This is a genomic window from Sinorhizobium sojae CCBAU 05684 (assembly GCF_002288525.1).
Lineage (GTDB): Bacteria > Pseudomonadota > Alphaproteobacteria > Rhizobiales > Rhizobiaceae > Sinorhizobium > Sinorhizobium sojae.
This window is the reverse complement of sequence record NZ_CP023067.1, coordinates 1,303,449-1,417,440: the sequence shown is the minus strand read 5'-3', so window position 1 is coordinate 1,417,440 and position 113,992 is coordinate 1,303,449. Positions and strand designations below refer to the sequence as shown.

The following is a 113,992-nucleotide window of genomic DNA, read 5'->3' as shown; positions in this document are numbered from 1 at the left end:
CAGGCAGTCCCAGCCCGGCAGCGTCAGGACGGGGATGTCGGGCGCCACGAAGCCGAGGACCTGCTCGAGATCGGCGATGCGCTGGCCGTCGGAAAGGAAATAGGCGACGGGCGTTCCGGCCCGCGCCAGGTCCGCAAGGATCAGCGCCTCGGCGCCGGAGGGCACCGGCCCGATCGTCACTTCCCGTGTTGCCGCCACAATCCTCTTCGCGTCGAGGCCAGGTATCATCGTAGTGTCATTCCGTTTCCTTACAGCGCCGCGCGTCTTTTCAGACGCGCAAAGGTCGCTGCAACTTTGAATCCGCGCATCGAGCTTTCCGAAAATCGGGTCCGACTTTCCGGGCCGATGCGCTAGCGAACGGGATCGAAATCCGGGCGATAGGCGGCGATGCGCGCGAATAGCGCCGTCGCATGGCGCTCGGGCAACGGCTTTTCTCCCGTAATCCAGCGCACGAGATCGTTGTCCTCCTCGCGCATGATCGCTTCGAGCTCGTCGAGCTCGGCATCGGTGAGGCTCGCAATCTCGGCTTCGGCGAATTGCCCGAGGATCAGATCCATCTCACGAATGCCGCGGTGCCAGGCGCGAAAGAGTATCCGGCGCCGACGCGGGTCGAGATCGGCGCTCGTGCGCGATATGCCGGTCATGAAACGTCCTTTTTGCCATCCGCCTTTCGCGGCGGATCCCATGAACAGGGCTCTATAAACGCTGGAAAGCAGGTTGTCAGCCTTGCCAAAGGCGGAATTATGATCCCATTTTCACTCCATGCGCCCTGCCCTGCTCGATCCGCTGTTTTCGCCTCTCGACACCCTGCCCGGCATCGGCCCGAAAACAGGCGAGCTTTACGCGCGGCTGCTCGGGCGCGAAACGATCGACGATTGCCGCGTGGTCGACCTCCTGTTTCACGCCCCGCACTCCCTGATCGACCGGCGCCGGCAACCGGGCATCGCCCATGCGCCGCAGGGCGCGATCGTCACCATCACCGGGCGCGTCGACCGGCACCAGCCATCGCCGCGCGGCCGGCCCAATGTGCCCTATCGCGTCTTCCTGCACGACGATACCGGCGAACTGGCGCTCACCTTCTTCCGCGTCAAGGGAAACTGGCTGGAGAAGGCGCTGCCGATCGACGAAAGCGTGACCGTCAGCGGCAAGGTGGACTGGTTCAACGGTCGCGCATCGATGGTCCATCCGGACCATATGGTCCGTGCGGCCGAAGCGGAGAGCCTGCCATTGGTCGAGCCCGTCTATGGACTCACGGCCGGTCTCGCCCCGAGGGCGCTCCGCAAGACCATCGAGGCGGCGGTGGCACGCGTCCCCGATTTACCCGAATGGCTCGACGACGCGCTCCTTGGCCAGCAGGGCTTCCGAAACGCCAAGGAGAGTTTTCATCGCCTGCACGAGCCGCGTGACGAAACCGATATCGACAACCAGGCGCCGGCGCGCCGGCGCCTCGCCTATGACGAGTTCCTGGCGGGGCAGCTTTCGCTCGCGCTGGTGCGCCAGCGGCTGCGCAAGGTCGCCGGCGCGCCGGTCCACGCGACGGGACACCTAAGCGGTCCGGTACTCGCCGCCCTGCCCTTCTCCCTGACGGCGAGCCAGTCGGCGGCCGTAAGGGACATCCTGGCCGACATGTCCGGAACAGACCGAATGCTGCGCCTGCTACAGGGCGACGTCGGTTCCGGCAAGACGGCGGTGGCACTGATGGCGATGCTCGCCGCCGTCGAATCCGGTGGTCAGGCGGTGCTGATGGCACCGACGGAGATCCTCGCCCGCCAACACCACGCCACGCTGTCCAGGATGGCAGCGCCGGCGGGCATCGCCATCGACGTCTTGACAGGCCGCACAAAGGGCAAGGAGCGCGACGCGATCCTCGAACGAATAATGAGCGGCGAGACGAAGATGGTCATCGGCACGCATGCGCTTTTCCAGGACGCCGTGACTTACCGTCAGCTCGCCCTCGCCGTCGTCGACGAGCAGCATCGCTTCGGCGTCCATCAAAGGCTGCGGCTAACCGCCAAGGGCGTCTCCCCGCACATGCTCGTGATGACCGCAACGCCGATCCCGCGCACGCTCGTGCTGGCGGCCTTCGGCGACATGGACGTCTCCAAGCTCACGGAGAAGCCTCAGGGCCGCAAACCGATCCAGACCGTGACCATTCCGGCAGAGCGCACCGACGAGATCATCGACAGGCTCGATTCCGCCCTTCGGCAAGGAAAGAAGGCCTATTGGATCTGCCCGCTCGTGGAGGAGTCGGAAGAGACGGACGTGATGTCCGCCGACGAACGCTATCAAACTCTCGTCAGCCGCTTCGGCAACGTAGTCGGACTGGTGCACGGCCGCATGACAGGGCCGGAGAAGGATGCCGTCATGCTCGCCTTCAAGAACGGCGATATCCGCGTGCTTGTGGCAACGACGGTAGTGGAAGTCGGCGTCGACGTCGCCGATGCGACGATCATGGTAATCGAGCATGCCGAGCGCTTCGGCCTGGCGCAATTGCACCAGCTGCGCGGCCGCGTCGGCCGGGGCGACGAGGCCTCCACCTGCATCCTGCTCTATAAAGGGCCGCTCAGCGTAGCGGGCCACGCGCGCCTTTCGATTCTGCGCGAAACGGAAGACGGCTTTATCATCGCCGAGGAGGACCTGAAGCTCCGCGGCGAAGGCGAGCTTCTCGGCACCCGTCAATCCGGCACTCCCGGCTTCCGCATCGCCAGCCTCGAGGCGCACGCCGACCTTCTGGAGATCGCGCGAAAGGACGCGACCTATGTCATCGAGCAGGACCCGGATCTGACGTCGGAGCGTGGAGAAGCGTTGAGGACGCTGCTCTATCTTTATCGGCGTGATGAGGCGATCCGGTTCTTGCGGGCGGGATAGCATACGGCCAAGCCAGCCGGGTAAACAGGCCGCCCGCTTCAGCCAACCCGAAGGGCCGGGCATCTTTCCGCCAGGATCAGGGGCGATCGCCTCTGCCCGACGAAAATCTGCTCCGGCAGAATGTTTCCATTTAACCACGAAAGGCTCTAAGTTCCCGCCTCACCGGGCTGATGGAGCGACACGCAATTGCGACCTGCCTGCTTGGCAAGATAAAGGGCCGCATCGGCTGCGTTCTGAAGCTGCTCCGGCGAAATGAATTCCTTGTCGGGCGGCTGGTTCGCAACTCCGATACTGAGGGTGACGTAAGGCCCAACGCGCGAGGCAGGGTTCGGAAGCGAGGCGGCTTCGACACTCTTCCGGATTCGTTCGGCCGTAGCGATGGCTTCTCGCTCGTCTGCACCCGGCAGCACCACAAGAAACTCCTCGCCGCCATAGCGGGCAACATGATCGCGCTCGCCGTTCACACTGCTCTGAATGATGCCGGCAACCTTCACCAGACAGCGATCGCCCTCAGCATGCCCCAGGTGATCGTTCAGCTTCTTGAACTCGTCGATGTCGCACATCAGCATGGCGCAGCCGCGGCAATTCAAGCCTCCGCTCCACAGACGATTGAGCGTTTCCATCATCCAGCGCCGATTGGCGATGCCGGTCAATGGATCGGTTCTCGCAAGGCGCTCGAGCCGGGCATTCGCGTCGGCAAGTTCCGCGACCCGGCTTCGGTCTCTGAGCTCGAGAAGGAAAGTCTTCTGGGCCAGAATCGTCATGGTGCGCCGCGCAACGACAGTGGCGACGATGCCGCTCGCAAAGAAAAGCGTCGCAGCCACGGCATTCCCCGGCTCCAAGTTTGGGTTCAGCAACTGGAAAGAGAGGTAGAGAGCAAGGGCAATGGCAGCGACTGTCATAGTCCAGGCCAGCGGAACGCCGAAGATGATGATGGCGGTAATCGCCACGAAGAGCATGATGTTCAAATGGCGTTCGTAGAACTCGCCCCCTGCACTCACCCCCACCAGAGCGACCGACAGGAGGATGAGGAGCATGCCAGCGATGATGGAGATCCTTTGGAGCCAATAGGCGCGCGGTTTTCGCCAGACAAAGGCGGTCGTCAGGGCCGCGGGTGGAAGAATGCAGGCTGGCGCGAGCATCGCCATCACGATCGGCTTCGGGAGCAGTATGGCGTTGAGGGCCAGGGTCAACACATCCAGCAACGCCACCCACGTCATCCAGGCACGGATGATCTTGGCCGTTCGGGGCCAGGACCGCTCTCGAAACAGGCGGCACAGGTTACCTTTGAGACGAATGTCACGCGTGCGGCCCGCGAGAAGGCGCGCGACTTCAGCCATGGTGGCCGTATCCTCCGTCCGAAGCTGAATCTGTGCGGACGGGCTTCCCCTACTCGTCGAAGCTGCGTTCTCCTCGATGTCCATGCTACTTTATGTAGCGGGGCGTCTGCTGCAGGCAAGCATTGGCGGCGGATCAGCGGAGGTGCGAAATGGCCGCCGGCTGTCGAGGTGGCAACCGGAACGCCCGAGAGATCTCGTTTGCAACTATCGGCACACCCGCGTGCCCTGTGATACGTGCCGCTGATTGGCGGCCTCTTAAGCGATGCGTGATATACTGCCGACTGGCATGGGGCACAACGGCCATGAAGGAGGAAGGCTATGTCAAAGACGCGCCTTGGATGTTTGATCGTGCTTGCAGCATGCTCCATTTCCATCGCCTCGACGCAGGTCCGGGCCGGTCCCCTTGAAGACGACGTCAAGGCCGCCTACTCAGCGTGGGACGCGGCATTTCAGAAGAAGGACGCCAAGGCGGTCGCCACCCTCTATGCTGAGGATGCACTACTTCTCCCTCCCAGTCATAATTTGATTGAAGGACCTGCTGGCGTTGAGAAGTTTTTCAGCGACCTGTTCGGCGCGGGCGCAACCGATCACACACTCGAAGTGATCAAGGTCGGTGGCGACGGAAAATTGGTCTACGGTGCCGCGAAATGGTCTGCCAAGGGCAAGGATGCTCAGGGCAAAGACCAACCGTGGGGAGGAATTGCCACACATGTCTTCGAGCGCCAAGCCGACGGCAGTTTGAAAATCAAGCTGCATACCTTCAATTGACGCCAGTTCTTCCGATGCGGACGCAGAGTTGGGAAGGAAAGGAGCTCGGTCGCCGCTTCCGATAGTGAAAACGCCGCCGATGTGCTTAACCTCTGAGCGGTGCAAAGGCGTTTCTGGCCACGGCGGCGATCCGGCCGCCGTTCCAGCACCCCGCGCCTTTTCAGAGGCGCAAAGGTCAGCGTAACTCTTTGAATGGTGGTTCAATCACCGGCTCCGCGGTCGAGAACGAGGAAACTTGGATTTCTGCGTGAAGGGCGTGCGGCCGATGATCGAAACCGTGACACTGTCACGAGCCCCGGAGGCTGTTTAAAAGATGAGATCCGGTGACGCGTTCCGGATCGTGCTCATGATGGGAGACCAGACCAATGCGCATCAACGACGACCTGACAAAACCGGTGATCGTCCATTCGGCCAGGCTCGACTGGGTTCCCAGTCCCTCTGCCGGTGTGGACCGCCGCATGCTCTATCGCGTCGGTGGCGAAGTGGCGCGCGCGACGTCGATCGTGCGCTACGCGCCGGGTAGTGCATTCCCCCGCCATGTCCATTCCGGAGGTGAGGAAATCCTCGTGCTCGAGGGCACGTTCCAGGACGAGCATGGCGACTATCCGGCCGGGTGCTATTTCCGCAACCCGCCCGGCACCTCGCATGTGCCGGCGTCGAAAGACGGCTGCACGATCTTTGTGCGTCTCTGGCAGTATCGCGAGGGCGACGACACGCAGGTCGTTCGCCAGCCTGGCGAGGGTGAGGCAGCACCATTGCGCGACGGGGCCGACGCCGCACGCGTGCTGTTCGACGACGGTCAGGAACGCGTCTCTATCGAGCACTGGCGTCCGGGTTCGAGGATAACGGTGGAAAATCGCCGCGGCCTCGAATTCCTCGTGCTGTCCGGCAGCCTTACGGTTCGCGGCGAGCAACTGGAGCCGCAAAGCTGGGGACGGCTTCCCGCAGGCCAGCCACTGCAGGCTGACATGGGCCCCGAGGGTGCGCAGGCATGGATCAAGGAGGCGCCGCTCGAGCACGCCGACGTTTTGCCGCTGCCGGAATAAGCGGGCCGACGACCTCACAACTCCGCCAGACCCTCAAGCAGGCTCCTGCACAACCGCCCGTGGCGGCGCATTCGCCAGCGGCTTGTAATCCGGCGCGACAAGGCCGCCGGAAATCAGTAGTTTGGCCGCGTCCTCCGCGCTCATCTGCAGCGGAACGATCTTTTCCCGCGGTACGAAAAGCAGGAAGCCGGCGGTCGGGAGTGGTGTCGGCGGCAGGAAAACGGCGACCATGTCGAGGCCGCGCTCGTCGAATTTGGCCGCGATCTCGCCCTTGGCGTCGGTGGCGATGAAGACCAGCGACCAGAGGCCGGGGCTCGGATACTCGATCAGCCCCGCCGTCTTGAAGGATGACGATTGGTCCTGCAGCACAGTCTGAAAAATTTGCTTCAAGGACTTATAGATCGTCCGCACGAGCGGCGTCCGGTTGAGCAGCGACTCGCCGAAATTGACGATCGTTCGCCCAACGAGATTGGCGGTCAGAAAGCCGACAAGCGTGATGACGACGATGGCCACCAGCAGGCCGAATCCCGGAATGGCCACCGGGAGATAATTGTCCGGATTGTAGAAGCTCGGCAGATAGGGCTTCACCCAGCTATCCGCCCATTCGATGAAGGACCGAACCAGCCACACGGTAATCGCCACGGGCGCGCAGATGATCAGCCCCGTGAGGAAATAGTTGCGCAGCCGGGACGCAATCATGCCGCCTTTGGAACCGTCCGTCATGCCTCTACCATCACCCCTCAGCCCGGCCCGAAGGCCGAATGGTAAACGACCGTGCCGGAAACCATTGCTCCCGACAGGCCCAGCGCCATGAAATATTGCGGCGCAACACCGGGAAAGACAAGAGCTGGCTCATCGCGGAATCCGAACCTGCCGTAGAATGCCGGTTCCCCAACCACGACGCAGCCGGCCGCGCCCATATTTTTCAGCCTTTCAACGCCTTGCCGGATGAGGTCACTGCCGACGCCACGGCCCTGCCTGTCCGGCCTCACGGAAACGGGACCGAGCCCGTACCAGCCGTCATCGGCGGGCGTGATCGTCACCGGCGAAAATGCGATGTGGCCGATCACCTCACCTGCTTCTTCCGCAACGAGGGAGACGCTCAGCGCGTTCTCGGCACGCAAGCGCTCGATGATCAGCGCTTCCGTCTGGTCGCTATGCGGGTGGCCGGCGAAGGCAGCGGCGGTGACGGCGCCGATCGCCACGACGTCCCCCTCCCTCTCCGGCCGGATGATCATTCGACGGTCACCGATTTTGCGAGGTTGCGTGGCTGGTCCACATCGGTGCCCATGTGGACTGCCGTGTGATAGGCGAGAAGCTGGACCGGCAGGGAGAAGATCATCGGCGCAACGATCTCGTCGACGCTCGGCAGCACCAGCGTGTGCATCGTATCGAGCGTCGAGGCGGCAGCGCCCTTCTCGTCGGTGATCAGGATGATCCTTCCGCCGCGGGCGGCCACCTCCTGCATGTTCGAGACCGTCTTATCGAAGAAGCGGTCATGCGGGGCGATGACGATGACCGGCATGTTCTCGTCGATGAGGGCGATCGGCCCGTGCTTCAATTCGCCGGCGGCATAGCCTTCGGCATGGATGTAGGAAATCTCCTTGAGCTTCAGCGCGCCTTCCATCGCGAGCGGGAAGCTCGTGCCGCGGCCGAGATAGAGGACATCGCGGCACTTGGAGAGTTCCCGCGACAGGAACTCGATCTTCGGCTGAATACTGTTCAGCACCTGGCCCATGAGGCGCGGCATTTCGGCGAGACTCCGGACCATCGCCTGCTCTTCCGCATCGCTGATCGTGCCGCGCGCCTTGCCGGCGGCGATGGCAAGGGCGGCAAGGACCGCGAGTTGGCAGGTGAAGGCCTTGGTCGAGGCGACGCCGATCTCGGGGCCTGCAAAGATCGGGAAGACGGCGTCCGACTCCCGCGCGATGGTGGATTCGCGCGTGTTGACGACGGCGCCGATCTTCAGGCCATGCTCCTTGCAATAGCGCAGCGACGCGAGCGTATCGGCGGTCTCGCCCGATTGCGAGATGAAGAGCGCCGCCGATTGCGGCGTGAGCGGAATCTCGCGGTAGCGGAATTCGGAAGCGACGTCGATTTCGACCGGCAGGCGCGCATAGCGCTCGAACCAGTATTTGCCGACCAGCCCGGCCAGATAGGCCGTGCCGCAGGCGGAGATCGCAAGGCTCGGCACCTCGGCGAAGTCGATCACCTCCGAGACCGGGAGCACGCGGTTGTCGATGAAATTGACGTAATGGCCGAGCGCATGGGAGATCACCTCCGGCTGCTCATAGATCTCCTTCTCCATGAAATGGCGGTGATTGCCCTTGTCGATCATGTAGGCGGCGGCCATCGAGACCTGCCGGGGGCGAGTGACCGGACTGCCGTCGATGTCGAAAATATGCACGCCGGTCCTGCCGATGACGGCCCAGTCGCCATCGATCAGATAGGTGATCTCATTGGTGAACGGTGCGAGCGCAATGGCATCCGAGCCGAGGAACATTTCACCCTCGCCATGGCCGATCGCCAGCGGCGGGCCGTTGCGGGCCGCCATGATGGTGGAGGGATCGTCCTCGAACAGGACGGCCAAGGCATAGGCACCGCTGACGCGCTTCAGCATCGCGTGCATCGCCTCGCGTCGTCCCATGCCCTCACGGCGGAAACTTGCCAGAAGTTGGGCGACGACTTCGGTGTCCGTTTCCGTCTGGAACTCGGCGCCTGCGGCAGTGAGTTCGCTCTTCAGCTCGGCAAAATTTTCGATGATGCCATTATGGACGACAGCAACGCCCTCGGTGAAATGCGGGTGGGCATTGCGTTCGGTCGGCGCGCCATGAGTGGCCCAGCGCGTGTGGGCAATGCCGATCGTACCGGCCAGCGGCTCCTCTTTCAGCCTTGTCTCGAGATTGACGAGCTTGCCTTCGGCGCGCCGGCGATGCAGCTCACCGCCATTGATCGTCGCCACACCCGCCGAATCGTAGCCCCGATATTCCAGGCGCTTCAATGCGTCGACAAGCCGCTCCGAAACCGGTTGATCCCCCACGATGCCCACAATCCCGCACATTTGAAACTCCGCATTCTTATTCACGCCGACGCGGCGCTACAGGTCACCCAGGCAAGACGAGAATACGCGCGGATCACCGCCCCTCGCCGCGCCAGTCCATTAAAGCGTCCTTTGTCCTTCAGGACGCACAAGGACGCTGCAAGTAATTGAATCTTCGCATCGTGCTTTCCAAAAGTCGGGTCCGATTTTCGGGCCGATGCACAAAGATCACGTCACAGAGATCGAGCCGCCCGCTGCACTCATGACAGTCAGGCACGCCGCCTCCTCGAAGCCTTCGTACTGAAATTATCGCGTGAGACAATCCGCTTCGATTTCACTTTCAGTTTCAACATTTAACGAGATTATTCGGCGGCCTTCGCCTTTTTTCTGGCTGCCTTTTCCGCCTCGTAGCGCTCGCGCAGTATCGGCGCCCGGCCGGGCTTCACCTCCTGACGCGCCCGACCGAACGCGACCGCGTCCGCCGGAACGTCCTCGGTTATCACGCTGCCGGAACCGACGAGCGCTCCGTCGCCGATCGTCACAGGCGCCACAAGCGCTGAATTCGAGCCGATGAAGGCATTCTCGCCGATGCGGGTCACATGCTTGTTCACGCCGTCATAATTGCAGGTGATCGTGCCGGCGCCGATATTCGACCCGGCACCGACAAAGGCGTCGCCGATATAGGTCAGATGGTTGACCTTCGCCCCGGGGCCAATCGCCGCCTTCTTGACCTCGCAGAAATTGCCGACCTTCGAATTCGGCCCGAGATCGGCGCCAGGCCTCAGACGGGCAAAGGGACCGACGGTCGCGCCGGCGCGAATATGCGCCCCTTCGACATGCGAGAAGGCGTGAATGACCGCACCGCTTTCGACGCGCACGCCCGGACCGAAGACGACGTTCGGCTCGACCAGCACATCCTGCGCAAGCTTCGTATCCCAGGCGAGGAAGACGGTTTCCGGCGCGATCATCGAGACGCCGGCCAGCATCAGTTCGTGCCGGCGACGCTGCTGCCAGAGCCTCTCGATATAGGCGAGTTCGGCCCGCGTGTTGCAGCCGGTCAGTTCTTCCTCCGGCGCTTTCACGGCAATCGCGCGGCCGCCGAGCGAGCGAACAATCTCGACGAGATCGGTAAGATAGTACTCGCCCTTGGCATTCCCGTTGCCGATCCGGGCGAGAAGGTCGAGTGCCTTGCGGCCGTGGATCGCCATCAGCCCGCCATTGCAGTAGGTGATACGTCGCTCCTCCTCCGAGGCGTCCTTGTGCTCCCGAATCGCCCGAAGTTCTCCATCCTCGACGATCAGGCGGCCGTAGGCCGTTGGATCCGCCGTCTCGAAACCGATGACGACGACGTCGTTGCCTTCGGCCAGGCGCTCACGCGCGGCCTTGAGCGGAGCGGCGGTGATCAGCGGCGTGTCGCCGAAGACCACGAGGACATCGTCATACCCCCTTTCGATCGCCTGCCGCGCGGCAAGCACCGCATGCGCCGTGCCGAGCCGTTCTTTCTGCAGGAACGAGGTGACGGTAACGGCACCACTCGCGGCCGCGGCTGTCACCGCCTCGGCGTCGCGCCCCACGACCAGGGCCACGTCGGAAATGGAAGCGCTTGCCAGCGCGTCGACGACATGCGCGATCATGGGCCGGCCCGCAACGGGGTGCAGCACCTTCGACATTGCCGATTTCATCCGAGTGCTTTCGCCAGCCGCCAGGATGATCGCCAGGCAAGTCCGTTCCATGCTCTTCTTCTCCTTGAGGTATTCTTCTACAGCGCCCCGTCAGCCCGATTCGACGTCTGCCGGCAAGATATTGCGGCAAGGCGCAGTCAGCCAATCACGTCGCATTAATCCGGTTAAAACGCAATGACGCGCGAGACGCACACCATGTCGCCTGCGGAGGCGTCAAGCCCGCGGCCGCAACCTGCTCTCCGTCAGAAGTCCGCTTTCCTCGACGATCGGATAGGCGACTGACGCGATATGGGCGTTGACGCGCTTCAGATCCCGAAGCATGTCGAGGTGCAGCGAACTCGTCTGTAGGCTTTCGGCGAGACCATCGCGCAGCCGTTCAAGGTGCCGCTCCGCGGACCGCTTCTCCATGTGCCGGACGTCGACCTTCACCTCGATCAAATGCCGCGCCAGATCGGCGTTTCGCGTCACGAAGATCGATTGGGCGATGCGAAGATTGTCGATCGTCAGCTCGAAGAGGCTCTTCAGTTCCTGATAGCCGTCTTCGGAGAATTTGAGGCCGTTGGTGATCTTCTTGCGGATCTGCTCGCAAAGACCTTTTTCAATGATATCGCCCATGTGTTCGAGGTTGATCGCATAGTCGATGATTACGATCGAGCGGCGGCCGTGCTCCTCGTCCGACTCGCCGCGCCCGAGCCGCGACAGGAAGATCTTCACTTCCTGCTGCAGGAGATCCACCTGCCTTTCCATCCGAGCCACGTCGTTGAGCTCGCTCAGGTCGTTGTTCTGGAATGCGGTCGAGGCACGCATGAGCATCGACTCGATCAGGTCTCCGACCCGCAGGACTTCTCGCGTCGCGCCGGAGAGCGCCATGGCCGGCGTGTCGAGCGATGCCTCGTCGAGGTAACGCGGTCCCAGTTCGCTTGCCTCCTCATCGGGAACGAAGTGGGCCATGGCGCGCGCGAGCATGCCCGCGAAGGGCCATGCGACGAGCGCCACGACCACATTGAAGGCCAGATGCACATCGACGGGCAGGTTCTCGGCCTGCAGAGGCAGCCGCTGCAGGAATTCCACGTTTATGCCGACGAGCGGAAGCGCGATCAAACAGCCAATGCTGCGCACCACGAGGTTCCCAAGCGTCACCCGTCGCGCGGCCGGCGCGGAGCCGAGCGTAGCGAGTACGGGGGGTATGGCACCACCGATATTCGCGCCAAGCACCAGGGCGACGGTCAGGCCTGCCGTAAGCACGCCGGCGGAGGATAGAGACAGCACCAGCATGACGACGGCGAGGCTTGAAGACGAGGCGAATGCGAGACCCGCCGAGATCAAGGTCGCGACGGGCCATGCGCCGTCGAGCAGACCAAGAAACGCCGCGAGAGCCTCCGATTCGCGCATCGGCTTCGTTGCCGCTCCCAGGAGGTCGAGGGACAAGAGCATCAAGCCTATGCCGACGAGGGCATAACCGCCGCCCTGGCGCGCGCTCGACCGGCTCATCCTGTGCGTGACGACCCCCGCAAGCACGAGCAGCGGCGATAGCCATCCTATCCCGAGCGCGACGATCCAGGCCGTCATGGCAGTGCCGATATTGGCGCCGAGCAGCACAATCTGCGCCATGCGCGAGCGCACCAGGCCCTTCTCCACGAAGGACGCGGTCATCAGGGCCGTGGCGGTCGAACTCTGAAGCGCAAGCGTCGCAACGAGGCCCGTAGCGAATGCCCGCAGGGGACCGCCGGTCCCTTGCGCGAGGCCGGTCCGCAACCGCGCTCCGAACGCGCGCGTCACCCCTTCCCTGACGAGCGAAAGGCCGAACAGCAGCAGCGCAACGGCGCCGAAGAGATTGACCATCACGATTGTGGATTGCATGGCATCAGTTCCGTAACGGCCACGAAGAACGGGATTGCTTGAGCCCTATCGAAGACACGATTCCCGACCAATTGCTATAAGGGAAAGTGGATAATTCTACAGATCGATTTCGGTTGCCGGCTAACGAATTCGACACTCTCTTTCCTGTTTGCGCCGGTTTCTCCGGCCGGTGCTTCGCAAGGCGCCGGCAGCCATAGGGCGACCGAATTCGCGTGACCGAGACGGTCGAGCGCTCAAGTCGGCCACGGATCATGCAATTTGCAGCACAGCGCCCTTCAATTCCCGTCCGGTTTGTTCTAAGGAACGAACTCATTCGGCTCTATGCCGCTGTACTGCAACGAGGTTTTCTGCCCCCATGCTCGACTCCCTGAGAAACGCCGCCCGGACGCGGGTCGTCAAAGGCTTCCTGGCCATTCTCATCCTCTCATTCATGGTTTGGGGTGGACAGACGATGATGGTGACGGGTGCGTCCGACGCTGTGGTTACAGTCGGCGATGTCAAGGTATCCGCCAGCGACTTCCGCCTTGCCTATGAGCGCCAGCGCAGCCTCCTGTCGCGGCAGCTCGGCATGCCGCTGACGCGGCAGCAGGCGCGCGCCTTCGGGGTCGAGGCGCAGGTCTATTCGCAGCTCGTTGCCGGCGCAGCTCTCGACCAACTCGCCGAGGACATGAATCTCGGCCTCTCCGAGGATCGGCTCGCAAGGCTCATCGGCGAAGACCCGGCCTTTCACAGCGCTAACGGCCAATTCGACCGACTGACATTTTCGAGTGTGCTGCGAAATGCTGGCCTCACCGAAAAGGACTACATCCGCAACCGCGCCCAGGTGGCGGTGCGCTCACAGGTCGTCGATGCGATCACAGACGGATACAAGGCTCCCGACGTGCTTGCCGAGGCGATCGGCAAATATCGCCACGAGACCCGCAGTATCGACTATCTGATGCTCTCGAACGCGAATATCGATGCAGTCAAGGCTCCGGGCGACGACGTGCTTGCGCCCTGGTTCGAAAGCCACAAGGCGAACTATCGCGCGCCGGAGTATCGCAAGTTCAGCTATATCAAGCTCGAGCCGGCAGATCTCGCCGCTCCCGAGACCATTTCCGAGGAGGAAGTGCGCGCCGACTACGAGCAGCGCAAGGAACGGTTCCGCACAGCGGGGACGAGAACCATCGAGCAGCTCTCCTTCCCCTCGCGCGAAGCGGCCGACGCCGCCGCGGCAAAGCTCGTCGCCGGCACCTCCTTCGACGATCTGATCAAGGCCGAAGGCAAGAGCACCGGCGACGTTCTTCTCGGCGATTTCACCAAGGAGAGCATGCCGGATCCCAAGGTTGCCGATGCCGCCTTCGCGGTCACCACCGATGGCGGCGTGACGCCGGTCGTCGAAGGCGCATTCGGCCCCGTCATCCTGCGCGTCACCAACATTCGTCCCGAAACCGTCCGCACCTACGACGAAGTGAAGGACGAGTTGCGCAAGGAGATCGCCCTTGACGCCGCGCGCGACCAGTTGATCGGTCTCCACGCCAAGATCGAGGACGAACGCGCCGCCGGCGTGCCCGTCAAGGAAGTGGCCGAACAGCTGAATTTGAAGCTCGTTACCGTCGATGCGATCGATGCCACCGGCAAGGACCAGAACGGCGACGACGTCACCGGATTGCCGGAGCAGCGCGAACTGCTCGAGGAGGTCTTCAAGGCCGAGGTCGGTCTCGATACGCTCGCGGTTCCCATCGGACGCGACGGATACCTCTGGTTCGACCTCGAAGAGGTGATCCCCGCCCGCGACCGGACACTCGACGAGGTGCGCGACGAAGTGGCCGCCGGCTGGACCGCGGAACAGCAGCGCTCGGCTCTGGCTGCCAAGGCGGCCGAACTCAAGGAGCGGATAAAGAAGGGTGAGACGCTTGCCGACATCGCAACCGAGCTCGGCCTGACAGTCGAAAGCAAGGCTGGACTGAAGCGCTCGACCCAGGATCCGGCGCTCAGCCAAGCGGCGATAATGGCAGCATTCGGCGGCCCGAACGGGCACGTCGCCAATGCACCGGGTACCGGCGGCGAAGGCCAGATCCTGCTTCAGGTGACGGCGGTAAACGAGAGTGCGCCGGCCAATGCCCTCGACGACGACAGCCGCCAGATCGAGGCGATCGCCCGCGCCAGCGGAGACGACATTCTCGACCAGATGGTGTTCACATTGCAGGCGGCCTACGGCGTATCGATCAACCAGACGCTGGCCGAGCAGGCATTGGCGCAGCAGTGAGGGGCGAGGACGACGCATGAGTGATTTGAAGCCGTTCGTTGCGAAGGTCGCGGCGCGTGAGTCCCTCAGCCGGGACGATGCGCGCGCCGCCTTCGAGATCATCATGTCCGGGGCAGCGACACCCTCGCAAATCGGCGGCTTCCTCATGGCGCTCCGGGTCCGCGGCGAAACCGTCGACGAGATTGTCGGCGCCGTCGGCGCCATGCGCGCGCGGATGCTGCCGGTCGAAGCGCCGGAAGACGCGATCGACATCGTCGGGACCGGCGGCGACGGCGCGGGCACCTACAATATTTCGACGCTGGCATCGCTCATCGTCGCCGGAGCCGGCGTGCCTGTCGCAAAGCACGGTAACCGGGCGCTGAGCTCGAAATCCGGCACGGCGGACGCGCTCTCCTGCCTCGGCGTCAAGCTCGACATCGGCCCCGAAGCGATTGCCCGCTGCGTCCGCGAGGCCAGCGTCGGCTTCATGTTTGCCCAGCAGCATCATTCGGCCATGCGCCATGTCGGCCCGACCCGCGTCGAACTCGGCACGAGGACGATCTTCAACCTGCTCGGTCCTCTCTCCAATCCGGCGGGCGTCAAACGGCAGCTCGTTGGCGTCTTTGCGCCGCAATGGGTCGATCCGATTGCGGAGGTCTTGCGCGATCTCGGCTCGGAAAGCGTCTGGGTCGTCCATGGCGAAGGCCTCGACGAGATCACCACGACAGGAGTGACCAAGGTCGCGGCGCTCGAGGACGGCAAGATCAGGAGCTTCGAACTGACACCCGCCGATTTCGGCCTCGCGACGGTCGGCCTCAGCGCATTGAAAGGCGGCGACGGAGCGCATAATGCGGCGGCCCTGCAGGCGGTGCTCGATGGCGAGGAAAACGCCTATCGGGACATTTCGCTTGCGAATGCCGCCGCTTCGTTGATGATAGCGGGACGCGCCAAGGATCTCGCGGAGGGCATGGCGATTGCACGTCAATCGCTTTCGAGCGGTAATGCCAAAACCGCCCTGCAGCGCCTGATCACCGTCTCCAATGCCGCTTGAGGAGAGGATATGACGGATATTCTGCGCAAGATCGAAGCCTACAAGCGCGAGGAGATCGCCGCCGCGAAATCACGCATTCCGCTCGAAGAATTGAAGGCGCGGATCGCCGACCAATCGGCTCCGCGCGGCTTTCACGCAGCCCTTGCTGCGCGACGCCAAAAGGGCGAATTCGGTCTCATCGCCGAGATCAAGAAGGCGAGCCCTTCGAAAGGGCTGATCCGTCCGGACTTCGACCCGCCGGCGCTCGCCAAAGCCTATGCTGCGGGTGGGGCGGCCTGCCTTTCGGTCCTTACCGATACGCCGAGCTTCCAGGGTGCGCCGGAATACCTGGCGGCGGCACGCGCTGCCTCGTCGCTTCCGGCGCTCCGCAAGGACTTCATGTTCGACAGCTATCAGGTCTTCGAAGCCCGTGCCTGGGGCGCTGACTGCATCCTCTTGATCATGGCGTCGCTCGGCGACGACGACGCGCGACGCCTAGAAGACGCCGCCTTCGGAATCGGCATGGACGTCCTCATCGAGGTGCATGACGAAGAAGAAATGGAAAGGGCGCTTCGGCTCTCCTCTCCGCTCGTCGGCATCAACAATCGCAATCTCAGGACCTTCGAGGTCGATATTGCCGTTTCCGAAGTCCTGTCGCCGATGGTTCCGGCCGATCGGCTGCTCGTCGGCGAAAGCGGCATCTTCACGCATGCGGACTGCCGGCGCCTGGAAGAGAGTGGAATCACCACCTTCCTCGTCGGCGAAAGCCTGATGCGAAAGCATGACGTGGAGGCGGCGACGCGCGCGCTGTTGACCGGCGCGGACAACGCTCTGGCAGCAGAATGAGCGAACCTCGCCTCAGCCATATCGACAGCACCGGCGAAGCCAATATGGTCGATGTCGGCGACAAGGCGGAAACCGTTCGCGTTGCCGTCGCCGCAGGCTTCGTTCGAATGCGGCCGGAAACGCTCGCCTTGATCCTCGAAGGCGATGCCAAGAAGGGCGACGTCATCGGCACCGCCCGGCTTGCCGGGATCATGGCGGCCAAGCAGACGGCGAACCTGATACCGCTCTGCCACCCGCTTATGCTCACCAAAGTGTCGGTGGACATCGTTCCGGACGCGGCACTGCCGGGCCTGCGGGTGGAGGCGATGGCGAAGCTCACGGGGCGCACGGGCGTCGAGATGGAAGCGCTGACTGCCGTCAGCGTCGCCTGTCTGACGGTCTACGACATGGCCAAGGCCGCGGATCGTGAGATGGAGATCGGCGGCATCCGCCTCGTCAGCAAGTCGGGCGGCCGCTCGGGCGACTACCGCCGCGACGGAGAAAACCGCTGATGTCGCTGCTTCCGGTCGACGAGGCCCAGGCAAGGGTCCTTGCGAAGGCCCGGCCGCGCGACGAAACGGAACGGCTTGCATTGCAAGACTGCCTCGGCCGCGTTCTTGCCGCGGACACCGCCGCACGCCTCACCCACCCCGCCTTCGACAATTCGGCCATGGACGGCTATGCGGTCCGTCACGAGGATATCGCCGACATCGGTGCCGAACTCACCGTTATCGGCCAGTCCGCCGCCGGACGCGGATTTCGCGGCACGGTAGGACGCGGCGAGGCCGTTCGTATCTTTACCGGTGCACCGCTTCCAGCGGGGGCGGATACCGTCGTCCTGCAGGAAGACACGCAGGCGGTGGAAGGCGAGCGCGTTCGCACGCTCTTTACGCCCGCGAAGGGGCGCCATATCCGCTTGCGCGGCCAGGATTTCAATGCCGGAGAAGTGGCACTTGCCGGCGGTAGCCTGCTGGACGCCGGACGGCTGACGCTTGCCGCCAGCATGAACCACGAAAGCCTGCCGGTGTTTGCGCGTCCGAAGATCGCCTTTCTCGCGACCGGCGACGAATTGCTGCCACCCGGCAGCACACCCGGGCCCGACCAGATCATCGCTTCGAACACATTCGGCGTTGCCGCGATCGCACGGGAAAACGGCGCGGAAATCCTGGATCTCGGCATCGTCCCCGACGACCGAACAGCTATCGCAGCGGCCGTCGCCGCGGCGCAGTCGGTTAAGGCGGATGTGCTGGTTACGCTGGGCGGCGCCTCCGTCGGCGATCATGATCTCGTCCAGTCAACGCTTCTTGGCTGCGGCATGACGCTGGACTTCTGGCGGATCGCCATGCGCCCCGGAAAGCCGCTGATGGTGGGGGAACTCGAAGGTATGATTGTGCTCGGCCTTCCCGGCAATCCGGTCTCGAGCCTTGTCTGCGCCCTGCTGTTCCTAGAGCCCTTGACCCGCAAGCTCGCGCATCTTCCTCCGCGCTCCCGCCTGGTCACTGCCCGCCTCGCCGTCCCTCTGCCCGCCAACGACCGCCGCCAGGACTACATTCGCGCGCGCCTCTCCGTCGAACCGGATGGCTCGTTCCTGGCGGAACCGTTCTCGCGCCAGGATTCCTCCATGACCAGGGTCTTTGCGCAATCGGATGGGTTGATCGTTCGTCCACCGCAATCGCCGGCAGCCGCGCCCGGAGAAATATGTCCGGTGCTGAAACTGCGGGAACCGGCCTGAGGGCGAGCGCGGCCCGTTCGCCCTTACCTGTTACCCGGTCACACCGGGCTCTCTCCCGTGCTGCGGCTGACAAGAATCTTGTCGATGCGCCGGCCGTCCATGTCGACGACCTCGAAGCGGTAGCCGTAGGCCTCAGCGCAATCGCCCTCTTCCGGGGTCTTGCGCAGTTCGTGGACGAGAAAGCCGGCAATGGTCTCGAAATCGGCGTCCGGATCGATGCCCTCGATACCGATTTGCAGATGAATTTCATCGATCGACGTCCGGCCATCGACAAGATAGCTGCCATCTTCGCGCGTCCGGATCTGCGCGTGCTCGGCATCGTCGTAGTTCGACGGCATCACGCCGACGATAGCCTCCAGTACGTCGGCTGTGGTGATGATCCCTTCCATGCTGCCATATTCGTCGACGATCATCGCCATATCGATGGGCGAAGTCTTGAACGCCTCGAGCGCCTTCAGACAGGAAATAGTCTCCGGAAGCGTCAGAATCTCGCGGATATAAGTGCGCAGGTTGAAGGGCGGTGCCAAAGGCGCATTCAATATCTCCTTGGCAAGGACCGCTCCGATCACTTCGCCGGACGGACCTTCGACCACGGGATAGCGCGAGTGGCCGAAGTCGCGGATCTTGCGGCCGATCGTCGCCGGATCGTCCTTGACATCGATAAAGCTCACCTCTGTCCGGTGGGTCATGATCGATTTGACGCTGCGATCACCGAGGCGGATGATGCGCCGCAGCATTTCATGCTCGCTCTTCTCGATTGCGCCGCTTTCCACGCCCTCCGCCATGATCGCCTGCACTTCCTCTTCCGTCACGCGATCAAGGTCGTTCGGCCGCATGCCCATCAGGCGGATCGCGAGAGCGGCCGTAGTCTCGAAAATATACACGACCGGCGCCGTGATTCGCGAAAGCCAGGTCATCGGTGTCGCGACGAACATCGCCAGCCCTTCGGGATTGCGAAGCGCGAGCTGCTTGGGAATGAGTTCACCGATGACGACCGACAGGAAAGTGATGAGCGTGACGACGAGTGCCACCGCGACCGTATTCCCATAGGGGTTGATCCAGGCCACCTGGTCGAGCGCCGGCGCAAACTTTGCGGCTATGGTCGCGCCGCCATAGGCACCTGCCAGAATGCCGACAAGCGTAATTCCGACCTGAACTGTGGACAGGAACTTTCCGGGATCTTCGGCAAGCTTCAGCGCGCTTTCCGCACGCCGGTTCCCCTGCTTCACCATCTGGCGCAGCAACGGTTTGCTTGCCGAAACGACTGCCAATTCCGAGAGGGCAAAGAAGGCGTTGATCAGGAGGAGCAGAAAGATCACGAAGAACTCGTACATGGCCCCGCTTTACCGTTGAGGAAAGCCAGCCCGATCCCGAGCGGCTACTCTCTCCAGATAGGCCGGGATGCGGGTAAGGGCAAGATCAATGATGATGGAGCCTCTCACGCTCCCTCGCCTGTTTCGGTCTGCAATGCCTGATGGATGCGATCGCGCCCGTATCGGATCACATATTCCATCGCCTGCCGCGCGCCGGCCTCGTCCCTCTTGCCGATCTCCTCGACGATACGGATGTGATTTTGGGCAACTTCGTCGATGCCGCCTACATCGTCCGTTGGCGAACTCAGCCGGAAAATACCGACGAGAGCGGCCTCGATCAGGCTGCCGACGGTCCTAAGAAACGGATTTCCGGATGCGTCGAGGACCGAAAGATGGAACCTGAGATCCGCCTCGGCGAGAGTCTCCGCAGTATGGTTCGCATGGCTCATCGCGACCGCGAGGCGCATCATCGTGGCGATTTCCGCATCGGATGCGTTTCGCGCCGCAAGTGCGGCGGCATGGGTCTCGAAGGCAAGGCGCACTTCGCTGAGATGCTGGAGAAACTCCTCGTCCACCCCGCAGGCAAAATGCCAAGTCAGGATCTCCGCGTCGAAGAGGTTCCATTCTTTCCGGGGCGTGACACGCGTACCAATTCGGGCACGCGGAACGATCATCCCCTTGGCGGCGAGAGTCTTCATCGCTTCCCTGAGGACCGTGCGCGACACTCGGAAGCGGGCCGCCAGTTCGGGGTCGCCGGGCAAGATGCTCCCGACCGGAAACTCCCCCGATACGATCGCCCTGCCAAGTTGATCCACCACCTGTGCATGGCTCGTCCGTTTCGGCGCCCTGGATAACACGGTCTCAAGCAAGCTCTTCACCCCCTCTCCTCCCGGTCAAGCGCGCAGTTCCCCACGTCCCATCAGAAAGATCGCATATAACTCTAGATCGAATATACGATTCCCGAAAGTCTCGCGAGCAGTAGCGGGGCTATTATTGCCGCCCGCCGCAGTCGCTTTAGCACTTCGACTCGCTGCATGTCTTTGTCCGAGGTCGATTTAAGGAGAGATGCAGTAGCAAACCCCGCGTTTGAAGCGCGGGGTCTGCAGGGCAATCACGGTTGGCGGGTGCGGCTTATTGCGGCAGCTTGTCGTCGACACCCTCGACATAGAAGTTCATGCCGAGAAGCGTCGCGTCGTCCGCCGTCTCGCCTTCCTTCAGCCAAGGCGTTCCATCCTGCTTGTCGAGTGGGCCGGTGAACGGCTTCAGTTCGCCGGACCGGATCTTGGCTTCGGTTTCCTCGGCCATCGCCTTCACGTCATCGGGCATGTTCGTGTAGGGCGCCATGGTCAGGATGCCGTCCTTGAGGCCATCCCAGCTCGAGGTCGATTCCCATTTGCCATCGAGGAAGTCCTGCGTGCGCTTCACGTAATAGGCGCCCCAGGTGTCGACGATCGCCGTCAGCTGCGTCTCGGGACCGGCGGCAATCATGTCGGACGCCTGGCCGAAGGCCTTGATGCCGCGTTCGGCGGCGACCTGCATCGGCGCGGTCGTGTCGGTGTGCTGCGTGAGGATATCGACGCCCTGGTCGATCAGCGCCTTGGCGGCGTCCGCCTCCTTGCCCGGATCGAACCAGGTGTTCGCCCAGATGACCTTGATCTTGAAGTCGGGATCGACCGAACGGGCGCCGATGACGAAGGCGTTGATGCCCATCACCACTTCCGGGATGGGGAAGGACGCGATGTAGCCCGCGACGCCCTTCTCCGACATCTTGGCTGCGATCTGGCCCTGGATGTAGCGGCCTTCATAGAAGCGGCTGTTATAGGTGGCGACGTTCGGTGCGGTCTTGTAGCCGGTCGCATGTTCGAACTTCACGTCCGGGAACTTCTGCGCGACGTTGATCGTCGCATCCATGAAGCCGAAGGACGTGGTGAAGATCAGGCCGCAGCCCGAGCGTGCCATGCGCTCGATGGCGCGCTCGGCATCAGGTCCTTCCGGCACGTTTTCCAGGAACTGCGTTTCGACCTTGTCGCCGAGCTCCTTTTCGACCTGCTGGCGGCCGATGTCATGCGCCTGGGTCCAGCCGCCGTCGGTCTTGGAGCCCACATAGACGAAGCAGATCTTGGCCTTTTCCTGTGCGCTCGCGGCCGCAGCAAAGCCGAGCACCGCTGTCGTGGTTGCAAGGGCGAGGAGTAGTTTTTTCATTTTTTGACCTCTGTGGTTCGAGAATAGCCGTCTGGTTCTTGTGGTTCACCGGTCCGGCACGAACGGCTTGCCGAGCGATGCCGGCGTATTGATCAAGGTCATCCGCCGGTTGTGCGATATCAGTATGAGTACGACAATTGTCGCCACATAGGGAAGCGAAGAAAGGAATTGCGAAGGGATGCCGATGCCGAAGGCTTGCGCGTGAAGCTGGCTGATCGAGACGGCCCCGAAGAGATAGCCTCCGGCGACCACGCGCCACGGTCTCCAGGACGAAAACACCACGAGCGCCAGCGCGATCCAGCCGCGGCCGGCCGACATGTTCTCCACCCACTGCGGCGTGTAGACCAGCGAGAGCTGTGCGCCCGCAAGGCCGGCGCAGGCGCCGCCGAACAGGACCGCCAGATAGCGGGTGCGAATGACGTCGACACCAAGCGCGTGCGCCGAGGCATGGCTGTCACCGACCGCCCGCAGCTTCAGCCCGGCGCGGCTCCTGAACAGGAACCAGTGGATGCCCGCGACGATCGCGATAGAGAGATAGAAGATCGCATCCTGTCGGAAGATGAGCGGCCCGACGAAGGGGATTTCCGACAGGAGCGGAAGAGCGATCGGCTGCAGCTTGGTTCCCTGCATGCCGAGGAAGCTCTCGCCGATCATGCCCGAGGCGCCGAGGCCGAGCAGCGTCAGCGCCAGCCCCGTTGCCACCTGGTTGGCAACGAGCGTCAGCGTGAGAACGCCGAAGAGGAGCGAAAACAAAGCACCCGCAGCAATGCCGGCGACAACCCCGAGATAGGGTGAGCCGGTGATCTGGGTGGCCGCGAAGGCGCAGACCGCCCCCATGATCATCATGCCTTCGACGCCGAGATTGAGCACGCCGGACCGCTCTGCGACGAGCTCGCCGGCAGCGGCAAGCACCAGCGGCGTTGCCGCGGTGATGACGCTCAAGAGGATTGCTTCGACGATACCCATCAGTGCGCCTCATCCGTCTTGATTGCCGGAAATCTCTCCCACACCAGCCGAATGCGATAATGGATGAGCGTATCGCAGGAGAGCACGAAGAACAGCAGCAGGCCCTGGAAGACGCGCGTCGCCTTGTCCGAAACGCCGATCGAAAGCTGTGCCGCCTCGCCGCCGAGATAGGTGAGCGCAAGCACGAGCCCGGCGGCGATGATGCCGAGCGGATTGAGGCGTCCTAGGAAAGCGACGATGATTGCCGTGAAACCGTAGCCGGGCGAGATCACCGGCCGCAGTTGCTGGATTGCGCCGCTCACTTCCGCAATGCCCGCAAGCCCGGCAAGGGCGCCGGAAAAAAGCATCGAAAACCAGATCATCCTGCGGGAGGAAAAGCCGGCGAAGCGCCCGGCCCGTTCGGACTGGCCAAGGACGGTAATCTCGAAGCCGCGCAGTGTGTAACGCATCATGAACCACACGAGCAGCGCCGCAATGATGGCGAAGGCGAAACCCCAATGGGCGCGCCCAGAGGCGAGCATTTCGGGCAGGATCGCCTCGGCGGCGAACCTGCGCGTTTCGGGAAAATTCATGCCCTCCGGATTGCGCCAGGGACCGCGCACCAGCCAGTCGAGAAAGAGCTGGGCGACATAGACCAGCATCAGGCTCGTCAGGATCTCGTTGGTGTTCATATGCGCCTTTAAGAAGGCGGGTATCGCAGCGAAGAGAGCGCCGCCGATGATGCCGAAGAGAAGCATCAACGGCAGCATCAGGGGCGAGTGCCACTCATGAAAGACGACCGGAAGGATCGAACCGGCGATCGCGCCCATGATGAACTGGCCTTCGGCGCCGATATTCCAGTTGTTGGACCGGAAGCAGACCGAGAGGCCGACGCCGATCAGCATCAGCGGCGCGGCCTTGATTGCCAGCTCATGCAGCGACCACACCTCGATCAAAGGCTCGACGAAATAACTGTAAAGCGCGGTCACCGGGTTTTTGCCGAGAAGCGCGAACATGATGCCGCCGAAGACGATCGTCAGCGCGAAAGCGATGAACGGCGACAGGATTGAATAGAGCGTCGAGACCTTGGCACGCTTTTCGAGTTCAATGCGCATGTGCCGCCCCCGCACCTTCCGTCTGGCCATGAATGCCGCCCATGAGAAGGCCGATCTTTTCGCGCGAAAGTTCGCGGGCCGGATAGGCGTCGGAAATGCGCCCCTCGCTGATCACCGCGATTTCCGTCGCCACCTCGAAAATCTCGTCGAGATCCTGGCTGATCACCAGCACTGCGGAGCCCGCCTTCGCGAGATCGACCAGCGCCTGCCGGATCCGGCTTGCGGCGCCCGCATCGACGCCCCAGGTGGGCTGGTTGACGACGAGCACGGCGGGCTGCCGGTCGAGCTCGCGCCCAACGATGAATTTTTGCAGATTGCCGCCCGAAAGGGAGCCGGCCGGCGGATCCTCGCCGCTCTTGCGAACGTCCATCGCCTCGGAAATCCGCTTGGTCGCCGCCTTGATGGCGTTCTGCCGGATGATCTTCAGGAAGCCGCCGCCGAGAAAAGCGCGCCGGTCGGACTGATTGCGGGCGAGAACGAGATTGTCGGAGAGCGCGAGCGCCGGGACCGCTGCATGCCCGTGTCGCTCCTCCGGCACGAAACCGGCGCCCATCAGGCGGCGCGCATTGATGTTCTTCGTTCCGACCGGCTTTTGCCGGATCTGGACGGCATTGTTATCAGCCACGGGGTATTCGCCCGAAAGCGCATCGAAAAGCTCGCTCTGGCCGTTGCCGGCGACCCCTGCGATCGCCAGGACTTCGCCCGCCCGCACCTTGAGGCAGAGATTCTTCAGCGAGACCGCGAAGGGCGTGCGCGCGGGGACCGAGAGGTCGCTCGCCTCCAGTAGTACGTCGCCCTTGGTGCTCGTTCCCTCCGGGCTGACCGTTGCGACGTCGCTGCCGACCATCATGCGGGCGAGCGAGGCCGGCGTCTCCGCACGCGGGTCGCAGGCGCCGGTTACCCTCCCGTGCCGCAAGACCGTGGCACGGTCGCAGAGGCGCTGCACCTCCTCCAGCCGGTGGCTGATATAAAGGACGGATCGACCTTCCGATTTCAGCTTGCGCAGCGTCTCGAACAGCCGATCGGCCTCCTGCGGCGTCAGGACCGAAGTCGGCTCGTCAAGGATGATCAGTTGCGGGTTCTGCAGAAGCGCCCGGACGATCTCGATGCGCTGCCTTTCGCCGACGGAAAGGTCGGCCACATGCGCCTTCGGGTCGAGCGGCAGGCCGTAGGCATGCGAAAGCCGCGAGGCTTCCTCGGCGACCCGAGCCAGCGAAACATTCCTGTCCATAGACAGTGCGATGTTCTCCGCGACCGTCAGCGCCTCGAAAAGGGAAAAGTGCTGGAACACCATGCCGATGCCGAGCTTGCGCGCGTCACCGGGGCTCGAAATGCGGACGGCCTCGCCCCTCCACCGGATCTCGCCCGCCGTCGGCGCCAACACGCCGAACAGCATCTTCACCAGGGTCGACTTCCCTGCCCCGTTCTCGCCGAGGAGGGCGTGAATTTCTCCGGGTTCTATCTGCAGATCGATCGCGCTGCAGGCGGCGAACGAGCCGAAGAATTTCGTCAGGTTGCGCACGGCCAGCAACGGGCCGCTCGCATTTGCTCCCTTTACAGGCACTCTGCCCTCTTTCCCCTCAACTCCCGGCCCGTTTTGGCAACGCTCAGGGAATCAGCAATGTCGTTCCACTCGTTCTTCTTGATTCGAGATCCGTATGCGCACGGCCAGCCTCGGCGAGCGGATAGGTCTGATTGATATTGATACGCACTTTGTTGCTTTGCACAACATCAAACAGGGAATTTGCACATGCCTCCAGCGCGGGCCTCGTCGCGATGTAGCCGAAGAGGGTCGGCCGGGTGGCAAAGAGCGATCCCTTCTGCGCCAGGATGCCGATATTGAACGCATCCACCGGCCCGGAGGAATTGCCGAAGCTGACCCACATGCCGCGCGGCTTGATACAGTCGAGCGAGGCCGGAAAGGTATCGCGGCCGACCGAGTCGTACACGACGTCGACGCCCCGGCCCCCCGTCAGCTCCCTCACGCGTTCGACGAAATTCTCGGTATTGTAGTTGATGACATGGTCGTAACCGTGGGCGAGCGCCAGCTCGATCTTCTCCTGCGATCCCGCCGTACCGATCACGATCGCACCGAGCGCTTTCGCCCATTGGCCGGCAATCAGGCCGACGCCGCCGGCGGCCGCGTGAAAGAGCAGTGCCGTCTCCGGACCGACCTGGAAGGTCTGGTTCAGGAGATATTGCGCGGTCATGCCCTTGAGCATCATCGCGGCGGCTGTCTCCAGGCTGATGCCGTCTGGAACCTTGACGAGTTGCGAAGCCTCGACGTTGCGTTCACTTGCATAGGCGCCATCCGCGGAGGCGTAGGCCACCCGGTCGCCGACCGCAAAGAGCCTGACGCCGTCGCCGACGGCCGTGATGATCCCGGCGCCCTCCTTGCCCGGAACAAAAGGCAGACCCGTGGCCGACTTGTAGAGCCCGGTGCGGAAATAGACATCGATGAAGTTCAGGCCGATCGCCACCTGGCGGATCTGCACCTCTCCCGGCCCGGGCGGCGCCAGCGTCACGCCTTCCATCTTCAGAACTTCCGGTCCGCCGAGCTCGCGGACTACGATCGCCTGTGCCATGACCAACTCCTAAACACGCCCAAGATTAGGGAACAGCTGCAGAATGAAACCGATGACGTAGAGATAGATGCCGGTCGCCACCACTCCGACGACCACCCAGGGCGGCGTTTCGAAATGCAGCAGCAGCGCATACATGCCGAGCACCGACCAGACGAGGAAGACGCCGAGATTGAGCGGCCTCAGCCTTTGCACCCGCACCGGATGCAGGAAATTGACCGGCAGGAAGGTCAGCACTACAGACAGGAAAACAACAATGGATGCAGTTATTTCGCTAGCCTGGATCACAAACAGGGTGAAGACGACCATGTTCCAGACGACGGGGAATCCGGAGAAGAAATATTCATCCGTCTTCATGCCCATGTCGGCGTAGTAGATGGCACTCGAAACCACGATGGCTCCGGCCGCGACAAAGGACCAGGGCTCGCCGATCATGCCGCTCTGGTAGAGCGCGAAGGCCGGCAGCAGGACGTAGGTCACGTAATCGATGACATTGTCGAGCGTGTCGCCCGACCAGTTCGGCAGGACTTCCTTGACCTGTACCTTGCGCGCAATGGGGCCATCGATGCCGTCGACGAGCAGGGCCAGGCCGAGCCACCAGAACATGTCGATAAAGCGATGCTCGGCCGCCGCCACGACGCCGAGAAAAGCCAGGAACGATCCGGACGCCGTCAGGATATGCACGGAGAAGGCCCGGATTTCGGCGTAGGGAACGCGTCTGTAGTTGAAGAATTTCATTTGTGAATGCCGCCCAGTCCCTCATTTCGACCCTTGCCGGAGCCGTCGCTGCCCGACAGGCGGTAATATGCACCCTTTGCGGGGCGCCGCCAGCAAAATTAAACGGAGTCAAGCCCGGGGAGGGAATTGTCCTGTGGACATGCGAGAAACCGGTCTGCGCCAATTGAGCCCATTTATTTCAATAGGCTAACGGAGTAGAACAAACCCGTTGTGGAGAATTGGGGCGGGCAACCGCTCGGACAAAGAGGTCTCGTCGGCCATGGATCACTACGACGTCGTCATCATCGGTGCCGGGCTTGCCGGGTCGCTCGCCGCGATCGCGCTTGCCCGCGAGGGCCACCGCGTCGCGCTGGTCGGTCCGCGACCGGCGATTGCGGACGGGCGCACGACGGCCCTGATGGACCAATCGATTGAATATCTGAAGCAGCTCGAACTCTGGAGCGAGGTCGCGCCGCTGACGGCACCGCTCGTCGCCATCCACATCATTGACGATACCAAGCGGCTGTTGCGCGCGCCGCCCGTCAACTTCCGCGCGGCCGAGGTCGGCCTCGAGGCGTTTGGCTACAATATCCCCAATGCGCCGTTCCTCGAGATCCTCGAAAGACACCAGGCTAATCTGCCGACGCTGGAGCGCATAGCCGTGGCGGCGGAGGTCTTCGATTTTGGCGATGTCCAAGTGCGCGTCGGCCTCGAGGACGGCCGCATGCTCACCGCCGATCTCATCGTCGGCGCCGATGGCCGGCGCTCGGCCGTCCGGGAAGCGGCGGATATCGACACGCTCACCTGGTCCTATCCACAGGCCGCCGTCGTCCTGAATTTCGGGCACGAACTGCCGCACCAGGAGGTCTCGACGGAACTCCATACGCCAAGCGGCCCATTCACGCAGGTGCCGCTTCCCGGCAACCGCTCGAGCCTGGTCTGGGTCCAGAAGCCGCGTGATGCGGAGGAAACGCTGAAATTGCCGACAGAGGTCCTGTCGCGCACCATCGAGGAGCGGCTGCACTCGATCCTCGGCAAGGTGACCGCCGAAGGCAAACCGCAGTCCTTCCCGCTCTCCGGCATGACCGCCCAGCGCTTCGGCAGGGGCCGCGTGATGCTCGTCGGCGAGGCTGCGCATGCCTTCCCGCCGATCGGAGCGCAAGGATTGAACCTTAGCCTTCGCGACGTCATGACGGTCGTCGAGCTCGTCGGACCGCCCACCGTCGGCCGCTTGCCGGCCGATGCCGGCGACCGTTTCGACCGCGAGCGCCGGATGGACATCCTCAGCCGGACGGCGAGCGTCGACCTGCTCAACCGGTCTCTGCTCTCGAGCTTCCTGCCCGTCCAGGCGATGCGCGCCGTCGGTCTGCAGCTTCTTTCCTCCGCCGGGCCGCTGCGGGGCCTCCTGATGCGCGAAGGCATCCATCCCGGGAGCGCGCTGCAATCGATCAGGGAGAGCCTGCGGGAGACATTCACCCGGAAGAGTGCCTGATCGGCCCGCTCAATTCGGCAGATCAGCCGATTTGCGAGAGCACCGGGAAGGTTTGCTGGAACCAGATCGCCACGGTACTGACAAAGCCGAAGAGGAAGGCGAGACCCGCCGCAACCAGCAGGACGCCCATCAGCTTCTCGACCAGGCCGAGATGGCGCCGAAAGCGCGAAAGGAAGCGCATGAACGCCCCCGAGAAGCCGGCAGCCACCCAGAAGGGAACCGCAAGACCGAGCGAATAGATCGCAAGCAGCAGGGCACCGTCGCCAACGGTGTCGCGCGCGGCGGCAACGCCGAGAATCGTGCCGAGCACCGGCCCAATGCAGGGCGTCCATCCGAAGGCGAAGGCCAGCCCCATTATATAGGCGCCCGACAGCGTCGCCGGCTTGCCCCCGCCGTGAAAGCGCGCCTCGCGGGCAAGCAGGCCGATGCGGAAGACGCCGAGAAAATGCAGCCCCATGACGATGATGATAATGCCGCCGACGCGAGACAGCACGTCCATATGTTGCCGCAGCAGCAGACCGATCGACGATGCCCCTGCCCCGAGCGCGACGAACACGGTCGCGAAGCCGAGCGTGAAGAGGAGCGCCGCCGGCATCACGGCCCTGCGCGGGTTGCCGACCGCCGCCGCGTCGCCGCCACGGAACTGATCGACGGAAACGCCCGCCATATAGCAGAGATAGGGGGGAACGAGCGGCAGGACGCAAGGCGAGAGAAAGGACAGAGCGCCCGCGAGGATCGCGGTCCAGATGGATATATCGGCAATCGACAAAGTTCAGATACTCCGGCACTCGGGCTCGCCGCCTTCTTACCCGCATATGTAATGCGAAACCAATCACCTTTTGGCGACCATATTGCCGCACGCGCCGGCCCCACCGGGCAAAATTACAGCCAATTGGCCCACTCGCGCCCGCCGGCGCAAATGGATTCACCAACGCCCATGTTGCCCGGAAACGCGTGCCTATATTCGTGCTTTCCTGTAATTTTTTGGGTTGACCGGCACGGGGGGCGCGTGCATATGTCCGCCCACTTCCGCCGAGCTTGAAGCTCGGGCGACGGGAGCGCGTAGCTCAGCCGGTAGAGCAACTGACTTTTAATCAGTAGGTCCAGGGTTCGAATCCCTGCGCGCTCACCAAAAGATTTCAAGCACTTAGCGAAGAATTTGGCGTTTTGCCGGAGCATCGAGTCGCCACGGGAACTTCGGTTAACTCAAGGCTGGTGGTTCGACCCCGAACTTTTCATCCAATCCTCGTGGTAGTTTCGGCGCGCTCTCTTCAGCCGGCCATTAGCATTATCTTGGAGTGTCATAGAGGCGGTGCCATGCAGTTCTGGCTGTATACGGAACCTGCGATTCCCGTCCGCGTTGTTCGTTAGTCAATGAAAGGAGGCCTTAGATGGCAGACGACAAAACGAAAACCGCAGCAGACCGCCGCCTCGTCTCAGGTACTCAGAAGTACGAGGTTGCCTATTTCGCAAAGAAGCACGGCATTACTGCTGCGGACGCACGCCGCATCATCAAGCAGCATGGCAACGACCGCGACGCTGCCGATAAAGCGGCCAGTCGTCTGAACGGTTAATGTAAGCGACTAGGTCGACCAATTGCGGACCTGACAGTTTGGCTGTGCCGCCTAGACAGGCATTTGCGAAAATGCTTTATTTTTAGGCACGTATAATATATACAAGAAACAGTCGATGCGATTTCCTCCCACGCATCGCAGGGTAACGCGTCCCCGATCTAGCCTGCCGTCCTCAGCGGCAGGCTTTTCTTCTCAGAGTCGAAACAAGAAGCGGCAGGGAGTAGCCGCTCGACCTGCCGATGATTGCCCGTCGCCAAGAGGAGGGTGGCGCCAGGCAATTGGAAAAAAGGCGATCGGTTATACTTTAGACCTTGCTTCATTAGACTTTGGTATAATAGTCTGACCGTCCACCTGCCTGGGAGGAGCAAGATGGAGCATGTCGAAGCCGAAAAGCTTTCGAAGCACACCGTTACCAAGGTTTGGAACGTCCGAGAATTTTGCCAACAACATCAATTGGGTGAACAAGAAGAGGTCCGACTTCGTCGGCTATTCGGCCGGTTCGCCACAGCTTCCGAGCTGCAGCATAATGCAAAACGGCCGCCCAGGTGGCGGTATTAGAGTTGGGCTGATAAGTGACCACCAAGGGTGCGCATCGTAGAGAGGCGTAGGTGGGTACGATAGGTGGGATGGCCGACCGCTGCAGACGGTACGCTGCCTATGTGGCAGGTGGCCAATCCCGGCGAAGATGCCCATGAGGAACCATGGATAACTCGCAGATAGTTTCGCCCGGCTCATCGCTGGCCGAGCGTCCGTCGCAACTAGTCTGTGCGCCCGGAAGGTGGTGGGGCGACAGCTATGCTGCCTGAAATGGCGTTGGCCGAATACGGCGTCGAACCGGAGAAGCGGGAAGTTTCTCGCAAGTCGTAACCCTATGAAGGTGAAGGGGTGCGGGTAATAACCTTATGGGAGTTACCGTCTTCATCGACGTGTGTGCCGTAGACGAAGTCACCCTCAACTGGAATAGCATGGATCTCCTTGCTCGCCCGCTGCGCCTCATGCCGACCACCGGCTGGCATCATCGGCTGCTGGCGATACCTCATGCTGAGTTCGGCTAACGAATTTTCTAGTTCTTGTTCGGATGGGATGATCTCCACGGCGCGCTCATTCCCAAAGCCGTCTTCCGGCAGCCTGTTGTCGTTCGCCGGCGTCAAGCGCCAGTTGCTTGATATCTGCGTATCCGGCTCTGCCGGCACACCTTCGGCGACACCGTTCGGCCGGCTCCGCATTGCAGGCAGCGCTGACAGTTCTGATAGGCCTCGGTGTCTGGGCTTCTCGGCCTTCAGCTTCCTGCCAAATATCTGATGGTCGTGCTTTGGTGCTGTGGCACGCCAGGCTTCTACAGCTGCGCGGTGTTCTGCGGTGGATCTGGTCAAGCAGCGTTCTCCTCTTTTTTCCCTGCGCGATTATCGTTCGCAGCGACGAGCGAGCCGGCATCCACGACCGTCGGCCGCATCGCTGCGAGTTCGTTCAGCTTCTCAAAACCGGCCCGCTGACCGCGAGGCAGATGGAAGTCGTGCTTCATCTCGGGTGCGGCTCCGCGGCCCGGGAATGGCCCGCCTTGGGTGCGATGCGATTTTCTAATCAAGTATTTTCTCCTTCAATTTCGAAGCATCCGGTGGATACCGAAATACTGCGAGGCCATACGTCTCACTGTGATTGCGTCTTTCGCCGTTATTCCGTCGGACCTAAGTCTGAATACTGGAACTGTTTCGGCACCCTATCGTTAACGGGCGACTTCAACGAAAGGATAGAACTATGAAGAAGCTTATGATTGTTACTGCAGCAGCCACGCTTGTGGCGGGAACTGCTTTCGCTCAGCAGAGCGATGGCAAAAACGCAACTACAGGCATGGTGGGTGGAGCAGCAACGGGCGCCATTCTCGGCGGCCCGATTGGCGCCGGCGTAGGCGCAGTGGTTGGCGCCACGCTCGGTGGAGCCCTTACCCCGCCTCCGCCAGAGGTAGTCACCCGGGTAGAACAAATGCCTGCGCCTTCGTCTGTTGTGGTTCAGGAACGGGTAGTGGTCGGAAAACCGATTCCGGAAACAGTCGTTCTGACGCCCATTCCCGAGGCGCCGGAATATTCATTTGCTGTCGTTAACGAGCAGCGGGTTATTGTGGAGCCGAAGTCGCGTACGGTTGTGCAGGTCATTAACTGACGGCGTCTGATCACGTTCTACTCCTTCTCTATCGGGGGATGGCGTTCCCAGACGCCTCCCCCTACGTAGTAGGGGCAATCGCTGTGAACGTGGGAATACCTTCATTTTCAATAACTTAGGCGGCTCCCAAAATTCTTGAGAACGCTGGGAATGGGAAAGTGAATCGCGCTCCCATTCCGCCCCGTTCGGCGGTTTGTCGACGAGCGTCGGCACGGGTCGACGGGCGGCGCTGGAATCGGGCGGTTCATCGGGCGGTTCATCGGGCGGTTTCTTCGATGAAGCGCGTGCCATGAGCATTAACGCTCAGGTCGGCAGAGCCTCAGCGATACGCGTTCCGCCATCCGGCTTCCCGCGCCACGTCCTCTGAGCAGAACCACAGCAATTGCCGCGGCAACGGCGACGCTGGGAATCGAACTCTATGCTTCCTGCGCAGCGGCAATCTCTGCGGCGCATGTGCAGGTCGACCACGGCGAGTAAAGGCTGACGCCGCAAAGTAGGCCGGCAATCCAACGACGATGCCAGCTAACAGACCGAGAACCGTCTCCTGATCGAATATCACCCACCTGCCCCTCCTCGGCTGGTCCCAGAATGGCGGAAAGACCAATGAAATCAAATACTCCGTTTGAGTGATACCCCTAATCCTTGACCGTGGCGTGCTCTGTGAGACCCTCAATCCATAAGAATCCGCGTCGGCAGAGTCCCCCTCCGGCGTGGGCCAGCGGCCCCAGAGCCATCGCCCCCGCATCCCACTGGGCAAGCTCTGGGGCTCGGCTGGTGCTTTGTAGTGCGTAGGAAAAACGAATGACCTTTGACGAGACCATTGAGGCGGCGCTCGCTGTCGCCTGCGAACAACTTCAGATAACGCGAGACGAGGCAATCCGCCTCTTCGTTCGCGAGTGGCTCGAGCAATACGGCTTTCTGCCCTTCCATGAGCCGGACGAAGGTAGCGAGACCGCGTCCATCCGCCTTGAGGATAATTTAGAATATCCTTGAAAATATTCGTTTCTCAAATCGGAACAAAGGCGAAAGTGATTCGGTTGACTCGCTCAGTTCACGCAATTGCGTCAGGAGTGAGTCATGGCAGCCGCGGCACGCGCCCAATGGAAGGGCTATCTCAAATTTGGTGAGGTGACCGCGCCGGTGGCGCTCTACACAGCCACCTCGACCTCAGAGCGGATCTCCTTCCACACCGTCAACCGAGCCACCGGAAACCGGGTGAAGCGCGAATTTGTCGACAGCGAAACCGGCAATACGGTGGAGAAAGACGACCAGGTCAAGGGCTACGAAATCGACAAGGACAGATATGTCGTTCTTGATCCCGAGGAAGTGAAGTCGGCGGTCCCGGAGAGCGACAAGACACTGCGCGTCCAGGCTTTCATCACCTGTGACGAAATCGACAAGGTCTACTTCGACAAGCCTTATTATTTGACGCCGGACAAGATGGGTGCTGAGGCCTTCACTCTTCTGCGCGACGGCATGCGGAAGACGCAGGTCGCCGGAATTGCGCAAGCGGTCCTTTTCCGGCGCGTGCGCACCGTCCTTGTGCGGCCGCACGGGAAAGGGCTGATCGCCACCACGCTGAACTTCGAATACGAGGTGCGAAGCGCGAAAGACGCCTTCAAGGAAATTCCGGAGATGAAGATCGAAGGCGAGATGCTTGACCTTGCAAAGCACATCATCGGCATGAAGAAGGGCACGTACTCGGCCGAGGAGTTCGACGACCGGTACGAGGCTGCGCTCGCCGAACTGGTCAAGGCTAAGCTCGAAGGCAAGGCCCTGCCGACACGCGCGCCGCCGAAGGTCTCTAAACCCAACGAACTGCTCGAGGCTCTGCGCCAGAGCGCCGGCATAAAGGCAGCGTCCGAGCCGAAGCGGCGAACCGCGAAGGCAGGTGCGGCCAAGGGCAGAGCGAAGACTGCCCGCTCGACCGCAGCAAAAGCGAAGACAGCAGCGAAGGCGAAGCGAGCGTCCACTCCGCATCGCCGCGCAAGCTGAGGGAGGTGAATCATGGCGCCCCCACGTTCTTACTGGAAAGGCTACCTGAAACTTTCGCTCGTCACCTGCCCGGTTTCGATGATGCCTGCGACCAGCGAGTCAGAGAAGGTCCGCTTCCACACCCTGAACCGAAAGACAAACCACCGGATCGTCTCAAAGTATGTGGACTCCGTCACCGGTAAGGACGTGGACGACGACGACGAGGCAAAAGGCTATGAACGCGGCGAGAACGACTTCCTTGTGATCGAGGATGAGGAGTTGAAAAGTGTGGCGCTCGAAAGTGTCAGGACCATTGACATCGAAAAGTTCGTTCCGCGCGACAGCATCGAATGGATCTGGCTTGAGAAGCCGCATTACCTGTCGCCCTCGGACGAGGTCGGCCACGAAGCATTCAGCGTGATCCGCGATGCCATGGTAGCGGAGAAAGTCGTCGGCATATCGCGGCTGGTGATCGGTCGCCGAGAGCGAGCCGTGATGCTGGAGCCATGCGGCAGGGGCATCGTTGTGTGGACACTCCGGTACGGCGACGAGGTTCGCAAGGAGGAAGCCTATTTCGAGGACATTGACGAGAAGGCCGACCCGGAGATGCTGCCGCTGATCGTCAAGCTCATCGAGCAACAGCGGAAACCGTGGACGACCAACATGGTCCGCGACCCTGTCCAGGAAAAACTACTCGAGATCATCGAGAAGAAGCGGAAGGCGACGAAGCCCGTCAAGGCCGCCAAGCCCAAAGGCGGCGCAGAACCGGCAGAGAGAGGAAACATCATTGACCTGATGTCGGCTCTAAAGCAAAGCCTCGAAGGCAAGAAGCCGGGCCGCAAGGCCTCTTGACCGCAACAGTGATGGGAATGTCATTAATGCGCAACGGCAGAGCCCGCTTGGCTCTGGCTCTGCCCCTTCATCAAGAGCAACTTCGCTCGGTAAAAAGCCCCGAGCTAGACCGGCTTTTCGAGTCGTATGCGGTTGCGGCGATGAAGATCGAGGAGCTGCGCAAAGATCCCGCCCGAGAAGCCTATATTCCTTGGTACGAGAGTTTGTGCCTCGACATGCAAGCGCAAGCTGTTGGGCTGTTGGAAAGAGAAAAGCAGTATTGGGCGCCGCATTGACTCCAGCGACGATGAGAACATAATAAGAACATGCATCGGCGGTGCAATCGCCAATCTGAGAATCTGCGGGGCAAAGGACTTCGTGCGAGCGCGGAGAAGGAGACGTCATGTCTGCTGAGAAGCAAACTTCCGAGATCGAGGAATTCGACGCATGGATGGATGAGGTCGCGTCAGCACTTGCCTGGCACGGCGGTGACGCGGAAGCGACAATCCGGACACTCCTCGCCGACTGCAAGCATCTGCGCGAGCAATTGGCGCTGGCTCAGATTGCGATGAGCGTCGGCTTCACCAGAGGCTGGGCACCCTGCCAAGAGCGCCAAGATGAGGTGACGAGGTGAGCGACGCGCAAGGCGCGGCCAAGCACGACACGACACTTACGTGCACTATTGCGAGCATAGGCTCGAAAAGCTCGAAAAGCTCTCATCGGGTGCATTTCCTTGTTTGATTATCGATTGAGCTCTTAGGGCCACGCTCCCTACACAACCGCCCTGACAGCCGTTTCTTGGAACCTACCCGTGGCGCCGCCCGTTCATGTGCCATGAAAGGAGGCAACATGAACCAGATCATTTATCTCGTGGGCCTGATCGTGATCGTGATCGCTATCTTGTCGTTCTTCGGCCTGGGCTGAGTTCGGCTGCGGCCGAAAAAATATAGCGCTTCGAATTTATAGGTCTTCGCAGGGGCGGCGCGAGTGCGGTGCCCCGCGTGTGGGGGATTGTGCCGTGGAGAGGCGCATGGCCGGAAGGGCATCCGCATGGCGTTCACTGGTGGACCGGAACCCCCACGTTGCCACCACAGAATGGCAGCCTCAAATATGCTCGTATTCACAGTTTATTCCACCAAGTAACAGCAAGTTACTATTACATGCTTTCCATCGCGAAAGCAAAATAAAGGAACAAATGAAATCCATCAGAGTTTTACTGGCGTGAATAGCAAGGGAGTACGACAGATGAAAGCCAAGATCTTTGTAACTTCTGTGATCGCGGCCGGTATCTTTGCCGCGCCCGCACTTGCAGGTGATAATGACGCTGCCGTGACCGGCGCCGCGGGCGGAGCCGCCACCGGCGCGATCATCGGCGGGCCGGTTGGAGCGGCCATCGGCGGCGCAGTGGGTCTGGCCGCTGGCGCGGTCCTCTCTCCGCCGCCGAAACCGGTCGTGACCTACGTGGAGCAGCAGCCGATTCCGGCTGAGACGATCACGATCGAACAGCCGATCGTCGTCGGCAAACCCCTGCCGCGGACGGTGATGTTGACGCCGGTTCCTGAAAACCCCACTTACGCCTATGCGGTTGTCAATCAGAAGCGCGTGATCGTCGACCCGGAGACCTACACGGTCGTCCAGGTTGTACAGTAACCACTACGCGTGAGAATAAGGGCCCTTCGCCTCGCGAGGGGCCCCCTTTCCGTTGCAGTGTGGCCTATACACATCGGCGTCCGACAAAATTCGACCGATCGCGAATCCCTGCTTCCGTCCGAGCGAGATTCCATCCTCTATGTTAGGAACCAGCGAAACCGCTCGCCCGTTTCCTGGTGGTCGCCCCGGAGGAGTCGCAATGTTTACCGCCCTGCTGATCGCCACGCTGGTGGCACCTTCGGATGTCGTTCCGACAACGGTTACGATGGAGGAATTGCAGGCGGATTTCGAAGCTGCGGTCGCCTGCCGCCAGATCGAGGGGCGCAAGGTGTGGAAGGGGGAACTGGCCTATTACATCCAGTCCTATGTCTACGAGGGCCAAGCCGCGGCGGCGGAGGACGTGGCCGATGCGGTGCTGCCCGAGGACAACACCGAGGAAACCGTAAGGGAATTCGAAGAGGCGTGCGCAATCGCCGGTAATGCCGGGTCGCACGCGCGGAAGTGACCGGGGATTTATGAATGTCGGCAGCTACCCCGCCGCAAGGCTCGCGGCGCGGTTCGCACTTCGCATCTTGAGCGGGCTTTCGCCATATTCGCGCCGGTAGGCCCGCGAGAATGCGGAGAGGCTGTCGAAGCCGCAACGCAGCGCAATATCTCGCATTGGAATGCCGGAATCCCGCACCAAGCGGTGGGCGACCTGTAATCTCAGCCGCAGATAATAGGCGCCGGGGCTGGTCGAAAGCCCGCGCGCGAAGACCTGTTCGAGCTTGCGTTGCGAAATGGCGAGCCGGCGCGCCAGCGCCGCAACCGTCATCGGCCGCTCGAGCGTGCGTTCCATCAGCCGGATGGCGCCCGCCAGTTCAGGGTCGCGCACCTCGATCCGCCCGAGCGAAACGAAAGGCTGGACGTCGGTCGGGCTGTGCATCTGATCGTAGACGAAGATGCTGGCGACATCGAGTGCCAGCGCCGGCCCCAACCTTTCGGTGATCAGGTGCAGCATCATGTCGAAAGTGGGCGATGCTCCGCCCGAGGTCCAATATTTGCCGTCCGTAACGAAGCGGTCGCCGATCACCGTCAGCGCCGGAAAGGCCTGGCCGAAGTCCTCGAGCTCCTCCCAATGCGCTGTCGCCCTGCGGCCGTTGAGCAGGCCGGAGCGGCCGAGCAGCCAGCAGCCGGACTCGATGCCGGCGACCACATCGAAATGGCGGGCACATTCCTGCAAGGTCGCGAAGAAACGCTTTCCTGTATGCCTTTCAAGGTTGAAGCCGCCAATCACCAGAAGAACGTCGCCTGCGAGCGGAGGGGAGAAACGACCGTCGACGGCAACCGGAAGGCCGCAGGTGAGCATCGCCGCCTGACCATCGCCGGACAAGAGGCGCCACCTGAAGACCTGGCGGCCGGCCACGCGATTGGCGGCGCGCATCGGATCCAGGACGGAGGCGAGCGACATGATCGAGGATTCGGGCAGAATGACCACCACGATCTCGATGGCAGATGCCCTTTCCGCTTTTGCAGCCATGCGCATAATGTCAAATTGCTTACGGGTTATGTCAACTTGAAAAGCGCTCTTAGGGCATTATCGGTGGGCAATCGATCTCCTTCGCGGGCCATTCGGCCTGCCGAGAGACGTTCCCCTCTCCGCACATCTGCCGGGACGGGCCGGCCATCCCATTAGCCGGCCCGATTTTTTTAATGCGAAGACAAGTGATTCGCCCCGGTGACGGTTTTTGGCAGACTCGCCGTTCTACAGTTGTTATTCTTCGGAGCCGGACGACAGGAGACATCTGTGATGATCAGAAATGTGCTTGTTGCCATGTTTGGCGCTGCTGTTGTCGCGGGCACGTCTCATGCGGCGGATATCATAGAAACGCCAGCGCCTGCTCCGGTCGTCGAGACGGTGCCAACCTTCGTCTGGACGGGGGGTTATGTCGGTCTTCAGGGCGGGGGCGGATGGCTCGACGGCGATCTCAGCGTTCCCGGCGACAGCGTTTCGGAAGATTTCAATGGCGGCATTTTCGGTGCCTTTGCCGGCTACAACCACCAGATGGGCGATTGGGTCGTCGGCGTCGAGGGAGACGTCAGCTACAATTGGAACGATGAGAGCTTTACCCTATTCGGCACGAGCGCCGAGGCCGGCACCGATGTCTCCGGATCGGTGCGCGGGCGGGTCGGCTACGCGTTCAACGACAGGGCTCTTCTCTATGCGACCGGCGGCTGGGCCGTGACGCGCGGCTTTGTCGACGTTGACGGGGCACCGAAGGAGAAGGAGACCTTCAACGGCTGGACCATCGGCGGCGGCATAGACTACACCTTCACCGACAGCATGTTCGGCCGCGCAGAGTATCGCTACAACGACTATGGCGAAAAGGATATCGGCGGCTTCGACGTCGATCTCGACCAGCACCAGTTCACGGTCGGTGTCGGTGTGAGGTTCTAGCGCATCGGCCCAAAGCCGATATTCGGAAAGCTCGACGCTACAGCGACCTACGCGCGTCTGAAAAGACGCGCGGCGCTGTAACCGCGACTGGCGCTTTCGCTCCCAAACTCCGGCCAATGCCGGGGCTCCCACCTGCAAACGATCGCCGCCCTGGAGCGTCACGCGAAATGTCAGCGCCCAAGATTGCTGAGCGCTGTCGATTGCGCCATGTTCCTATCTTTGGATCGGACTACGTCGCCGTGCGTCCTTCAGGAAGCACAAGGGACGCTACAGCGCCGCGCACCTGTTCAGACGCACAAAGGCCGCTGTAACTCTTTGACTCTGCGCATCGAGCTTTCCGAGAATCGGGTACGATGTTCGGGCCGATGCGGTAAGCGCGTCGCACTGTTTGCGCGACTTGCAGTAGTTTAGCTTGATCAAGGGGATGGAGGATGGGCAAATTTCTCGAGTTCCTGGGCGGTGCGATCACGATCGGCACGATTCTGCTCATGGCGATGACGCTGGTCCCCGCGCCCGATGCCGGCAACCTCATCGCAATCCTCCCCTGGGTCGTTCCGGCAATCGCCGGCGGTCTGCTTCTGGTCGCCTTCGGCGCGATGCTCGACCACCTGGCCGCGATCCGCATCGCCGCCGAGAAGCAGGCGGACATCTTCCGACAATTGCTCGAGCGCCGGTCACCTTCCAGGAAGGAGCAAGAGGAGTGACCTTGCAGCGCCCGCCTGCCCCGAGGGCGCATCGCTGCATGTTCATCAAATCGGCGAAACATACAGGTGCCCTTTCTCGTTCTACTTCGGAAGGAGAACGAGAATGGCCACGAAAAACACCAATGCCGGCCCCGAGCAGGCGAGCCCCAAGGACGTCCATCCGCCGGCGGACCGAAGGAAGGATGCCGACAAGCGTTCGATCGCGCCTCCGGTCGTGCAGCCTCCTCACGCCAAGGACAGTAGCGAAAAGCCCGAGGTCAATCCGGTCACCGGAGTGCCAATGTGAGGCGATTGGGTGCGGGCATCATACAGCGGGAACTTTCGCGTCCATTCAGATCGCCGGCACCCACTTCCAGAAAACGCCTTCCTTGCGCTCGGGGTAGTGCTTGAATTCGCACTCGAACTGCTGCCCGTAGGAAGTGGCTTCGGCCAGAGCTGCTTGCGAAGGCGGGTCCATCCCCGCGCCCGGCGCAAACCAATCCTCAAGGAGATCATCAGGCACGTAGGTGCCTGTCCTCAAGGGCAGAGTCGTCAAGACGTAAGCCATCTCTTTCGGCGGCGGCATGCGCAAATCCTCCCGACGGCGGATTTAACGAGGTTGCGGCTGCAAAGTTCCGGTGCTCGCCACATCGACCACTTGGGACAGATGCAAGCCGCCTGACCCGCCGCGTCAGACGCCCTGATTCCCCGGCCCATCAGTGCGGCCCCTGGAGAGGCTACGGCAAGCGAACAGAGGGAAAAGTTTCCGATTTGTGATAGATCTCCCCTATGGGGATAGCCAACTTATGGAGGAAGAGTGAGCGAGTTCGGAGCCCAAGCCGTCTGGGGGGAACGAACAGCGCGGCGAGTATTGGGTGGTGGTCACATTGAATGCCGATGGCATTCCTCGGCAAGAGAGTCCTTTTCGCAGCCAAGCCGAAGCCGACGCGTTCTGGCTTAAAGAAGTTGGCCGCGTAAACGGACAACAATATAAATGACCGTGCAACAAACGACGGATCTTGGCCGCCTCGATTTTAGTGGGGTTCATCGTCCTCAGCGCTGCGGTGCACTCAAAGGAGAATGATCTTGAAACTTGCTACCGGATTCTGGGCGAAGCCATGCCTCTCGCTGGAACGCCGGAACAAATCTCAATGAAACTGATAGGCTTGTGCACTCGCGGCTAGTTATGAAGGCGACCAACCTAACGCGTAGACGGCGGTTTATCGGGTGGTCTTTGAGGCTGGAGAGCTATCGGGCTGCTCTACGCCGGCACTGAGAGAGAAGATCAGAAGCCGATCGTAAGAATCTCGCGGCGTTGCCTGCACGAAATGGCATCATTAATCGCCTTGCCTTTGGGCAACGCTTGCGTAAACCTCATGCCCTGTATTCTTGAAATGGCATTCGAAATCGATGAACCACAACGTTTTTGAAACTTTGACCGGCATGTACTTCACGGTCGACGACCCCGACGGAAGTTATGCCACCGGTCAAGTGATCCGTCTCGCTGCCGAAGGGCTCTATTTCGTTCGCTTCGACGGCAACGAGGTGACTCTACCTCTAGAGCTCGTGTCCATCGGCGAGATGCTGGAGACCACCGAAGAAGAGTACAAGCTTTGGCGGTTCTTCGACACGATCGAGGAAAGGGACAAGTGGATCGAATGGCTAGACGCGCCATCTAAGCCGCGGGTCATTTCGCTTGTGAAGCCGACCAAGCCTGAAGGCGATCCCCCTCCGCATAGATGACGGTCATCGGGTGGTTGCGCTTGCCCAGCAGGGTCTATCTGCATTTGGCCGGTCGGAGTTCGCCCACCGCGCTTGACGCGCACCCGGTCTTTGTGTGCCAGGGGGCTTACCAGTTGCCCTGCCTGCGGAAGTGACGGGTGACTGCCTGAAATAGCTACGAACGGACACCGAACGCAGTGTGGCGGATAGCTACCGTACCACCTACGGTCTCGCGCAATGCGCCGTTGATCATGGTACAATGCCAACTCATTGCAAAACACAATTCATTTTAACAGCCAGACCGCCTTGCGGGCGCCGGTCCGCAGGGGTGCTCGTGGTCCATGTGTACATGGAGTTGGCCATGACGGCTCGAAAACATTTTCAGGAACCTGATCATCACGGTTCAGCGCTTCTGCCGGTGAGCATTCTGTTGCTCTCGGTTCTAGCGATATCGGCCTACTTGGCGGCCGGCAGATCCAGTGGGCAGCATGTCGCTACCAAGGTCTACTTGCCTGCCGCGCAGACCCAGGTGCGATAAAGGCTGATCAGCTTAGAGCTATTGAAAAAACGGCGCATTTCTCCTATGCGCCGAGTGTGAATCTTCGGCAGCGGTCCGGCGCGTGTTCCCTACTTGAGGTCCGCAACTGAACAACCGCAAATCCCTGCAGGAAAAAAGGATTTTCTGCACCCGATCTTTGATCTAAGGGCATAGAGAATCTATCGCTTTTTTCCACCTGGCCGACCATCGAGACGCGCGCTTTCCTGCCCTTCGGCAGGATCTTGCGGAACTGGCCGCGCAGGTGGTGGATTTGCTCGTGCCGCTCGTTCTCCTTTCGGCAGTGCCGCTCATAGAGGAAGGCCTGCCGGCGCTCATGCTCGGCGAAGTGGCGAAGTAAAGGCTTCGATGGTCGCATCCGGGAACTCGAGCGGTCCGTAATTTGCGCCGCCGCGGAGGAATCAGACGACACCGTCGACACGGCTCCTCGAAGTTCAACCTGGGCAGATTCACGAAGGCATAGCCGACCAGGAACGGGAAACGCTTCTGGACGATCTGTTTCGTCCGGTGATGCCTCAACTCGGTGTAGAACGACGGCATGAAGATGTCGAAACCGTCCTTGCGGCAGTTGCGCTCGACGATTGATTCCATCTGCCGGCTCTCAGGCAGGCGATCGTCCGCGGCCGCCATACGCTGATAGCCAGGGGCCACCCTGATCGCATACCAACGTGATCTTCTCATCCTTGCACCTCGTTCGTCTTCAGCAATGATCTTGCATGGTGGCTACGGCAGTAGCGGCCCGTCGTTTCCGCCGCACAGAACAGGTACGGACCGCCATTGTTGAGAGGCCAGCAGCACTGGCCGGCCGACAGTTGATGGAGGAGCTTTGCGGATTGGAGGCACTCGGTGTCGTAGGCCGTCGGCGCCGCGAGGGCGATGCCACATGCGAGTAGTACGCCCTCCCGGACGATGTCCGTGCCACCGCTGAATCTCTCGTCGGGAAACTCCCGAGGCCGATGAGCATATCGAAATCCTGCTGGCGATCGGAAAAGCAATGATGATGGAGCGAGAAGCCGCAACGCGAGGTGAAGGATGACGGCGCCCACTCTTGTAAAAGCCGCGGACCTAGCGCATGGCAGATGTCGCCAAAGCCAAGGGAGGCACGGTCTGGATCGAAATCAACGGCCGGCGCGTCGGGGTTTCGCCCGATATCCAAAATATCCCACAAGCCGGCAACGGTTGACCTGAAACCGGAAGACTTCACGTCATTGGCCGAATGGCAGTCGTGGAGAGATCGGGAACGTGCTCGTGAAGGTCAAAGGGATTCATAAGGTCAAGCGCCGGCTGGCGAACGGAGAGGTTCGCGTGCACTATTATGCCTGGCGCGGCGGCCCGAAGACGGCCGGCCGTGGACGAAGGACGGGTTCAAAACATCGTGGGGGAAAGAATGCGCCAAATTGAATATCGGGGGCGTGACGTTCCACGGTCTGCGCGGGACGTTCATTACCGAGCGGCGCCGGGAAGGATCGACGACAGAGCAAATCGGATCGATCACCGGGCACTCGATTGCCGAGGTGGGAAGAGTGCTTGAGAAGCACTATTTGGCGACCGATCAGCAGACCAGCGATGCGGTTATTTTGCGGATGAAAAGAACATCTAGGGAATGGATTCTGTAAACGGCATCGGAAATGCTGTAAACGGGGTCTAGCAGGTTAAAACGTCTGCTAAGTGCCTGAAGTGTTTGGCGACCCCTGCAGGACTCGAACCTGCGACAACCTGCTTAGAAGGCAGGTGCTCTATCCAGCTGAGCTAAGGGGCCGTTGGGCAAGCGCCCGCCGGATTGGCCGTAGGACCTCAATGGGTCCAGGGCTGCATCCGGTTGAAACGGAAATTGTCCGAATAGGACACATTCTTGCGCGTCGAGTCCTTCGGCGCTATCACGCGGTATTCGATGCCGTTGCGCTCGGCATAGGCGATGGCCTGCTCGGCGGTTTCGAAGGTCAGGCGCAATTGCTGCCGGGTATCGCGCGAACTCGTATAGCCCATGATGGGATCGATCGTGCGCGCAACTTCCTGATCGAACTCCAGCACCCACAGATGCGTCTTGGCCTTGCCGGACTGCATGGCTGTCTTGGCGGGACGATAGATCTTCGCGGACATAGTTTCGAACGGCTCCCGTTTTTCCACCCGACGCCTCCGCACCCGCCCCGGTGCGTGAAGTCGCTTGAATGACTTGGATCGCGGCATGGTCTCGTTTCGGGAACAGCATCTGCCCCGCGACAACCACGCCCCCCGAGGCGGCTTCCGCCCCGGTCTGCGTCACTCCCTTAGCGCAGAATGAATTAAAACGGAATGACTTCCGACAGGGAAATGCAGCTTTTTCGAGCGGATACCGTCACCGCGCGTCACTGCGCAAAGACCGAATCGAAATCCTTGAAGCCCTTCACTTCGATCGGATTGCCGCTCGGATCGAAGAAGAACATCGTCCTCTGTTCGCCGGGAAGCCCTTTGAAGCGGACGACCGGGGGAATGTCGAAAGTGACGCCCGCGGCCTCAAGACGCTCGGCCAGCGCCATCCAGTCGTCGAGCGGCAGCACGACGCCGAAATGCGGCATCATGACCATATGATCGCCGACCCTGCCGGTGCGGGCAACCTCGAAGGGTTTTCCGAGATGAAGGGAAATCTGGTGTCCGAAAAAGTCGAAGTCGACCCAACTATCCGTGCTGCGCCCCTCCTTGCAGCCGAGCACCCCGCCATAGAAGCGGCGGGCGGCATCGAGATCGGTGACGTGATAGGCGAGATGAAACAGCGAGCGCATCAGACGTTCCTTTCCTGCAAAGCGGGGATTGGCGACGGATACTTCATACGTTATCGAAGGCGATTGGGCGCGCCGCAAAAAACAGCTCTCCGCCCGCGGCACTTTTGCAAAACTCAACCTCATTCGTGAGCACAGGGCGAGCTCACATCTTGGGGAGGCTGATTTTCATCAAAGAAACGAGGCTGTTAAGTGGTCGGAGTGGAGAGATTCGAACTCCCGACCCTCTGGTCCCAAACCAGATGCGCTACCAGGCTGCGCTACACTCCGCACCATCGAGGCGGAGATACACGCTTCGTCCGGCGCCTGCAAGATGAAATTTGTGCGGGACGAGACCGGCGGCGGCGTGCGGCTTGGCAGACGAACGGCGTCAAAGCATCGCCAATCGTCGCAGCTCTATACGTGCCAGCCGGCGATTACTGTACCCCGTTTGCAGGCACGATCCCGGCGCCTGAAAGCCGGTCACCCGGCTTGATCCCGAGTCGCTTCACCGTGCCGGCATTGAGCTCGAGCACGAACACCACCGGCTCCCTCGAATCGATGATGGTTTCCGAAAGGGGAACCGCATTCTCGTGGATATGGCGCACCGTGCCGTCGGCCGCGGCGAAAAGCATATCCAGCGGGAGGTAAGTGTTTTTCATCCACATCATCACGCGCCGCGTCTCGCCGAAATCGAACAGCATGCCATGGTCCGGCGCCATCTGGCGACGATACATCAGCCCCTGCGCGCGCTGGTCCGGGTCGACCGCCAGTTCGACCGTGAAGCTGTGCGTCCGGCCTTCGCTGGTCTCCAGTTTCAGCCGCTCTTTCTCAAAGGAGACATTCGCGGCAGCCGAGAGTGCGACCAGCGAAAACAAAAAAAGCGCCGACAAGGCGCTTCTTCCGAATGTCTTGAGAAATTCCGACATCAATGCGACCGGTTGTTGGGCGTGGGGCCGTCCGGGTGAATCTCCGCCGCCATCAGCCCCTTTTCGCCGTCGCCGAAGCGGCAGAGCACCACTTGGCCCGGGCGCAGTTCCGTAAGGCCGAATCGCCGCAAGGTCTCCATGTGGACGAAGATATCCTCGGTCCCCTCGCCGCGCGTCAGAAAGCCGAAGCCCTTGGTGCGATTGAACCACTTGACGAGAACCCGCTCCAGCCCGCTCGTCGGGGTGACTTGAACATGGGTGCGCACCGGCGGCAATTGCGAGGGGTGCACGGCGGTCGATTGATCCATCGAAAGAATGCGGAAGGCCTGGTAGCCGCGGTCCCGTTTCTGGACAAGAGCGACGACGCGCGCGCCTTCCAGGACCGTCTGGTACCCGTCGCGCCTGAGGCAGGTCACATGCAGGAGCACATCCTGCATGCCGTTGTCGGGAACGATGAAGCCGAAACCCTTCGCGACGTCGAACCACTTGATCACGCCGGTAATCTCGATCAGATCAAGAGCGTCATTGGCAAAGTCGTCATTCTCGATGACGCCTTTGGATGTTCTGTCCGCCATTCTCCCAGCCCCTCGTTACGCGCGACTCTGTAATACGGTTAACTGATTCTTATGGACCAGAATAACATCGTCACGCCGCGCATGCGCAAGTCCCTCGACATATTTTGGCCGGGACCGTTTATGGCGGCACAGCCTTGCCTCTGGCTTGCCGACGCTTAAGTATACGCCATCTTCCGCAAAACAGGGACAATCCGATGCGATATCTGCACACGATGGTTCGCGTAAAAGATCTGGACCAGGCTCTCCACTTCTATTGTACGCTGTTCGGCCTTCAGGAAATTCGTCGAATCGAAAACGAGAAAGGCCGTTTCACGCTCGTCTTCCTTGCCGCCCCCGGTGATCTCGAGCGCGCCAAAGCCGAAGCCTCCCCTTGCCTCGAACTTACATACAACTGGGACCCGGAGGACTATACCGGCGGGCGCAATTTCGGTCACCTCGCCTATGAGGTTGATGACATCTACGCCTTTTGCAAGCAGTTGATGGACAACGGCGTCACGATCAACCGCCCGCCGCGCGACGGACATATGGCCTTCGTCCGCTCGCCCGACGGCATCTCAATCGAGATCCTGCAGAAGGGTGGACACCTGCCGGCCGAGGAACCCTGGGCTTCCATGTCCAACACCGGAACCTGGTAAGCCTCGCACAACCCGAGCCGCCCATCATCAGGACATGAGAGCGGCAATGTGCTGGTTCATTGAAGCCCGGCCCGATCGCCGGGCTTTCTCATGAGTACCGTCGGGGTGGTAAAGGTTAGTGGAGATTTACGATCGGGAAATGCCCTTCAATTTGCCGCGTCACACGTCAAACGGGTGTTACGATCGCGAGGCAAGCTGTGCGGCGAGCCTCCTGACTCAACCTGAACTTTCGTGTGGCGGTTCGTTTTTTCGCCGCGGGAGGAGAGTTGCCTGCTCCGGCCAAGGGCGGAGCCGAGACTTGATGCATGCCGTGCTCGAAAGCGCGGAGGGATGCGAGTAGTGCGGGGACAATGACATTGCAGCAGGTAGGCTCAAAATGCGCGCTCCTTTCGATCGGGCGCGCCACGGCACTGTCCGTATCGCTGTTCGCGCTCACCGGCTGCGTCTCGGCGATTGCCGAAAGCGACGGCATGGATGCGCAAGAGATCCATGGGGCCGCCTCGCAAACCGTTCCTGTGGAAAACGAATCCGGCACGCCCGATGGTGGTATTGCTGCGCTCGGCGATGATGGGACCCCTCCGCTGCAGGCCGAGGACGTACCGGCAACCGGTCCCGACACGGCCCTGCAACAGGGATTGACGATGCAGAGCACCGCCTTGCGCGCCGCTTCGTCGAGCATCTACGGACAATCGGCGGCGACCGCGCCCGTCCCGGCCGACCAGGGCGCTCCCGCCCCCCGGCCGGCTATCAATGCGACGACCAACAGTCTCTTCGGTGCAGGGCAGCCCGCGGCACAGCCAGCGATCCTGCCGCAAGAGGGCGCCAGCAACGAACCGCCGGCGACAGCCCCGACCGCAGCCGAAACAGTAGCGGCTTCGGCGGCAGCCGCCGAAGATGACCTGCCCGCCACGGTTCCTTTGCCGCTAAGCGCAGGAGCTGCGCTCGCCGGAGAAGTCTCAGCGCCGCTTCATCCGGTAGAGGTCGCTTCGGCCGACCAGGTTCTCCTGCCCGGGACGCCCGCCGTCCAGGCGAACGACTTTGGCAAGAGCGAACGGGGAACGGAAGGGACCTCCAAGGCCTGGACCTTCGCAAGCCTCTTTGCGCCCAAGCGCAAGGAGAAGCCCCGCAACGGCGGCACCCGCAATGCGCAGGCGCCAGAAAAGAAGACGATCACAGCCAATAATGCGCCGGAGCCGCAGGTCGCCTCCCTCGCCTACAATTCGCTGCCGGGCGTCAACGTGAAGCCGCTCTTCAGTATGGAACATGCGGAACATGTGGCCGAGGAAGACGAGCCGGTCGAAGTCGCCAATCTCTCCGGGCTTGCCCGACTGGCGCCGAGCGGACTCATCCTGCAGACGGAGAAAGTGGAAACGGGCTGCTTCAAGCCCGAACTTCTGCAGCTCTTGAAGATGGTGGAGCAGCGCTACGGCCAAAGGGTCATGGTGACATCGGGGCTTCGTCCGATAAAGGTCAACCGGGAACGCCAATCCCTGCACACGCGCTGCGAGGCGGCGGATATTCAGGTGAAGGGCGTCAGCAAATGGGAGCTGGCCGATTACCTGCGCAGCTTGCCCGGCCGCGGCGGCGTCGGCACCTATTGCCATACGAAATCCGTGCATATCGACATCGGCCCGCAACGGGACTGGAACTGGCGATGCCGCCGCCGCAAGGGCTGATCGACATGCTCCCGTTCCGGTCCTCATTTTTCTGAAAAAAATTAGATTTTCCACTTGCGGGAATCCGACGCGCTCTCTATAAGCCGCCTCGTCTTGCAGCGCCGCACGTCTTTTCAGACACGCAAAGATCGCTGCATCACATCAAAGCAGGCGCCCATCGTCTAGCGGTCTAGGACGCCGCCCTTTCACGGCGGAAACACGGGTTCGAGTCCCGTTGGGCGTGCCACTCTACCATTCCTATACTTACGGATACTTCAGAGTCGCACTTGCGCGCCAGGCTTTGCTGAGGGCCCTACGCGATGATCCTAAAATATGCGCAGAAAAATCAAAATAATCGCTTCTGCTCACTTGCGGGAATCCGAACGCCCCTCTATAAGCCACCTCGTCTTACGGCGTTGCGCCTCTTTCAGATGCACAAAGCGCCGTAACGCTTAAATGCGCGCCCATCGTCTAGCGGTCTAGGACGCCGCCCTTTCACGGCGGAAACACGGGTTCGAGTCCCGTTGGGCGTGCCATTCCCTGCTTCCATATTCTCTCTCTTTCCATTATCGTGTCGGCTTCCGGCTGCCATGATTGCGGCTTGGCCGGCTTGGTAGGCGCCCATCGTCTAGCGGTCAGGACGCCGCCCTCTCACGGCGGTAACACGGGTTCGAGTCCCGTTGGGCGTACCAAGTCGTCAGGTAGAAGCGGCCGCTTCGGTTGCCACTCAACCTGCCTGCGTTTTCCGAGCCGTTATACAGAAAAAATCGTCCAGGCCGGCATCTGGTCCCTTGCGGGAATCCGAAGGCGTCTCTATAAGCCACCTCGTCTTGCAGTGTTGCGCATCAATCCGGTGCACAAGGACGCTGCAACGCTTTAATGCGCGCCCATCGTCTAGCGGTCTAGGACGCCGCCCTTTCACGGCGGAAACACGGGTTCGAGTCCCGTTGGGCGTGCCATTTCCTTCCTCACAGGTATCTCCAGGAAAGCCTCCTAAAGCCCTGATTCGACGGCTTCATGTCGAGAGTCATCCGACCTTGGCCGCGTCGGTCACCCGCACCTGGACACGTCGCGTTCCCTGCCAGAGGTCAGCGGAGACGGATCCGGCAACATGAACCATTGAACCCCGGCCGGCGAGCAGGAAGTCTCCAAGCGGCGTTTCCGCCGCCCGGAAGGCGATGCCGTCGATCCGGCTGCCGTCCTGCCCCTCGAGCGTCACCTTCACGTGGTTGGCGCCGACCTGCCGGCTGTCGCGCAAACGGTGCTGAGGGAAGGCGAACAGGGGCTGCGGATGGCCGGAGCCATAGGGGCCCGCCTGCTCGAGAAGGTCGACGAGTTCGATCGTCGCGCCGGCGGCTGCAAGCGCACCGTCGATCTTGAGCGTCTGGACGGCGACCAGATCGCGCACAATGCTCTCGGCGTGTTCCTCAAAGAACCTGCGAAGCTTGCCGAGTTTGCCGCGCTCGACCGTCAGCCCGGCCGCCATCGCATGGCCGCCGCCCTTCACGAGCAAACCGTTCTCGACCGCGGCGCGGACGAGCCTGCCCATGTCGAAGCCATTGATCGAGCGGCCGGACCCGGTTCCCCTGCCGCTCGGATCGAAGGCGATGGCAAAGGCCGGCCGCCGGAATTTCTCCTTGATGCGCGCCGCGATGAGCCCGACGATGCCGGGATGCCAGTTTTCCCGCGCGGTGACGATCACCGAGGCACCCTCGCCCGTTCCGTACTCCGCCAGCACTTCCGCCTCGGCTTCGGCGAGCATGGCCGCTTCCATGGCCTGACGCTCGCGGTTGAGGTCGTCAAGCTGGCCGGCAATGGTTTCAGCGGCCGAAGCATCGTCGAGCGTCAGGAGACGGCTGCCAAGCGCGGCGTCGCCGATGCGCCCGCCGGCATTGATGCGCGGTCCGATCAGGAAACCGAGATGATAGGGCGTCACCGGCCCGCCGATCGCCGCCTTGCGCAGGAGGGCCGCAAGACCCGGATTGCCCATATGCCGCGCAGCGATCAGCCCTTTGACCACATAGGCGCGGTTCAGGCCCTTGAGCGGCACGACATCGCAAACCGTGGAAAGCGCGACGAGGTCAAGCTGCGCCAGCAGGTCGAACGAAGCGGCCCGCGCGTCGCCCCTGAGGCGCAGGACGCGCAACGTGTTGACGAGCACCAGATAGACGACGCCGGCGGCTGAGAGATGCCCCTGCCCTGACAGATCGTCCTCGCGATTCGGGTTGACCAGTGCATGGCAGGACGGAAGGGCGGTGCCGACCTGGTGGTGATCGATGACGACGACGTCTGCTCCGCGCTCGGCGGCAATGGCGAGCGACTCGTGGCTGGTCGAGCCGCAATCGACCGTGACGATGAGGTCGGCGCCATTGTCGATCAGTTGCTCGATCGCCTGCGGGTTCGGACCATAGCCTTCGAAGATGCGGTCAGGAATATAGATCTCGGCCTTCACACCGAAATGGTACAGGAAACGCTGCATGAGCGCGGATGACGCCGCGCCATCGACGTCGTAGTCGCCGAAGACCACCACCTTCTCGCCGCGCCGGATCGCCTGTGCCAGCCGCTCCGCAGCCTTGCGGCAATCGGTCAGGACGTCCGGATCCGGCATCAGTGCGCGGAGCGTCGGATCGAGAAAAGCCGCCGCGTCATCAAGGCTCACGCCGCGACCCGCCAGAACGCGGGCAATGAGCTCGGAGTGGCCGTGGACCTGACTGATTGCCAATGCGCGGTTCTGCCCCGCCTGATCCAGGCGCGCGACCCAACGCTGACCGCTGACCGATTGCTCGACGCCGAGAAACGCCCGTTGGATGGGATCCGCCAATACGTCCATCTTGCCTACCCGTGCGAATTTCCCCCGTTCTTAACCAAGATTTCGGCAGGGAAAAACCGGCCGGCCAGCGGCCATGCCCCGGAAGACACATCCTTTAGCGGTTTCTCAACAGTTTTGATGCCGAGGCACGCCTCTTATGCCAACCTGCACCGATATTGACCGATTGCGTGGGACCGATTGCCGGTGTCCCGTGAGGTACACACCGCAGAGCGATGCTCATGCATCGGTCGAGGATTGCGATGCGGCCGGCGGCCGACAGACGGCCCATCCGAAGGGTCGGGCGCTTTCGGTCGATATCGGTGCAGGTTGGTATTACGGCTTCGGGCGCTCGATTCGGATCACTTGGGGCTCGCCGACGAGATAACCCTCACCCTTGATCGAGGAGATCGCCTCGCGCACGGATGCCTCGAAGGTCGCATGCGTGACCAGGATGATCGTCTTCGGCTCGGCAGCATCCATGTAATGTTTGGAGTGCTGCATGATCGATTCGAGCGAGATGTCGTTCTCGGCCATGTGCGCGGCGATGCTTGCAAACACGCCCGTTCGATCGAGAACCTTCAGCCGGATGAAATAGCCGCCTTCGTGGCTGCGCATGCGCGCGCGTTTGTAGGGAAGCAGTGCCGCAGCCGGGCGCCCGAAAGCAGGCACGTGCTGCGCACCCGGACGGCTCTTGGCGATATCGGCGATATCGCCCAGCACCGCCGAGGCGGTGGCATTGCCGCCGGCCCCGGGACCGACCATCAAGAGCTCGCCGAGAATGTCGGATTCGATCGCGACTGCGTTCGTGACGCCATCGACCTGAGCGATGACGGACTCATAGGGCACCATCGTCGGATGGACGCGCTGTTCGATGCCGCTTTCGGTCCGCTGCGCGACGCCCAGGAGCTTGATGCGGTAGCCGAGATCGGCAGCCGCATGAATGTCCTCGATCGAGATATTGGTGATGCCTTCGAGATAGATGTCGTCGGCGGCAATCGCCGTGCCGAATGCAAGGCTCGTCAGGATCGACAGCTTGTGCGCGGTGTCATTGCCCTCGATGTCGAAGGCCGGGTCCGCCTCCGCATAGCCAAGACGCTGGGCCTCCTTGAGGCAGTCCTCGAAGGAAAGCCCCTCCTTCTCCATCTGCGTCAGGATATAGTTGCAGGTTCCGTTCATGATCCCGTAGACGCGCGAGATCGAGTTGCCTGTCATCGACTCGCGCAGGGCCTTGATCACCGGAATGCCCCCGGCAACGGCAGCTTCGTAATTGAGCAGCGCCCCGCGCTCCTCCGCAATGCCGGCAAGTTCTATGCCGTGAGCCGAAAGAAGCGCCTTGTTGGCGGTTACGACATGGATGCCGCGGTTTAGCGCCGACTTGACCGACGCATGGGCCGGGCCCCCGGCGCCCCCCATCAGCTCGACGAAAACATCGATGTCGGCTTCGGAGGCGAGCGCGACGGCGTTGTCGTACCAGGCAGCCTTCGAAAGATCGACCCCGCGGTCCCTGTTGCGATCCCTCGCGGCAACGGCAACAATTTCAATCGCCCTTCCGCACGTGGTTGCCAGCATCTCTTGGCGTTCCTGGACAATCCGGACGAGCGAGGCACCGACCGTGCCCAAGCCCGCAATGCCGATTTTGAGGGCATCTGCCATAGCAAGGTTCCTAACGGGTAGAAGGCGCCCCGCCGCAAGACGGGGCCGATTTCGGCGTGAGAAGCGGCTTGTGTCCCGCTTTCTACCGGCGTGTATTCAGCGAAACGACGTTGTGCATCGTTTCGTCCGCGGTTGAAAAGAAGCGCTTGATGTTGCGCGCCGCCTGGCGGATGCGGTGCTCGTTCTCGACGAGGGCAAGGCGCACATAGTCGTCGCCCTGCTCTCCAAAGCCGACACCGGGCGCGACCGCCACATCGGCCTTCTCGACGAGCAGCTTCGAGAACTCCAGCGAGCCCAGATGGCGGAACTTCTCCGGGATCTTTGCCCAGGCGAACATCGTCGCCGGCGGTGGCGGCACTTCGAATCCCGCCTTGCCGAAGCTTTCGACCATGACGTCGCGGCGGCGCTTATAGATGCTGCGGACCTCCGCGATGTCGCTGCCATCGCCGTTCAGCGCCTGGGTCGCCGCCACCTGGATGGGCGTGAAGGCGCCATAGTCGAGATAGGATTTCACCCGCGTCAGCGCCGCGATCAGCCGCTCGTTGCCGACCGCAAAGCCCATGCGCCAACCGGGCATAGAGAAGGTTTTCGACATCGAGGTGAATTCGACCGTCACGTCGAGCGCCCCCGGCACCTCCAGGACCGACGGCGGCGGAACGTCATCGAAGTAGATTTCCGAATAGGCGAGATCCGAAAGCACGATGATGTCGTGCTTTTTCGCGAAGGCGATGACCTCCTTGTAGAAATCAAGCGTCGCGACCTGCGCCGTCGGGTTGGAGGGATAGTTGAGAATGAGTGCCAAGGGCTTCGGGATCGAATGCCTGACGGCCCGCTCGAGCGGCGGAAAGAACGAATCGTCCGGCTCGACGGGGATCGAGCGGATGACGCCGCCGGCCATCAGAAAGCCGAAGGCATGGATCGGATAGGTGGGGTTCGGACAGAGAATGACGTCACCCGGCGCGGTGATCGCCTGCGCCATATTGGCGAAGCCTTCCTTCGAACCGAGCGTGGCGACGACCTGCGTCTCGGGATTGAGCTTCACGCCGAAGCGGCGCGCATAATAGGCGGACTGCGCGCGGCGCAGCCCCGGAATGCCCTTCGACGACGAATAACGGTGGGTGCGCGGGTCCTGCACGACCTCGCAGAGCTTGTCGACGATCGACTGAGGAGTGGGAAGGTCGGGATTGCCCATGCCGAGGTCGATGATGTCGGCCCCGGCGGCTCGCGCGCTTGCTTTCAAACGGTTGACCTGTTCGAAAACATAGGGCGGCAGGCGCCGGACTTTATGAAACTCTTCCATCTCCAGACCTCGTTTGGCGCGCGCTTTTGCGGGCCGGTGCGGCTATCGCTATGACTTGCGCGGGGTGAGTGGCCGACATTGCGGCCATTGAACGCTTTGCGGCCAAATCACCAGAAACGCAAGGGCTAATTCTCGATCTGTTTCAGCGTCTCTGCGCCGTGCTGTTCGGCCAGCGCCCGCAGTTCCTTCAGGCGCCGCTGATACTCGGCCTCCGATATCGAGCCGGAATTGCGCTGTGCCGCGAGCGCCGTCAACCGCTCCTCCTGGTTCAAGGCTTCCTCGTCCGTCATCTGCCCCGTGGCGGCGGGCCTTTGCCCGTAGACGGAAGGATAGCTTTGGAGATCGGTGGTCGAGTTGCACCCGGCGAGCACGGCTGCAAGCATCAGCCCGGAAAAGATGGAAATCGAACGCTGCTTTCCGACGTGCATGCTGGCAATGAACCTCTGTTTTGCGGCGCGACGATGCGCTAGCCCTTGTAATCATTTTCAGGCAGAATGTAAAAATACAAAACAAACAAGATGCTGCGGAGGGCACCGGGTGACAGTAGACAAGGTCGACGACACCACGAGCAAGAGCGGCTTTGCTGGCTTCGATCCGAAATCGGTGGAGCCTTACATCGTCAAGGATCCCGAAAGTCTGGCGATCAACCTGGCCCGCGCTGCCGAACATATGGGGAAAGCGGCGTCGGCGTGGCTGGCGCCACGCGAAAACGGCCGGAGCGCAGAAACCTACGCCGAACCCGTCTCCGACATGGTCAGGACGCTTTCGAAAGTGTCCGAGTATTGGCTCTCCGATCCGCGCCGGACGCTGGAGGCGCAGACCAACCTGATGGGAAGCTTCTTCGGGATCTGGTCGCGAACGATCCAGCGAATGGCCGGCGACAACGTCGGCGAACCGGAGGCGATCCAAAGGGAAGACAAGCGCTTCGCCGACGAGGACTGGGTGAAGAATCCTTTCTTCGCCTTCGTCCGCCAAGCCTACTTCGTCACCTCCGACTGGGCCGAACGCATGGTCGAGGACGCCGAAGGTCTGGACGACCACACCCGGCTGAAGGCGGCGTTCTATATCCGCCAGATTTCGAGCGCGCTTTCGCCGAGCAATTTCATCACCACCAATCCCCAGCTCTACCGGGAGACCGTCGCGTCCAGCGGCGCCAATCTCGCCAAGGGCATGCAAATGCTGGCCGAAGACATTGCCGCCGGGCGCGGAGAATTGCGGCTGAGACAAACGGACACGAGCAAGTTCGCGATCGGCGAGAACATCGCGATCACCCCCGGCAAGGTGATCGCCCAAAGCGATGTCTGCCAGGTTATTCAATACGAGGCGAGCACCGAAACCGTGCTCAAGCGGCCCTTGCTCATCTGCCCGCCCTGGATCAACAAGTTCTACGTGCTCGACCTCAATCCCCAGAAGTCCTTCATCAAATGGGCGGTGGACCAGGGCCACACGGTTTTCGTGATTTCCTGGGTCAATCCCGACGAGCGTCATGCCGGAAAGGACTGGGAGGCCTATGCGCGCGAAGGCATCGACTTCGCGCTCGACACGGTGGAGAAGGCGACCGGCGAGCGCGAGGTCAACGCGATCGGCTATTGCGTCGGCGGCACGCTGCTTGCAGCAACGCTTGCGCTCCACGCCGCCGAGGGTGACAAGCGGATCCGTTCGGCGACGCTCTTCACCACCCAAGTGGATTTCACCCACGCCGGCGACCTCAAGGTCTTCGCCGACGAGGATCAGATCCGCCAGGTCGAAGCGAAAATGAGCACGGTCGGCTATCTCGAAGGCTCGAAGATGGCGACGGCATTCAACATGCTTCGAGCCTCCGAACTGATCTGGCCCTATTTCGTCAACAACTACCTGAAGGGCCAGGAGCCGATGCCCTTCGACCTGCTCTATTGGAACTCCGACTCGACGCGGATGCCGGCGGCGAACCACTCCTTCTATCTCCGCAACTGCTATCTGGAGAACAAGCTTTCGAAGGGCGAGATGGTGCTGGCCGGAAAAAAAGTCTCGCTCGGCGACGTGACCATCCCCATCTACAATCTCGCCACCAAGGAGGATCACATCGCCCCGGCGAAATCCATCTTCCTCGGCAGCCAATTCTTCGGCGGCAAGGTCACCTTCGTTCTGTCCGGATCCGGGCACATTGCGGGCGTCGTCAATCCGCCGGACAAGAACAAGTACCAGTTCTGGACCGGCGGCCCTGCGAAAGGCGACATTGAAACCTGGTTCGAGAAGGCGAAAGAGACCCAGGGCTCCTGGTGGCCGCATTGGCAGAGCTGGATCGAACAACTCGACGATCGCCGCATCCCTGCCCGCAAGGCCGGCGGACCGCTGAACGCGATCGAAGATGCACCGGGATCCTACGTGCGCGTGCGCGCATAATCCTTTGAAGACCGATCACGTTTCATGATCTTCAGTCGAACCGGCTATCGCATCGTCCCGATAATCGTCCCCGATTTTCGGAAAGCTCGATGCGCAAAGAGTTACAGCGACCTGTGGGCGTCTGAAAAGACGCGCGGCGCTATATCGTGATGCAGCGGAAACATTGCCTGTGAAATTCTCCCGCCCGCTTGTTCCAGCGACGCTCGTGCAGCGCTACAAACGCTTCCTCTTCGACGCCGTCCTCGCCGACGGCACATCCATTACCGGCTCCTGTCCGAATACCGGCTCCATGCGCGGACTGACGGCGCCCGGCTCGGCAATATGGTTGTCGGAACACGATTCACCCACCCGCAAATATCGCCACATGCTCGAGATCGTCGAAGTGAACGGCATGCATGTCGGCATCAATACGGGATTGCCGAACCGCATCGCGGAGGAGGCGATCGCGGCCGGAATGGTTAGCGATCTCCACTCATATCAAGCGCTTCGTCGCGAGCAGCGATACGGGCGCAATTCGCGCATCGATATCCTACTCAGCGATCCGGAAAAGGGGCTCGCCTATGTGGAGGTGAAAAACGTCCATTTCAGCCGTACCGCAGGCCTGGCGGAGTTCCCGGACAGTCCGACCGAACGGGGGGCCAAGCATCTGGACGAACTCGGAGACGTGGCCGAGGCGGGACACCGGGCGATCATGTTGTACCTTGTCCAAAGAAACGACTGTGGTGTCTTGCGCATATGCCGCGAACTCGATCCGGTCTATGCTCGTGCCTTCGAGAAGGCGGCTGCACGCGGCGTCGAAGCCTATGCGGTCCGATGCGCCGTTTCGCCCTTCGGGATCGAGCCGGCCGCAGCGGTGATAGTGGACGAACCGGTCCTCGCTGTTCTATGAAGGCGCCTGAAACAACGAAGGTCTAGGAATGGTCACTTACATTGAGGCCGGCGCGGCCCCCTACAAGAACACCGGCGCCATTCGTCTCTACGGGCCGGAAGGATTCGAAGGCATGCGCAAGGCCTGTCGGCTGACGGCGCGCTGCCTGGACGAACTCGTATCGCGCGTCCGGCCCGGCGTGACGACGGAAGAGATCGATCGCTTCGTCTTCGAATTCGGCATGGAGCATGGCGCACTGCCTGCCACCTTGAACTACCGCGGCTACACCAAGTCCTCCTGCACCTCCATTAACCACGTCGTCTGCCACGGCATTCCGAACGACAAGCCGTTGCGCGAGGGAGACATCGTCAACATCGACGTCACCTATGTGGTCGACGGCTGGCACGGCGACTCAAGTCGTATGTATCCGGTCGGGGAGATCAAGCGCGCCGCCGAGCGGCTGCTCGAGGTGACGCATGAGTCTCTGATGCGCGGGATCGCCGCCGTGCGGCCCGGCGCGCGCACGGGCGCGATCGGCGAAGCGATCCAGACCTATGCCGAGACCGAACGCTGCTCGGTGGTGCGCGATTTCTGCGGCCATGGCGTCGGGCGGCTGTTTCACGACGCGCCGAACATCCTGCATTACGGAAATGCTAACGAGGGGCCGGAATTGAAGGAAGGCATGATCTTCACGATCGAGCCGATGATCAATCTCGGCCGCCCGCATGTGAAGGTGCTTTCGGACGGCTGGACGGCGGTCACGCGGGACCGTTCCCTGTCGGCGCAGTACGAACACACGGTCGGCGTTACGGCGGAGGGCTGCGAAGTCTTCACATTATCGCCGGCCGGCCTGTTCAAGCCCGGCGTCAGTGCATTGGGCAACGCGTGACGAAGCCCCCGCCTCTCTTTGAAGCGGAAGCATCACCGCCCGCAGACGAGCGGCAATTCTTCGCTCAGCAGAAGACAGTAGGACGGGAAAAGCAGCCGGCGCTCGGGGAGACCGTGGAGGCGCATTACCATGGTCACCGCGATCGCCTGCGAACCCGCTTTCGCGAACAGGGCGAATCAGCACTCGCGGACTATGAGGTTCTCGAACTCATTCTCTTTCGATTGATCCCTCGCCGGGATACCAAGCCGATCGCCAAGGCCCTGCTCGCTCGCTTCGGGACGCTTGCGGGCGTCTTCGGCGCTCCGCAGCACCTGTTGCAGGAGGTCAAAGGCATTGGTGAAACCGTCGCGCTCGACCTGAAACTCATCGCGACGGCGGCGCAGCGGATGCTGAAGAGCGACCTGCGCGACAAACAGGTTCTTTCCTCATGGAGCGCGTTGATCGATTACTGCCATGCCGCCATGGCACATGAAACGAAAGAACAGTTCCGCATCCTGTTTCTCGACAAGCGCAATGCGCTGATCGCCGACGAGGTGCAACAGCGCGGGACGATCGACCACACGCCGGTCTATCCGCGGGAGGTGGTCAAGCGGGCGCTGGAGCTCTCTGCAACGGCTCTGATTTTAGTCCATAACCATCCTTCCGGCGATCCAACGCCCTCGCGTGCGGACATCGAAATGACAAAGCTGATCGCCGACGCTGCCAAGCCGCTCGGCATCACCGTTCACGACCACATCATCATCGGCAAGGACGGACATGTCAGCATGAAGGGGCTACGGCTTTTTTGAGCTGGCGTGATCGGCGATGGCGGCACGCGCCGGAACAGACGGCCATCCGGATGGCGGGCCGCATACAGAACAAATCATTGCGGCATTGCGCATCAGTGCAACGTTGATTGACGCTATATCAATGGCGGCGCGAAATATGCCGCATCGCACAAACGATTCTCACGCGCCCTAGGGGAAGCGTTCATGACCCAATTCGATCTCATCGTCGTCGGAAGCGGACCCGCCGGTCGCAGAGGCGCCATTCAGGCCGCCAAGCTCGGCAAGAGGGTGCTCGTCATCGAGCAAGGCAAACGCGTCGGCGGCGTCTCCGTCCACACCGGCACGATCCCCTCCAAGACATTGCGCGAAACGGCGCTCAATCTCTCCGGCTGGCGCGAGCGAGGCTTTTACGGCCGCTCCTATCGGGTGAAGCAGGAGATCAGCGCCGAGGATCTGCGCCGCCGCCTGATCATCACGCTCAACCACGAGGTCGAGGTTCTGGAGCATCAGTTTGCTCGCAACCGCGTCCAGCATATTCGCGGAAGGGCGAGCTTCGTGGCCCCGTCGACGCTTGAGATCACCAAGGACGACGGGGAAAGCATACTCGTCACCGGCGCCAGCATCCTGCTTGCCGTCGGCACCAAACCGTTCCGCCCCGACTACATGCCTTTCGACGGCAAGACTGTCGTCGACAGCGACGAGTTGCTCGAGATCGAGCAATTGCCGCGATCGCTCGTCGTGATCGGCGCAGGGGTGATCGGCATCGAATATGCAACCATCTTCAGCGCCCTCGATACGCAGGTCACGGTGATCGATCCCAAGAGCACGATGCTCGATTTCATCGACAAGGAGATCGTCGAGGATTTCACCTACCAGCTTCGCGATCGCAGCATGAAACTCTGCCTCGGGCAGAAGGCCGAAAAGGTCGAGCGGCTCGACGATGGTAAGGTTGTTCTTACGCTCCACAACGGCCGCAAGTTGACGACGGACATGGTTCTCTTTGCCGCGGGACGCATGGGCGCAACCGATGCGCTCAACCTCCCCGCCGCCGGCCTCGAGGCAGACAGCCGGGGACGACTGAAGGTCAATCCCGAGACCTTCGAAACAGCCGTGCCGAATATCTTTGCCGCCGGCGATGTCGTGGGCTTTCCGAGCCTCGCCTCGACCTCGATGGAACAGGGGCGCGTTGCCGCGCGCGTCGCCGTCGGCGCCATTGCGAAGGAGCCGCAGAAATATTTCCCCTATGGCATCTACGCGGTGCCGGAAATCTCGACCTGCGGTCTTTCCGAAGAAGAGGTCAAGGAACGTGGCATCCCGTACGAATGCGGCATCGCCCGCTTCCGCGAGACGTCTCGTGGGCACATCATGGGGCTCGATGCCGGCATGCTGAAAATGATCTTCTCGCTGAAAACGCGACGACTGCTCGGCGTGCACATCATCGGCGAAGGCGCGACCGAACTCGTGCATATCGGCCAGGCGGTGCTTAACCTGAAGGGCACCGTCGAATATTTCGTCGAGAACACCTTCAATTATCCGACGCTCGCGGAAGCCTACAAGATTGCCGGGCTCGACGCCTGGAACCGGATGGGCGAAATCAAGGCGGTTTAGAGCCTGTCGCCCGGCTGGCTTGGCCGTTTGCTTTGGCTAAGCCGGCCAGCCGCGCAGACATTCCGCTAAGCGCATCGGGCCGAAAATCAGAGCGATCTTTGCGCGTGAAGCGTCTGAAAAACGCTCGGCGCTGTAGGGTCTATTTTGATCAGGTGGAACACCTGGCGCCACTGGGAATAGACCGGCCCGCTTCAGCTCCTCCCACTTCTCGACCGCCGATCGGCGGCCTTTCTTGAGGGGCTGTGCGAGGCGCTTCTATCCCGATCGAATCGGAAGGGCCGCCCCAAAGGAGCGGCCCTCGAGTCATTCCAACAAAGCGTATTACTCGGCGCTTTCGTCGGCGGCCTTCTTCTTGGCCGGGGCCTTCTTCTTCGGAGCGGCAGCCTCTTCGCTTTCGCCCGCCTCGGCCTTGGCGGCCGCCTTCTTCTTGGCAGTCGCCTTCTTGGCGGCCGGCTTTTCCTCTGCCTCGTCCTCAGCCATCAGGTCTTCCTTGGAAACCGTCTTGTCGGTCACCGAGATTTCCGAAAGCAGGTGATCGACAACCTTTTCTTCGAAGATCGGGGCGCGCAGCGAAGCGGCGGCGCCGGGCGTGTTCTTGAAGTAGTCGTAGATCTGCTTTTCCTGGCCGGGGAACTGGCGAAGCTGCTCGAACAGCGAGCGCTGCATCTCGTCGTCGCTGACCTGAACGCCGGCCTTTTCGCCGATTTCGGAAAGAACCAGGCCGAGGCGGACGCGGCGTTCTGCGAGCTTGCGATACTCGACGCGCGCTTCCTCTTCCGTCGTGTCTTCATCGGCGAAGGTCTTGCCGGCCTGCTGCAGGTCGGTATTGATCTGGCGCCAGATGTTCTCGAACTCGGCGTCGACGAGACGCTCCGGCGTTTCGAACTGATAGAGCTCGTCGAGCTGGTCGAGCAGTTGCCGCTTGACCTTCTGGCGGGTAACCGAGCCATACTGGCCTTCGATCTGGCCGCGGACGATCTCTTTCAGCTTGTCGGCCGATTCCAGGCCGAGCTTGGTCGCGAGCTCGTCATTTATCTCGGCCGGAGCCGCGGCGGCGACGTCCTTCACGGTGATGTCGAAGGTTGCTTCCTTGCCGGCAAGATTGGCCGCTGGGTAATCGGCCGGGAAGGTGACGGTGATGGTCTTCTCGTCGCCGGCCTTGACGCCGACGAGTTGCTCTTCGAAGCCCGGGATGAAGCGGTTGGAACCGAGCACCAGTTCCGCGTCCTCGTCCTTGCCGCCGTCGAAGGCAACGCCGTCGACCTTGCCGAGATAATCGATCGTGACTCGATCGCCGTTCGCCGCCTTGCCCTTCTTGGATTCATAGGTGCGGGCGCTCTCGGCGATGCGGAGGATCTGCTCATTGACCTCGTCCTCGCCGATTTCGACGACTTCGCGGGTCACCTTGATGCTGCTTACATCCTTGAGCTCGATCGCCGGGATGATCTCGTAGGCGACCGTGAATTCGAAATCAGCTTCGGCCTTGAGGATCTTGTCGGCTTCGGACTCGTCCTCGGTCATCGCGATTTCCGGCTGCGTGGCTGACTTCTCGCCGCGGCTCGTCAGGATTTCGGTCGGCTTTTCGCGTACGAGCTCGTTGACGAGATCGGCCATGATCGATTTGCCGTAGACCTTCTTCAGATGCGCAACCGGCACCTTGCCCGGGCGGAAGCCGTTGATGCGGATACGGTCCTTCACTTCAGCCAGACGCTCGTTCATCCGAGCTTCCATTTCGTCGGCCGGAATGACGACCTTGAGTTCGCGCTTCAGCCCTTGAGCGAGCGTTTCGATAACCTGCATGTTCAAACCTTCACTTCACGTTGACAGCGCTCTTGCCCCGCAAGGCCTGGCGAGCACTTGAACCGATCCATTTGCCGGGAGTGGCTTTACGCAATTCCGGAACCGTTTTGCAAGCAAAATGCCACTTGCCTGCCCTCCTCACCGTCGAATGCCGATATATGGCCTAGATATTGTCCCGGCCGCCTGGAGAACTTGCCATCTCCATACCACGACACGCTAACCCGGGACGCGGGCACCAGCACGCCAGCGCTGCCAAGCTCGGCAGAGCATCGCGGGCACACGGCACAGTTCGCGGCGTGTCACGGGCGCCAAATACACCCGTTGGCCTGCGAATGGCAAGCATTTCCGGCACAACTGCGCGGCTAAAGCCGCAATTGCCTCCAAGGCGCCCCGCGCTCCAGTGCAGTCGCAACGCCCCTTGGCCTCCGCCCCCGCCCACTCGCAGGCAGACGCGACAAGACTTGCCAACAGGGCCGTCATTGTTCTACAGGCTTGGCCAACACCTTGCCTGCCCGGTTGGTGGAATTGGTAGACACACTTGGTTTAGGTCCAAGCGCGCGAGCATGGGGGTTCGAGTCCCTCACCGGGCACCAATATTTCAGTATCTTGCTTAATAAACGTCTTAGCAGAGATGTGGCGTTTTATATCCACTCCCTAATCCACCTTTCCGCTCGGACGGAGAAGATGTGGATAATCGCTCCGCTCATTTAATCTGATCGAGCTCGGCTCGTCAGGCGTTCGGATATTCTTCCTGCCTCAGAATAACCCTGATCTTCTCCGGCTGAAGTCGGATTCTCCAACCGCCCCCGCCACGACTTTCAGCTCGATGATCGCAACGGCTCTCATAAAGCAGTCTCCGAGGCGACAACAGACCCAGTCATGCCTTGAACAATCACAATTGTGAACTACATAAGAGTTTCATTCGATCTTGATCGAAGACATTTGCTCTCGCTCGTAATGAGATTGTCATCTCCCTGCCTTTGACCACGGATGTACTGGCACTGGTGGGTCGAGATGATGAGAAAGGTCGGGTCCGCCCGGCCTTTTTTATTTCCATCCGGAAAGGAGGTTGTTCATGAAGAACGCCAATACCGATGTGCTCTTCAAATCCGAGAAGAAGAAGCCGGCGGATCGCGCAGATCAGGCGACGCTGGCTGCACGAGCGGTAATCGATCAGGAGGCTGCGGCCCGCAAGAAGAAGACGGCCCGCCTGAAGCAGTTGAGGCTGGAAAAGGAAGCGGCCGACGCGGCGAACGCTCCGGCAGGGCCTGCGAAGAAGCGCAAGCTGCAAACGCGCGAATAGGAAGATACGCCTCACGCACGGTGCTCACGAGATGGCCGCCCTTGAAGAGTACGGGAGTCCACGGCCTAACGCCGCGCGTCTTTTCAGACGCGCAAAGGTCGGGGTAACTCGTTGAAATCTGCCCATCGAGCTTTCCGAAAATGGGCCACGATTTTCGGACCGATGCGCCAGTGGCAAAGCCTAGTTCCAGAAGATTCGAAATAGTCAGGCACGAGCTGAGTTTGCATCCTATGAATGCAACTGGATGCGATGCGGGATTGCCCCGCCATTGTGCGGGGCTTTTTCGTCGCTCATGAGCGGGCTGGCAAGACGCGCGTCTGCCGCTGACCACTGAGCCGTATGGGGCGGGTGATGAAAGGTCGTGTCCAGCCCGGCCTTTTATGTTATGTGTATGGAAGCGCGGAACAATCTTCCCGGCTCCAGGTTGGAATTGTTTGGAGTGAGACCCGTGCCCAATCGCAATCTGGCGGCGCAAATTCGGTGGCAAATGGCAACCGCTCAAAGCGCCGAATTCCTCCGATCCCTCCCTATCTTCAAAGTCCAGCCGCTGCCCCGGATGTTCGTCGATCTCCTCCAGCGGTTAGAGGAGGAGGAAGACAAAGCTGAAGGGAACAGGGGAGCGTAAGCAGGACGTTCGGCGCGGCGGGTATCAAGACACAGGCAAGCCGTTGCCAGAGCGCTTTCCCGCCGTAGGGAAGTCTGCTTCTTTCTCGCCGAGCTCATCATCCCGATGTCGCTCGCTCTTCAGGAGGCGGATGATTTCCGCGGCGTCGATCAGTGCGCTTCGGATTTCGCGCTCTGAACGGTCTGGAGCGGATATGGCAACCTTCAACAATGCGATAGTGGCGTCCTGGACAGCGGTGTTTGCCTCGATGCCCGCCGTTAGCTCCCGCATGTCGCGGATCACCGCCACGGCGCGCTCCAACAGCCGGCGTGCCGTCAACGGGGTGAGATGATGGACCTCATTGGCGGCGCGGAATAGCTCGGAAACGATGGCCGTTACAGTGGTCATCATCGGGAATTTAACTACCGTTCAGATAGAAGTAGTACGCTGATTAATTCATACATCTATTCCGTGTAGCGGTCAAAGAGTCTATGCGCGCGTAGCCCCTTTGGGCGGCGCCCCTAAGCCTTGACTGCAACCTAGACTGTGAGACCCTACGCCCTCTCGGTTTGTATTGAGTGGGAGGCAGGCAATGAAGTTCGCAAAGTTGAAGAAGAAGCATCCCAGAAAGGTCCACAAGGTAGGTGGAACCGATCACCTCACCGATGAAGGGCTCAACGGCAGTGGGCGTACCGGCCCTGGCTTCTCGTACCGCGGAAAGTGGGCTAACGAGGGATGTCCGGACACCTTCGAGGCATGGCTGGTAAACAAGGGCGTCATGCCCAAGCAGCAGTAGCCCCACAGCGGCCGAAAGACGGGGCGCGTCAGGCACTTTCCGGTAGTCGACAGGGGAGAACACTCCGTCCTGTCACCGGCCACCGCTGCTAATTCAGCTCGTCGCATCTTCCGCCCGCTCCCTGATCCCCTTGAATACGGATGTCGTAGCTTGCCTTCATCCGTCCAAGCGCGATATTCGACCTCCGCGACGAGCAGCGGCTGCGTGAAGACGGCGGCCTTGCGCCTCAGCGACACGGCAGGCCGATCGGTGACAATCTGGTCGAGCAGCTCGCGTAGCTTGGCCGACTCCAAATAAGTGCAGCCAGTGCCACAGCCGCCGACATAGCTCAGGCCATGCAGGCTAGGTCGCGTGCCGAGGGCTCGCTGAAGCGTGCCGAGATCTGACCGCCCCTGATCGTCCAGCATCACCGCCTCACCGTCGAGAATCAACCTCTCGTAACCGAGCTGACCCGCCTCGGCCGCGATCGAAGCGAAGCGGACCGTCCAGTCGTAGCCGCCGCGGGAATTATCCGTACCTTTCCCGGTTCGATGTGAACGGCCAGCCGGTAGCCGTCCCATTTTATACCGGCGCCGATAGTGCCATAGTCCCCGGTAACGAAGTCGAACACAGTCGACCCCATGGCACACCCTCATTTCAATGATACCGCTGGAACTATTCGCCGACCGAGGGGTTTCTAGCGCGGGATCAACCCAGATCTTTCGTGAAAGGCAAATAATGAAAAACACAATTATCTTTGCAGCAGCGCTGATGGGCGCTGTGGCCACGGCGTCGTTTGCGCAGACCACACCTTCAGCAGAGGGAGATACGCCTGCAGTCGCAACGCCGGACTCGCAAAACCCAACGGCCCCTGTTGAAGGCGCGAATAGTTTCACTGAAGCCCAAGCGCAGGAACGGATCGAAGAAGCCGGATACACCGACGTCAACGGGCTGAAGCTCGATGAGAACGGTGTGTGGCAGGCAACTGCAATGAAGGACGGCAAATCAGTTTCCGTCGCCCTAGACTATCAGGGCAACGTGACAGCGCAGTAGGCCGTCAAACCCTCCTCAACTCCAAGGGAGAATGAATATGAGAACCGTAACAGGGCTCTTCGACGATTATGACGATGCCCGCGACGCCGTGAGGGAATTGGCAGAGGCAGGTGTACCTTCCGATGATATCAGCATTGTTGCAAGCAACATAGGCGATCGGTACTCCGCCGACAGCTCAGACGCAGCCGAAGGTGCCGCCACCGGAGCTGGTCTCGGAGCTGCCGGAGGCGGCGTGGTCGGCCTTCTGACGGGGTTAGGTCTTATGGCAATCCCCGGTGTCGGACCGGTCGTGGCAGCCGGATGGCTTGCGGCCACTGCCGCCGGTGCGGCCGCAGGTGCGGTGGCCGGTGGCGCCGCCGGAGGCCTGATCGGTGCGCTGACGGACTCCGGAGTCGATGAAGAAGACGCCCATGTTTACGCCGAGGGCGTTCGTCGAGGGGGCGCCCTGGTGACGGCACGGGTAGACGAAAGTCTTGTGCCTGAAGCAGAAACGATTCTGAAGCAACGAAACCGCGTCGATCCTGCCGCGCGCAGGAGTATTTATGCTGAAGAGGGATGGACGCAGTTTGACGAAAATGCCGACCCGTACTCGCTCGATGAGGTCGAACGAGAGCGTGAGCGTTATCGCAGCATGCGGGGGTGATGCCTCTCACGCCAGACCGACCGGCCGACACACCTGCGCCTCACTGCAAGCAGCGCCCTTCTCTCTTTCCCCACGGGCGCTGCGTCGGGGCCGGTATCATCGACTGATTGCAGAAGAAGACCGACCATTGTCTTCCAAGCGCGCTGCAGTATGTCACGAACCAGCCGCATATCAGAACTGAGATCGTTGAGGTTGGTCTCGACCGCCCATGGAAGTCGCGGCCTCCGGGCGACATCTCAAAACATCGCCGAGCACCGACAATATCGCCTGCGGACCGCAACACCGACCCCAGCGCGCCAAATATCTTCCCCGCCGCCTGAAAATCCAACGACAGCGTTTTGCGCGCAGTGCATATCTTCCATGTCGATATTGCACTGCACAAGCCGGGCCGACGTTTTATACTGGAACCATCGAAGGCGACCAGGGTTTACGAGCCAGGGAGCCACGGGATTGGTCTCCCGTCAAGTAATGAAGACTCGAGTATGAACTCGAAGGAATTCGACGCGGCGTTATCCTCCTCCCGGCGCCGCTTCGATGGGTTGGCAACACTCCTCCTCCCGGTTGCCAATCGTCTATATGACGCCCGCCGGACCTCCTCCCCCGGCGGGCGTTATTTTTGTCCCTGCTACTATCTCCCCTTTCACGCCTCAGCACTGCCCGGCGGCACAATATCGAAGCAGTTTCGCGGGAGGACACGGCGCAGACATGCAATCTTCGCATAGGTGCCATTCCCCCTTCGCCCTACACAAATCAGGGGTTCACGCCTATGTTCAAAACATCGATCGGGAAGCGCCCTCCTCCTCCCAGCGCTCCCGAGACGGATTGGCAGCACTCCTCCTCCCGTTGCCAATCAGGACAGGCAACGCCCGCCGGATCTCCTCCCCTGGCGGGCGTTGTTTTTTTCCCCTCGCATCGAGCGTGTTTTTTGCCGTCATTCGTGATTTCGCGGGCCGTTGCAGCCGCGTGGCCCGAAGATCAAGGGCAAGTGAACGGCAGGAAGAGGAATGCAAAACTCGCATGGGTGCGATGCAGCATCGTCTCTGTTTCGAGAATACAAATCGATTATATTCCCCTCCATGAGATGAGGGCCAGCAAGACAGAAGCGCTGGCAGGACCCTGGAAAGGATAGATCATGAACTTCACGCGTTCTTTCAACAATTGGCGCAAGTACCGTCAGACCTGCAACGAACTCGGCCGCATGAGCGACCGCGAACTGAACGACCTCGGCATCGGCCGCGCCGACATCCCTTACGTCGCTCGCCAGGCTGTCAAGTAAGCTTCCGAGCTTCCTCGCCGACAACGGCATCGAAAACGCCTTCCGGCTCCGCCGGCGGGCGTTTTTTTGTATCTGGTTCCGTCAAGAAGATCGGCTGCATCTCGCACCTGCGAAGGAACGCAGTTCGCCTCTGCGTATCCCACCGCGCCCTCCGATGGGCAGTGTGCGACATTTCCCAAAAAGCAAAGCAATCCATGGAGTTGGCGGCTAGGGTCGCGTCATCCCTGAACGGAATAGGGATGAGACATTTTCGAGCGGAAGCGATCTTTGCACAGGAATTCAGCGATGCAGTGCACAAATGCATAGCAGATGCATTTTCTTTGCACTCCATCTTGCCGTTGGACAAGCGTATAAGAACCTCAACGACGCAGACAATCACTGTCGCGAACAGATCTTGAGGAAAACGGCCATGAACCCCATTCGTATCGCAAAAAGCTGGATCAACTACCGCCGCACCGTCGCCGAACTGGGCGGCCTGTCGAACCACGCTCTCAACGATATCGGCATCACCCGCTACGATATCCGCAACATTGCGTCCCGCTCCTTCCGCTAAATCGGGACCGAGCCTTCACACCTACCAAGACGGCGCCTTCCGGGCGCCGTTTTCGTTTCTTCGCAATTGGAAGCGAGAGACGGCTATGGTAGGAAGCCGCGCATGAATAAGACCTCCTCCTCCTTTTCTCCCATCCATGTCATCGGCGGCGGGCTTGCCGGCTCTGAAGCCGCCTGGCAGATCGCCGAAGCCGGCGTACCGGTCGTCCTGCACGAAATGCGCGGTGTGCGCGGCACTGATGCGCATAAGAGCGACGGGCTCGCGGAACTCGTCTGCTCCAATTCCTTCCGCTCCGACGACGCCACCAGCAATGCGGTGGGCGTGCTGCATGCCGAAATGCGCCTGGCGGGGTCGCTGATCATGCGCGCCGCCGACGGCAATCAGGTGCCGGCCGGCGGTGCGCTTGCCGTCGATCGCGAGGGATTCTCCGGGGCCGTCAGCGCGGCCATCGATAGCCATCCGTTGATCACCGTGGTGCGCGAGGAAATAACCGGCCTGCCGCCGAGGGAGTGGGATCTCGCCATCATCGCCACCGGGCCGCTGACCGCGCCCGGTCTTGCAGAGGCCATTCGCCAGGAAACGGGCGCCGATGCGCTCGCCTTCTTCGATGCCATCGCCCCGATCGTCTATACCGAGACGATCGACATGGACATCTGCTGGTATCAGTCGCGCTACGACAAAGTCGGCCCCGGCGGCACGGGCAAGGACTATATCAATTGCCCGATGACGGAGGAGCAGTATAACGCCTTCCTCGATGCGCTGCTTGCCAGCGACACCACCGGCTTCAAGGAATGGGAAGGCACACCCTATTTCGACGGCTGCCTGCCGATCGAGGTGATGGCCGAGCGGGGGCGGGAAACGCTACGCCACGGGCCGATGAAGCCCATGGGCCTCACCAATGCCCATAATCCCGGCGTGAAGCCCTATGCCGTGGTCCAGCTCCGCCAGGACAACGCGCTTGGCACGCTCTACAACATGGTCGGCTTTCAGACGAAGCTGAAATACGGCGCCCAGACGGAGGTCTTCCGAATGATTCCCGGCCTCGAGAACGCTGAATTCGCTCGCCTCGGCGGCCTGCACCGCAACACCTACATCAACTCGCCGACACTGCTCGACCGCTCGCTGACGCTGAAATCGCGCCCGGGCCTGCGTTTCGCCGGACAGATCACCGGCTGCGAAGGCTATGTGGAAAGTGCCAGCATCGGACTGCTCGCGGGCCGCTTCGCCGCGGCGGAGCGTAAGGGTGAAGCACCCTCGGTGCCGCCGGCCACCACTGCCTTCGGTTCGCTCCTGAACCACATCACCGGTGGCCACGTCGTTTCCGACGACGAGCCGGGCAAGCGCTCATTCCAGCCGATGAACATCAATTTCGGCCTGTTCCCACCCCTGGAGCCCGGCGCAGTGACCAAGCCCGAAGGAGCCAAGCGATTCCGCGGCAAGGAAAAGGCACTTGCAAAGAAGCAGGCGACGGCGTCACGCGCGCTCGCCGATTGCGCGGCCTGGCTGGGAAGCACCTCTTGAAGCTCACTCCCGCGCCTGTGCCGTCTGGCCGGCTTCGGCAGGTGAGTCAAAATCCGACTGGGGGCTGAAGCTGCCGAGCAGCCAAAGCGAAACCTCGGCTGCTTCCGCGGCCGTCCTGAATTCGAAGCTATTGTCCAGGTAGGCGAAATCCGGGAAGTGCACGATGAGCCCCCGGCCGCTTTCGGAGCCGTTTACCCGCACCTTTCCCGGCTGAATGACATGGCACACATAATGCGAGCCGTGAGACTGGATAAAGCCGGCCTTGCCGTCGTGCAGGCGCAGGAAGATCGCCCTGTTGTCGACGGTCGAGTGCAAGGCCCGGATGGCCTCCTCCGGAAAGGCGCGGCCGAATTCCACCATCGCTAGGCCCGCATCCGGGTTGGCAACGTCGCGCTCCGCGCGCGCATTCATCCGCATATAGAATGCGCCGGCGCAAACAACCACAGCGATGAACAGCAACCACAGCATTGACGCGGGCCTCTTCCAGGCGACAGGATTCCGATAGGTCTAGCGCTTCAGACTTGCGCCAACTTGACCAATTGCACGGAGATGCAGATCGGCCGCCGGTGCCTTCGCTTAAAAGCGCCGCCGCCGGCTGGCCCTCCACATCCACCATTGCCGCTGCCACTGCGGCGGTTGAATGGCCTGCTTGAGAATGCTCCCTGCCGCAGCCTCGGCGCGGTCGAAGACCGGCCCGGCCAAGGCGACCGGAATAAAGGCCGCGAAGTTCCGCTTGGAGATCGAACCCATGCTGCTGCGGGCCTTCATGAGATGGTCACGGCCGAGACCGCAGAATGCGCGCACGGCTCGACCGATCGCCTCCTCGTCGCGTGCCTCGAGCAGCGTCTCCCTGTCGAGGCCGGTCGCGCGCAGGATCTCGCCCGGAAAATAGACCTGACCGCGCCGGCAGTGCAGCGGCAAAAGCAGCAGCAGGCCGGCGATCGTCTGGGCGACGCCAGCATGGCCCGCCGCTTCCGCCGATGCAGCGGCATTCTCCGGATCAATTATCAGGGACGCAAGCTGGATGAGCGCGCATGCCGTCTCGCCGGCATAGCCCTCCAGAGCCGACCGGTCCCCCATGGGATCGTCATAAAGATCGAAAATCCGTGCGTCGATCATGTCCTGTAGAACGGCGACCGGCAGGCGGTGCTCACGGATGCAGGCAAGCAGTGCCTCGGCGAGTGGATGCCCCTCGCCTGTCGACTGATCGTTGCCGAGCAGGTCGTGCCACCATTGCAGCCTGATTTCCCCCGGCAGGGGTTCGCGAATGACGTCACGGACACGCGCGATCTCGGCGTAAAATGCATAGAGAGCCGCCAGGGAATGCCGCTTCTCCGGGGGCGAGAGAAGGCAGGCGAGATAGCGGTCGCGGTCGGTATCCCGCAGCGTTGCGAGAATCTGGGAGTCTGGCTGTTGCACGGCTTGAACTTCCTTCGGACCTCGTCAAACCGCGATCAGCGCGGCAGCGACGGCACGCGATTCCGCCAACATTACATTGTAGGTCCTCACCGCTGCGCCTGTATTCATGGGATCGGAGGATATGTTGGCCGCCTTGAGCGCCGATTTCAGATCCGCGGGCAAGCGACGGATTTCACGCCCGGTGCCGACGAGCAGCACTTCGATTTCATGCGCCTCTTGCAAGATGCGCTGGAACTTGGCGATCGCCAGCGGATCGCCTTCCACCACGTCCCAGGCGTAGATGCCGGAGGGCAGCATCAGCACCGAGCCGCGATGCGACATGTCGGCAAAGCGGAATCCGCCATTGCCATAGGCGTCGATCGGTGCGCGTCCCGGAAAATGCGCTTCGCGCATTTCAATGCCTTTTGCCATCGTCAGGATGCACCCCTTGCTGTCTGTTCCGGCGTCGCTTCCGGCTCTCCCAACTCGTTATCGAGTCGATTGTTTCGGCGATTGAAGAGAATGAGCACCGGCCCCGCGATATAGATCGAGGAAAGTGTACCGACAAGCACGCCGAAAAGGAGGATTGCGCTGAAGGATTCGACAAGCCGGCTGCCGCCGAAGAGATAAAGGGCGGCAAGCGCCAGCGCCGTTGTCACGGCCGTCAGAACCGTACGGGACAGGGTCTGATTGATCGACGTGTCGATCAAGACCGAAAGCGGCATCCTCCTGTAGCGTAGGAGATTCTCGCGGATGCGATCATAAACCACCATCGTATCGTTCAGCGAGTAGCAGACAATCGTAAGCAGCGCGGCAATGCTTACGAGGTTGAACTCCATCCCGGTGACGACGAGGAAACCCAGCGTGAGGAGCACGTCGCAGAGCATTGCGACGATGGCGCCGACAGCGAACCGCCAGCCGAATCGAAGCCCTACATAAAGGATGATGGCCAGCATCGCGGCTGCGAGGGCTATCGTTCCCGCCCGCGTCAGTTCCCCGGAAACCGCCGGCCCGACCACATCCACGCGTCGAAGCACATATTCATCCTCGAGCTCGGCGCGCAGCAATGTCACCGCGGTCTGTTCGGCATTGTCGCCAGCGTCCTGCGAAGGAATGCGAACGAGAACGTCGCGCGGAGAGCCGAGCCGCTCAACGCGGGCCTCGCCGAGATTGAGTTCGTCAAGACGCGCGCGAATGTCGGCGATGTCTGCGGCATCCGTCTTCGCGCGCAGCTCGACAAGCGAGCCGCCCTTGAAATCGGCACCCATGTTGAGGCCGACACCGACCAGCACGACAAACGCCGAAAGCGAAAGCGCCGCCATCAAAATGAAGACCGGGTTGCGGATGGCCATGAAGCGCATATCGGCTTCAGCGAAGAAGCCAGTGCGAATGCCTCTCGGCAGGTGCCGCGGCCGACGCCGCCGATACCAGCCGCGAATGAGGCGACGCGTCAGGCTGTGCGCCGTCAGGATGGTGGTGATGCTGCCGATGGCAAGCGTTGCCGCAAAGCCACGTATGGTGCCGGACCCGAGCAAGAAAAGCAGGGCACCCGCGGCGAATATCGAGAGATTTGCGTCGAGAATGCTTTTCAATACACGCGAAAAGCCATTGTCGAGCGCTTTTCGCAGTGGTTCGCTGCTGTTGCGTGCCTCCTCGCGCAGCCGCTCATAAATGAGGACGTTCGAGTCGACCGCCATTCCGATCGTAAGGATGATTCCCGCGATGCCGGGCAATGTCAGCGTCACACCCAGCAGGGACAGGACGGCGATGATCAGCACGACGTTGACGACGAGCGCCGCCACGGCGACGAGCCCGAAAAAACCGTAGAAGCCGACCATGCAAGCCGCAACGGCCAGCGCAGCTATCAATCCTGCTTTCAGGCCGTTTTCGATGGCATCAATGCCGAACTCGGGTCCGACGGTCCGTTCCTCGATGACCGTCAGGGAAACGGGCAGCGGACCGGCCCGCAGCACTACAGCGAGATCGTTCGCCCCCTCCTCGGACATGGTGCCCGAGATCCGGGCCGTGTCGCCCCTGAACGCATCAGCGACGGTAGGCGTCGATACGACCTGCCCATCGAGCACGATTGCGAACTGCCGCCCCGCATCCGCCTGCAGCGTCGGTGCAATCCGGGACAGGGCCTCTGGCTTGAGCGTGACGTCGACAGCAGGCTCTCCGGTCGACGGATCGGAGACCGGCTGCGCGGAGAGAAAATCATCCGGGCCGACAAGTGCGCGCTTTTCGACCAAGTAGGGAACGGGCGGATCGTCAAGGGAATAAAGAACTTCGGACGATGCCGGCGGTCGCTGATCGACCGCCTGCTCACCCCGCATCGACAAATCGAGCCAGTGAAAGCTGACGGTCCCGCGCTGGCTCAAGACATCCTTCAGCGGTTGCGGGTCATCCAATCCAGGTACTTGCACCCTGACCCGGCCGTCGCCCCGGCGCTCGATCGCCGGCTCCACGGGCACGACCTCGCCAACACGCCGGCGAATGACTTCGGTGGAGCGGGACACCGACTCGGCCACGCGGCGATCGATAGCCTCGTCGGTCAGGTGAAAGCGAAGCGCCCCCTCCGGCGTCGATGGCTCAGCGGCAAGTACCAGCTCATTGTCGGGCGCTGTCAACGCGCGCAAGGCTTCGCGTGCGTCTTGCAGCTTCGCAGCGTCGCGAAGCCGAAGCTGAATGACCTGCCCCCTGCCGGCCAGGCCAGTATAGCCGATGTCAGCGCCCCTTAGCGCCCGGCTGATCGCATCGATGGCCGCATCCAACCGCTCGGCCACGATGTCTTCGCGGCTGACCTTCAGCGTGATGTCGGCACCGCCTTGCAGATCGAGCCCAAGCGGGACCTGGCGATGCGGCAGCCATCTCGGCCAACCGGCAAGCTGCTCCTCGGGGAGGAGGTTCGGCAAAGCGAAGGCAAAACCAGCCAGAACGACGAGCCAGATGACGGCGTTCTTCAGCGGCGAGAATTTGGGCATGCGTCGAATGCTCCATCGCCAAGCCTACGGCTCCACGGGCCGATGCGCTACAGCTCCGCGCATCCTTTCAGACGCGCAAAGATCGCCGAGGTGCTTTGAATTGCCGCACGGTCCCCGGGAAACATACAGCAGCTGGTCATGGCCTGCGCCGGTCTTTACTCCTTGACGGGCTCGCCCTTGACGCGGACCTCGGAAATACCGCTACGCACGACACGCACCTTGAGGCCCTCCGCGATCTCCACTTCGAGTTCCGCATCGTCGACGACCTTCGTCACCTTGCCGACGATGCCGCCGCCGGTGACCACCTGATCGCCGCGGCGAATGTTCTTCAAGAGCTCTTCACGACGCTTCATCTGCGCGCGCTGAGGCCGAATGATCAGGAAGTACATCACCACGAAGATCAGGATGAACGGCAGGATGGACATCAGGATATCGGCGCCGCCGGCGGCCGGGGCAGTCGTCTGTGCGAAAGCTTCGGTAATGAACATCGATCACTCCTTGAGTTCAACTGCGCGGTTGCTTTCCCGCGCGAAATCCGGCGGAATATGGGGATTGATTCCACGACAATAAAGTCGGTGCCCTGCTCCGTTGCTCCTGCCTCTGACACAAATTGCGCGATAGGAGAACCCCTCGCGCACGCGCGCTCGGGCTTTTCCAGCGCAAACCACCGTGCTAGCGAGGAAAATCGCCCCACCACCCCTCGTCAGAGCCCGCTGAAGGCGGCGTGACGGGACAAACCGCAGAGTGACCGCGTCACGTCCGCGGCGAACCGCAGACCCGGCGATCCGGAGACAAGCAGATGCACCAAAGCAAGATCGACGTCCTCATCACTGAAATACAGAAGCTGTCGGCAGCACTCGAACGGATTGCCGGTCCGGGTGAAGCGGTCAACGACTGGGCTGCGGCGGAATGCTTCGTCTGGGCGCCGGCAACGCGGCATCTGCAGCCGGTGACGAAACCGAATCGGATCGAACTTGCGCTGATTACTGGCGTGGATCATGTTCGCGACATCCTTTTCGACAACACGCTCCGTTTTGCCGAGGGCTATCCGGCAAACAACGTCCTGCTCTGGGGTGCGCGGGGCATGGGCAAGTCTTCGCTCATCAAGGCCGTCCACGCGCAGGTGGCCCGCGAAACCGGCGCCGCACTAAAACTCGTCGAAGTGCACCGGGAAGACATCGCGACGCTACCGGCCCTGATGGAAATCCTCAAGGTCGCGCCGATGCCCGTCATCGTTTTCTGCGACGACCTTTCCTTCGACCACGACGACACGTCCTACAAGTCGTTGAAGGCCGTTCTGGACGGCGGCGTCGAGGGCCGTCCGGCCAATGTGGTGCTTTATGCGACGTCGAACCGCCGACACCTTCTGCCGCGCAACATGATGGAAAACGAGCAGTCGACCGCGATCAACCCATCCGAGGCGGTCGAGGAAAAGGTCTCCCTGTCCGATCGCTTCGGCCTTTGGCTTGGCTTCCACAAATGCAGCCAGGAGGATTATCTCGCCATGGTCGACGGCTACGCCCGCTACTATGGCTTGCCCGTCGAGCAAGAAACCCTTCACGCCGATGCGCTCGAATGGGCGACGACACGAGGATCGAGGTCCGGCCGGGTCGCCTGGCAGTTCATTCAGGATCTTGCGGGGCGCCTGCGCCGGTCATTGAGCGACCCCGCCTGAGGACGGGGCGGGGGCGCTTAAAGAGGCACCGTAACGGCTATTCGAGATAGGTCGCCGGGTTCACCGGGGTCGCGTTCTTGCGGACTTCGAAATGCACCTGCGGCCGGGTGGCCCGACCGGTCATGCCCGAAGAGGCGAGCGTCTGGCCCCGCTGGACCTTCTGGCCCCTCTGAACCTTGAGTTCCGAAGCGTTGCCGTAGACGGTGACGGTGCCGTCGTCGTGGCGGACCAGGACGGCATTTCCGAGTTCCTTCAGGCTGCTGCCGGAATAGATGACAACGCCGTTTTCGGCCGCCTTGATGGGCGTGCCCTCCGGGACCGAGATATTGATGCCGTCATTTCGATTACCGTCGACATTGGCACCATAGCCAGCAACCACGGCGCCGCGCACCGGCCAGCGATATTTGCCGATCCCGGTCGACTTCGGTGACACCGCGTCGATATCGGATTTGGCTGCAGCTTCCGAAACGCTCTCCTTGGCGACCGGCGGCTTGTATTCCGTCGGCTTGCTCTGCTCAAGCGAAGCCACTTTCGTTTCCGCCTTGCGCGACGGCACGGAAGCCGTCGCGTCGCTTGCAACGGCGCGCCCCGGCAGTTTCAGTTTCTGTCCGATGCGGATCGATTCAGTCGTCAAGCCATTGGCCTGCTTGAGTGCAGCGACGGATACGCCGTTTGTCTTGGCGATCCGGTTGAGCGAGTCGCCCGCCTTGACGGTATAGAGGCCAGCGCCACCGCCTTCGCCGGCAGTATTGACTTTGCCGCTCGCGACTTCGGCGCGGTCCTCCCCCTTCTCGCGCAGTTGCGATTGCCCGGGCAGGATCGCAACTTCACGCTGGCCGGCCGGCAGCGGCAATGGCTGCTTCCTGCCCCCATCGATGTCGGCAATTGAACTCGACGCTGCTGCCTTGGCGGCGCTGCTTCCGCCACCGAAGCTCGGGATGACGAGGCGCTGACCCGGCTCTACCTGCCCCGCGGAGTTCAAGCCATTGGCCTTGAGGATCTCCTTTTCCGGCACACCGAAGCGGCGCGCCAGCACGGGAACGGAGTCGCCCGGGCGCACCATGACCGTCGGTGCGTTCTCCGTGCTCCAACCGCCCTTGCTTGATCGCTCCTTGGCGGTCGGTAGCGGCTCGGCTTTTGCGAGAGTGGGCTGCGGCTGCCGGGGGGCCTCCGGCGCCTGGCGCGGAATGACCGGAGCCGGCTCGGCCAGGGCCGTACGCTGGACATTCATCGGCGTCGAGGCTGCGCGCGCACTCGACACCGGCGCCGCTGCGTCATTCACCTGACCGTATGGCACACCCCCGCCGGCATCCGGATACGCCTGACCGAGGGCGACACTCTGACCGCCCGATATGTCACTCCTCGGAACAGGAGTCGCATTGCCCGGAATCGACCCCGTCGTCAGGGCGTCGGAGCTTGAAAAGAGCCCGTCGAAGCGGCTTACGCCGGAACTGCAACCGGCGGCGACACTTGCCAGCAAGGCTGCCGCACACAGGCGGATCAAGGACTTCCCTGCACCGGGAGATAAAAATTGACGCATGACGCTTACCCACTCCGAACGCAACTCGCTGTGGAATGATTAAAGCGCATTAGAGTTACCGCCCGGTTAAGGGCGGCATTCATTTGACGAAGTGATAACCATGATGCCGCCCCGGCGCGCGCGGCGTGTAGGGTTGATCGGCCCTATAGGAGTTCCGAATAGAGGCGCTCGATTTCCGAAAGCGATCGCGATTCCGGCGCTTCCGCCTCGTAGCTGATATTGGACGCGTCCCAACCAAAAAATGGCTCTTCGTCCGGCGCTGGATCGATCGAAGCGGACGAAGAAATGGTCTTGTCCTCATCCAGAAACACGCTGACGATCCTCTTGAAATTTGCATCGCCATCGAGGCCGCTCTCGGCATCGTATTCAAGCGACCGCAACCCCGCGACCGCCGCTTCGCGCGTGCCGAAATAGCGAAGGCTATTTTGATCTTCCGACCGGAGATTGTCGTAGTACTCGACGAAGGCGCGGTAATAGGCCCTATAGTCTCCGCTATCGGCGAACTTCCCGAAAGCCTGGTGCTCCCGCGCCGCAAGCTGTGGAGAGAGCCGGTTGTTCCACTCGTCCGCGGTCAGGGGCGGCGCCTTTTCGGGCGTCTTTCTGGTGCGGCTGAGATAAAGCAGTGCATCGACCGAGAGCGAAATGCGCGGCGTCGGATCGAAAAAACCAGCCTGCGCCTCTTGTGCGCTCGCGTCTTCCTTGACGGTGGTCCCGACCTGGCTCGCCGATCGCCCGGCGAGATTGTTCAAACCATCGCCCGTCGCAGCCGTCGTCAACCTGTTCGCAATCTGCATCTGCCGTCTCCGTCCATCGCACGATCCAAACGAACAACGCAGAACCACGGCTCAAATGCGCCATGACCATCGTGCCCTTCCGGGCTATGGTGACAAGCTTGCGCGAAGCTGGAGACGGGTTAACAAAGAGTTAACCGCTTGATCTGAAACAATCCTTCCGTGTGGCTGAAGCGGCAGCCGGACTTCGAACCGACCGGTGCGAATCACGTCCGGCGACGACACCGGCCATCGCCGCTTCGTCAAAGGAAGGATGCCAGTTGCGGGACGATCGGGAGGTAAGGCGCTTCAAACAGGTCTTCCCGGTCGAAGCGGCTGCCCGTCCGGGTGACGCGAACAATGCGGCACCGCGTTTCGCTCATCATGACCGGAACCAGCAAGGTGCCGCCGGATACCAGATGATCGGAATACATGCGCGGCAGGCTGTCGAATGCGGCGGTAATGAGAATGCGGTCGAAAGTGCCCTCGCCCGGCGCCCCGACGCTGCCGTCCGCATGTCTCGCGACGACGTTGCGGACACCGGCTTTCTCCAGATTCTTCTGTGCAGTCCCCACCAGAGTCTGGTAGCGGTCGATCGTCAGCACCCGCTCTGCGATTCGCCCGATGACGGCGGCGGTGAAGCCGCTGCCAGTGCCTACCTCAAGCACGCGCTGCCCCGGCTTGACGTTCAGGCAATGGATCAGCCGAACCGCAAAGTCGCATCCCTCCATGAAGGAACCGCAATCGAGCGGTATCAGCCGCCGGGAATAGACGTCCTCCTGATAGGGCGCCGGACAGAACAGGCCGCGCGGCGTCTGCTCCACGGCCCTCAGCAGATCGTTATTCACAACGCCGGCTGCGCGAAGGCGGAGCGCCATCGCTGCCAGCCCCTCCTGCTGCGTCACGCGCCCGCTCAAGCGGCAGTCCCTTCCAGCAAGGCGCGGGCAATGCGCTCCTGAACCGTGTAGTCGGTCATGTCCAGTTTCAGCGGTGTCACGGAAATCCGGTTGTCACGCAACGCCCGAATATCGGTGCCGGAGCGAAAATCACCGGAGCGCTCGCCGAATCGCAGCCAGAAGTACGGAAATCCGCGGCCGTCCATCCGCTCGTCTATGGTGAGCCCGATCTCGAGCTTGCCCTGGGACGTGACCTCCACGCCGGCTACCGCATCGGCCGCACAATTGGGGAAGTTCAGATTGATCAAGGTTCCGCCCGGCAGGTCGACCTGCATCAACCTGCGAATCAGCGCCGGCGCGTTCGTCTCGACCACGTCCCAGGGCACCGTCGCCCCGATCGCGTGGGAATAGGCTTGGCTCAGCGCCATCGAGCGGATGCCCTGTAGGGTCCCCTCTATCGCCCCGGCAACGGTGCCGGAATAGGTGACGTCGTCGGCGAGATTGGCCCCGACATTGACACCCGAGAGGACGAGGTCCGGCTTGCGGTCGAGGATCTTCCGCGACGCCATGATCACGCAATCGGTCGGCGTTCCCCGGAGGGCGAAGCGCCGATCCGAGACCTGGCGCAAACGCAGCGGCTCCGAAAGCGTCAACGAATGCGCAAGGCCGCTCTGATCCACTTCCGGGGCGACAACCCAGACATCGTCCGAGATCGTTTGTGCAATCCGCTCGAGGACGGAGAGCCCCTCGGCATGGATGCCATCATCGTTTGTCAGCAGGATGCGCATACCGCCTCTTTCGCTCGTCCCGCGCCATACTGCGCCGTGCGTCCCCCAAGACGGACGCTAAAGCCCTTTGAATCTACGCATCGGCGCAAAAGGTCGTGTCTCGATGTTCGGCCGATGCCGCTAAGCCGCTTTCTCGATCCGCCGCAGTCCCCCCATATAGGGCAACAGAACGTCCGGCACCGTGACGGATCCATCTTCATTGAGATAGTTTTCGATGACTGCGATCAGCGCGCGACCGACTGCCACCCCCGAGCCATTGAGCGTGTGGACGAATTTCGTTGTCTTGTCTTCCTTCAGTCGATAGCGCGCGTTCATCCGACGGGCCTGGAAGTCGCCGCAGACCGAGCAGGACGAAATCTCGCGATAGGTGTCCTGCCCCGGCAGCCAGACCTCGAGGTCATAGGTCTTACGCGCTCCGAAGCCCATGTCGCCCGTGCAGAGCGTCATCACGCGATAGTGCAATCCAAGCCGCTTCAGGACTTCCTCGGCGCAAGCCGTCATCCGCTCGTGTTCGTCGATCGAGCTTTCGGCATCGGTGATCGAAACCAGTTCGACCTTGTTGAACTGGTGTTGACGCAGCATGCCTCGGGTGTCGCGCCCTGCAGAACCGGCCTCCGAGCGGAAGCAGGGCGTGAGTGCCGTAAAGCGCAATGGCAGTTTCTCCGCCTCCAGGATCTGCTCGCGGACCATGTTCGTCAGCGGCACCTCCGCCGTCGGAATCAACCAGCGTCCGTCCGTCGTCCGGAAGAGGTCTTCCGCGAATTTCGGCAGTTGCCCCGTTCCATACATCGCGTCATCCCGCACGAGGAGCGGCGGCTGGACCTCGGTGTAACCATGCTCCTGCGTGTGCAGGTCCAGCATGAACTGCCCGAGCGCGCGCTCGAGGCGCGCAAGCTGACCTTTGAGGATGGTGAAGCGCGCGCCGGCTATACGGGCAGCGCCTTCGAAATCCATGAAACCCAGGGCCTCACCGATCTCGAAATGCTCAACCGGCCCGTGGTTCCATTGCGGCCTGGAGCCGACGATCCGCGTCACCGCATTGGCGGTCTCGTCCGGACCGACCGGCACGTCCTCAAGCGGAATATTCGGGATTCGTGACAGGGCATCCGTCAGTTCGGCCTCGAGCCGGCGGCTCTCGTCCTCTGCCGCCGGCAGGGCGTTCTTCAGCTCTGCGACCTCGGCCTTGAGCTTCTCGGCAAGTTCGCCGTTCTTTTGCGCCATGGCCGCGCCGATTTCCTTCGAGGCAGCGTTACGGCGCGTTTGCATTTCCTGAAGCGAAGAAAGGATGGCGCGGCGGCGTTCATCAAGCTCGATCAGGGGTGCCGACAATGGCTCCGCACCCCGCTTCGCCAGGGCATCGTCGAGCTTGGCAGCATTCTCACGGATCCATTTGATATCGAGCATAGTCGTTCCACGCGTTGGTGCTGCAGGTCCCACCGATCGGCACGATCCAGGAGAAGATCCCGCAGCGTTTACAAAGTGCTGCAACGAACCGCGTCGAACAGGTGCGGTTGCTGCAGGACGCGGCGCGGAAACGTCGGACGGTCAGCCCTTGGCGGGGCCAGCCGTCTCGGAAGAACCTTCCTGCGAAGAAGCCAACTCGGCCGAGAGGGCTTCGGCTGCTCGCTTTTTCTCGACGAGTCGCGCCGTATAGATGGAAATTTCGTAGAGAAGGATGGCTGGCAGCGCAAGACCGATCTGAGAAACGGGATCGGGTGGCGTCAGGACCGCAGCAACCACGAAGGCGACGACGATTGCATATTTCCGCTTCTCGGCCAATCCGTCGGCCGTGACGAAGCCGACACGCGCGAGCAGCGTCGTGATGACCGGGAGCTGGAATACGAGGCCGAAGGCGAAGACCAGCGACATGATCAGGCTCAGATATTCCGAAACCTTCGGCAAAAGCTGGATCGCGACCTCCCCTTCGCCGCCGCCCTGCTCCATGGCCAGGAAGAACCACATCACCATCGGCGTGAAGAAGAAATAGACAAGCGCGCCGCCGATCAGGAAGAGGACCGGCGAAGCGACCAGAAACGGCAGGAAGGCCGCGCGCTCGTTCTTGTAGAGCCCCGGCGCAACGAACTTGTAAACCTGGGAGGCGATCACCGGAAAGGCAATGACCAGTGCACCGAACATCGCGACCTTGATCTGTGTGAAAAAGAACTCCTGCGGCGCGGTGTAGATCAGCTCGACATTTCGATGGCTGAGCCCAGCCCAGCTTACGGCCCACTTGAAGGGCAGGACGAGCAGGTTGAACAGTCCCTTTGCAAAATAGAAACAGACGAGAAATGCGGCGAAGAACGCTCCGACTGCCCACATCAGCCGCGAGCGCAGTTCGATCAGGTGTTCCATCAGCGGCTGCGGCCGGTCCTGGATATCGCCGCTCATGCGTCACCTTTCTTGCGCGTGGCCGCGCGCGTCCTTCCACTCTTCGTTTCGGCCTGCGCCGCACCGGCGGCCGATTTCTTTGCCGCCGACTTCTTCACCGCCGTGGAGCCGGCGGCCTTGCTCGGTGCAGCCTTTGCCGCCGCGGGCGTAGTCGGCCCGGCTGTGGGCTTGGCTGGGCGCTTCGGCTTCGCGTCGGCAGACTTTGCTGAGGCCGGAGCCGAATGCTCGACGGCGGTCGCCGCGGCCGGCTTTGCCGGCTCCACGGCCGGCGTGGACGCATTTGCCGGCGCAGCCATCGTCTCCGGCGCCTGTTGCACCGGCTTGTCGGGCGTTGCAGCCTTCTGAAGATCGGACTTGATCTCGTTCCCGAGCTGCCGCAGTGGGTTCATTGCGTCGCGTAGCGCAGTCGTCGGATTAAGGCTTTGGGCATCGCTTATCGTCCGGCGTACGTCGTCGAGATCTGCCTCACGCAACGCTTCGTCGAACTGTCGCCGGAAATCGCCGGCCATGCCGCGCATTTTCGCGGTCATTCGTCCGAAGGCCCGCAGCATCGGCGGAAGATCCTTCGGACCAACGACAACGATCAAGACAATTGCAATGACAACAAGCTCGGTCCAGCCGATATCAAGCATCCGACGCGCCCTACAAATCCGTATCGCAGCCTATCGGGCACGGCTACGCACCCGATATTCTGCCCAATGTGCCGATCGTCAGCGGACTTCGTCGGACTTGTGCTCGACGGTCTTCCCGTCGATCGACTTGTCGGCCGAAACGGCGTCGTCGTCGGTCATGCCCTTCTTGAAGTTCTTGATGCCCTTGGCCAGGTCGCCCATCAGTTCCGGAATTTTGCCACGGCCAAACAACAGCAGCACGACCACCAGGACGATCAGCCAGTGCCAGATGCTAAAGGAACCCATCCACTTACTCCCTCGATGCCCTGAACATTCAAGGCCATCACGTTGTCATTTTTCAGGCGGGTCGAGAGTGCGCCTGATCCTAGACCCGAACCTAGGATGTCGCGGTGTCTTTTTCAAACACCAATATGTCGCGCTCGTTAACGGAAAGCGTGACGTCGCGCAATCCTTGCGGCAACAGATCGGCGCGTATGCGTGCCCGCACGGTGCGCTCCGACTGCGGAACGGCGAGTTCGAGGAGCTCGACGACGCCCAGGAACCGCCGCGAAACGATGCGCGCGGGAATGGCCCCACCATCTTCCTGCAACTGGACGCCGGAGAGCCTGACCGCGACAGTCAGAGGCTGCCCTTCACCAAATTGCCCCGCAGGCACCGTGCCAAGCGGCGTTTCAACGCGGCCGCCACTTACGCGCGCATCGAAAACATTGATCTCGGAAAAGAACCCGGCGGCGAAAAGATCACACGGTTTGCGATAGATTTCGTCGGCGGTTCCAACCTGGACAAGGCTGCCGTCCTTCAGGAGCGCGATCCGGTCGGCCATGCGCATCGCCTCTTCCGCGTCATGGGTCACAACGATCGCCGTCGCGCGGGTTTCACGAAGAATTGCAAGCGTGTCGGCCCGGATGGAGTCTTTGAGACGGGAATCGAGGCCGGAAAAGGGTTCATCCATCAGCAGCACCGCCGGCCGCGGGGCGAGCGCCCGGGCGAGCGCCACCCGTTGCTGCTCGCCGCCCGAAAGCACATGCGGATAGCCGTCGGCATAATGCAGCAAACCGACGCGATCGAGCGCCGCCTCCGCCTGAATTTGCGCTTCCTTCTTCGGCAGCGCGGTCAGTCCGAAGCAGACATTGTCGCGGATGCTCATGTGCGGAAAGAGGGCAAAGTCCTGGAACATCAGGCCGACGCCCCGCTTTTCCGGCGGAAGGAATACGGATGGCCCCGAGATCTCCTGTCCGTTCAGGAGGAGGCGCCCGCCCGTCTGCATCTCTATCCCCGCAGCGATCCGAAGCAAGGTCGTCTTGCCGGATCCGGACGGACCGAGCAGGCAGAGCACCTCGCCGGCCTCGGCCTTCAACGACACATTCTTGATCGTATCCTTGGAGTGATAGCGGTGGCTGATGTTCTCGAATGCTAGGCTCGCCGCAAACGATACTCCAGGCCGCCTCCTCGTTGCGACGGTGCCGTTCAGCGAATCTGAAACCATGGTCTGCATTCCCTGACCCGAAGGCACTCGGTCGGAGCCTCGTGGCCGGGCCATAAAGCCGATATCCCTACTCAGGATTTTTTAATCGTCTTCTTCTGCCTTCGGTGTCAAGAGGCCGAGTTCCTCGAGGTCCATTTGGGTGATGGGATCCTCGTTGTCGGAAAGTTCGTCCTCACCCGTGGGAACGGGAATATGCAAGTTGGAAGGCACACGGCCGGACAGGAGGCCGGCCCCCTTTAGTTCCTCTATGCCAGGAAGGTCGCGGATCTCCTCGAGCCCGAAATGATCGAGGAAATCGCGCGTCGTCCCGAATGTCACCGGTCGGCCGGGCGTGCGCCTGCGGCCACGGAACCGCACCCAGCCCGCCTCCATCAGCACGTCGAGCGTGCCCTTCGAGGTCTGTACGCCGCGAATGTCTTCGATCTCGGCTCGCGTCACCGGCTGGTGATAGGCGATGATCGCCAGGACTTCGAGCGCCGCGCGGGAAAGCTTCTTGACCTCCTGCTCATCGCTCTGGACGACAAAGGAGAGATCGGCGGCCGTGCGGAAGGCCCAATGGTCCGCAACCTGCACGAGATTGACGCCGCGAACAGCATAGGCTGTCTTCAGCCGGGACATCAGCCGCCCGACGTCGACGCCGCGCGGAATGCGGCTGGCGATAAAACTTTCCGAAACCGGCTGGGCCGAGGCGAAGACGAGTGCCTCCGCGATACGCTCCGCCTCCAGCTCCAGCCCCGGATCGATGAATATCTCATCGATCACTTCCTCGTCATCGGGCATCCCGGGCAAGTATTTTTGCGCCTCAGCCACGCGCCGCCTCCATCTCTGCCAGGGTTGCGGCATCGATCGGCTTCGGCCCGCGCCGCAGATAAATAGGAGCGAAGGCGCTCTCCTGCCGGATTTCGAGCCTTCCCTCCCGCACCATTTCCAGCGATGCCGCGAAGGAACTTGCAATCACGGTCGCGCGCTCCTTCGGACTTGTCATATAACGGATGAGGAAATGGTCGAGCGCCGTCCAATCATCCAGGCCGCCCACCATCCGGGCAAGGATCAGGCGCGCATCGGCGAGCGACCAGACATGACGTTTTTCTATCGTCACCCGGGTTATCGACTGGCGCTGCCTCAGCATGGCATAGGCACTCAGCAGGTCGTAGAGCGAAGCGTCGTAGCCCGATTTTTTCTCGGCAACGATGTGTTCGGGCGCTCCTCGCGCGAAAACATCGCGACCGAGGCGACTGCGATTGACGAGCCGCGTTGCCGCGTCGCGCATCGCCTCCAGCCGCTTCAGCCGGAAAGCGAGTGCGGAAGCCATCTCCTCACCGGATGGCCCCTCGTCCTTCGCCTGCTGCGGGATCAACAGCCGCGATTTCAGATAAGCGAGCCAGGCGGCCATCACCAGGTAGTCGGCCGCCAGCTCGATGCGGATGGAACGGGCGCGCTCGATGAAAGCAATGTATTGCTCGGCCAGAGCCAGGACAGAGATGCGGGAAAGATCGAGCCGCTGGCTGCGGGCAAGGTGCAGGAGCAGGTCGAGCGGTCCTTCGAAGCCGGCGATGTCGACGACGAGCGCTTCCTCATGAAGGCCACGGTCGGCGGATTCCTCCTGCCACAGGGGCTCCAATGGCGCCCTCGCCTGCGGCTGTCCCTGTTCCTCTCCCGAACCCGTCACCACAACGCCCTTTCAGCGCCAGCCGGCGCCACCTCTGCCATGCAGCAATTCAACGTGCTACAGCGAGATTTACGCGCCTGACAGGACGCGCCGCGCTGTAGAGCGGAATGCAGCCGGATCAGGCCAAGGCGAACATCGCATCGAATTCGGAGCGCAGTGCCTCCTCATCCGAATGATCCGGTTCCCGGAACGCCGCCTCTGCCGCATTCGCCCGCCGCAACCGATCGCCGCTGAGCACCGGCACGGCATCTGCGACGGCCCTCATTTCTTCCATAATACCGTGACAATGCAAGACGAGATCGAGGCCGGCGGCGATAATCCCCCGCGCCCGCGTGCCAATATCGCCGGCGAGCGCGTTCATCGAGACGTCGTCGGACATCAGCAGGCCGTCGAAACCGATATGGCCGCGGATGATCTCCTGCACGAGTTTCGGCGAGGTCGTGGCCGGATTGTCGGGATCGATCGCCGTGAACACCATATGCGCCGACATTGCCATCGCTTCGTCCTTCATGGCGACGAAGGGCAGGAAGTCGCTCGCCGTCAAATCCTCGAGGCTGGCATTGACGACAGGCAGGCTGTGGTGCGAATCCACCAGCGTCCGACCGTGGCCGGGCATGTGTTTCATCACCGGAAGCATACCACCCGACTTCAGTCCCTCGGCCATTGCCCGACCGATCGCCGTCACGGTCTCCGGATCATGACCATAGGCTCGATTGCCGATGACGTCATGGCTCCCTGGCACCGGCACATCGAGAACGGGCAGGCAGTCGACCGTGATGCCGAAACGCATCAGATCGAAGGCGTGGAGGCGGCCCAGGAGCCAGGCAGCGCGCAGCCCGGGGTCGTTGTCGCGCCGGTAGAGCTCCCCGATCGCCGCGCCGTTCGGATATTGCGGGGCAAGCGGCGGGCGTATGCGCTGCACGCGGCCGCCTTCCTGATCGATCAGGACCGGCGCCTTCGGATTGCCGACGCTGTCGCGCAAGGCGGCGACTAGTTCGCAGATCTGCTCACGCTCGCCGATATTGCGCCCGAACAGGATGAAGCCCCACGGCCGTTCAGTGGCAAAGAAGCTGCGCTCTTCCGCCGTCAGGGCCAGGCCTTTGCAGCCGGAGATGAATGCTTTTGATTCGCTCATGCGAGAATCATAGTGTCCCGTGGCCCGGGCGCGAAGCGGCAAACCGTTTCTTCACCCTTCATGCACAGCTTCGCTTAAAAAAAGAACAGGCGCGGCATCTCGGCCGCGCCCCTGCGAGCAGTCGGTCGCCCCGCCCCCTATCTGGTCACGAGGCAGCTTCCGCCGGCGCTCTTGTAACGAGAGCAGAGCGCATTTGCTTCTTCCCGCGTACCGGCCGGTATGCGGACCCGATAGTAAGTGCCCTTCCCGGCAATCTCGGCCTTGCGGATATCGACGCCGCGACCACCGATAATCTCCGCAAACTTCCGCGAGAGATTGTTGTAGCTCTTCTGCGCATCGGCCTCGGAGGGAAGCGATGCGATCTGGACGACATAGCTGCCGGGCGGCACGGTGGCCGTGGCAAGCGCTGCGGGCGGATCGGCGGCCGCCGTTTCCGTCACCGCCTGGCTTACCGCGGCGTCGTTCTCCGCAGCCTTTGCAGGCGCCTCCGGTCGCGGCTGCGGCACCGCCGGAAGTTCACTTGCGATAGTCGTCGTCTTGACGCTCCGAACGGGAGTGAGCTCGTCCGTGGCCGACTCACTTGGCGTCGCGAGCGCAACCTGCTCGGTGCCGGCAGACTGCTCGGCCGCCTTGATCTCCGATGCAGCGACGGCAACCGTAGCCTCGCCCTGCGTACCCGAAGCGCCCGCCGCGGCCGACGCGCTTGCCGGAAGTGACGTCGCGACAGCCACGGCCGTGCTCTCCGGCTCGACCGACGGCTCCTCGCGCGGCACCAGCGTTCCGTCCGGCTTGACGATCATGGTGCGGACCTTGCGCGGGATGACGGCAGGCGCCCTTTCTTCCTCGGCTGCCGGATCGGCTGCGGATTCATCGGGCAGCAACCGCGCCGTTTCCTCCCCTTCCGGAGAGGAAACGCCGGGCAAGGCATCATCGAAATCATTGCCTTCGAGCGGCAGCGTCTCCGGCGTCAGCGTCTTTTGCACCACGTCCACCGGTTCCTCGGTGGTGGACACCAGCGCATCTTGCCGCGGTACATCACTCCGCTCGCCGGCTACGCGGTCGTAGACGGCCTTGTCCTGGTTGGGCACGGTCTTGCCGCCCTTCTCCTCAGGAACGATCTTCACCGGATCCTTGTCCGCCAAGATGATCTTGGGGCCGTCGCCGGTGAGCGTGGCGCTGCTGCCACCCATCCAGGCATAAACGCCGGCGCCTCCGAGGATGACGAAGCCTGCCACGCTTGCCGCCAACAACAGAGTGCGTTGCGAGCGGCGACCATAGCCCTGTTCCCCGGAGTAGTCGTCACCGGTACGCGGCAGCGCGGCCAACCGGTCGCTGCCCTGTGCTTCGCCGCGGCGCTCTTCCATCGAACGCCGGAAATCCTCCTCCATCGCCTTCTCGAATTCGTCAAAATCGTCGATGGATGCAAGCGATGCCGACCCATTGCCTGCCGGAGCGGCCTGCGGCGACGTGCCCGCGACCGCGGGGCCGGCCTTGGCGGCTTGTGCCGGCGTGGCGAAGAGTTGCGCCATCTCGGCATCGATGTCCAGATCGTAGTCGGCGGCAAAGGAGGCCGGCTTCTCTTCCGCTTCCATGGCCGGCAGTTGCGGAACATCCAGATCGGCGATCGGCGCCACCCCGATATCGGTCTCAGCGATCATTGCCGGGTCGAAAGGCAGCGTGTTGCCGGCCGCCGCGTCCTCGACAACGGCAACAGGAGCAGGCAGTTCCTCGCGGTGCGCTTCCGGTGACGTCACAAGCGCCTGAAGGAAAGGCTGCGCGATCGGTTCGACCAGTGCCGGATGCGCGACGGAAGCGGCCTCGGCTGCAGGCGCCTCTTCCTCGCTCATGTCGAGTGCGATATCGGCCAATTGGAGTTCGAAATCTTCGATGTCGATATTCGGTTCCGACTCCGCCTCGCTTGGTTCGCCCCGCACTAACTCATCGGATACGGCAGGCGCGGTTTGGGGCGGAAGAGCCGTCTCGGCCGGAGGCGTGGCGGCAACGGGCGCCGTGAGTGGCGCAGCGAAGGCGCGCTGCTCGGAAACACCGGCTGTCGACGCAACCGGCGTTGCGCGACTGAACATAGGCGTGAAGGGATAGCTGCTCTTTTTTGCGACCGGCTCTATAGCGGGCGCGGCGGACGGCAGTTCGACAGTCGGGGCCGCAACGGCCACCGGAGCAGCGAAAGGCGCGACATCGTCCGCTTGATCGACGTGTTCGAAGCCATCGGTTTCGGAGACGGCGACCGCCGGCTGTTCGACGGCAGCATTCGCGTTTCCGGCGAATTCCTCGTGCTGCTCCGCCATGCCATCCGCCATGTCGACATAAACGGCATCGGCATAGACGGGCCCAGACACCTCCCCTTGCGCGACGGCGTGACCGACCGCCGCGATCTTGGACGTAAGCGGCTCCTCCCAGTCCGCGAAGGCCGGAATGTCCTCCGCTTCGAAGGGCGAGGTCAATTGCGCTGCCTCGTCGATGTGGGGGCCCGGCACCGGTTCGGGCGCCACGTCATCATGCCCGAGCGAAAGCTCAAGCTCGCGCTCGAGGTCAAACGAGACATCGATGTCCACAGCCGGGCTTTCCGCCTGCGGCTTGACCGGCGGCGCTTCCAGCGCGACAGAGGCCGCTTCCGGTTCAACGGGAGCTTCGACGGTCTGCTCGACCGCAGCGGCTTCTTCGGAGGCCGTATGCAGGGAACCCACTTCGCCGGAATGCTGATCGGGCGTATCGATCTGCGGGTCGGAATGAAGTTCAACCGGGGGCGCAGCATCGATCTCATCGGTCGGCGCAAGCACCGGCTCCGCGGCGGCCTCGGCTACCGGATGCTCGACGAGACCGCCGTCCGGATGGACGGGCTCGGTGCGCGGCGCGTCATAGCTGTCGAACGCACGAAGCAGCTCTTCTTCGAGATCGAAAGCCGGATCGCGCCGGATCGACTCCTGATGGCGCTGCAGCTCCTGCAATTGCTGAACGGCTGGCCGGGCATCGTAACCGACAATGCGGGCAAGTTCGCTCAACGGATCATCATCGGCCAATGTCTCGAACTCTGCCGGCCCGTTTCGTGCGAATTGTTTGTCTGCCATTCTCTCCACTCACAACTGCCTGCGTTGAATTGCCAGCGCATTGTGGGGAATTGGTGACACGATCTACCGCATCTCTTCCGGCGCCGAGGTGCCCGTTATGGACAGGCCCGACCTCAATACCGAGGCGACAGCATGCACCAGCCCGAGTCTGGCAATGCTTAATTCTCTGTTCCTATCGTTAACAAAACGTAATTCCGTATTTTCTTTACCTTTGTTCCAAAGTCCATGGAAGGCTGCGGCAAGATCATACAGGTAAAAAGCGATTCGATGCGGCTCTTGTGAGAGTGCCGCCGCCTCGACGACACGCGGATATTCTGCGAGCTTGGCGACGAGCTGCATCTCCGCAGGATCAACGATCGCCCCCATCACCGCACCCGCAAAATCGATCGAGGACAGATCAAGGTCAGGGAAAGCTTCCCGGGCCTGGCGGAACACCGAGCAGCAACGCGCGTGTGCGTATTGCACGTAGAAGACCGGGTTGTCCTTCGATTGTTCCGTCACCTTGGCGAAATCGAAGTCGAGCGGCTCGGAACTCTTCCGGTAGAGCATCATGAAGCGGACCGAATCACGGCCGACTTCATCGACCACCTCGCGAAGCGTTACGAAATCACCAGAACGCTTCGACATTTTCACCGGCTCGCCGCCGCGATAAAGCTTGACGAGCTGGCACAGCAGGACCGTCAGCTTTGCCTCTCCGTCGGAGATCGCGCGCGCCAGCGCCTCCAGCCGCTTGACATAGCCGCCATGGTCGGCGCCAAGCACGTAGATCATCTCGTGGAAGCCACGATCGAACTTGTCCTTGAAATAGGCAACGTCGGCCGCGAAGTAAGTATAACTGCCGTCGGACTTGATAAGCGGCCGATCGAGGTCGTCCCCGACCTCGGTCGAGCGGAAAAGCGTCTGCTCCCGGTCTTCCCAGTCCTCCGGCAACTGGCCCTTAGGGGGCGGCAGCATGCCCTTGTAGACATGCCCCTTGAAGGTCAGGTCGTTGATGGCGGTGCGAATGCGCGCGGCCCCATTGTCGTGCAAGGCCCGTTCGGAGAAGAAGACGTCATGATTGACGTTGAGCGCTGCCAGATCCTCGCGGATCATCGCCATCATCGCATCGATCACACGCTCCTTGACGAGCGGCATCCATCTGTCGTCCGGCATGATCCGCAGGCTGGTGCCGAACTCATCCGCAAGCGCCTCGCCGACCGGGACGAGATAGTCGCCTGGATAGAGCCCCGGCGGGATCTCGCCCACGTCCTCTCCAAGAGCCTGGCGGTAGCGCAGGAATGCCGAGCGGGCGAGCACGTCGATCTGCGATCCGGCATCGTTGATGTAGTATTCCTTGGTGACGTCATAGCCGGCGAAGGCAAGAAGATTGGCAAGCGCATCGCCGACCACGGCGCCGCGGCAATGGCCGACATGCATCGGCCCTGTCGGGTTGGCCGAAACATATTCCACATTCACCTTGCGCCCGGCGCCGACCGTGCTGCGGCCGTATTCCGTGCTGGTCCTGATCATCGCGGCAAGCAGCTTCTGCCAATAGGAGACCGAGAGGCGGACATTGATGAATCCCGGGCCGGCGACCGACACGTCCGCCACTTCCGGATCTTGGCGCAGCTTCTCGATGATGAGATCAGCAAGGGCGCGCGGATTCGTGCTCAGCGCCTTTGCGAGGACCATCGCAGCATTCGTCGCCACGTCGCCATGGCTAGCGTCGCGCGGCGGCTCGATATTGATGCGCCCGAAGTCAAGATCAGATCGCTTTTCACGAACGATATCAAGCGATTCGAGAATGTTCTTAATTCTTGATTCGAAGTCTGTGAAAAGATTCATCTGATCCGTCCGCCAATTCCAGCCCAACTGGACAGTGCCCCAGCGGCCATTGCGCCTGACGAGACGCATGGCGCTGTAGCGCAAACTCAAAAGGAGGCCGGGTCCGTGGGGAACCTCGAGCCTCCGCGCGGGGCGTCACTACCGCAAATCGGGCGTATGGTCAAACAAACGCCTGTGCACTGTGATTGCGAATGTATCGGTCATGCCCGCGAGGTAATCTCCGACGTGACGGGCGCGGGCGGGCTCGGCCATCCCGGCGATCTGATCGATCCAGTGATGCTCCCGCATCAATCGCGGATCGGCCATGAAGGCATGATAGAGGTCTGTGACGATAGACGCCGCCCCCTGCCGCACATGCATGACCTCCGGATGTCGATAGATCCTCGTCATCAGCAGGTTCTTGATCTGCCGATCGGTCTCGCTCATCTCCTCGGAAAATGTCGCGATCACCATGCCGGCCCTGCGCACCTCGTCCACACTCCGGGGCCGGATGTCGCGCAGACGAGCCTGCGCAACGCCGATGACATCCTCGACCATCGCGGTGATCTGCCGGCGCATGATCTCATGGGTGAAGCGGGTCGTCTCCAGACCGGGATAGCGGTCGTGCACCTCACGCATCAGCCGCTCAAGGAACGGAACCTCCTCGAGCATATCGAAAGTGAGGTAGCCGGCCCGCAGGCCATCGTCGATATCGTGGGTGTTGTAAGCGATGTCGTCGGAGATCGCCGCCACCTGCGCCTCGAGGCTCGCAAAGCTTGCAAGCTCGAGATCATGAAGGGCGCAATAGTCGAGGATCGGCTGCGGCACCGGACCGCGGGTCCCCTTGCCGTCCGCCGTCATCAGCGGCCCGTTGTGCTTGACGAGTCCCTCGAGGCTCTCCCAGGTGAGGTTCAGTCCGTCGAACTCGGCGTAACGCCGCTCCAGCTTGGTCACGATGCGTAGCGACTGGGCATTGTGGTCGAAGCCGCCATAGGGCTTCAGGACCTCGTGCAAGGCATCCTCACCCGTATGCCCGAACGGCGTGTGGCCGAAATCGTGGACAAGGGCAACGCCTTCGGCGAGGTCTTCATCGAGCTTTAGCGCCCGCGCCAGCGCGCGCGCGATCTGGGCGACCTCGATGGTGTGCGTGAGCCGCGTGCGATAATGGTCGCCGTCGGCGGCGATGAAGACCTGCGTCTTGTGCTTCAGGCGGCGGAAGGCGGTCGTATGGACGATGCGGTCGCGGTCGCGCTGGAAGTCGGATCGCGTCGGGCTGGAGGTTTCCGGATAGAGCCTGCCGCGCGACGACCATGGATTCGTAGCAAAGACCGCATGTTCGCCGTGACCGAAGCCGAGGGCCTGTCTGTCAAAAGTCATATCACACCTGTCGGGTCATCCATTGACGGGACATTCACGCCTTCATACCTATAGTATGTGTTACAAGAAAGCGGTGCACATCCCGCCAGAATGCTTGCGGCAGAACGCCGCCTGATGGGACAAGCAGCAAGTCGCTCTGTGCCCGGCGGTAGAGACATGCAGACATTCAGGACGAGAGCGGCGCTTGTGCACTTTGGGGACGTACGCTCTCGGATAACAACGTATCTCTCCGGGCCTTGACCCCGGCAGGAGGCAAATAGATGCAGGACACAGTGACCCTTTCGGATGCAGCAGCAAAGCGCATTGGCGCCATTCTTCAGGCGGAGAAGGACAAGACTGCGATGCGGGTCTCCGTCGAAGGGGGCGGCTGTTCCGGCTTCTCCTACAAATTCGACCTGGTCGACAAGGAAAACGAAGACGATCTGGTCCTCGAAAAGGACAGTGCCAAGGTCCTGATCGACAGTCTTTCGCTCGTCTACATGGGCGGTTCCGAAATAGATTTCGTCGACAACCTGCTCGGCCAGTCGTTCCAGATCAAGAATCCGAACGCCGTCGCGAGCTGCGGCTGCGGCACGAGCTTTTCGCTCTGACGGGCTGTCCTCGCGCATCGGCTCGCAGATCGGAACCGATTTTCCAAAAAAGTCGGTGCGAGATCCAAAGAGGCACGGTGGCCTTTGTGCGCCTGAGACGACGCTGGACGCTGCAAGGCACGGCCTTCGAGGAGATGGAGCCGATCCGGGCTAAAGATAGGGCGATCCGAGCCAGAGTAGCCGATTGGCCAGGCGGTTCAGGAGCGGCTGTGCATCAAGGCTCGCGAGGGTTACTTCTTCCGCATTCGCCCGGAGCCCGCAGATTTTCTCGCCGATGGCCTGCGCGATCGCGTCGTCGAGAATTTCCAGATCGAATTCGAAGTTGAGCCGCAGCGAGCGCGGATCCAGGTTGGACGATCCGATATAGACCCAGTGACCGTCGACAACGATCAGCTTGGAATGGTTGAAAGCCCCCTTGGCGCGCCAGACGCGGCAATGCCCCTTCAAAACCTGGTCGAACTGCGCGGTCATGGCCCTATCCACCAGAGTGAGGTTGTTGACTGCCGGCACGACGATATCGACCTCGACTCCCCTTCGCGCAGCGGTCACCAGCGCGCTGATCAGCTCCCTGTCCGGCAGGAAATAGGGAGACATGACGCGAATATGCTTCCGCGCGATCGAAAAGGCACCCATCAACATCTTGTGATTGGTCTCGTTGGTGTTGTCCGGACCGGAGGGAACGGCGCGCATCAAGACGGACGGCGTACCTTCCAGTTCCTCCGGCTCGACCAGTTTCCATGCGTCGCCCGCGAGAACCTCACCGCTGGCGAACTGCCAATCCTCGGCGGCCACCTGGAAGATATCGGCGACGATCGGCCCGGCAACGCGGAAATGGGTATCGAAGGAGGCCTCCCCACCCGCAATCTCCGCCGAAAAACCCGCCCGTATGTTCATGCCGCCGGTGAAGACCATCTCGCCGTCGATGACGATGATCTTGCGATGGGTCCTCAAATTGGCATAGGGCAACCTCAGGCCCATGATGATGTTGCCGTTGAACACGGCCGTCGGAACGCCGGCTTCCTGCAGATATCCAACGATGCTGGGGACGGAGTAGCGCGCGCCGACGGCATCGATCAGCACGCGCACGCTGACGCCGCGCTTCACCGCAGCAATCAGGGCATCGGCGAAGCGAAGCCCGATCCGATCGCGATCGAAGATATAGCTCTCGATCAGAATGCTCCGGCGCGCCGCGGCGATCGCCTCCAGCATCGCCGCATACACGTTGTCGCCGCCGTCCAGCACCGTGATGCGATTGCCCGTCGACATCGCAAATCGCGAAACCCGGTCCCCCAATATCTTCATCGCCGCGAACCGATGGCCAAAGCGGACCGCCACGTGATCATTCGTGACGTTAAAACGCAGGAATGGATCGGGACCGCTCAAGCGCAACAGGGAGCGTTGCAGGCTGAGCGACGAACGGCGAATGCGATTGATGCCCGCCACCGCATATATGACAGCGCCGAGTATGGGCGAGAGGAGAATCACGCCTACCCAGCCAGCGGCGGCACGCACATCGTCCTTCGTCATCGCCGCATGAATGATCGCCGGCGCGCCCAGCGCGAAGGACAGGAGTGCCAGAAAATGCGGCCAGTAACTTTCGATGAATCCGATCATGCGCGGGACTATAGACAGACCCGGACCGGAATCAATTCCGCCACCCAAGGCTGCACGGGACAAGCGAAAAGCACGGCACAAATCGGTCACTGCCAATTTAAGCGGATGCTGGTCCCCATTCGCAAAAAGATCTTATAGGGAATCGATCGCTAGCCGGAATCGATTTAGACACAGAACCAAGCAGGAGCTCCTATTGCGCGGCAAAGCTAGTCCTGCCCCCGATTGGACGCGCGGCGCGCCAGCCGCTACAACGAATTTGCGGCAAGGCTCACCGGACAGAAGGAAAGGCAGACGCTATCCCATGAAGATCGTCACCTGGAACATTAACGGCGTCAAGGCGCGTGTGGACAGCCTCATCGCCTGGCTTAAGGCGTCCAATCCGGATATCGCCTGCCTGCAGGAGATCAAGTCGGTCGACGAGTCCTTTCCCCGGAGCGAGATCGAGGCGCTAGGCTACCACGTGGAAACGCATGGGCAGAAGGGTTTCAACGGAGTTGCCCTGCTGTCGAAACTGCGGCCGGATGAAGTCAACCGCGGCCTGCCGGGCGACGACACCGACGAACAGTCGCGATTCATCGAAGGCGTCTTTTCCGTCAAGGGCGGCGCGATCCGCGTCTGCTGCCTTTACCTGCCGAACGGCAATCCGGTAGGCACGGAAAAATACGCCTACAAGCTTCAGTGGATGCAGCGTCTGTCGACATTTGCTGCACGGCGCCTTGCGCTCGAGGAGCCCGTTATCCTTGCGGGAGACTACAATGTCATCCCCGAATCCCATGATTGCTGGGACGCCAAGGTCTGGCAGAACGACGCTCTCTTCCTGCCGGAAACCCGGGCGGCTTTCCGACGCCTGCGCAATCTCGGTTTCACCGACGCGGTGCGCGCGACCTCGGACGAGGTTCCGCTCTATTCCTTCTGGGACTATCAAGCCGGATGCTGGCAAAAGAACTTCGGCATCCGGATCGATCACCTGATGCTGTCGCCGGAGGCGGCAGACAAGCTCGTATCGACATCGATCGAAAAGCACGTTCGTGCCTGGGAAAAGCCGTCGGACCACGTTCCCGTTAGCGCCGAGTTCTCGTTCAAACCTGCGTGAAATTGGGACACCTCGCCCCGTTCGGACAGAACCCTCAGTCGTCGTCCTGCTGAAGGTTCATGTTCTGCGCCATTGCGATCGCGACGCGGCGGTCGTCCTCGGACGCCAGCGAGAAGGCCTGCTCCTGCATCGACTGGAGCCAGGGCCTGTCCTTTGGCGAACACTGGTCGAGTGCGGCGGTCATATAGGCGAGCCCCCTGGCGGCCTGCCCTTCGTCGAAGAGGACATTGCCGAAGACACCCATGGCGCCGGCATGGCCGTTCTTGCGCGCCCGGTTCAGCCATTTCTTGGCCTGCTGCACGTTGACGGTACCGCCCTCGCCCGAGAGCAGCATCCGGGCAAGCTGGAACTGCGCCTCGGCAACACCGAAGGCGGAGGCTGCCTGGAAATAGAGTTGCCGCGCCCGCGGCAGGTCCGCTTGCACGGGGCTGTCGGGAATGCCGCGCCGATAATAGCCGGCGAGCGACATCAGCGCATTGACGAAATAGCCCGTATCTTCCGAACCGGGCTCAACCCCCTGCTGGGCGATTTCGCTGTAAATCTTGAATGCTTCGAGGTCGTTTTCGGTGACACCGTCGCCATAGGCGTACATGTTGGCGAGCGCCCAGCGGGAGCCCGTGTGCCCCTTTTCGGCGGCGTAGCGATAGGCCTCGACCGCCTCGTCCTTTCGACCGTTCTTGTAGGCCGAGAAGCCGAACTTGAAGAGCGCGAACGGCCCGGACTCCTTGGTCACGCCGGCGCCCGGATCAAAGGCCCTGGCCGGCCCCGCCGCAGTAGCGCCGACCGCCAGCGACATGCCGAGCACCGCGACCTTCAGCGACTTGAATTCACTCCCGCACATCACAATCAGCTTCTTTCGTTCCAGGCGGCCACGCCGAACCCACTAACGCTGCGAACATCGACCCGCACCCGGCGCGCCTCCATCAGAGCCTTCACCGAGGCCGATCCGGACCGGCCGACCCGAAGGCCGCGCGCATCCACCGCCCCGCAGACGACATCACGCCGACCGCGCACCAGACGCCAATTGCCAAAGGATGTCACGACAGCACACAAACTCAGTTTACCTCTACGCAAGCACAGCACTCGTTCGCACGTTTGTCGCTACCATGGGTGCTCTCATTTTGTGGCGGGAAATGGACATAAATGCCCATGCCCCATACTAGCAAAACCATAGCGATAAGTGTGTTGCTGAATCGTCACATTCGAAACCGCTTATAAGCGGAGCGCACGACCCATAGCAAAAGGCCCGGCGATGGCCGGGCCTTGAGGGTCTTGAAGGAGTAGTTCAGAACCTGACTTTCAGTGATGTCGAGATGGCACCGACGAAATCATTGTCGAAGTCATAGGAGACGTCGTCGCCGATCACCTCGCCCTGATAGGTGACTGCCCCGGAGCTACCGCTGGTCATGATGCCCGCGACGCCGGCCAGACGAATTTCCACGTTGGGGGTCGGAGTGTAGGAGACACCGGTGCCAATGCTCCAGGTGTCCGTCTGCGCGCCATAGCCGTGGCTCGTACCCCGGTCCCAGGTCAGGCTGACCGCCCCGCTCCACTGGTCATTGAACTTGTGACCGATACCGCCGGTGATGGTCCAACCGTCGCGATAGAGGAAGTTCAGGCTAGTCCCAAACCGGCCCAGTGCGGCCTCGTCCGGTTCAAACTCGAGAACCTGCAACTGACTCCAATCGGTCCACTTGACGGATCCGAATGCCAGCCATCCCGGCGCGATGCCACTTTGGACCTTGAGCTCCAACGAATCCGGCATCGATGCAGATCCGTGAACGCCGTACTTCGTACCATTCAATATGCCGAAGCCCGGCACGAAGAATGCGACCTCCGAAAGGTCGATAGTTCCACGAAGATCATCAAGATCGACGGCGCTGTTATACACAAGGCTCGCACGCAAGGCGTATTCGGGGATTTCGTAGGCAACACCTGCTCGCCAGCCCCAGCCGCTATCCTCAAGATCAATCCGACCTACACCAGAGAGGCTTGAAAATGGCGCTGGAAATCCTGTGAAGTCCTGAACAAGACGCTCCTTGAAGCCGCCGACCTCCTGGTAGAAGACACCGCCAATGACGCGCATTTGACCAGCGCCGATATCCCACTTGTAGGAACAAGTGGCAGCGTAGTTGTCGCTTTCAACCTTTGTTTCAATGTTGGAGTTGGCGCCGGCCCAGTTCTCGCCCGGATTGAGGTGAGCACCCCAGGGCTGCGAGTAGTCCGCCAAACAGTCAACTCTGTCCCCCAATGCAGCCTTGAAACCGATGCGGGGCGCCCAATAGCTTTCCGTGTCATCCGCACTGTTCGGGCGGCCGTTCAAATTGCCACCGCCAAACGTCCCCGCGGCCGCGTCAGAATTCGCAGTATCCGTGTCCACGACGTTCTTCAGTTCACGCTGCGGATTGACATAGGTCGCGGTCGCTTCGGCTGCGTAATCCGACGGGTCGAACAGCAAATCGATATTGTAGCCGCCGCGCTCGAGCCCTCCGGCCTGTGCCGCCGACGCAGCAAGCAATCCGGCTACCGCCGCGAGGACGCCTCTATTCAGTCCATTCCGAGCCATACAGCTCCTCCCCTGCACTTTCACGTATGCGACCATTCCCCATGCCGCCGTGGCGGGATATTCCTCACGATTGCGTGAAATGGCAAATACTGCTGACGCGCCGAACCAGAGCAAATCGGCCATCAAATTTACGTAAGAATTTCACGATTCGGTCATAATCGAAGGAAACAGGAACAGAATTCCAACTTCAAGACCGATAGCTCTACTACGGGAAATGAAATTCCATCAATTCAGCAAAGTGTGACGCAGCAACAACAATATTGCTTTTTGCAGCCCAATTCCGAGCATCACCCAAGGAAGTCGATCGGCAAAACCCATAGGTGTAATTCCGATCCAAATCGCCCGAAGCGCCCGTTCGATTCGAAGTCGCATCGAATCACATAAAAATTCCGCGGCATTGCTGCCGCGGATCGCGTCTTTAGCGCATCGGCCAAAAAAATCGCAATCGACCTTCGGAATGCCCGATGCGTAGAATTCGAAGAGTTCCAGCGACCTTTGCGCGTCTGGAAAGACGCGCGGCGCCGTAGCCCGGGAAGGACGAACTAACCTGCTTCCGATACTCGGCTCAGGGCGACGCCGAGCGAATCCCGCTGATGATCGAGATCCTCCAGCCGCTCCCGCTCGGCCTCGACCAGTTCGGGCTTCGCATTGGCGACGAACTTTTCGTTGGCGAGCTTGCCGAGGATCCTTTGCCGTTCGAGATCGACCTTGGCGATCGCCTTTTCGAGGCGTGTTTTTTCGGCCTCGAGATCGATCAGGCTGCCGAGCGGAAGGCAGGCGGTCGCCTCGCGGACGACGATCTGGGCGCTGCCGCGCGGCGCTGCTGCCGCGTGTTCGATCGTCTCCACCCGCGCCAGCCGCTTGATCGCCGAAGCATGCCGATCGAGCCGTTCACCCGTCAGCCCTTTGGCACCGACGATCACCAGTGGCGCCAGCGCCGCGGGCGGAACGTTCATCTCGGCGCGGACCGACCGGATCCCCGAGACGAGGTCGATCAGCCAGTTGATTTCATCCGCGGCGGCGTCATCCGCATAGAAGGCGGCAGGCCACTCGGCATGGCAGAGCAGCGTCGAGCGTTCGCGTCCGGGGCCTTCCGTCTTCTCCCAGAGCTCCTCGGTCATGAATGGCATGAACGGGTGCAGGAGCTTGTAGGTTTCGTCCAGCACATAGGCGACGCAGGCCTGCGACTCGCGCTTGGCGTCTTCGTCGTCGCCATTGAAGACCGGCTTCAGAAGTTCGAGGTACCAATCGCAGAACTGGTTCCATATGAAGCGATAGAGACTTCCGGCCGCCTCGTTGAAGCGGTAGTTCTCGATTGCCTCGGTCACATCGCGGATGGTGCGCGAAAACTCCGTCAGGATCCAGCGGTTGACGGTCAGCGAGGTCGCCTCGGGAATGAAGCCCGCGCTGCTCGTCGCACCGTTCATCTCGGCGAAGCGCGTCGCATTCCAAAGCTTGGTGCCGAAATTGCGGTAGCCGGCGATGCGTGCCGGGTCGAGCTTCACGTCGCGGCCTTGCGCCGCCATGATCGCCAGCGTGAAGCGCAGCGCGTCGGCGCCGTATTCGTCCATCAATTCCAGCGGGTCGATGACGTTGCCCTTCGACTTCGACATCTTCTGCCCGTTTTTGTCACGGACGAGCGCATGGACATAGACGGTGTGGAACGGCTCCACAGGCGTACCGTCCGCATCCTTCATGAAGTGGAGGCCCATCATCATCATGCGGGAGACCCAGAAGAAAATAATGTCGAAACCCGTCACCAGTACATCGGTCTGATAATATCTTTCGAGTTCCGGCGTTTCCTTCGGCCAACCGAGCGTGGAGAACGGCCAGAGGGCGGAGGAGAACCAAGTGTCGAGCACATCCTCGTCGCGGGTCAGGATTTCGCCCGGCTTGAAGTTCTCGAGCAGGTCTTCGACATAGGCCTTCATCGGGCCTTCATGGGCGAGGTAGTGCTGGATCGCTGCGTGCAGCGCCTCTTCCTCGTTCCTTTCGACGAAGACCTGGCCGTCGGGGCCGTACCAGGCGGGTATCTGGTGCCCCCACCAGAGCTGGCGCGAGATGCACCAGGGCTGGATGTTCTCCATCCATTCGAAATAGGTCTTTTCCCAATTCTTCGGGACAAAGCTCGTCCGCCCTTCCCTGACTGCGGCAATTGCCGGTTTCGCCAGGGTCTTGGCGTCGACATACCATTGCTCCGTCAGCCGGGGTTCGATCGGCACGCCACCGCGGTCACCGTGCGGCACCATATGCTTATGCGGCTCGATGTGATCGACGAGGCCGGCCGCCTCGAGGATTTCGACGATCAGCTTGCGCGCTTCGAACCGGTCCTTGCCCTCAAGCTGGTCCCAGGCGCCATGAAGGGCCGCGGGATGGTCGAGGCCTTCCAGGAAATCCTCATTGTTCTTGATCGTGATCCGGCCGTCCGCAGTCAGCACGTTGACGAGCCGCAGCCCCTGCCGCTTGCCGACGTCGAAGTCGTTGAAGTCATGCGCGGGAGTCATCTTCACCGCGCCGGTTCCGGTCGTCGGATCCGGATACTCGTCGGCAACGATCGGAATGCGGCGGCCGACGATCGGCAGAATGACCTGTTTGCCGACGATCCCCTTGTAGCGGACGTCCTCCGGGTGCACCGCGACGCCGGTGTCGCCGAGCATCGTTTCCGGACGCGTTGTCGCGACGACCAGATAGTCGCGCGTTTCCCACTCGGTCGCGTTGCCATCCTCGTCGAAGGCGACCGGGTGCTGGTAGGTGACGCCGTCCTCCAGCGGATAGCGCAGGTGCCAGAGATGGCCGTTGACTTCGACCTGCTCCACCTCGATGTCCGAAATCGCCGTCTGCAGCTTCGGATCCCAATTGACGAGGCGCTTGTCGCGATAGATCAGCCCCTCCTTATAGAGGCTGACGAATACCTCGATGACGGCGTCCGACAGGCCCTCATCCATCGTGAAGCGCTCGCGCGACCAGTCGCAGGAGGCGCCGAGCCGCTTCAACTGGTTAAAGATCTGGCCTCCGGACTCGGCCTTCCATTCCCAGACCTTCTCGACGAATGCCTCCCGGCCCATATCGCGGCGTCCCGGCAGGTTGCGCTGGGCGAGCTGACGTTCGACCACCATCTGGGTCGCAATACCAGCATGGTCCATGCCCGGCTGCCAGAGCACATCCTTGCCGCGCATGCGCTCGAAACGCACCAGGATGTCCTGGAGCGTGTTGTTGAGCGCGTGCCCCATGTGCAGCGAACCGGTGACATTGGGTGGCGGAATCACGATGCAGAAGGACTCTGCATCGGGCTCTGCGCCCGCGCCGGCACGAAACGCGTTTTCATCGTCCCACTTCTTGGCAATGCGCGGGTCGACGGCGGCGGAATCGTAGGTCTTATCAAGCATTCTGTGGGGCCGATTTTTAAGATTGATGTCAGTGTTTTGTAAACCGGAAGGGCCGGCGCAAGTCAACACAAACGGGAAAAAAGCCGCAGGCCACCTTTCGCCGGAGCGGGCCGTCGCGGCGTCTTTCATTTGCAGCGCCTTGCGTCCTTCAGGACGCACAAAGGACGCCGTCGGTCTTTGAATCGACGCATCGTGCTTTCCGACAATCGGCTCCGATTGCCGGGCCGATGCGCTAGCGCCTGGTGCCGCGCGCCACGCGCTCGATTTCCTCGCGCACCAGTCTTTCGACCAGCGTCGGCAGATTGTCGTCCAGCCATTCCTGCAGCATCGGGCGAAGCATGGCTTCGGCGATCTCATCGAAGGAGCGTCTCGGCCCCAGTTCCACCGCATGGGCGAGATCGTCGAATGCGCGCGCGACCTGCCGGCCGACCGCCGGAGAAACGATGGCAGCGCCCTTCCTTTCGGCCTCGCGGATCGAATCGGCGGTCATCGGTTGCGTGGCAGATTCAGTCGAATTCGATGTCGTCTCTGCTGGTTCCGCCGCAGCATCGGGCAATACAGCGGCATGCGCGGCCGCTGCAGCGGAGACACTCGGCGCGGTTCCGGCGGACGAGGCAACGGCAGCCATGCGTGACGTCAGCACGGGACTGTCCTGCGGTGCAGGCACTTCAGGCATAGGCGGTTCCTGTCCCGCGTAGCTCGCCGCATGGCGCTCGGACGCAGCTCTGACACGTGCTGCGACGTCCGCAAGGGAAAGTGGCGATGGCGGAGTGGCGGGCTCAGTCGTAGCGCCGGCCCGCTCCTCTGCCGGAACCGCCGGAGATCGCCGCACCGACGCGATTTCTTCTTCAGCCGATTGGAATGATACGGCGGCCTCGATTTCCGAATCGATCGCCAATTCGATGTCGTCGTTGTCTTCGAACGTCTGCCGGGCAGAGGGGGCAGCCGGCCCCGTCTCATTGCTTTCGATGATCTTTCGAATGGATGCGAGAATCTCATCCATCGAAGGTTCTCGTGCGACGTTGAGCTGTGCCATTTCAATCCTCGTTTGCTCTGCGGACGGGCGCCAAGCGAAGCCCCAAGACCCGATTCCGCACAAACCTTAAGTGAGTTCACGGTCGAAACAAACGCCGCGAATCAGGCTTGGAAATTCTTGCACAGATTTGTTTTTTTCGGCAGGCGCCCAAGACTTCAAAGCAAAGGCACAACGCAAAACGCTTCACATTCCAACCGAATGCGAAGCCAACTCTCATCAGGTCGCCGAGCCTTCGGCGCCTTTCTTATCGACCGTCGACGGTACGCAGGCCGAACCATTTGTCCTTGACGGCCTCGTAGTGCTCTTCGGGGCGGTATTCAGCCACCTGAAGTCCTTGGGCCTGCACGGTCAGCCTGCCCATCGCCGCAAGCAGGGCATAGCTCGCCACGACGGCGTCGCGCTGCGCGCTGGCGAGAGACTCCTGTGCATTCAGAACGTCCTGCTGCGCGTCCAGCACGTCAAGGGTCGTGCGCTGGCCGACCTTGCGCTCCTCGACGACGCCTTCGAGCGCCAGGTCGGCAGCGGAAATCTGCGACCTGCTGGCGGTGATGCGGGCGAGCGCCGACTCAAGCTGAGCATGGGCGGAGACGACGGTCTGCTGCACCGATGCGCGCGCCGAATCGACGAGGATGCGCTGCTGGCCCAGGCGTTCCTTGGCCTGGCGGATCTGGCCGTACTCCGCACCGCCCTGATAGATCGGCACCTCGAGTCTCGCGGTGACGCTTGCGGTGGTGTTGTCTCCACCGGTATTGCCGGTGTTGCGGGTGACCGCCCCCTGGAGGACGACTCCCGGCAACATGGTGCCTTCAGCCGATTTCACCTGAAAGCCGGCCGAATCGACGGCATATTGCGCCGCCAGGATCTGCGGGTTTTCTCTGAGGCCCGTGGCAACGGCCTGATCGAGGGATCTCGGCATGGCCTTGGTTGCCGGGCCGGGCTGCCTGATGCCTGCCGGAGCCGCGCCGACGATCTGCACATAGACCGCTTCGCTCTGCTTGAGCTGAGCGACCGCAGCAACGAGCAGCGACTGCGCATTTGCGAGTTCCGCCTGCGCCTGGCTGACATCGGTACGGGTACCCTCGCCGACTTCGAGGCGCGCGTCGGCCGCGTTCAACTGCTCACGAAGGAAGGCCAGGTTCTGACGGCGGATGGAGACGATCCGCTGGTCGCGGGCGATGTTGGCGTAGGATTGTGCCGCCGCCAGGAGAATCTGGATTTCATTGGCCTTCAGCGTCTCACGGCTCGAAAAAACCGTCGCCTCTGCCGACCTGACATTGTTCAGGGTCTGGAAGCCATCGAAGATCGTCTGGGTGATCGAGATGCCGATCTGTCCGCTGTGAAGGTCGCGCGTGCCCGTCGCCTCGCTATCAACTCGCGACAGCGTCCCGGTTGCCGCGGCTGATATTTGCGGCCGATAGCCCGCCTTTGCAATCGGAACCCCTTCGTCTGTGGCGCGCAGGCCAGCGCGCGCCGCGTTCAGATCCGGGTTGTTCGCGTAGGCCTTGGCCATTGCCCCGAAGATGGTCTCGGCAGACACAGCGTGCGGCGCAAGCAACAGGCTGGTTGAGACAGCCGCCCACAGGGCTGTTTTGCGAACAAACGACACGATCTTACCTCCGATCAGCCGGACGGCATTGCCGCCCGCAAGTTAGTAGCACGCCCCTACCAGGTAAATTCGCTCAACCAGGAATGGCACGCAAAGCCCCACACCAGCAGGCAAATCACCGCTTCTTGCTCTTTGAACCCGGATTCGGTTTTGCCACAACTGTGCACCACGACTCGACCCGGCCATTTCAAAAAGAAACAGGCAATACGTTGCCAATCGGCAACATCGACTTTTTTGCGTCTATACTCAAATACTGAGGCCCCTCAAGGATGCATCAGAAAACAAAAGTTTGCTCGCGACGAAAACCGGGCAATGGCCTCACGGATGTATTGAAATCGGGCCGCTCGGACGTCCTTCCCGATTCGCGCAGGTAAAGTTTTGCACGGGATGCGTTACCAAAACCTTCAACGACCACGAGGCGCCCGCCATCGCGCAGTTGCTCGAACAGTCCGGCCGGTATGGTCTCGACTGCGCCATTGATGAAGATCACGTCGTAAGGAGCCTCGGCCGGATAACCCTTGGCAAGATCGCCGGTCACGACGGCAATATTGTCGTAGCCGAGGCGTGCCAGCGTCTCCGTTGCCGTCGCCGCCAGCGCTTCATCACACTCCAGTGCCACGACCGAGCCGGCCAGCAGCGACAGCAAAGCCGAGGCATAGCCCGTGCCGCAACCGATTTCCAGGACGACGTCGGACTTGGAAATCTGGGCGAGCTGCAGCAATTTTGCCAGCGGAGAGGGCTCCATGATGTAGCGCGGTTCGGCTCCTCCGGCGAGTCGAATATCGGCATCGATATAGGCGAGTTCACGCATTTTCGCAGGCACGAACTCTTCGCGCGGCACGGTCAGGAAGGCAGAGAGGACCGAATGGGACGTCACATCCGTCGTCCGGATCTGATTGTCCACCATCTTAGTGCGCGCTGCTTCGAAGTTCATGATACTGCCTCGTGTCCCGATGGGCGCGGCGCCTTTGGCCGGGCAAGCCGCGCTGTCTTCTGCCTGGCTGCCTGGCAGCCCTAGCCTAAGCTCATAATTCGCCGCACGGCCGGTTTCAAGCGACCGCGGCATTTCGGGATAGAAAAAGGCAGTTTACCTGCCGCCGGTGCCATCAAGGGGCGCAGGGCGTCAGCGTGCAGGCGCCGCCTCAAGACCGACCAGCGCGATCTTGCTGTAGCCGGCCCGCTGGATGAGATTCATCACCGCCATCAGTTCACCATAGTCGACCAGCCGGTCGGCACGCAGGAGAACGCGCGTGTCCTTGTTCGCACCGGTGATCCGGTCGAGCTCCGCGGAGAAGGCCTCGCGGGCCGTCTCCTCATTGCCGATAGCCAGCGTGAGATCGGATTTCAGCGTGATAAAGACCGGCTTGTCATCGCGCGGCGCCGGTCTTGCCCCCGATTGCGGCAGGTCGACCTTCATATCGACCGTCGCGAGCGGAGCGGCAACCATGAAGATGATCAAGAGGACGAGCATGACGTCGATGAAGGGCGTGACGTTGATCTCGCTGTTTTCGTCGAGATCGCCGCTGCCTTCGGAAATCTTTCCTGCCATGGCGTCATCCGATTCTTGCAATCGCCGTATCGCCGTGGGCATAGCTCTCCGGCCGGCGCGGCTGCGCCTTGCGCAGATGGCGGTGGTCGAGGTCGCGGCTCACCAAGCGTTCGACGGCTGCCGCAGCGTCAGCAAGGAGAAGCTTGTAGCCTCCGACGGATCGGGCGAAGTAATTGTAGATCACCACCGCCGGGATCGCCGCGACAAGGCCGATAGCCGTGGCCAGCAATGCTTCCGCGATGCCCGGCGCGACGATCGCCAGATTGGTCGTCTGAGCCTTGCTGATGCCGATGAAGGAATTCATGATTCCCCAGACGGTCCCGAAAAGACCGACGAAAGGGCCGACAGAGCCGATCGATGCCAGGATACCTGTGCCGGCGCTCATCCGCTTGCCGGCGCGAACCTCGATACGGGTAAGCAGCGACGACACCCGCTCCTTCACGCCGGCAGCCGGAGCGTGGTCGAGCACTGGCTCCGAGCGAACCATTTCATCGCGTGCGGCTGCAAGCATATCGGCGGCTGCACCGGCTTTCGTGCCGGGCTTCACCTCCGCCAGGCCATTTGCCGCCGCGAGAAACTCCACGGAGCGCTTCAACCGCGATTTCGCGCGGCCGAGCTCCAGCGTCTTCACGAGAAGGATCGCCCAGGTGATGACGGAGGCCAGCGCAAGGGCAATCATCACCGCCTTTACAACGATGTCGGCGGCAAGAAACATGCCGACCGGCGAAAGATCGTGCGGGAGCGCCGAGCCATCGGGTGCGGCGGACCTATCGGCATCAGCGGATTGAGGCGATACAGCCGCTGCTGTTTCCGGCTGGCTTCCGGGCGAGAAATCCGGGGAGTCGGCGGGCGCGGCAGCCCCATGCTCGACCGTCGCGGACGGCTCCGGCTCCGGCGTCTGCGCCAGTCCGGGCACTGCAGGGGCCCACAGGAAAATGGCGAGGGTGGCCGCGAACATGACGTTGAACCTCGGTCGGTTCCGATTCGACATCTTGATCCTCATCTTGCCTGTGCTGGCGCATGTCTCTTTGAATCGAAATCGATTTGAAGAAAAAACATGCAGCAATGCAAAGTCCTACAGCACTTAGCGCGCCTGATAAGACGCGCGGCGCTGTCGTTGCGGCGGACGCGAACGCTCGTGCGATCGCTTCCGCCTGATCCTCGTAGGAAGCTGTAGAAGAAGCCCCCACTCCAGCGAGTGAACGTCCATGGACACGCTCTTTACGACATAGTGTCAGGCGATGACAAGATTTCTGGAGTGTTTTTATCAAGAAAATGTGGCGGCTCCGTAGTATCGCGGCCCTGCGAACCGATGCCTCCGCTCAAGGGTTCGGCTCATTCGGAAGAAAAGGTGCCGCTGCGCCAATCGTAGCGGCGGTGGCGCTGCCACGGCCGCTGCGTGGACGGGAAGGATTCGACGATGCGCATGCGTGCCGGCTCGCCGGCTCCGGCAGGCTCGGCATGGATTTCGATCGAGCCGCTCCGCCGCAACATCTCACCCGTGACCACCAGCGCGCCGCCCGCCGGGCAATCGGCCAGCGGCCGGCGGGTGGCGGCAATCACCAGATCGGCCCCGCCGCACAAAGCCGGGAAGAAATCCGCGGCATCGATGACGACAACCGCCCAACCTTCCCGGCTGCGTCCGACGCACCACTCACCTTTGCGGCAATGAAAGACGCCGGGCTTCACTGAGGCCAGGATGGCCCTTGCTTCGGCGGCGCTCGCCCGAATGTCGTCTACGGTGGCAGTGGCTGCGACCGGCGGCGCATGCTTCTCCAGGGCAAGCGCCCGCTGCCATTGTGAAAAGACAAAGTGCGGCGGCCGCGGTCGATTGGTCGCAATCGACTCGTCCGAAATGAGGCCGACCAGTCGGCCGTCTTCCGAAATCGCAATCGATGGGTGCTCGGCCTGACGTTCCAGCGCGATCGCCGTTCCGCCCAGCAGAACCAGACCGAACCCCGCAAAGGCCAAACGGGTCCTCAGAACACAGAGCAGCACGCCACCGAAAGCGATCGACACGAAACCGACCTCGCCGACGCGGCCGGTGGCCCAGTCGCCGTCAAGTGCCGCCACATAGCGAGCCACCTCGAGCATCCAGTCGAGCCCCTGCGCCATCACCATCAAGGGGTAATGCTCGAGCCCGAATGGCATGAGCAACATGGCGAAGAGGCCGAACGGCATGATGAGGATGCCGATCAGCGGCGTCGCCACGACATTGGCAGCCAATCCATAGGCCGGCAGTCTGTGGAAATGGGCCGCGGCGTAGATGGCGGTGGCCAATCCGCCGATGAGCGAAGTCGCCACCGTGCCGACCACGAGATTGCCGGCCGGCCGAAGGGCGGATCGGGTGAGCGCCCTCTCCCGATTGCCGGCACGGTGATCGCGCCAGCGGGCATAACCCGCAACCAGAGCCAGGGTCGCCGCAAAGGACATTTGAAACCCGGGCCCGGCAACCGACGACGGTGTCCAGGCAATGATGACGAGCGCAGCGAGCGCCACATTGCGCAGGCTGATGGAAACCCGGTCGAAGAAGACGGCCAGGAGCATGATGGAAATCATGATCCAGGAGCGCAATGCGGACACTGCCCCTCCGGAAATGAGGATATAGAGAAGGACCATGAGCAGAGCGCCGGCGGCCGCCATCTTCTTGATCGGCAGCCGTTCAGCGAGGCCGGGGACCAAGCTCAACAGCGTCCGCGCGCCGACGAGGAACGTGCCTGTCACAAGCACCATGTTCATCCCGGAAATCGCCAGAACATGGGCGAGCCCCGCAGCTCGCAGCACCTCGACGGTCTCGCGGCCGATCGCGCGTTCTTCATCCGTAACGAGGGCGGCAGCCATGGCGCCGGTATCGCCGCCGATCGTCGAGCGTATCCGACTGCCTATGGACTCGCGCATCTCCGCCAGATAGGCGGCGGCGCGCAGAGAGAGAGTCATTTCGCCCATATGGCCAATATCCGCCTGAACAGATGCATGCGGCGCGCCGTAGAAGAACCCGACAGCACCAATCCCTCTGTAGAAGGCGTCGAATGCAAAATCGTTGAGGCCAGGAAGAGCCGGGCCGGACGGCGGAGAGAGGCGGGCCTTGCCTTCGATCATCGACCCAATCGGGAACGGTCGTGCCGGCTCCGCGCCAGCAGCGTTACCTTGGCAGGGGGCCTGCGCAGCCGCGGCTCCGACGTCTCGCGGATTTCGAGGAGATACCGCCACCGCCCTTTGTCGTCCACCTCCCGCGAAAGGACAACTCCTCGGACGCTCGTGGTTACCGGGCCGTCCAGAACGACCGTATCCAGCCGGATAGTCTCGACCGCGGCCAGCAGCATTCCCGCGAGGGCGATAATGGGCGCCAGGGCAAGCGGCCTAAGGCCACGGAAACGTCCGGAACACAGAAGCGCTGCTATGCCGAAAACACAAAGCAGTACTGCAAGTTCGGCAAGTCCGGGCGTTTTTGGCAGCGCAAACCATGCAAGAGCACCAAGCGCGAGGAGGACCGGAACCAGCACGAAGCCATGGCCATAGTCCGCTTCCTCCTGCATTGCGGAACGCAAACCACCAGCGGCGGCGGCGACCACATTGCGGCCGCGCATGCGAATGGATAATTGCGGCAGAACCCGCCAGGGCCGTGACTCAGGCCGAAACTCAAGAGCTGTGGCGTCGCCGACTATAGGCGCGAAATCTGCCGCGTACCGCCCACGCTGCTCAGCATGCCGCACCGCCGCCTGTTCCTGCCCCTCCCCCATTCGCTCGCGCTCTGCCCTTTCTGGCTGTCGGCTCGATCCTGCAACCAACCGCGTCGTCTTGCAACCGGGAGACTAGCTGCACAAAAAAGCGGCAGACCTATATGGAATGGTACCGTACTATCGTTTCAGCAATCATTGATCTTCTCTGACATGTTGCCGTAACATGCGATTGTTGCATCGCCATATGCCTATTTTCGCATCGCACCATTTGCCTTTCGTACAGCTTGGCAGCCGAAAGTAAATCATATAGCAAATTCGCAACGTTCAATCTCGCGGCATAGGTCTATGCCGCGGCGCCATAAGACGGAGGGTCCCATGTCAGGAAAAAACGCGACAGTAACCATCGATGGAAAGACGGCGGACCTGCCAGTGAGATCTGGATCGATCGGTCCGGGCGTCGTGGATATCGGTTCGCTCTACAGGCAGACCAAGATGTTCACCTACGATCCGGGCTTCACGTCGACTGCCTCGTGCGAGTCCAAGATCACCTATATCGATGGCGACGAAGGCATGCTGCTTCATCGCGGCTATCCGATCGAACAGTTGGCCGAGCATGGTGACTTCCTCGAAGTCTGCTATCTCCTGCTTTACGGCGAACTGCCGACCAAGGCGCAGAAGGACGACTTCGACTACCGCGTCACCCATCACACGATGATTCACGAGCAGATGTCGCGCTTCTTCACCGGTTTCCGTCGCGACGCCCATCCGATGGCCGTCATGTGCGGCTGTGTTGGCGCTCTCTCGGCCTTCTACCACGATTCCACCGACATCACCGACCCGCACCAGCGCATGGTCGCGTCGCTGCGCATGATCGCGAAAATGCCGACCATCGCGGCGATGGCCTACAAGTATCACATCGGCCAGCCATTCATTTATCCGAAGAACGACCTCGACTATGCCTCGAACTTCCTGCGCATGTGCTTCGCCGTGCCCTGCGAGGAATATGTGGTGAATCCGGTGCTGGCGCGCGCCATGGACCGCATCTTCATCCTGCACGCCGATCATGAGCAGAACGCTTCGACTTCGACGGTGCGCCTTGCCGGCTCGTCGGGCGCCAATCCGTTCGCCTGTATTGCCGCCGGCATCGCCTGCCTCTGGGGTCCGGCTCACGGCGGTGCAAACGAAGCGGCGCTCAACATGCTGGCCGAGATCGGCACCGTTGACCGCATCCCGGAATATATCGCGCGCGCCAAGGACAAGAACGATCCGTTCCGCCTCATGGGCTTCGGCCATCGGGTCTACAAGAACTACGACCCGCGCGCCAAGATCATGCAGAAGACGACGCACGAGGTCCTGGCTGAACTCGGCCACAGGGACGATCCGCTGCTCGAAGTCGCCATGGAGCTCGAGCGCATCGCACTCACCGACGAGTACTTCATCGAGAAGAAGCTCTACCCGAACATCGACTTCTATTCCGGCATCACGCTCAAGGCGCTGGGCTTCCCCACCACCATGTTCACGGTGCTCTTCGCACTTGCCCGCACCGTCGGCTGGATCGCCCAGTGGAACGAGATGATCGAGGACCCGGAACAGCGCATCGGCCGGCCGCGCCAGCTCTATATCGGCGCACCGCTGCGCGACTACGTGCCGCTCTCCAAGCGCTGAACATTCCGCATCGGCCCGAAAGTCGTACCCCATGTAAAGCCCGGTCAGAAATGGCTGGGCTTTTTGCTTTGGAGATAGTCAAACACGACATCCGCCGCGCTTTCGCTTGGCGGTCGATCCGTCGCCATGCGCTCCTGCACGATCGCGAAGCCGTCGAGCATGGCGCGCCGCTGGGCCGTGTCGCCGGACAGCCGTTCGAACCACCGCGCCAAGGCTGCCGGACGGATGGCCCTATTGAAATATTCCGGGACGACCGGGAAATCGGCAATCAGGTTTGGAAGTGCCGCCGTCCATATGCGAATCCGGCTGTGCAGCAGCGTGACGAGCCAATCCGCATAATAGATCGACACGACCGGAACGCCGGCGAGCGCCAGTTCAAGAACGACGGTACCGGATGCGGCAAGCGCAGCATCCGCCTCGGCGAAGGCCTGCCACTTCCTGTCCGCCGAAACGGAGATCTCCGGCTGGACCTTCCACGACGCCGTCAACTCCCGCACACGGCCTTCCTGGCGGGGAACGGTCGGCAGCAGGAAGCGCATGTCGCGGTGGCGCCCGGCCAGTTCCTCAACGGCTTCGCGGAAGATCGGCAGCAGGCGGCTGACCTCGCTGGCCCGTGAGCCGGGGAGCAAAAGGCAGGTCTTGCCCGTGCGCGCTTCCCCCGACTGCTGGTTCACAAGCCGCTCTTGCAGGACCGCGAGCACGTTGACGTCCGCGGCCAGCCTGTGCCCGACATAGGTCGTCGGCGGGCCGCCGAGGTTCTGCATTACCTCCGGCTCAAAGGGCAGCACTGCGAGAACATGATCGACATAGGCGCGCATCCGAGGCGCGCGCTCCGGCTTCCATGCCCAGACGCTCGGACAGACATAGTCGATGATCGGCAGT

At 61.7% G+C, this 113,992-nt stretch carries 103 protein-coding genes, 8 tRNA genes and 4 pseudogenes (2 of these 115 only partly in view); 48 read left to right on the top strand and 67 right to left on the bottom strand.

Features of this window, described 5'->3' with window-relative positions:
- Both mfd and SJ05684_RS07050 read right to left on the bottom strand, forming a co-directional pair.
- Positions 1-228, bottom strand: partial view of a transcription-repair coupling factor gene (gene mfd / locus SJ05684_RS07055; protein WP_034857402.1) — the beginning only. The gene continues 3,279 nt to the left of window position 1, outside the view; the window shows 228 of its 3,507 coding nt (coding positions 1-228); the start codon lies at positions 226-228; its stop codon lies off the left edge, out of view.
- A gap of 122 nt (positions 229-350) precedes the next feature.
- Positions 351-644, bottom strand: coding sequence for an FAD assembly factor SdhE (locus SJ05684_RS07050; protein ID WP_034857403.1), 294 nt, complete (start codon positions 642-644; stop codon positions 351-353).
- 118 nt (positions 645-762) lie between these two features.
- On the opposite strand from SJ05684_RS07050, the gene recG reads away from it, so the two are divergent.
- Complete coding sequence (gene recG, locus SJ05684_RS07045; protein ID WP_034857405.1) at positions 763-2,868, top strand: ATP-dependent DNA helicase RecG; 2,106 nt, start codon at positions 763-765, stop codon at positions 2,866-2,868.
- 146 nt (positions 2,869-3,014) lie between these two features.
- On the opposite strand, the gene SJ05684_RS07035 is transcribed toward recG, so the two are convergent.
- On the bottom strand, positions 3,015-4,208 hold the full coding sequence (locus SJ05684_RS07035) for a GGDEF domain-containing protein (RefSeq protein ID WP_244426686.1): 1,194 nt from the start codon (positions 4,206-4,208) through the stop codon (positions 3,015-3,017).
- A 318-nt stretch (positions 4,209-4,526) separates the two neighbouring features.
- Here SJ05684_RS07035 and SJ05684_RS07030 point away from each other — a divergent pair, with 318 nt between their 5' ends.
- Positions 4,527-4,976, top strand: coding sequence for a YybH family protein (locus SJ05684_RS07030; RefSeq protein WP_050980125.1), 450 nt, complete (start codon positions 4,527-4,529; stop codon positions 4,974-4,976).
- A gap of 365 nt (positions 4,977-5,341) precedes the next feature.
- Complete coding sequence (locus tag SJ05684_RS07025) at positions 5,342-6,022, top strand: cupin domain-containing protein (protein ID WP_034857406.1); 681 nt, start codon at positions 5,342-5,344, stop codon at positions 6,020-6,022.
- A gap of 33 nt (positions 6,023-6,055) precedes the next feature.
- Here the strand turns inward: SJ05684_RS07025 and SJ05684_RS07020 are convergent, their stop codons facing one another.
- The 5 genes from SJ05684_RS07020 to SJ05684_RS07000 all read right to left on the bottom strand — a co-directional run bounded on the left by SJ05684_RS07020 (position 6,056) and on the right by SJ05684_RS07000 (position 12,604).
- Positions 6,056-6,745: a DUF502 domain-containing protein gene (locus SJ05684_RS07020; RefSeq protein ID WP_034857408.1), complete on the bottom strand. Its 690-nt coding sequence runs from the start codon at positions 6,743-6,745 to the stop codon at positions 6,056-6,058.
- A gap of 17 nt (positions 6,746-6,762) precedes the next feature.
- The gene (locus SJ05684_RS07015; protein ID WP_034857410.1) at positions 6,763-7,260 is read right to left on the bottom strand and encodes a GNAT family N-acetyltransferase; all 498 of its coding nucleotides are present in this window, start codon (positions 7,258-7,260) and stop codon (positions 6,763-6,765) included.
- Positions 7,257-9,083: a glutamine--fructose-6-phosphate transaminase (isomerizing) gene (glmS, locus tag SJ05684_RS07010; protein ID WP_034857411.1), complete on the bottom strand. Its 1,827-nt coding sequence runs from the start codon at positions 9,081-9,083 to the stop codon at positions 7,257-7,259. Before glmS ends, SJ05684_RS07015 begins: the two co-directional genes overlap by 4 nt.
- 341 nt (positions 9,084-9,424) lie before the next feature.
- On the bottom strand, positions 9,425-10,795 hold the full coding sequence (gene glmU / locus SJ05684_RS07005) for a bifunctional UDP-N-acetylglucosamine diphosphorylase/glucosamine-1-phosphate N-acetyltransferase GlmU (protein WP_034857412.1): 1,371 nt from the start codon (positions 10,793-10,795) through the stop codon (positions 9,425-9,427).
- A gap of 162 nt (positions 10,796-10,957) precedes the next feature.
- Complete coding sequence (locus SJ05684_RS07000; protein WP_034857414.1) at positions 10,958-12,604, bottom strand: Na/Pi cotransporter family protein; 1,647 nt, start codon at positions 12,602-12,604, stop codon at positions 10,958-10,960.
- 355 nt (positions 12,605-12,959) lie between these two features.
- Between SJ05684_RS07000 and SJ05684_RS06995 the strand changes: the two genes are divergently transcribed.
- The 5 genes from SJ05684_RS06995 to SJ05684_RS06975 are packed head-to-tail and all read left to right on the top strand — an operon-like array spanning position 12,960 to position 18,418.
- Positions 12,960-14,852 carry a peptidylprolyl isomerase gene (locus SJ05684_RS06995; protein ID WP_034857415.1) on the top strand — a complete coding sequence of 631 codons (1,893 nt, stop codon included), beginning with the start codon at positions 12,960-12,962 and terminating at the stop codon, positions 14,850-14,852.
- 16 nt (positions 14,853-14,868) lie between these two features.
- Positions 14,869-15,882 carry an anthranilate phosphoribosyltransferase gene (trpD, locus tag SJ05684_RS06990; RefSeq protein ID WP_034857416.1) on the top strand — a complete coding sequence of 338 codons (1,014 nt, stop codon included), beginning with the start codon at positions 14,869-14,871 and terminating at the stop codon, positions 15,880-15,882.
- 9 nt (positions 15,883-15,891) lie between these two features.
- A complete protein-coding gene (gene trpC, locus SJ05684_RS06985) occupies positions 15,892-16,707 on the top strand; it encodes an indole-3-glycerol phosphate synthase TrpC (RefSeq protein WP_034857417.1) in 816 nt (271 codons plus the stop codon).
- The gene (moaC, locus tag SJ05684_RS06980) at positions 16,704-17,198 is read left to right on the top strand and encodes a cyclic pyranopterin monophosphate synthase MoaC (RefSeq protein WP_034857418.1); all 495 of its coding nucleotides are present in this window, start codon (positions 16,704-16,706) and stop codon (positions 17,196-17,198) included. Before trpC ends, moaC begins: the two co-directional genes overlap by 4 nt.
- Positions 17,198-18,418 carry a molybdopterin molybdotransferase MoeA gene (locus SJ05684_RS06975; protein WP_034857419.1) on the top strand — a complete coding sequence of 407 codons (1,221 nt, stop codon included), beginning with the start codon at positions 17,198-17,200 and terminating at the stop codon, positions 18,416-18,418. The genes moaC and SJ05684_RS06975 overlap by 1 nt, the downstream gene beginning before the upstream one ends.
- 38 nt (positions 18,419-18,456) lie before the next feature.
- Here the strand turns inward: SJ05684_RS06975 and SJ05684_RS06970 are convergent, their stop codons facing one another.
- From SJ05684_RS06970 to pcsA, 8 genes are all read right to left on the bottom strand, one after another.
- Positions 18,457-19,752: a hemolysin family protein gene (locus SJ05684_RS06970; RefSeq protein WP_034857420.1), complete on the bottom strand. Its 1,296-nt coding sequence runs from the start codon at positions 19,750-19,752 to the stop codon at positions 18,457-18,459.
- 104 nt (positions 19,753-19,856) lie between these two features.
- The gene (locus tag SJ05684_RS06965; RefSeq protein WP_034857421.1) at positions 19,857-20,609 is read right to left on the bottom strand and encodes a FadR/GntR family transcriptional regulator; all 753 of its coding nucleotides are present in this window, start codon (positions 20,607-20,609) and stop codon (positions 19,857-19,859) included.
- 253 nt (positions 20,610-20,862) lie between these two features.
- Positions 20,863-21,933, bottom strand: a complete 1,071-nt coding sequence (locus tag SJ05684_RS06960; protein WP_034857422.1) for a BMP family ABC transporter substrate-binding protein — start codon at positions 21,931-21,933, stop codon at positions 20,863-20,865.
- A 45-nt stretch (positions 21,934-21,978) separates the two neighbouring features.
- Positions 21,979-22,899, bottom strand: a complete 921-nt coding sequence (locus SJ05684_RS06955; protein ID WP_034857423.1) for an ABC transporter permease — start codon at positions 22,897-22,899, stop codon at positions 21,979-21,981.
- Entirely contained in the window at positions 22,899-23,993 is a 1,095-nt protein-coding gene (locus tag SJ05684_RS06950) for an ABC transporter permease (protein ID WP_034857424.1), read from the bottom strand. The genes SJ05684_RS06955 and SJ05684_RS06950 overlap by 1 nt, the downstream gene beginning before the upstream one ends.
- Positions 23,983-25,557: an ABC transporter ATP-binding protein gene (locus SJ05684_RS06945; protein WP_034857426.1), complete on the bottom strand. Its 1,575-nt coding sequence runs from the start codon at positions 25,555-25,557 to the stop codon at positions 23,983-23,985. Before SJ05684_RS06945 ends, SJ05684_RS06950 begins: the two co-directional genes overlap by 11 nt.
- A 43-nt stretch (positions 25,558-25,600) precedes the next feature.
- Positions 25,601-26,578, bottom strand: a complete 978-nt coding sequence (locus SJ05684_RS06940; protein WP_034857427.1) for a quinone oxidoreductase family protein — start codon at positions 26,576-26,578, stop codon at positions 25,601-25,603.
- Between the two features lie 9 nt (positions 26,579-26,587).
- On the bottom strand, positions 26,588-27,313 hold the full coding sequence (pcsA, locus tag SJ05684_RS06935) for a phosphatidylcholine synthase (RefSeq protein ID WP_034857428.1): 726 nt from the start codon (positions 27,311-27,313) through the stop codon (positions 26,588-26,590).
- 259 nt (positions 27,314-27,572) lie between these two features.
- Here pcsA and SJ05684_RS06930 point away from each other — a divergent pair, with 259 nt between their 5' ends.
- Positions 27,573-28,784 (top strand): UbiH/UbiF family hydroxylase, encoded by a 1,212-nt coding sequence (locus SJ05684_RS06930; protein ID WP_034857430.1) that lies wholly within the window; start codon positions 27,573-27,575, stop codon positions 28,782-28,784.
- A gap of 22 nt (positions 28,785-28,806) precedes the next feature.
- Here the strand turns inward: SJ05684_RS06930 and SJ05684_RS06925 are convergent, their stop codons facing one another.
- Complete coding sequence (locus tag SJ05684_RS06925) at positions 28,807-29,553, bottom strand: cytochrome c biogenesis CcdA family protein (RefSeq protein ID WP_034857431.1); 747 nt, start codon at positions 29,551-29,553, stop codon at positions 28,807-28,809.
- A gap of 287 nt (positions 29,554-29,840) precedes the next feature.
- On the opposite strand from SJ05684_RS06925, the gene SJ05684_RS06920 reads away from it, so the two are divergent.
- From SJ05684_RS06920 to SJ05684_RS30310, 3 genes are all read left to right on the top strand, one after another.
- Positions 29,841-29,916 (top strand) — tRNA-Lys (locus tag SJ05684_RS06920).
- Between the two features lie 259 nt (positions 29,917-30,175).
- Positions 30,176-30,358, top strand: coding sequence for a DUF3606 domain-containing protein (locus SJ05684_RS06915; protein WP_034857432.1), 183 nt, complete (start codon positions 30,176-30,178; stop codon positions 30,356-30,358).
- Positions 30,359-30,727: 369 nt separating this feature from the next.
- Complete coding sequence (locus SJ05684_RS30310) at positions 30,728-30,916, top strand: hypothetical protein (RefSeq protein ID WP_083846225.1); 189 nt, start codon at positions 30,728-30,730, stop codon at positions 30,914-30,916.
- Positions 30,917-31,227: 311 nt separating this feature from the next.
- Here SJ05684_RS30310 and SJ05684_RS30215 read toward each other — a convergent pair whose 3' ends face one another.
- Both SJ05684_RS30215 and SJ05684_RS06900 read right to left on the bottom strand, forming a co-directional pair.
- Positions 31,228-31,731 (bottom strand): hypothetical protein, encoded by a 504-nt coding sequence (locus tag SJ05684_RS30215; RefSeq protein WP_050980126.1) that lies wholly within the window; start codon positions 31,729-31,731, stop codon positions 31,228-31,230.
- A complete protein-coding gene (locus tag SJ05684_RS06900) occupies positions 31,728-31,880 on the bottom strand; it encodes a hypothetical protein (protein ID WP_244426687.1) in 153 nt (50 codons plus the stop codon). The genes SJ05684_RS30215 and SJ05684_RS06900 overlap by 4 nt, the downstream gene beginning before the upstream one ends.
- 233 nt (positions 31,881-32,113) lie before the next feature.
- Between SJ05684_RS06900 and SJ05684_RS06895 the strand changes: the two genes are divergently transcribed.
- The 8 genes from SJ05684_RS06895 (at position 32,114) to SJ05684_RS06855 (ending at position 37,475) form a co-directional block, all read left to right on the top strand.
- A complete protein-coding gene (locus SJ05684_RS06895) occupies positions 32,114-32,515 on the top strand; it encodes a DUF1236 domain-containing protein (protein WP_034857436.1) in 402 nt (133 codons plus the stop codon).
- An 801-nt stretch (positions 32,516-33,316) separates the two neighbouring features.
- Positions 33,317-33,508 carry a hypothetical protein gene (locus SJ05684_RS06885; protein WP_034857437.1) on the top strand — a complete coding sequence of 64 codons (192 nt, stop codon included), beginning with the start codon at positions 33,317-33,319 and terminating at the stop codon, positions 33,506-33,508.
- 84 nt (positions 33,509-33,592) lie between these two features.
- Complete coding sequence (gene ku / locus SJ05684_RS06880) at positions 33,593-34,510, top strand: non-homologous end joining protein Ku (protein ID WP_034857439.1); 918 nt, start codon at positions 33,593-33,595, stop codon at positions 34,508-34,510.
- A gap of 12 nt (positions 34,511-34,522) precedes the next feature.
- On the top strand, positions 34,523-35,341 hold the full coding sequence (ku, locus tag SJ05684_RS06875; RefSeq protein ID WP_095694227.1) for a non-homologous end joining protein Ku: 819 nt from the start codon (positions 34,523-34,525) through the stop codon (positions 35,339-35,341).
- A 26-nt stretch (positions 35,342-35,367) separates the two neighbouring features.
- Entirely contained in the window at positions 35,368-35,616 is a 249-nt protein-coding gene (locus tag SJ05684_RS06870; protein ID WP_244426688.1) for a hypothetical protein, read from the top strand.
- 107 nt (positions 35,617-35,723) lie between these two features.
- Entirely contained in the window at positions 35,724-35,954 is a 231-nt protein-coding gene (locus tag SJ05684_RS06865) for a hypothetical protein (protein ID WP_034857441.1), read from the top strand.
- A gap of 611 nt (positions 35,955-36,565) precedes the next feature.
- A complete protein-coding gene (locus SJ05684_RS06860; RefSeq protein ID WP_034857442.1) occupies positions 36,566-36,970 on the top strand; it encodes a DUF1236 domain-containing protein in 405 nt (134 codons plus the stop codon).
- A gap of 199 nt (positions 36,971-37,169) precedes the next feature.
- Positions 37,170-37,475 carry a hypothetical protein gene (locus SJ05684_RS06855; RefSeq protein WP_083846227.1) on the top strand — a complete coding sequence of 102 codons (306 nt, stop codon included), beginning with the start codon at positions 37,170-37,172 and terminating at the stop codon, positions 37,473-37,475.
- Between the two features lie 24 nt (positions 37,476-37,499).
- On the opposite strand, the gene SJ05684_RS06850 is transcribed toward SJ05684_RS06855, so the two are convergent.
- The gene (locus SJ05684_RS06850; RefSeq protein WP_095694226.1) at positions 37,500-38,495 is read right to left on the bottom strand and encodes a GlxA family transcriptional regulator; all 996 of its coding nucleotides are present in this window, start codon (positions 38,493-38,495) and stop codon (positions 37,500-37,502) included.
- Between the two features lie 264 nt (positions 38,496-38,759).
- Between SJ05684_RS06850 and SJ05684_RS06845 the strand changes: the two genes are divergently transcribed.
- The 3 genes from SJ05684_RS06845 to SJ05684_RS06835 all read left to right on the top strand — a co-directional run bounded on the left by SJ05684_RS06845 (position 38,760) and on the right by SJ05684_RS06835 (position 40,397).
- On the top strand, positions 38,760-39,407 hold the full coding sequence (locus SJ05684_RS06845) for an outer membrane protein (protein ID WP_050980127.1): 648 nt from the start codon (positions 38,760-38,762) through the stop codon (positions 39,405-39,407).
- A 431-nt stretch (positions 39,408-39,838) separates the two neighbouring features.
- The gene (locus SJ05684_RS06840) at positions 39,839-40,111 is read left to right on the top strand and encodes a hypothetical protein (RefSeq protein WP_034857443.1); all 273 of its coding nucleotides are present in this window, start codon (positions 39,839-39,841) and stop codon (positions 40,109-40,111) included.
- Positions 40,112-40,214: 103 nt separating this feature from the next.
- Positions 40,215-40,397, top strand: a complete 183-nt coding sequence (locus SJ05684_RS06835) for a hypothetical protein (RefSeq protein ID WP_034857445.1) — start codon at positions 40,215-40,217, stop codon at positions 40,395-40,397.
- A 45-nt stretch (positions 40,398-40,442) separates the two neighbouring features.
- Here the strand turns inward: SJ05684_RS06835 and SJ05684_RS06830 are convergent, their stop codons facing one another.
- Entirely contained in the window at positions 40,443-40,676 is a 234-nt protein-coding gene (locus tag SJ05684_RS06830; protein WP_034857447.1) for a hypothetical protein, read from the bottom strand.
- Between the two features lie 824 nt (positions 40,677-41,500).
- Here SJ05684_RS06830 and SJ05684_RS06825 point away from each other — a divergent pair.
- Positions 41,501-41,833, top strand: coding sequence for a hypothetical protein (locus SJ05684_RS06825; RefSeq protein WP_034857448.1), 333 nt, complete (start codon positions 41,501-41,503; stop codon positions 41,831-41,833).
- Between the two features lie 535 nt (positions 41,834-42,368).
- Here the strand turns inward: SJ05684_RS06825 and nusG are convergent.
- Positions 42,369-43,049 (bottom strand): annotated as a pseudogene (gene nusG / locus SJ05684_RS30305) (transcription termination/antitermination protein NusG).
- Positions 43,046-43,228 (bottom strand): annotated as a pseudogene (locus tag SJ05684_RS30300) (GcrA family cell cycle regulator); the annotation flags it as partial. The pseudogenes nusG and SJ05684_RS30300, both read right to left, overlap by 4 nt.
- A gap of 537 nt (positions 43,229-43,765) precedes the next feature.
- On the opposite strand from SJ05684_RS30300, the gene SJ05684_RS06805 reads away from it, so the two are divergent.
- Positions 43,766-43,984: a site-specific integrase gene (locus SJ05684_RS06805; RefSeq protein WP_034857453.1), complete on the top strand. Its 219-nt coding sequence runs from the start codon at positions 43,766-43,768 to the stop codon at positions 43,982-43,984.
- Between the two features lie 66 nt (positions 43,985-44,050).
- Here SJ05684_RS06805 and SJ05684_RS06800 read toward each other — a convergent pair.
- The 6 genes from SJ05684_RS06800 to SJ05684_RS06775 form a co-directional block, all read right to left on the bottom strand.
- A tRNA-Arg gene (locus tag SJ05684_RS06800) sits at positions 44,051-44,127 on the bottom strand.
- Positions 44,128-44,162: 35 nt separating this feature from the next.
- Positions 44,163-44,468 (bottom strand): ETC complex I subunit, encoded by a 306-nt coding sequence (locus SJ05684_RS06795; protein ID WP_034857455.1) that lies wholly within the window; start codon positions 44,466-44,468, stop codon positions 44,163-44,165.
- A 245-nt stretch (positions 44,469-44,713) separates the two neighbouring features.
- The gene (locus SJ05684_RS06790) at positions 44,714-45,127 is read right to left on the bottom strand and encodes a VOC family protein (protein WP_034857457.1); all 414 of its coding nucleotides are present in this window, start codon (positions 45,125-45,127) and stop codon (positions 44,714-44,716) included.
- A 190-nt stretch (positions 45,128-45,317) separates the two neighbouring features.
- A tRNA-Pro gene (locus SJ05684_RS06785) sits at positions 45,318-45,394 on the bottom strand.
- Between the two features lie 146 nt (positions 45,395-45,540).
- The gene (locus tag SJ05684_RS06780; protein ID WP_034857459.1) at positions 45,541-46,032 is read right to left on the bottom strand and encodes a DUF192 domain-containing protein; all 492 of its coding nucleotides are present in this window, start codon (positions 46,030-46,032) and stop codon (positions 45,541-45,543) included.
- Complete coding sequence (locus tag SJ05684_RS06775) at positions 46,032-46,607, bottom strand: cold-shock protein (protein ID WP_034857461.1); 576 nt, start codon at positions 46,605-46,607, stop codon at positions 46,032-46,034. Before SJ05684_RS06775 ends, SJ05684_RS06780 begins: the two co-directional genes overlap by 1 nt.
- 194 nt (positions 46,608-46,801) lie before the next feature.
- On the opposite strand from SJ05684_RS06775, the gene SJ05684_RS06770 reads away from it, so the two are divergent.
- The 6 genes from SJ05684_RS06770 (at position 46,802) to SJ05684_RS06745 (ending at position 49,856) form a co-directional block, all read left to right on the top strand.
- The gene (locus SJ05684_RS06770) at positions 46,802-47,242 is read left to right on the top strand and encodes a VOC family protein (protein WP_034857462.1); all 441 of its coding nucleotides are present in this window, start codon (positions 46,802-46,804) and stop codon (positions 47,240-47,242) included.
- A 356-nt stretch (positions 47,243-47,598) separates the two neighbouring features.
- Positions 47,599-48,918, top strand: coding sequence for a D-Ala-D-Ala carboxypeptidase family metallohydrolase (locus SJ05684_RS06765; protein ID WP_374193090.1), 1,320 nt, complete (start codon positions 47,599-47,601; stop codon positions 48,916-48,918).
- Positions 48,919-49,068: 150 nt separating this feature from the next.
- Positions 49,069-49,144: transfer RNA gene (locus SJ05684_RS06760), tRNA-Glu, on the top strand.
- 213 nt (positions 49,145-49,357) lie between these two features.
- Positions 49,358-49,433 (top strand) — tRNA-Glu (locus SJ05684_RS06755).
- Between the two features lie 81 nt (positions 49,434-49,514).
- Positions 49,515-49,589, top strand: a tRNA-Glu gene (locus SJ05684_RS06750).
- Between the two features lie 191 nt (positions 49,590-49,780).
- Positions 49,781-49,856, top strand: a tRNA-Glu gene (locus tag SJ05684_RS06745).
- 68 nt (positions 49,857-49,924) lie between these two features.
- On the opposite strand, the gene recJ is transcribed toward SJ05684_RS06745, so the two are convergent.
- The 4 genes from recJ to SJ05684_RS06725 form a co-directional block, all read right to left on the bottom strand.
- A complete protein-coding gene (recJ, locus tag SJ05684_RS06740; protein ID WP_034854596.1) occupies positions 49,925-51,727 on the bottom strand; it encodes a single-stranded-DNA-specific exonuclease RecJ in 1,803 nt (600 codons plus the stop codon).
- Positions 51,728-52,039: 312 nt separating this feature from the next.
- Positions 52,040-53,359 (bottom strand): homoserine dehydrogenase, encoded by a 1,320-nt coding sequence (locus SJ05684_RS06735; protein ID WP_034854597.1) that lies wholly within the window; start codon positions 53,357-53,359, stop codon positions 52,040-52,042.
- Positions 53,360-53,441: 82 nt separating this feature from the next.
- Positions 53,442-54,659 (bottom strand): LL-diaminopimelate aminotransferase, encoded by a 1,218-nt coding sequence (locus SJ05684_RS06730; RefSeq protein WP_034854598.1) that lies wholly within the window; start codon positions 54,657-54,659, stop codon positions 53,442-53,444.
- A gap of 125 nt (positions 54,660-54,784) precedes the next feature.
- On the bottom strand, positions 54,785-55,087 hold the full coding sequence (locus SJ05684_RS06725) for a hypothetical protein (RefSeq protein ID WP_034854599.1): 303 nt from the start codon (positions 55,085-55,087) through the stop codon (positions 54,785-54,787).
- A 109-nt stretch (positions 55,088-55,196) separates the two neighbouring features.
- Between SJ05684_RS06725 and phaC the strand changes: the two genes are divergently transcribed.
- The 5 genes from phaC to sthA all read left to right on the top strand — a co-directional run bounded on the left by phaC (position 55,197) and on the right by sthA (position 61,173).
- Positions 55,197-57,041, top strand: a complete 1,845-nt coding sequence (phaC, locus tag SJ05684_RS06720) for a poly(3-hydroxyalkanoate) polymerase subunit PhaC (RefSeq protein ID WP_244938011.1) — start codon at positions 55,197-55,199, stop codon at positions 57,039-57,041.
- A 169-nt stretch (positions 57,042-57,210) separates the two neighbouring features.
- Complete coding sequence (gene sfsA, locus SJ05684_RS06715; RefSeq protein ID WP_034854603.1) at positions 57,211-57,930, top strand: DNA/RNA nuclease SfsA; 720 nt, start codon at positions 57,211-57,213, stop codon at positions 57,928-57,930.
- A gap of 28 nt (positions 57,931-57,958) precedes the next feature.
- Positions 57,959-58,798 carry a type I methionyl aminopeptidase gene (gene map, locus SJ05684_RS06710; RefSeq protein ID WP_034854604.1) on the top strand — a complete coding sequence of 280 codons (840 nt, stop codon included), beginning with the start codon at positions 57,959-57,961 and terminating at the stop codon, positions 58,796-58,798.
- Positions 58,795-59,586 carry a RadC family protein gene (gene radC / locus SJ05684_RS06705; protein WP_034854605.1) on the top strand — a complete coding sequence of 264 codons (792 nt, stop codon included), beginning with the start codon at positions 58,795-58,797 and terminating at the stop codon, positions 59,584-59,586. The genes map and radC overlap by 4 nt, the downstream gene beginning before the upstream one ends.
- Before the next feature lie 183 nt (positions 59,587-59,769).
- Positions 59,770-61,173, top strand: a complete 1,404-nt coding sequence (sthA, locus tag SJ05684_RS06700) for a Si-specific NAD(P)(+) transhydrogenase (RefSeq protein WP_034854606.1) — start codon at positions 59,770-59,772, stop codon at positions 61,171-61,173.
- A 321-nt stretch (positions 61,174-61,494) separates the two neighbouring features.
- Here sthA and tig read toward each other — a convergent pair whose 3' ends face one another.
- A complete protein-coding gene (gene tig, locus SJ05684_RS06695) occupies positions 61,495-62,973 on the bottom strand; it encodes a trigger factor (protein WP_034854607.1) in 1,479 nt (492 codons plus the stop codon).
- A 510-nt stretch (positions 62,974-63,483) separates the two neighbouring features.
- Between tig and SJ05684_RS06690 the strand changes: the two genes are divergently transcribed.
- Both SJ05684_RS06690 and SJ05684_RS06685 read left to right on the top strand, forming a co-directional pair.
- Positions 63,484-63,566 (top strand) — tRNA-Leu (locus tag SJ05684_RS06690).
- 482 nt (positions 63,567-64,048) lie between these two features.
- Complete coding sequence (locus SJ05684_RS06685) at positions 64,049-64,276, top strand: hypothetical protein (RefSeq protein WP_034854608.1); 228 nt, start codon at positions 64,049-64,051, stop codon at positions 64,274-64,276.
- 649 nt (positions 64,277-64,925) lie between these two features.
- Here the strand turns inward: SJ05684_RS06685 and SJ05684_RS30295 are convergent.
- Positions 64,926-65,189: a hypothetical protein gene (locus SJ05684_RS30295; protein ID WP_244426635.1), complete on the bottom strand. Its 264-nt coding sequence runs from the start codon at positions 65,187-65,189 to the stop codon at positions 64,926-64,928.
- Positions 65,190-65,472: 283 nt separating this feature from the next.
- Between SJ05684_RS30295 and SJ05684_RS29960 the strand changes: the two genes are divergently transcribed.
- Positions 65,473-65,676 (top strand): hypothetical protein, encoded by a 204-nt coding sequence (locus tag SJ05684_RS29960; RefSeq protein WP_034854610.1) that lies wholly within the window; start codon positions 65,473-65,475, stop codon positions 65,674-65,676.
- A gap of 93 nt (positions 65,677-65,769) precedes the next feature.
- On the opposite strand, the pseudogene SJ05684_RS06670 reads toward SJ05684_RS29960, so the two are convergent.
- Positions 65,770-66,241, bottom strand: a pseudogene (locus tag SJ05684_RS06670) (ATP dependent DNA ligase); the annotation flags it as partial.
- Between the two features lie 152 nt (positions 66,242-66,393).
- Here SJ05684_RS06670 and SJ05684_RS06665 point away from each other — a divergent pair.
- The 5 genes from SJ05684_RS06665 (at position 66,394) to trmFO (ending at position 70,701) form a co-directional block, all read left to right on the top strand.
- Complete coding sequence (locus tag SJ05684_RS06665) at positions 66,394-66,708, top strand: PepSY domain-containing protein (protein ID WP_034854611.1); 315 nt, start codon at positions 66,394-66,396, stop codon at positions 66,706-66,708.
- 37 nt (positions 66,709-66,745) lie between these two features.
- Positions 66,746-67,351, top strand: coding sequence for a general stress protein (locus SJ05684_RS06660; RefSeq protein ID WP_034854612.1), 606 nt, complete (start codon positions 66,746-66,748; stop codon positions 67,349-67,351).
- 1,132 nt (positions 67,352-68,483) lie between these two features.
- Positions 68,484-68,627: a DUF1127 domain-containing protein gene (locus tag SJ05684_RS06655; RefSeq protein WP_083846126.1), complete on the top strand. Its 144-nt coding sequence runs from the start codon at positions 68,484-68,486 to the stop codon at positions 68,625-68,627.
- Positions 68,628-69,036: 409 nt separating this feature from the next.
- Positions 69,037-69,180, top strand: a complete 144-nt coding sequence (locus SJ05684_RS30910) for a DUF1127 domain-containing protein (RefSeq protein ID WP_083846127.1) — start codon at positions 69,037-69,039, stop codon at positions 69,178-69,180.
- Between the two features lie 102 nt (positions 69,181-69,282).
- Positions 69,283-70,701, top strand: coding sequence for a methylenetetrahydrofolate--tRNA-(uracil(54)-C(5))-methyltransferase (FADH(2)-oxidizing) TrmFO (gene trmFO / locus SJ05684_RS06645; RefSeq protein WP_034854613.1), 1,419 nt, complete (start codon positions 69,283-69,285; stop codon positions 70,699-70,701).
- 3 nt (positions 70,702-70,704) lie between these two features.
- Here trmFO and SJ05684_RS06640 read toward each other — a convergent pair whose 3' ends face one another.
- The 5 genes from SJ05684_RS06640 to yajC all read right to left on the bottom strand — a co-directional run bounded on the left by SJ05684_RS06640 (position 70,705) and on the right by yajC (position 75,568).
- Positions 70,705-71,169, bottom strand: coding sequence for a hypothetical protein (locus SJ05684_RS06640; RefSeq protein WP_034854614.1), 465 nt, complete (start codon positions 71,167-71,169; stop codon positions 70,705-70,707).
- A 108-nt stretch (positions 71,170-71,277) separates the two neighbouring features.
- Entirely contained in the window at positions 71,278-72,120 is an 843-nt protein-coding gene (locus SJ05684_RS06635; RefSeq protein WP_034854615.1) for a phytoene/squalene synthase family protein, read from the bottom strand.
- 24 nt (positions 72,121-72,144) lie between these two features.
- Positions 72,145-72,531, bottom strand: a complete 387-nt coding sequence (locus tag SJ05684_RS06630; RefSeq protein ID WP_034854616.1) for an Mth938-like domain-containing protein — start codon at positions 72,529-72,531, stop codon at positions 72,145-72,147.
- Between the two features lie 2 nt (positions 72,532-72,533).
- Complete coding sequence (gene secDF, locus SJ05684_RS06625; protein WP_095694223.1) at positions 72,534-75,080, bottom strand: protein translocase subunit SecDF; 2,547 nt, start codon at positions 75,078-75,080, stop codon at positions 72,534-72,536.
- Positions 75,081-75,235: 155 nt separating this feature from the next.
- Positions 75,236-75,568 carry a preprotein translocase subunit YajC gene (yajC, locus tag SJ05684_RS06620; RefSeq protein WP_034854620.1) on the bottom strand — a complete coding sequence of 111 codons (333 nt, stop codon included), beginning with the start codon at positions 75,566-75,568 and terminating at the stop codon, positions 75,236-75,238.
- Positions 75,569-75,879: 311 nt separating this feature from the next.
- Here yajC and SJ05684_RS06615 point away from each other — a divergent pair, with 311 nt between their 5' ends.
- Entirely contained in the window at positions 75,880-76,755 is an 876-nt protein-coding gene (locus SJ05684_RS06615) for an ATP-binding protein (RefSeq protein WP_034854621.1), read from the top strand.
- A gap of 37 nt (positions 76,756-76,792) precedes the next feature.
- Here the strand turns inward: SJ05684_RS06615 and SJ05684_RS06610 are convergent, their stop codons facing one another.
- The 15 genes from SJ05684_RS06610 to SJ05684_RS06540 all read right to left on the bottom strand — a co-directional run bounded on the left by SJ05684_RS06610 (position 76,793) and on the right by SJ05684_RS06540 (position 94,325).
- A complete protein-coding gene (locus SJ05684_RS06610; protein ID WP_034854622.1) occupies positions 76,793-78,295 on the bottom strand; it encodes a peptidoglycan DD-metalloendopeptidase family protein in 1,503 nt (500 codons plus the stop codon).
- Positions 78,296-78,438: 143 nt separating this feature from the next.
- Positions 78,439-79,089, bottom strand: coding sequence for a hypothetical protein (locus tag SJ05684_RS06605; RefSeq protein ID WP_034854623.1), 651 nt, complete (start codon positions 79,087-79,089; stop codon positions 78,439-78,441).
- Between the two features lie 239 nt (positions 79,090-79,328).
- Positions 79,329-79,982, bottom strand: coding sequence for a protein-L-isoaspartate(D-aspartate) O-methyltransferase (locus tag SJ05684_RS06600; protein WP_034854624.1), 654 nt, complete (start codon positions 79,980-79,982; stop codon positions 79,329-79,331).
- Complete coding sequence (surE, locus tag SJ05684_RS06595; RefSeq protein WP_034854625.1) at positions 79,979-80,749, bottom strand: 5'/3'-nucleotidase SurE; 771 nt, start codon at positions 80,747-80,749, stop codon at positions 79,979-79,981. The genes SJ05684_RS06600 and surE overlap by 4 nt, the downstream gene beginning before the upstream one ends.
- A 120-nt stretch (positions 80,750-80,869) precedes the next feature.
- On the bottom strand, positions 80,870-82,153 hold the full coding sequence (serS, locus tag SJ05684_RS06590; RefSeq protein ID WP_034854626.1) for a serine--tRNA ligase: 1,284 nt from the start codon (positions 82,151-82,153) through the stop codon (positions 80,870-80,872).
- A 141-nt stretch (positions 82,154-82,294) separates the two neighbouring features.
- Positions 82,295-83,137 (bottom strand): twin-arginine translocase subunit TatC, encoded by an 843-nt coding sequence (tatC, locus tag SJ05684_RS06585; protein ID WP_034854627.1) that lies wholly within the window; start codon positions 83,135-83,137, stop codon positions 82,295-82,297.
- Complete coding sequence (gene tatB / locus SJ05684_RS06580) at positions 83,134-83,769, bottom strand: Sec-independent protein translocase protein TatB (RefSeq protein WP_034854628.1); 636 nt, start codon at positions 83,767-83,769, stop codon at positions 83,134-83,136. The genes tatC and tatB overlap by 4 nt, the downstream gene beginning before the upstream one ends.
- A gap of 78 nt (positions 83,770-83,847) precedes the next feature.
- The gene (locus SJ05684_RS06575; protein WP_034854629.1) at positions 83,848-84,054 is read right to left on the bottom strand and encodes a twin-arginine translocase TatA/TatE family subunit; all 207 of its coding nucleotides are present in this window, start codon (positions 84,052-84,054) and stop codon (positions 83,848-83,850) included.
- A gap of 91 nt (positions 84,055-84,145) precedes the next feature.
- The gene (locus tag SJ05684_RS06570) at positions 84,146-85,255 is read right to left on the bottom strand and encodes an ABC transporter ATP-binding protein (protein ID WP_034854632.1); all 1,110 of its coding nucleotides are present in this window, start codon (positions 85,253-85,255) and stop codon (positions 84,146-84,148) included.
- Between the two features lie 81 nt (positions 85,256-85,336).
- A complete protein-coding gene (gene scpB, locus SJ05684_RS06565) occupies positions 85,337-86,065 on the bottom strand; it encodes an SMC-Scp complex subunit ScpB (RefSeq protein ID WP_083846128.1) in 729 nt (242 codons plus the stop codon).
- Complete coding sequence (locus SJ05684_RS06560; protein ID WP_034854633.1) at positions 86,058-86,924, bottom strand: segregation and condensation protein A; 867 nt, start codon at positions 86,922-86,924, stop codon at positions 86,058-86,060. The genes scpB and SJ05684_RS06560 overlap by 8 nt, the downstream gene beginning before the upstream one ends.
- Positions 86,925-87,042: 118 nt before the next feature.
- A complete protein-coding gene (nagZ, locus tag SJ05684_RS06555) occupies positions 87,043-88,059 on the bottom strand; it encodes a beta-N-acetylhexosaminidase (RefSeq protein WP_034854634.1) in 1,017 nt (338 codons plus the stop codon).
- Between the two features lie 137 nt (positions 88,060-88,196).
- On the bottom strand, positions 88,197-91,145 hold the full coding sequence (locus SJ05684_RS06550; RefSeq protein WP_095694222.1) for an SPOR domain-containing protein: 2,949 nt from the start codon (positions 91,143-91,145) through the stop codon (positions 88,197-88,199).
- Positions 91,146-91,208: 63 nt separating this feature from the next.
- Complete coding sequence (gene argS / locus SJ05684_RS06545; RefSeq protein WP_034854637.1) at positions 91,209-92,969, bottom strand: arginine--tRNA ligase; 1,761 nt, start codon at positions 92,967-92,969, stop codon at positions 91,209-91,211.
- Positions 92,970-93,107: 138 nt separating this feature from the next.
- Complete coding sequence (locus SJ05684_RS06540; protein ID WP_034854638.1) at positions 93,108-94,325, bottom strand: deoxyguanosinetriphosphate triphosphohydrolase; 1,218 nt, start codon at positions 94,323-94,325, stop codon at positions 93,108-93,110.
- A 260-nt stretch (positions 94,326-94,585) separates the two neighbouring features.
- Between SJ05684_RS06540 and erpA the strand changes: the two genes are divergently transcribed.
- Positions 94,586-94,915, top strand: coding sequence for an iron-sulfur cluster insertion protein ErpA (gene erpA / locus SJ05684_RS06535; RefSeq protein ID WP_034854639.1), 330 nt, complete (start codon positions 94,586-94,588; stop codon positions 94,913-94,915).
- 150 nt (positions 94,916-95,065) lie between these two features.
- On the opposite strand, the gene SJ05684_RS06530 is transcribed toward erpA, so the two are convergent.
- Positions 95,066-96,529: a phospholipase D-like domain-containing protein gene (locus SJ05684_RS06530; protein WP_034854640.1), complete on the bottom strand. Its 1,464-nt coding sequence runs from the start codon at positions 96,527-96,529 to the stop codon at positions 95,066-95,068.
- Between the two features lie 301 nt (positions 96,530-96,830).
- Between SJ05684_RS06530 and xth the strand changes: the two genes are divergently transcribed.
- Positions 96,831-97,622, top strand: a complete 792-nt coding sequence (gene xth, locus SJ05684_RS06525; RefSeq protein WP_034854641.1) for an exodeoxyribonuclease III — start codon at positions 96,831-96,833, stop codon at positions 97,620-97,622.
- Between the two features lie 34 nt (positions 97,623-97,656).
- Here the strand turns inward: xth and exoR are convergent, their stop codons facing one another.
- The 9 genes and pseudogenes from exoR to SJ05684_RS06480 form a co-directional block, all read right to left on the bottom strand.
- Positions 97,657-98,463, bottom strand: coding sequence for an exopolysaccharide production regulator ExoR (gene exoR / locus SJ05684_RS06520; protein ID WP_034854642.1), 807 nt, complete (start codon positions 98,461-98,463; stop codon positions 97,657-97,659).
- Positions 98,464-98,907: 444 nt separating this feature from the next.
- Positions 98,908-100,188, bottom strand: coding sequence for an outer membrane protein transport protein (locus SJ05684_RS06515; protein WP_034854643.1), 1,281 nt, complete (start codon positions 100,186-100,188; stop codon positions 98,908-98,910).
- Between the two features lie 542 nt (positions 100,189-100,730).
- Positions 100,731-103,574, bottom strand: a complete 2,844-nt coding sequence (locus SJ05684_RS06510) for a valine--tRNA ligase (RefSeq protein ID WP_034854644.1) — start codon at positions 103,572-103,574, stop codon at positions 100,731-100,733.
- 232 nt (positions 103,575-103,806) lie between these two features.
- Positions 103,807-104,610 (bottom strand): PopZ family protein, encoded by an 804-nt coding sequence (locus tag SJ05684_RS06505; RefSeq protein ID WP_034854645.1) that lies wholly within the window; start codon positions 104,608-104,610, stop codon positions 103,807-103,809.
- A 244-nt stretch (positions 104,611-104,854) separates the two neighbouring features.
- Complete coding sequence (gene tolC, locus SJ05684_RS06500; RefSeq protein ID WP_034854646.1) at positions 104,855-106,219, bottom strand: outer membrane channel protein TolC; 1,365 nt, start codon at positions 106,217-106,219, stop codon at positions 104,855-104,857.
- Positions 106,220-106,490: 271 nt separating this feature from the next.
- Positions 106,491-107,150: a protein-L-isoaspartate O-methyltransferase family protein gene (locus SJ05684_RS06495; protein ID WP_034854647.1), complete on the bottom strand. Its 660-nt coding sequence runs from the start codon at positions 107,148-107,150 to the stop codon at positions 106,491-106,493.
- A gap of 189 nt (positions 107,151-107,339) precedes the next feature.
- Positions 107,340-107,765 carry a TonB system transport protein ExbD gene (exbD, locus tag SJ05684_RS06490; RefSeq protein ID WP_034854648.1) on the bottom strand — a complete coding sequence of 142 codons (426 nt, stop codon included), beginning with the start codon at positions 107,763-107,765 and terminating at the stop codon, positions 107,340-107,342.
- 4 nt (positions 107,766-107,769) lie between these two features.
- Complete coding sequence (exbB, locus tag SJ05684_RS06485; RefSeq protein WP_034854649.1) at positions 107,770-108,756, bottom strand: tonB-system energizer ExbB; 987 nt, start codon at positions 108,754-108,756, stop codon at positions 107,770-107,772.
- A 344-nt stretch (positions 108,757-109,100) separates the two neighbouring features.
- A pseudogene (locus SJ05684_RS06480) lies at positions 109,101-111,505 on the bottom strand (ComEC/Rec2 family competence protein).
- Positions 111,506-111,820: 315 nt separating this feature from the next.
- On the opposite strand from SJ05684_RS06480, the gene gltA reads away from it, so the two are divergent.
- A complete protein-coding gene (gene gltA / locus SJ05684_RS06475; protein WP_034854650.1) occupies positions 111,821-113,110 on the top strand; it encodes a citrate synthase in 1,290 nt (429 codons plus the stop codon).
- A 44-nt stretch (positions 113,111-113,154) separates the two neighbouring features.
- On the opposite strand, the gene lpxB is transcribed toward gltA, so the two are convergent.
- Positions 113,155-113,992, bottom strand: the 3' portion of a protein-coding gene (gene lpxB, locus SJ05684_RS06470) for a lipid-A-disaccharide synthase (RefSeq protein ID WP_095694221.1). Its footprint extends 347 nt past the window's final position; only the last 838 of its 1,185 coding nucleotides appear in the window; its start codon lies beyond the right edge, outside the window; it ends in the stop codon at positions 113,155-113,157.

Excerpts from the sequence above, each read along its gene's own strand:
- erpA (WP_034854639.1), top strand. The coding sequence starts at position 94,586 with ATGCAGGACACAGTGACCCTTTCGGATGCAGCAGCAAAGCGCATTGGC.
- tig (WP_034854607.1), bottom strand. The coding sequence starts at position 62,973 with ATGCAGGTTATCGAAACGCTCGCTCAAGGGCTGAAGCGCGAACTCAAG.
- trpC (WP_034857417.1), top strand. The coding sequence starts at position 15,892 with ATGACGGATATTCTGCGCAAGATCGAAGCCTACAAGCGCGAGGAGATC.
- glmU (WP_034857412.1), bottom strand. The coding sequence starts at position 10,795 with ATGGAACGGACTTGCCTGGCGATCATCCTGGCGGCTGGCGAAAGCACT.
- SJ05684_RS06540 (WP_034854638.1), bottom strand. The coding sequence starts at position 94,325 with ATGACTTTTGACAGACAGGCCCTCGGCTTCGGTCACGGCGAACATGCG.
- SJ05684_RS06735 (WP_034854597.1), bottom strand. The coding sequence starts at position 53,359 with ATGGCAGATGCCCTCAAAATCGGCATTGCGGGCTTGGGCACGGTCGGT.
- SJ05684_RS06930 (WP_034857430.1), top strand. The coding sequence starts at position 27,573 with ATGGATCACTACGACGTCGTCATCATCGGTGCCGGGCTTGCCGGGTCG.
- trmFO (WP_034854613.1), top strand. The coding sequence starts at position 69,283 with ATGAATAAGACCTCCTCCTCCTTTTCTCCCATCCATGTCATCGGCGGC.
- SJ05684_RS06845 (WP_050980127.1), top strand. The coding sequence starts at position 38,760 with ATGATCAGAAATGTGCTTGTTGCCATGTTTGGCGCTGCTGTTGTCGCG.
- SJ05684_RS06790 (WP_034857457.1), bottom strand. The coding sequence starts at position 45,127 with ATGCGCTCGCTGTTTCATCTCGCCTATCACGTCACCGATCTCGATGCC.
- SJ05684_RS30310 (WP_083846225.1), top strand. The coding sequence starts at position 30,728 with ATGGAGCATGTCGAAGCCGAAAAGCTTTCGAAGCACACCGTTACCAAG.
- argS (WP_034854637.1), bottom strand. The coding sequence starts at position 92,969 with ATGAATCTTTTCACAGACTTCGAATCAAGAATTAAGAACATTCTCGAA.
- SJ05684_RS07020 (WP_034857408.1), bottom strand. The coding sequence starts at position 6,745 with ATGACGGACGGTTCCAAAGGCGGCATGATTGCGTCCCGGCTGCGCAAC.
- secDF (WP_095694223.1), bottom strand. The coding sequence starts at position 75,080 with ATGCCCAAATTCTCGCCGCTGAAGAACGCCGTCATCTGGCTCGTCGTT.
- pcsA (WP_034857428.1), bottom strand. The coding sequence starts at position 27,313 with ATGAAATTCTTCAACTACAGACGCGTTCCCTACGCCGAAATCCGGGCC.
- SJ05684_RS06770 (WP_034857462.1), top strand. The coding sequence starts at position 46,802 with ATGCGATATCTGCACACGATGGTTCGCGTAAAAGATCTGGACCAGGCT.
- SJ05684_RS06730 (WP_034854598.1), bottom strand. The coding sequence starts at position 54,659 with ATGGAAGAGTTTCATAAAGTCCGGCGCCTGCCGCCCTATGTTTTCGAA.
- SJ05684_RS07015 (WP_034857410.1), bottom strand. The coding sequence starts at position 7,260 with ATGATCATCCGGCCGGAGAGGGAGGGGGACGTCGTGGCGATCGGCGCC.
- recJ (WP_034854596.1), bottom strand. The coding sequence starts at position 51,727 with ATGGACGTATTGGCGGATCCCATCCAACGGGCGTTTCTCGGCGTCGAG.
- ku (WP_095694227.1), top strand. The coding sequence starts at position 34,523 with ATGGCGCCCCCACGTTCTTACTGGAAAGGCTACCTGAAACTTTCGCTC.
- SJ05684_RS06915 (WP_034857432.1), top strand. The coding sequence starts at position 30,176 with ATGGCAGACGACAAAACGAAAACCGCAGCAGACCGCCGCCTCGTCTCA.
- SJ05684_RS06570 (WP_034854632.1), bottom strand. The coding sequence starts at position 85,255 with ATGGTTTCAGATTCGCTGAACGGCACCGTCGCAACGAGGAGGCGGCCT.
- SJ05684_RS06725 (WP_034854599.1), bottom strand. The coding sequence starts at position 55,087 with ATGCACGTCGGAAAGCAGCGTTCGATTTCCATCTTTTCCGGGCTGATG.
- SJ05684_RS06995 (WP_034857415.1), top strand. The coding sequence starts at position 12,960 with ATGCTCGACTCCCTGAGAAACGCCGCCCGGACGCGGGTCGTCAAAGGC.
- SJ05684_RS06955 (WP_034857423.1), bottom strand. The coding sequence starts at position 22,899 with ATGGGTATCGTCGAAGCAATCCTCTTGAGCGTCATCACCGCGGCAACG.
- SJ05684_RS06835 (WP_034857445.1), top strand. The coding sequence starts at position 40,215 with ATGGCCACGAAAAACACCAATGCCGGCCCCGAGCAGGCGAGCCCCAAG.
- SJ05684_RS29960 (WP_034854610.1), top strand. The coding sequence starts at position 65,473 with ATGAAGTTCGCAAAGTTGAAGAAGAAGCATCCCAGAAAGGTCCACAAG.
- SJ05684_RS06850 (WP_095694226.1), bottom strand. The coding sequence starts at position 38,495 with ATGCGCATGGCTGCAAAAGCGGAAAGGGCATCTGCCATCGAGATCGTG.
- SJ05684_RS06975 (WP_034857419.1), top strand. The coding sequence starts at position 17,198 with ATGTCGCTGCTTCCGGTCGACGAGGCCCAGGCAAGGGTCCTTGCGAAG.
- gltA (WP_034854650.1), top strand. The coding sequence starts at position 111,821 with ATGTCAGGAAAAAACGCGACAGTAACCATCGATGGAAAGACGGCGGAC.
- SJ05684_RS06795 (WP_034857455.1), bottom strand. The coding sequence starts at position 44,468 with ATGTCCGCGAAGATCTATCGTCCCGCCAAGACAGCCATGCAGTCCGGC.
- SJ05684_RS06970 (WP_034857420.1), bottom strand. The coding sequence starts at position 19,752 with ATGTACGAGTTCTTCGTGATCTTTCTGCTCCTCCTGATCAACGCCTTC.
- glmS (WP_034857411.1), bottom strand. The coding sequence starts at position 9,083 with ATGTGCGGGATTGTGGGCATCGTGGGGGATCAACCGGTTTCGGAGCGG.
- trpD (WP_034857416.1), top strand. The coding sequence starts at position 14,869 with ATGAGTGATTTGAAGCCGTTCGTTGCGAAGGTCGCGGCGCGTGAGTCC.
- SJ05684_RS07035 (WP_244426686.1), bottom strand. The coding sequence starts at position 4,208 with ATGGCTGAAGTCGCGCGCCTTCTCGCGGGCCGCACGCGTGACATTCGT.
- SJ05684_RS06515 (WP_034854643.1), bottom strand. The coding sequence starts at position 100,188 with ATGGCTCGGAATGGACTGAATAGAGGCGTCCTCGCGGCGGTAGCCGGA.
- SJ05684_RS06775 (WP_034857461.1), bottom strand. The coding sequence starts at position 46,607 with ATGGCGGACAGAACATCCAAAGGCGTCATCGAGAATGACGACTTTGCC.
- SJ05684_RS06660 (WP_034854612.1), top strand. The coding sequence starts at position 66,746 with ATGAGAACCGTAACAGGGCTCTTCGACGATTATGACGATGCCCGCGAC.
- moaC (WP_034857418.1), top strand. The coding sequence starts at position 16,704 with ATGAGCGAACCTCGCCTCAGCCATATCGACAGCACCGGCGAAGCCAAT.
- SJ05684_RS06940 (WP_034857427.1), bottom strand. The coding sequence starts at position 26,578 with ATGGCACAGGCGATCGTAGTCCGCGAGCTCGGCGGACCGGAAGTTCTG.
- SJ05684_RS06860 (WP_034857442.1), top strand. The coding sequence starts at position 36,566 with ATGAAAGCCAAGATCTTTGTAACTTCTGTGATCGCGGCCGGTATCTTT.
- SJ05684_RS06630 (WP_034854616.1), bottom strand. The coding sequence starts at position 72,531 with ATGGCAAAAGGCATTGAAATGCGCGAAGCGCATTTTCCGGGACGCGCA.
- SJ05684_RS06900 (WP_244426687.1), bottom strand. The coding sequence starts at position 31,880 with ATGAAGCACGACTTCCATCTGCCTCGCGGTCAGCGGGCCGGTTTTGAG.
- SJ05684_RS06865 (WP_034857441.1), top strand. The coding sequence starts at position 35,724 with ATGTCTGCTGAGAAGCAAACTTCCGAGATCGAGGAATTCGACGCATGG.
- nagZ (WP_034854634.1), bottom strand. The coding sequence starts at position 88,059 with ATGAGCGAATCAAAAGCATTCATCTCCGGCTGCAAAGGCCTGGCCCTG.
- SJ05684_RS06665 (WP_034854611.1), top strand. The coding sequence starts at position 66,394 with ATGAAAAACACAATTATCTTTGCAGCAGCGCTGATGGGCGCTGTGGCC.
- SJ05684_RS06885 (WP_034857437.1), top strand. The coding sequence starts at position 33,317 with ATGACCTTTGACGAGACCATTGAGGCGGCGCTCGCTGTCGCCTGCGAA.
- sthA (WP_034854606.1), top strand. The coding sequence starts at position 59,770 with ATGACCCAATTCGATCTCATCGTCGTCGGAAGCGGACCCGCCGGTCGC.
- SJ05684_RS06840 (WP_034857443.1), top strand. The coding sequence starts at position 39,839 with ATGGGCAAATTTCTCGAGTTCCTGGGCGGTGCGATCACGATCGGCACG.
- serS (WP_034854626.1), bottom strand. The coding sequence starts at position 82,153 with ATGCTCGATATCAAATGGATCCGTGAGAATGCTGCCAAGCTCGACGAT.
- SJ05684_RS06550 (WP_095694222.1), bottom strand. The coding sequence starts at position 91,145 with ATGGCAGACAAACAATTCGCACGAAACGGGCCGGCAGAGTTCGAGACA.
- SJ05684_RS06960 (WP_034857422.1), bottom strand. The coding sequence starts at position 21,933 with ATGAAAAAACTACTCCTCGCCCTTGCAACCACGACAGCGGTGCTCGGC.
- map (WP_034854604.1), top strand. The coding sequence starts at position 57,959 with ATGGTCACTTACATTGAGGCCGGCGCGGCCCCCTACAAGAACACCGGC.
- SJ05684_RS06495 (WP_034854647.1), bottom strand. The coding sequence starts at position 107,150 with ATGAACTTCGAAGCAGCGCGCACTAAGATGGTGGACAATCAGATCCGG.
- tatB (WP_034854628.1), bottom strand. The coding sequence starts at position 83,769 with ATGCTTGATATCGGCTGGACCGAGCTTGTTGTCATTGCAATTGTCTTG.
- exbB (WP_034854649.1), bottom strand. The coding sequence starts at position 108,756 with ATGTCGAATCGGAACCGACCGAGGTTCAACGTCATGTTCGCGGCCACC.
- SJ05684_RS06640 (WP_034854614.1), bottom strand. The coding sequence starts at position 71,169 with ATGCTGTGGTTGCTGTTCATCGCTGTGGTTGTTTGCGCCGGCGCATTC.
- SJ05684_RS06830 (WP_034857447.1), bottom strand. The coding sequence starts at position 40,676 with ATGCCGCCGCCGAAAGAGATGGCTTACGTCTTGACGACTCTGCCCTTG.
- SJ05684_RS06575 (WP_034854629.1), bottom strand. The coding sequence starts at position 84,054 with ATGGGTTCCTTTAGCATCTGGCACTGGCTGATCGTCCTGGTGGTCGTG.
- recG (WP_034857405.1), top strand. The coding sequence starts at position 763 with ATGCGCCCTGCCCTGCTCGATCCGCTGTTTTCGCCTCTCGACACCCTG.
- exoR (WP_034854642.1), bottom strand. The coding sequence starts at position 98,463 with ATGTGCGGGAGTGAATTCAAGTCGCTGAAGGTCGCGGTGCTCGGCATG.
- SJ05684_RS06615 (WP_034854621.1), top strand. The coding sequence starts at position 75,880 with ATGCACCAAAGCAAGATCGACGTCCTCATCACTGAAATACAGAAGCTG.
- SJ05684_RS06655 (WP_083846126.1), top strand. The coding sequence starts at position 68,484 with ATGAACTTCACGCGTTCTTTCAACAATTGGCGCAAGTACCGTCAGACC.
- tatC (WP_034854627.1), bottom strand. The coding sequence starts at position 83,137 with ATGAGCGGCGATATCCAGGACCGGCCGCAGCCGCTGATGGAACACCTG.
- SJ05684_RS06855 (WP_083846227.1), top strand. The coding sequence starts at position 37,170 with ATGTTTACCGCCCTGCTGATCGCCACGCTGGTGGCACCTTCGGATGTC.
- SJ05684_RS07000 (WP_034857414.1), bottom strand. The coding sequence starts at position 12,604 with ATGCAATCCACAATCGTGATGGTCAATCTCTTCGGCGCCGTTGCGCTG.
- SJ05684_RS07050 (WP_034857403.1), bottom strand. The coding sequence starts at position 644 with ATGACCGGCATATCGCGCACGAGCGCCGATCTCGACCCGCGTCGGCGC.
- exbD (WP_034854648.1), bottom strand. The coding sequence starts at position 107,765 with ATGGCAGGAAAGATTTCCGAAGGCAGCGGCGATCTCGACGAAAACAGC.
- SJ05684_RS06505 (WP_034854645.1), bottom strand. The coding sequence starts at position 104,610 with ATGGCACAGCTCAACGTCGCACGAGAACCTTCGATGGATGAGATTCTC.
- SJ05684_RS06950 (WP_034857424.1), bottom strand. The coding sequence starts at position 23,993 with ATGCGCATTGAACTCGAAAAGCGTGCCAAGGTCTCGACGCTCTATTCA.
- yajC (WP_034854620.1), bottom strand. The coding sequence starts at position 75,568 with ATGTTCATTACCGAAGCTTTCGCACAGACGACTGCCCCGGCCGCCGGC.
- SJ05684_RS07030 (WP_050980125.1), top strand. The coding sequence starts at position 4,527 with ATGTCAAAGACGCGCCTTGGATGTTTGATCGTGCTTGCAGCATGCTCC.
- xth (WP_034854641.1), top strand. The coding sequence starts at position 96,831 with ATGAAGATCGTCACCTGGAACATTAACGGCGTCAAGGCGCGTGTGGAC.
- SJ05684_RS06605 (WP_034854623.1), bottom strand. The coding sequence starts at position 79,089 with ATGCAGATTGCGAACAGGTTGACGACGGCTGCGACGGGCGATGGTTTG.
- SJ05684_RS06530 (WP_034854640.1), bottom strand. The coding sequence starts at position 96,529 with ATGATCGGATTCATCGAAAGTTACTGGCCGCATTTTCTGGCACTCCTG.
- ku (WP_034857439.1), top strand. The coding sequence starts at position 33,593 with ATGGCAGCCGCGGCACGCGCCCAATGGAAGGGCTATCTCAAATTTGGT.
- SJ05684_RS06685 (WP_034854608.1), top strand. The coding sequence starts at position 64,049 with ATGAAGAACGCCAATACCGATGTGCTCTTCAAATCCGAGAAGAAGAAG.
- SJ05684_RS06780 (WP_034857459.1), bottom strand. The coding sequence starts at position 46,032 with ATGTCGGAATTTCTCAAGACATTCGGAAGAAGCGCCTTGTCGGCGCTT.
- SJ05684_RS30910 (WP_083846127.1), top strand. The coding sequence starts at position 69,037 with ATGAACCCCATTCGTATCGCAAAAAGCTGGATCAACTACCGCCGCACC.
- SJ05684_RS06510 (WP_034854644.1), bottom strand. The coding sequence starts at position 103,574 with ATGCTTGATAAGACCTACGATTCCGCCGCCGTCGACCCGCGCATTGCC.
- SJ05684_RS06610 (WP_034854622.1), bottom strand. The coding sequence starts at position 78,295 with ATGCGTCAATTTTTATCTCCCGGTGCAGGGAAGTCCTTGATCCGCCTG.
- SJ05684_RS06870 (WP_244426688.1), top strand. The coding sequence starts at position 35,368 with ATGCGCAACGGCAGAGCCCGCTTGGCTCTGGCTCTGCCCCTTCATCAA.
- SJ05684_RS06825 (WP_034857448.1), top strand. The coding sequence starts at position 41,501 with ATGAACCACAACGTTTTTGAAACTTTGACCGGCATGTACTTCACGGTC.
- SJ05684_RS06895 (WP_034857436.1), top strand. The coding sequence starts at position 32,114 with ATGAAGAAGCTTATGATTGTTACTGCAGCAGCCACGCTTGTGGCGGGA.
- surE (WP_034854625.1), bottom strand. The coding sequence starts at position 80,749 with ATGCGCATCCTGCTGACAAACGATGATGGCATCCATGCCGAGGGGCTC.
- SJ05684_RS07025 (WP_034857406.1), top strand. The coding sequence starts at position 5,342 with ATGCGCATCAACGACGACCTGACAAAACCGGTGATCGTCCATTCGGCC.